The sequence below is a fragment of the Klebsiella sp. 141161 genome, assembly GCF_050600815.1.
Lineage (GTDB): Bacteria > Pseudomonadota > Gammaproteobacteria > Enterobacterales > Enterobacteriaceae > Klebsiella > Klebsiella aerogenes.
The window spans coordinates 226,939-342,281 of the sequence record NZ_JAQIRN010000002.1 but is presented as its reverse complement, the minus strand read 5'-3'; the positions used below and the strand labels follow the sequence as shown (position 1 = coordinate 342,281).

Below are 115,343 nucleotides of genomic sequence, written 5' to 3'. Positions count from 1 at the left end.
GACAGGGTGGCGCCGAACAGCTCGGTGCCGTAACCCACCGCGGAGATAGCGATAGCGACGTTGGCGATCAGCAGCGAGACGCCGTAGGTATAGTTGGCCATAAAGTTGCCAGACTTGCCGAACGCGTACTCGGCGTAACCGCCCATCCCGCCCGATTTACGGCTGAACATCCCGCATTTGGCGAAGGCCCACGCCAGAGCCATCGATCCTACCGCCGTCACCAGCCAGGAGATAATGGAGATAGTCCCCACCTCCGCCAGCTTGGTGGGCAGCATGATGATGCCGGAGCCCATCATGTTGACCATGGTTAAGATGGTGAGCTGTACCACTCCCATCTTGTTACTGGATTTGCTCATACAGTTTCCCCTTTCAACAGCGCGCTTTGTTTCTCGCTTTCCGCGATGACATAGCACCAGACCTGTTTACGGCCATCGTGCTCCTGGATATAAACCCCCTGCAGTTCCGGCGCGAAGCCCGGCAGCAGGTTGATCCCTTCTTCCAGTGCGGTGAAGTACTGCAGCACTGCGCCGCCCCAGACTTCGCCCGGGACTACGCACAGCACTCCCGGCGGGTAAGGCAGGGCGCCTTCAGCGGCCACGCGGCCTTCGGCTTGCGGCAACGGCACCAAATCGACCTGGCCGCGCAGATAGGCGTAGTTAGCCTCTTGCGGGTTCATCACCACCCGTGGGAAGTGATCTTTACGGAACATCTCTTTTTGCAGCTGTTTGACGTTGTGACGGGCGTACAGGTCATGCATTTCCTGACACAGCTGGCGCAGGGTATAACCGGCATAACGTTCTTTGTGCTGGCTGTAGATAGACGGCAGAACTTCCTGCAGCGGCGCATCGGCGTCGAGCAGTTTATCGAAGCGCGCCAGCAGGGCGACCAGCTGCTGCAGTTTGGCCATATCTTCCGCTGGGGTCAGCAGGAACAGAATGGAGTTGAGGTCGCATTTTTCCGGTACCACGCCGTTTTCACGCAGGAAGTTGGCGAGAATGGTGGCCGGTACGCCGAAGGAGTCATATTCGCCGCTGGCGGTATTGATACCCGGCGTGGTCAGCAGGAGTTTGCATGGATCGACAAAGTACTGATGCTCGGCATAACCGTCAAAGGCGTGCCAGCGTTCGCCTGGGCCAAACTCGAAGAAGCGCAGGTCAACGGCGATTTGCGCGGTTTCATATGACTGCCACGGTTTACCATCGACCATTTTTGGCACAAATGGACGGATGTGCTTACAGCTTTCAAGGATCAGCTTACGCGCCTTGATGCCGTTCATGACGCAGTCCATCCACATGTTGCGGCCGCTCTCGCCTTCATGCATTTTGGCGTTGATATCCAGCGCGGCAAACAGCGGATAGAACGGGCTGGTGGAGGCGTGCATCATAAAGGCGTTATTCAGACGTTTATGCGGAACGTAACGCTGCTGGCCTTTGATATGGCTGTCTTTTTTATGGATTTGCGAGGTCTGGGAGAAACCGGCCTGCTGTTTGTGCACCGACTGGGTTACCAGAATGCCCGGATCGTTTTCGTTCAGCTCCAGCAGCAGCGGCGAACAATCAGCCATCATCGGAATGAACTGTTCATAGCCGACCCACGCGGAGTCAAACAGGATGTAATCGCACAGATGACCAATTTTATCGACCACCTGACGAGCGTTATAAATGGTGCCGTCGTAGGTACCTAACTGGATCACCGCCAGGCGGAACGGGCGGGCATCCTGTTTCCGATTCGGCGCCACTTCACCGACCAGCTCGCGCAGGTAGCGCTCCTCGAAGCAGTGGGCGTCGATACCGCCGATAAAACCGTACGGGTTACGCGCGGTTTCCAGATAGACCGGTGTCGCCCCGGCTTGCAGCAGCGCGCCATGGTGATTGGATTTATGGTTGTTGCGATCGAACAGTACCAGGTCGCCCGGGGTCAGCAGCGCGTTGAGCACCACTTTGTTAGAAGAGGAGGTGCCGTTGAGCACGAAGTAGGTTTTATCGGCGTTAAAGACCTTTGCCGCATGCTGTTGGGCAATGCATGGCGCCCCTTCGTGGATCAGCAGGTCACCCATGGCGACGTCGGCGTTGCACAGGTCGGAGCGGAACAGCGTCTCGCCGAAATACTCGACGAACTGATTACCGGCCGGATGACGGCGGAAGAATTCCCCCCCCTGATGCCCCGGGCAGTCAAAGGCGCTGTTGCCCTGTTTAACGTAATCGACCAGCGCGCTAAAGAACGGCGGACGCAGTTCGGTTTCATATTTATGCGCAGCGGCTTCTAACTGGCGGCCGTAGAAGTCGTTACGGGTTTCGTCGTGTTCAAATACCCCCTGCACCGAAGCCATATACTCGGCCGGGACAACCTCTTCTTTATTAATAGCGATAAATACCGGGATGTTATAGCCGGTGGCCTTTAACTCATCGAGTTTACCGCATTCGATATCTTCCAGGGTTAATACTACCGCGGCCACATCAATAAAGTTGGTTTCGCTAGTATTGACAATATTACGCTGGGTAGAAAAACAGTTTGGACATGTACGGCTAACGGCAATTTTTAAATCAGTCATTGTTATCTCTTTATTTTCAGATAATAGCAGGCCCTCAATTTCTCGAATGAGAAATTGATTACGCCGGACAAAAGGTAATAGTCTGCCGCTGATATAATAAATATCAGTAGAGTACCTTTTGAGATGCAATAAACCCTACCAGTCCGGTGGCTGGTAAATAGCAGGATTTATTAGGGCGAGCGCGGTTAGCTACAGGCGAATGCCTGTATTAACAACAAAAGATGCAGGAAGACCTGTATGCTGAAGCGCCCGTAGTCGGAAGACTACCGGGCATTAAAGAAATGAAAATCGAAGCTGTTACGGTGAGCAAACATCATAATATGCGTTGTCCGCCTTATGTGTGGCATCATCCTGTTATTGTTTTCCATGATATACACCTTTCAAATGATTGACTGAAGGTATGGCATATTCTATATCCGGCTTAGACTTAATCTGTGACGCCGATCACTAATAGCCTCTCATTATGATATCAATAGCTGGTATTTTGATCTTATCCAACATTATTCACTGGTTTGTTGTTTATATGTAAATATATTGTGTTGCAATATAGTTAAAATGAATAATGGCCGGTTAATCATTGCGTTATTTCAGCCATATGACGGAAATATGTCGTATACTCGGGGCTTTCTGACTTCTACCCTCTTAACATTATGTTTATTAAGGATTAAGAGGTTCCTGTAGTACGAAAGAACGCTGTCAATCATTATCCCTTTATTGCCAACATAAAATCTGGGAAAAGAGAGCCTGGTCGAGTTTTCATCTAAAAGATATCGCTCAGGGGCTAGACAAAACCACCGTCTGGTTATCAAATGGTTAAATAAAATTAACGCCTGTGTGAATGATAGGCAGGTAGAAAAAATGGTCAATACGCTTTTCGGCATGACAAAGCGCTAAGATCGCCTTATTGGGAGAAGTTATGCATTCCTCTGTTAACAAAAATGAAAGCCGGACCTTCTTTGGTCACCCTTACCCTCTGGGATCGCTGTTCTTCACCGAAATGTGGGAGCGATTCTCGTTTTATGGCATTCGCCCGTTATTAATCCTGTTCATGGCGGCCACCGTCTATGACGGCGGTATGGGCTTAGCCCGTGAGAACGCGTCGGCCATCGTCGGCATCTTCGCGGGCGCCATGTACCTGGCGGCGCTGCCGGGCGGCTGGTTGGCGGACAACTGGCTTGGCCAGCAGAAAGCGGTGTGGTACGGCTCGATTCTGATCGCGCTGGGCCATCTGTCGATTGCGCTGTCAGCGTTTATGGGCAACAACCTGTTCTTTATCGGGCTGATGTTTATCGTGCTCGGTTCCGGCCTGTTTAAAACTTGCATCTCGGTGATGGTCGGTACGCTGTATAAGAAAGGCGATAGCCGTCGCGATGGCGGTTTCTCGCTGTTCTATATGGGTATCAATATGGGGTCGTTTATCGCGCCGCTGATTTCCGGCTGGCTGATTAAATCCCACGGCTGGCACTGGGGCTTCGGCATCGGTGGTATCGGTATGCTGGTGGCGCTGGTGATTTTCCGCCTTTTCGCGGTCCCGGCAATGAAACGCTACGACAGCGAAGTGGGTCTCGACTCTACCTGGAATAGTCCCGTCGCGAAGAAAAACGGCGTTGGCGCCTGGCTGCTGGCGCTGGCGGTCGGCGTGGCGGTGGTGATTACGCTGATTGCTCAGGGGGTGATAGTCATTAACCCGGTGGCGGTCGCCAGCATGCTGGTGTACGTGATTGCCGCGTCGGTGGTGCTTTATTTCATCTACCTGTTTGTTTTTGCGGGGCTTAACCGTAAAGAGCGCGCGCGTCTGCTGGTCTGCTTTATTCTGCTGGTTTCCGCCGCCTTCTTCTGGTCAGCCTTCGAGCAGAAACCGACTTCGTTTAACCTGTTTGCTAACGACTACACTAACCGCATGATCGGCGATTTCGAAATCCCGGCGGTATGGTTCCAGTCGATTAACGCCCTGTTTATCATCCTGCTGGCGCCGGTATTTAGCTGGGCATGGCCGGCAATGGCGCGCAAAAACGTGCGCCCGAGCAGCATTACCAAGTTTGTTATCGGGATTCTGTGCGCGGCGGCGGGCTTCGGCCTGATGATGCTGGCGGCGCAGAACGTGCTGAGCAACGGAGGCGCCGGCGTATCGCCGCTGTGGCTGGTGGGCAGTATTCTGATGCTGACGCTGGGCGAACTGTGTCTGAGCCCGATAGGCCTGGCAACTATGACCCTGCTGGCGCCGGAAAGAATGCGCGGCCAGATGATGGGGCTGTGGTTCTGCGCCAGCGCGCTGGGTAACCTGGCGGCGGGGCTGATTGGCGGCCACGTGAAGGCCGACCAACTGGATATGCTGCCGGATCTGTTCGCCCGCTGCTCGACGGCGCTGCTGATCTGCGCCGCGGTGTTGTGCGTGCTAATTGTGCCGGTGCGCCGTATGCTGGAGAACAGCAAATCCGTCGAGCAAAAACCGGCGACCAATGCCTGATTGCGCAAGCGGTCAATGAAAAGCCGGCGCTGAGCGCCGGCTTTTTTATAGTAAGCAGAGTATGGAAACGGTAGCCCGGATAAGGCGTAAGCCGCCATCCGGGGATTTCCCTGCTCGCGATGCGCTTAGCAGGGCTACGGTTCTGCGCAACCCACTGCCGGGGCTTCATCAGAACGGTAGCCCGGATAAGGCGTAAGCCGCTATCCGGGGATTTCCCTGCTCGCGCTGCGCTTAGCAGGGCTACGGTTTTGCGCAACCCACTGCCGGGGCTTCATCAGAACGGTAGCCGGATAAGGCATAAGCCGCCATCCGGGTATTTCCCTGCTCGCGCTACGCTTAGCAGGGATACAGTTCTGCGGAACTCACCGCCGGGCTTCATCAGAACGGTAGCCCGGATAAGGCGTAAGCCGCCATCCGGGGATTTCCCTGCTCGCGCTGCGCTTAGCAGGGCTACGGTTCTGCGCAACCCACCACCGGGGCTTCATCAGAACGGTAGCCCGGATAAGGCGTAAGCCGCTATCCGGGGATTTCCCTGCTCGCGCTGCGCTGGCTTACGGTTCTTCGGAACCCACCGCCGGACCGCGATAATCGCCGCCGAGGGCCTTAATCAGCGTGATATCGGTGCTAAGGCGCTGGGCCTGGATATCCAGCAATAACAGCTGCTGGGCGATGGCCGGTCGCCGCGCTTCTTGTGCGGCATAGCGGCTTAACAGGCCGCGCTGGTGATGGGCGTTGGCGCTGCGGGTGGTGGCCATCGCCGCCGTCACCTTCAGCTCCTGCAGCGCCACCTGCTGGTTGAGATCGTTAAGCTGACTGGAGCTTATCGCCACGTCCCGTACCGCATCCAGCACTGCCTGGTTGTACTGCTTAATCAGGATATTGCTCGCCGTACGTACCGACTTCAGATTGGCGTTCAGGCGGCCGCCATCGAATATCGGCAAATACAGCCCCGGCAGCAGGTTAATCTGCTGGAAGGACGACTTAAACAGATCGCCGACGCTCAGCGCGTTATATCCCCAAAAGGCTTTAATATCAAAATGCGGATAAAAGGCCGCTTTCGCCGCATCGACCTGGCTCATAGAAGCGGTCACATAACCGCGCAGGGCCTGCAGATCCGGGCGACGCGCCAGCAATTCGAAGGAGAGTGAATCCGGCAGCGTTTCCTGCAACGCCGGCAGAGCGACCGGGTGGATCTCCGGCATACTCTGCGCGTCGGCGCCAATTAGCGCCCGCAACGTTTCGCGGTACTGGGTCAGCGTGCCGCGGGCGGTAATCACCTGCTGCTGCGCGCCAAGCAGTTCCGCCTGCGCATTGGCGATATCGACGCTATCCTCCACGCCGCGCTGGGTGCGGTGTTCATGCGCCTGTACCGACAGCCGCGCAATTTCTTCTAGCTGCTGGAGCAGAACGATCTTCTGGAAGGTGGCCTGCATGGCGAAGTACAGCTGCGCCACGCTGCTGGCAAGGTCCAGTTCGATACCGGCGGTTTCCGCCTGGCGAGCGTTCTTTTCGCCAATAGCCGCCGCGACGCGGGCCCGGTCGGCGCCCCACAAATCGATATTCAGCGTCGCGCCGACCCCCACGGTATTGAGCGTGTACCACGGGCCGTTTTTATCCACCGGCAGAGAATAGGAGTAGGGCCAGCTAAAGGATTTATCGGTTATACGCATCCGATTCTGCGCCGCCACGGCGGTCGCCTGCACGCCCATTGCCGACTGCGCCAGCTCGACGGTGGATTGCGACTGTGAAATGCGTAGCCGCGCCGCCTGCATGGTCGGCGAGTTTTGCAGCGCGCGGTTTACCAGCATGTTGAGCTGGGGATCGTGATACCCCTCCCACCAGCGAGCCGCCGGCCAGCCGCTATTCGCCAGGTGGATCACCTGCGCCAGCTGCGCCTGTTGCGGATTAACAATGGGCACTTCGCCAGGATCGTCCTGAATCAGCGCGCATCCTGTCAACAGAGTCATGGCGAGAGCCAGCGGTGAGTAGCGCAGAAAACGTGCTGCGGCGTCCATTTTTATCATGACGGTTCTGCCTGTCGCGTAAATTCAGAAGGTTTGTCTGACCAGTCCGGCAGGGTGGTCAGTAAAGCCGCCAGCGGTTCGCCGAACGGATTAGCCGGATCGACAACCAGCGGCGCGACGGGCGCCGTCGGCTGCTGACGTTCAATATCATCGGCATACGCCTGTAACTGTTCGGCGCAGCGGCTTAAGAAGGAGTCTCCCGGCGCGGCATACAGCCGGTAGCCTTCGCTCAGGCGGACTATCTCCTGCGCCTGCTGCCAGGTGGCTTTGCTCGGCCAGGATTTCGCCTGCGGCCACGGATGCGCAAAAGTGCCCAGCGGCTCGGCGGCGACCCGATGCAGCAGCGTTTCGCTGGTGGTCAGCGCCTGGAACAGCGGCACCATCTGCGGCTTATCATCTTTTGTGCGCAGGAAGTCGGCTATCTGGCGATAGAGTTGCGCCAGCCGCGATTTCAGCTGCGGCGCTTCGCTATCCGGCCATAGATAAAGATGGACGATCGACGAGACCAGTACGCCGAGCAAAATACCGATGACGCGGTCGCGCAGTTCCGTCAGGTTGGTCAGTGGACCAAACCAGCTGAGGAATGCCAGCGAGAAGGTAAAGCCGATTTGGATCCCGGCGTAGGCAATACGCTCTGAGCCGGCGGCAATCCACGCCGAGAGCGCCATTACCGGCAGAACCATCGCCAGCAGGCCGACGATGGACTCGGTCCACGGTTGTACGAAGACGATCAACAATAGCGCCAGCAGCGTGGCGAGCAGCGCGCCGCCGATACGCAGCCAGGTTTTTTGCATCGTCGCCCCCAGCCCCGGCTGGGCGACAATCACGCAGCTCAGCATGATGGTGTGGATCCCTTGCCAGTCCGCGGCGGTATAGAAGACGTAGCACAGCAGCGTCGCCAGCAGGGTTTTCAGGGCGAAATGCAGATAAGCGGGATTGCGCCAGGCATCCGGCAGCAGCAGCGGCGACTTCTCGGCTTCACCCTGCGGCAGGTCGATGGCTTCACCGTGCGCCAGTTTCGCCAGCACATCAGCCATCTCTTGTAAAATCCGCGTATTGGCGCCGCGATCATCAATGGCCGGCGCGGAGAATGAAAACGGCGTACCCTCGTTCATCGACGGCGCCAGCGCCTGTAGCGCGGCGGCGATCTGCTGGCGCGCCGCGGCGTGGTCATCGCCCGGTTGCAGCAGCGCCGCGAGGTGATAGCAGCGCAGGGTGGCCGCCATCAGCGCCTGCCAGCGCGACGGATCGGCGGCAATTTCCGGCGCCGCAAAACGGGCCTGCTTAAACAATCCTTGCAACTGATTAAAACGCCCGGCGATCTCTTTGAAGGTCGGCGGCGCGGCGTTCTGCGTCAGCACGTCGGCGACCTGCCGCTGCATCACCACCAGTTGGGCGCGGAATTGGTAGCCGGGGAAGGCCTGGCGAAAGCAGGCGTTAACCAGGAGCGTGACCAGCGTTGCGGTATTGATCGCCACCCAAAGCCACAGCAGCAGGCGCACCAGAACTTCACTTTGGCTGGTCATCGACGGGAAGGTCTGGGCATAAATCACCGCCAGCGCCACCACGAAAAACGCCAGCCCGAGTTTGCCCAGCACGCGCATCAGATACATCGCGCCAAAGAACAGGCATACCGAAGCGACCAGGCGAATCAGCGGGAAATCATAGGTCCACTTGATGATCAGCAGCACCAGCCCCAGCGCCACGCTGATGGTGACAAAAAACAGGACGCTGCCCAGCTTAATCATCAGAATGTTCGGCTGGCTGACGTAAAACACCACGATCAGCGCCACGGCGAGAAACGGGATCTGCAGGGTCATAAACAGGGTGATCAGCACCGCGCAGCTCAGCGTCAGGCGCAGGGTATAGTTGGCCCGCCCCGGCGCGTCGGCGAGCTCCCGTTGCAGAAACAACCAGAAATTATGCATGCCGGACCCTTATTTCGCCTGCAGCACGGCGCTGGCGGAGGCGCCCATGCGGAACAGTTCCGGGTCGGGATTTTTCACCGCGATTTTAACCGGGAAGCGCTGCGACACATGTACCCAGTTGATGCTCTTCTGAATCACCGGCAGCCCGCCAATGACGCTACCGCCTTCCGGCAGTACGCCTGAGCCAACGGAATCGACGACGCCGTCAAAGGCGCGACTGTGGTTGGTCATCACCGTCACGGTTGCCGGCACGCCAGGCTGAACGTTTTGCAGGTCGGTTTCGCGGAAGTTCGCAATCACGTACCAGTGGTCGTTATCCAGCAGCGTGAAGACCGGTTTCAGGGCGGAAGCATATTGTCCGACGGTGGTTTTCAGGGCGATGACTACGCCGTTAAACGGCGCGCGAACTTCGGTGAACTCCAGGTGCAGTTCCGCAAGGGCGATTTGCGCGACGATCCCGGCGCGCTGCGCGACCATCGCATCGACGCCGGTGACCGCGGCATCAGCCTGTTTGGCCTGCAGCAGCGTGGCTTCCAGTTCGGCGCGGGCGGCTTTTTCCGCGGTGCGCGCCTGATCGAGATCTTCCTGCGCGGCGAATCCCTGCGGCACCAGCGGTTCCAGGCGGATACGGGTCGAGGTGGTCTGTTTCACCAGCGCCTTCGCACGCTCTACCGCGGCGCTCACTGATTGGGCGTTATACTGCTGGGCTTTAATTGTGCGCTGGGTCAGCATAATCTGCGCATCAAGCGCCGCCAGCCGTGATTTGGCATCGTCCAGCATCGCTTGGTAGGGACGCGGATCGATGCGGAACAGCAGATCGCCTTTCTGCACCCGCTGATTATCACGGATCGGCATTTCAACGATCCGCCCGCTGACTTCCGGCACCACATCGATGGTGTCGGCGTAGACGTAGGCGTCGTTGGTTTCCGGCGAAGTCTGCAACTGCCAGATAACCACGATCAGCGCCACAATAGCGGCGAGGACGAGAGCCAACAAGGGCCATTTTTTCCGTAATACGCTTGGGCTGGATTGAGTCATAGGTATTTAATGTGCGAAAAGAAGAAACCACAGAATAGTGGCAAATAGAAACATTAACGCCAGGTAACTTAATACCAGCGGGGAAAAGCGCGCCTGCCAGCCTTTACGGGCAATCAAGATATGGCAAGGGATCAGCAGTAATGCGCCGCCTAAAAAGCAGAAGAACCAGCCGGGGAATGCTGCGCCTAATACCGGTATGGCGGGGGATAAAGAGCAACCGGAGACCGCCAAAAGAAGTAATAACAATGCCGGGCGCGCCCGTTTTACAATTTGCTTCAAAGGAAGATACCTGAATGTTCATGCCATTGAACAATTGAGTTTATTCGTTGTTGACGAAATAAACCCTCAATACACCGCCTAAATTATAGCGCTGATGGTTTGCTTAGCCGAGTTATGGTTATCCTCTGATAATAGTTTAATTTCGCGTAGGTATTAAAAAGTCGCTTTATCATTAGCGATATAATTGAAATAGGGCGTTTCTCATTTCTCCATAGTCAGCGGCTATGCCGCGAGCTATTCTTAGAGCCTATCCCAGTAGGCGTAATTGGCGCAGCCAGTTTGAACACGGACAGCGCGCAGAAACCGGAGCGTACACGTAGTACGTGAGGATTTTGAGCACTGCCCAGGTTCAAAATGGCAAGCAAAATAGCCCTAATGAGATAGGCTCTTAGGTAAACATAATAAAAATACTGAGGCAATGTCATGGATAAAGAACTACTGGAAGCGGGCTACCGGGCCTATACCGGCGAGAAGATAGATGTCTATTTCAATACCGATATCTGTCAGCACTCGGGCAACTGCGTGCGCGGTAGCGCGAAGCTGTTCAATCTTAAACGTAAACCGTGGATCATCCCCGATCAGGTGGATGTGGCCACGGTGGTCAAAGTGATCGATACCTGTCCCAGCGGCGCATTGAAGTATCGCCACAAATAAGCGAGGAAATGATGGAAATTCTGGAAGGCCACAACAAGTTCTACGTTAATGACGCCGAGGGAAACCAGGTGGCGGAAATTGTCTTTGTTCCAACCGGTGAACATCTGAGCATTATTGAGCATACCGATGTCGATCCCAGCCTGAAAGGCCAGGGCGTGGGTAAACAGCTGGTAGCGAAAGTGGTCGAGAAAATGCGCCAGGAACAACGCAAAATCATTCCGCTGTGCCCGTTTGCCAAACACGAATTCGATAACACCCGCGAGTACGACGACATTCGCGCCTGAAATACGGCGCCGGCTGTGGCTGGCGCCGTGCTGCGATCACCCGGCCAACCGGCAGGTGGCATGATCCGGTAAAAAGCGCTGAATGATCTCTCCCAGATGCTCGCGAGTGACCGGTGGTGAGAACAGATACCCCTGGAAACGATCGACCCCCAGCGCTTTTAGCTGATTAAATTTCTCCAGACTATCCACTCCCTCGGCAATACAGCGGCTCTGCGTCAGCTGGCAGTAGTAGACCAGGCTTTTAATCAGCACCAGTGCGTGCGGGTCGCGCTGAAAATCATTGACGATACTCATATCCAGCTTGTAGCCGCTAAAACGCGCCGTGCGCACAGGGAACATGACGCTGCTGTGCGAGAAGCAGTCGTCGAGAAAGATGCGAAAGCCTTGCTGCTGAATATTGCTCATATTCGCTACCGCTTTTCCTTGCTGCTGTAAATCGACGGTTTCAGCAAATTCCAGCACCAGCCGGTCGGCCCACTGCGGGTTCTGCAGCTGTTGCCAGGCGGTTTCCATCATACGGGCAAGATTATCGTGATAGGCGATACAGGGAGGGATATTGACCGAAAAATAGAACTCGCCATGATAGCGATTGATATTCTGCACCGCTTCCTGCAGGACAAAGGCGGTCAGTAATAGCCAGGCGTATTCGGAGTGGATATGCGGTAGAAACTCGCCCGGCGGCAGTACCACGCCATCTTTGCGCCAGCGCGATAATATCTCGATGCCCTGCAGGCGTATGCGGTCGTCGACAATCGGCTGAAAGACCGGAAAGATCTGCCGTCCATGAATGGCATGAATAAACTCACGTTCGAAGGGAGTCAGCGCAGTGATGCCCTGACCAGCTACGCGTTTGCTTCGGCTGCCCGGAAACCGGCTCGCCAGATGCGGATGATACTCCACCATCTTGTTTAATCCTGAGGTTCTTTGGTTGTAGAGCGTTTTCTGACTGACGCCGCGGATCTGCGCCTGACTGGTGATGCTGTGGCCATACAGCAGGGCGAGGGTGGCGTTAAGTTCGATTTTGCTTAAGCCCGACGGCGGTTTGCCGCGCGCCAACGCCTCGATGGCCGAAAGCTGTTGCAGGGCGGGGTAGCCGACCAGGCCGCCTTTCAACAATGCCGCCAGACGGCGGCAGGGTAGATCGGAGGAGATTGCCTGCACGGCGGCCAGCAGGCGGCGGTCGCCAACCTGGTGCAGTAAGGTTTGCCACAGCCACGGCGCCGGGCTGCGGCTTAAGATCACCATGGGCAAAGGCCGTTTGGCCTGGGTGAGTAACCAGGCGGCTTCACGCAGGACGAACAGTAGCCACCAGGGATCGTCGGGCAGAAAAACCACAATTTTCCGGACGTCGGCGGGCGCAGATATCGACAGCATGGTCTGCATCCGCGGCTGTAGCCATACCAACTGGCGGCAACCGTCGTCGACCATATCAGCTAATCCCGCCGCCGCCATGGCGCAGGGCGACAGGATGTAATCCGTCGTCGCCTGCGGGGTATCGACTTTACTGGTAGACAAACGTCACCCCAATAATCGACTGTACATTACCCGCCGTCACCTGACCGGTGGTGCGCGCATAGGTGGCGGTCAGTCCCAGATTCACCGGTGAAGTGCCAACCGTGCCTAATGAGACATTGCTGTTGGCCGGAACGGCGGTCCCGTTACGGGTCAGCTGGACGCCAATACCCTGCGCCGGCGAAGCGGAAGCGGTATTGGTGAAAATGGAGTTGGCGCTATCGGCGGTAGTGCCGGAAAGGTAATAGCCAAGATTCTGGTTTTGCGCGCAGTGGACGGTGACCGGCACCGCCATCGAACCCGGATAGTCGGGTAGGGTCACGGTCACATCGCGTGCGGAGACATCGCAACCGCCGGTCGGCACGACAACGTCGTTATTGGCGTATATATTCCACACGAACTGGAAGGAGTCGCTGTTGTAGTTGTTGGTTTGATGCAGAATCAGCACGGCAATCAGCGATCCGGCGGTAATCGCCACCCCGCCCGCGGTACTGACCGGAGTCAGATAGAGTACGGTCGGCCAGGGTTTATCGGTGGTCGAATCGTAGATCACCCGCGAGGTTTCCGTGGTGGTCGGAAACGGATAAGAGGTGCCGTTATATTTTACGGTACCGGAAAAGCTCGATAGTACGCCGCCGTAGGCGGATCCGCGCTGTAGCGTCACATAGTCGGTAATGGTTTGCGGGTAGTCGTTATGGCAGAAAATTTGCGTCGACAGGTCGACCACCAGGTTTTGCCCTACGTTGACGGCCGGGGTCAGGTTGACGTAAACGTTGGCCGAGCCGCCGCCGATGGGGATAGTTGCGCCGGTGGCGGTCTTACAGGCGAAGGACCAGGCGTTAATCGACCAGCCCATCAGCAGCAGGGTGGTTAACAGAGCGATGACTTTTTTCATAAACAAACTCTCCTGACTCAGGCGTAGGTATAGGTGACGCTTATCACCGCCTGAATGGTTCCCTGGGTGGCGCCGCCGTTAACCGACAGGGCCCGAACCTGCAGCGGAAAACGCGCCGACTGCGAGCTATCGTCGACCTGAACCGACTTTTGCGCCCCGTTATTGAGCGTGGTGCCGCTGTCGTCCTGTAGTTCGAGCTGGATATTTCCTGCGGTACCCTGATTCTTGTAATAGCCGGTGCTGTCCGCGGTGCCGCTAAAGGTGGCGACGACGCGCGATGTGCCGACCGGGCAGTTGCTTAAATCAAGCGCGGTGCTGTGCCAGGCCGAAGCGGAACCCGCCGACACCAGGCTGAAGGTATAAAGATCGCCGAGGTCAACGTTGGCATTGGTCGTGGAGACCGTACACGGCTTGGCCACCACTTTGCCGTTCACCGTGATGGTGATGTCGGCGGCCTGCAGCGGGATAATGTTTAACGCCAGCGCGCCTGCCAGAAGCCATCCTGCGTAGTGTGCTTTCATCTCAGCCTCCGGTTACTGGAATTCAAGGGTAAAGGTGGCGGTGGCATAGACGTGACCGGCGGTCACCGGTACGCGGGTTGCCATCAGCCGGGCGTAAAAACCGAGGGTGTTGGTCTGCCCCGGCGTTAAGGTGGTCCAGGCGATCGACGAAGAGGGCGCGTTGACCGGCAGCATCGTCTGCTGGCCGTTGAGGATCTGCACCGCCATCCCCGCCGCCGCGGAGGCGCCGCCGTCGATTTTTAACAGGTCGTTATTGTCGCTATCCGGAGTGCCGTTAAAGCCGACTTTGACCGCCGTCACCGAGCTGCCGCAGGGCGACAGCACGATACGAAACGGCACCAGCGGCGTGGTTGCGCCGACGGCGTTAAACTGCTTCGCGGCGTTATCCATCAGATCGACGGTAAACTCTTTCGATTCGGTGGCCACCGCGCAGGCGTTGTCGCGCACGTAGCCGCTGATGGTGATGGTGCTGTCCGCCGCAAAGGCGTTGGCGCAGACCAGCGTCAGGATGGCGCCGAACAGGTTAAGTGGTTTTTTCATCATCATGCGTTCCTTAACGGCACTCTGCCGATAGCTGGCTCAGCGCCTGCCGCTGACTCTCTTCCGGCAGGCGGTAGCTGGCCACGCAGCTGGCGTCCGCGCCTTCGCCCCATTTCACCTGCACGCTGCCGGCGAGCGGCATCCCGCTCAGGTAGACCTGGCCATTATCGGCCACGATACTGCCGCTCTGGTTGCTGCCTGAGGTGACCATCGCGCCAAACGGCACCGGTTTGCCGTTATGGGTCAACGTCATCAGTAACTTGACCCCGACGTGGGCTTTGAAGTCCGCCCGCACGATAGCGCCGTGGGTAGGGACGACGCTCACCACCGCGTCATCGAGATCGACGTTATCGGCAAGGGTATTGGTATCCAGCGCCACCCGGTTTTCGCGATATTCGGTGGCGTAAGGCAGTACCGCATAGCCGCGCCAGTCGGTACGTACCCCGGTCTGGTTTTCCACTTTTACATCACCGGCGCCCAGCGCTTTCACCAGCACCACGGTGTCATTCAGCGGCTGGCTCAGGGTCACGCCGTTAGCGTGGGCCAACACCCCGCCGCTGACGCCGTAGTACAGCTGTTTGAAACCGTCGCTGCGGCTGTAACCGACGTTGGCGTTGCCGTAGCCGCCGCGATAGTTCAGCGCCGCGTAGCCGGTGCCGCTGCTATCGCCTTCGCCGCCGCTGGCATAGCCGGTCTGCACGCTATAGCTCAGGTTATTGTCTTCCAGCAGGGTGCCGTAAAGTCCCGCCAGATTGGTCATCCGGCCATTAAGATCGTGCGACATGCTGTAGCTGGCGCTGGCGTGCCGCCATACCGATTTGCTGTCGGAACGCAGCCAGTGGCTGAACGGAATATTGACGTTGACCGCCAGCATCTGGTCGCGGCCCTGCTGCCAGGCGTTTTTAGTCAGGCTGTAGCTCAGCGTCCAGTTGATGTCGTCCACCGCCGCGTTGAGTCCGGCCTGCAGCTGCTGGTCCGCCTTGCCGGTCGACCAGTAGGTCTGATGACTGCCGCTCAGATAGAGCGTGGCGGTACGCCCCAACTGTTGGGTCACGCTCAGTTGCACTTTGCCGCGCTTGTTATAGGCGAGGTTGTAGTAATCGGTGAATTTCGGCTTCACCTGGATCACGCCATCCTGGGTCTGTACGTCGTAACCGCTCATCCGGCGGTAGGTAGTATCGGCAAAGCTGTAATAACCTTTAGTGGAGTAGCGATAGCCCACCAGTTGGATATTGGTGCCGACATCGCTCAGCGACTTGTTATAGAGGAAGCGAATCGACTGCCCCTGATGATCGCTGTCGTCGGGTAGGGTGGCGTTGGCCTGGGTGACATCCAGCGAGACGGCGCCGAAATCGCCCATGTTTTTCCCCACGCCGAGATTAAAGGCGCGGTAGCGGTCGGCAAGTTGCGTACCGCCATACAAAGTCCAGCCCGCAGGCAGGCCGTGTAACAGGGTGCTCTGAAAGAACTTCGGCTCTTCCTGCTGATCGTTGCCGCTGCGGTATTCGCCGGCGGTCAGCGCGTACCGGGTATGCCCTTCGCGCTGCAGTACCGGCACCGTTGACCACGGCACGCTAAAGACCTGGCTGGTGCCGTCGTTTTCTTTAATCGTCACCTGCAGATCGCCGCCGTTGCCCGCAGCATAGAGATCGTTAATGGTGAACGGGCCCGGCGGGACCGTGCTCTGGTAAATCTCATAGCCGTTTTGTTTGATCGACACCTGCGCGGTGCCGCGGGCGATACCGTGGATCACCGGCGCAAAGCCCTTCTGGCTATCCGGCAGCATGTTGTCATCGCTCGCCAGCTGGGCGCCGCGGAAGTTAATGCCGTCGAAAACATCGCCGTTGGTGTAGCTGTCGCCGAGGGTCAGACGCGAGCGCAGCGGCGTGATGTCGCGCTCAAGCCAGGTGTTAACATGCTGCCATTTGTTCTCATTGCTGGAACTGCTGCCGCCGCTGCTGTAGCTCCAGGTGGTGTTATCACGCAGTCGCCAGGCGCCAAGGTTAAGGCCGCTTTGTAGATTTAAATAGGCGTAGTTGCTGCTGCCGCCGGTATCGTTATGGACGTTGTTGCCGGTGAAGTTGTAGTTCAGCAGTCCGGCGTTGATACCGTCATCCCACATTTCTGGCGGAATATAGCCGCGTGCGCGGTTGCCCATAAAGGCCTGCGGTACGGTGAGATACAGGCGCTGCTGGCCGACGTCGAAGCGCGTCGTGGCATCGGTGATAAGTTCGGTCAGCGGCACGCAGGCGTCGGCGGCGAGGGCGTTCATCCCGGTCACCGCCGCGGTGTTGACCCCCATTCCGGCCAACTGCCCGCGGGTCAGACACGGGCTTAGCCCATGGCCTTTTTCGCCGCGGTTAAAAGTGACATCGCGAGTGGTCATAAAGCCGTCGTTAAGATAAATATCGACTCGGTAGGTGCCGGGCGGCACCTCTTGCCCGTTTTCGAAACCGGAAAGATCGGCCACCGCCGCAGGGTCGTCAGCCAAAAAACGCGGGTTAAAATAGAGTTCAGCCTGCGCGTGGCCCGCCTGCAGGACAAAACAGAGTGCCACGGGGAATTTCGCCATGGCCAAAATAGCGCGTGGGCGGAGCCTGGCGCTGCGGGAACCAAAACGGTCCAGTCCATATTTGAGATGTGACATAGTCCCTCCGGTCTCAATTCGCCCGGCTGTCAGTTCTTATTGTTATGCGCGGCATGGCCCGCCCGGCGGGCCAAACCTGTGTTAACGCAGCACGCCAGTCATTTTTGGGGTCAGCGCGCCGTAATCATTAATCGTGCGATAAGTTATGTTGCTACCGGCATCCGGCGGCAGCTTGACGGAGGTTTTACCCATTGGCGGCACCAGTGCGTTTTCCAGCACCCGAGTGCCGGCGTTAAGTTCGGTGACGGTCAGGTAATAAGGGGTAGGGTTAATCAACGTTAACGACGAACCGCTGCGGCTAAAGCTCAGCTTTTCCGCCGCCTGATCCGGCGGTAGCGCCAGCTTCGCCGGGCGATAGTAGAGCTTGATGCGGCTGATAATCGCCAGTTGCAGGGTATTTTCGCTCAGCTTGGATTTATCCATCGACGGGATGGCTTTCACGTTAATCCAGAACAGACTTTCGCGATCCTGCGGCAGTTGTTTATTGGTGGCGTCAATGATGCGCAGGGTATTTTCTTTTTTGCCCTGCATGGCAAACAGCGGCGGCGTAATCACGAAGCGGCCATCTTTGCCGCCGTCAGCGTTTTCCACCCAGGACTGAATCAGATAGGTGCTGCTGTCATCATTATTGGTTACCCCTAACTGTACCTGTTTTTGCCCGGCCGGATAGATAACCCGCGTGGCGCCGAGCGCAACGCCGGCCTGAGCCCAGGCGGAGTAACCGCTTGCGGCCATCATCAATAATCCCGCCAGTAGTCCGCGCGTCATCCCCAGTCTCTTTTTCACGTTTACCCCTTTTGTACTCACCGTTGTTTCCTGTTTCCGGATGTCTGCTGGTTAATTACTGATAGGTCAGAGAGAACCAAACTTGCGCGTTTGCCGCTCCTCCGGTGACCTGATTGCCGGTCGCCCGATATTTGGCTACAAAATGTAGCGTGGTGGGGCCGGTATACAGCCGCCGCCAGGCACCCGGCGGGCTATTCAGCGGAATCAATTGATCTTCATTATCAAATAACGCGATGCCTACGCCGGTGGCGATACCCGGTCCTTCGCCAACCGAGAGCACATCCGGATTTTTGCCATCGGCCACGCCGCGAAACGACACGCCGACATGCTGGCTGACTGCGGTGCTGCAATCCTGAAGGTGAATATCGAATGGCACGGGGTTGGCATCTTCCCCGGCTGAATGAAAGCGATTGCTGCTGATCTGCCCCATATTGACGGTCATCTGCTGGTCGCCGGCTTCAACGCGGCAGGACTCGGCGATGATGACGCCCTGAAAACGCATGTTTCCCCCGGCGACCGTGACGTTCCAGTGGTTGCCGGCTTGCGCCAGCGGCGAAAGCAGAAACATCAGCAGACCTGTCTTCACTCCTTGCATCGTTATCACCCCAATCCCGTAGTGGATAACGGGCCATCCTGGCCCGGAATGCTTCCCTGTCTGATGTTTGAATTACTCGTATTGCACTTTGAAGGTGGCGTCTGCGTTAGCAGTACCGGCAGTAGCCGCGCCAGTGGCGTAGTAACGCGCCTGGAAAGGAATGATGTTGGTGCCGTCGTTCAGCGTGGTGGCCGCGCTGAAGGTTGCGCCATCCAGGCCCAGCGGAGTGCCGGTTTTGTCGAGGATCTGTACGCCGACGTTGGTCGCGCCGCCAGCAGCGGAGCTCTGCAGTGCCAGAACGCTGGTGTTGGTGCTATCAACCGCGGTACCGGAGAAAGCGACAGAGGCTTTGGTCGCGACAGTGGTATCACAGTCATCTAACTGAATGTTGAAACCGACTGCGGAGCTGGTGCTGCCCGCGGTAGCCAGTTTTGCCGAACGAACCTGGCCTAACTGAACGGTCTGATCGATAGAACCGGCATCGACTGCACAGGCTGCGTTGACGATTTCTCCTTTAAAATGCACTGTACCGCCATTTACCGTGGTGGTATCGGCCAAGGCCGCCGCGGAGCTCAGGGACAGAGCTGACAGAACAACGATTGCCAGTGTTTTGATTTTCATGCTGTTTTCCTTTAAACAAAATCGATATTACGAACCAAAATTGGCAGCCGTTTTGCCTTCCAGGCATTCCATAAATCAGCCGAATGGTGCGACTGCCGGTTCTGCACAGTTTTCGCCCCTACTGATGAGTCAATTGGGGCCATTTTGACTCGTCGGGATTTATGGCTTTTATTTTGTTTATGCTGGTGTATTATTGGATTTATATACTGATTTTTTTTTATTTAATGGATTTAAAAACTACGACTCTGCCGGGTATGGAAAAACGACGTGCTTGAGTTCAATGCTGAGAAGTGAGTGTGTGTAGATAGTCGGAGGAGGATAAGTAAAGAAAGGTCGTTATAGAAGTTAATGTAAATCAATCAGATAAGATTTTTTTTGATGAAATATGCACTTGTCAGTTGCAAAAGATTACAAAACATTTTTATGATATAGACAGTTTGGCCCCAATTGACTTGTTCAATCTTAAAAATTTTCATTTTTATCAATTGGTTATCCTATTTCTTCCTCGCTTGTAAATTTTCCTCTAAAAGGTTGTTTCTTTCCCATATTCCGGCAAAACGCGCTGCATTACTGGCGGTATAACGGACAGTGTGGCGAATATTACGATGTCCGAGATAATCCTGGATCAAACGGGTATCTGCCCCTCTTTCAGCTAGCTCATAGCCGCAGGCGTGGCGCAGCATATGTGGATGCGTATGCGTCACGGTTCCTGCCTCTTCCCCGGCGGCGCGGATAATACGATAGGCCTGTTGCCGTGAAAGCGGGGTACCGCGGCGCGAGATAAATAGCGCGTCGCTTTTACCTGCTGCTTTCCAGTTGGCCCGTTGTTGCGTCCAGCGTTCTATCGCTTCGCGTTCATCAAAACGCAGCGGATGTACGGTAGAGAAACCGTTCTTTAAGCGGCGGACATTGATGCGCCCTTCGTTAAGGTCGAGATCGCGATAGTGCAGATCGAGTAATTCGCTGATACGCATCCCGTGACGAAACGCCAACAGGATCAGACAGTAATCTCGTTCGCCGGTTGGGCCGTGCTGGGCCGCCTGCATCATTGCCTGTACTTCTTTGGCGGTGAGAAAACGACGTCGGTTCACAATTTTAAGCTCCTGAATTTAAGTTTACTCGCAAGGAACAGCCTGGGAAAAAGATCCCTGGCTGGATAAAAAACAATCTGAATGCAAAGGCCGTATTATTTGAAGGGGCTAATGACAAAACAGGTATCACATTACATTTACACATGCATAAATTATCGCCACGCGATAATTCTTATTTTTATCTATTTTATTGTTTACCACAATAGAGCCGCGCAAGGTCGCTGGCAGGTGCATAAAATAGCAAGGAAAAAAGTTAATACCAGCTATTTATTGAACGGAAAACATGTGCTGAAAGGATTAATTTAACAATAAATAACGAACTAATATCCTGATGGTTTACAGGTGCATAGGAACGTTTTTTTTCATGTTCTAAATAAGAACTTTTAAGAACAATAAACATATTTAACGTATGGTTAATTTTTATTAATGTTTCGCAAGAAAAAATCTATATATGAGGAAAGCTGCATTTTATCGCAGCCTAAACAGAGCAAATTTGCAACAGCCAGACCGTGGGAAGGGTTTGCAATGTCTGCAGGGGGAAATGCAATGCACCGATAACGAAACGCCATCCGTGGCGTAAGGTTACCTTACTGGAAAAGCGACGTTCTCTGCTTCTCGCGGGATTTATCCCAAATCCCGTAAAAGCGTCCGGCGTTACTGGCCGTGTACCAGACGGTATGGCGAATGTTACGGTGGCCGAGATAATCCTGGATAAGACGCGTATCGATGCCCATATTGGCCAGCGCAAAGCCACAGGAGTGACGCAACATGTGCGGATGAATTTCCAGCGGTAGTCCTGCCTGATCGCCAGAGGCGGAAATAATCTGGTAAAACTGTTGGCGTGAAAGCGGGTTACCCTTACGTGATAGAAATAACCACTCGCTGGTGGATTGTGGATATTCATCACGAATATCCAGCCAGCGCTTTAGTGCCAGAATCTCTTTATTCAGCAACGGGTGTGTCGTTGAGAACCCTTTTTTTAAACGGTGGATGTAAATACATTTTGAACGCAAATCAATATCCGAAATTCGCAGTCGGCAAATTTCACTGGCACGAAATCCATGAATAAAGCAAAGCAATGTCAGGCAATAATTACGAGCAGCATGTGGTCCACTATTGGCAGCGTTAAGTAGTGACTCGATTTCATTCTGAGTCAGGAAGTTCCTTTTTTTTATTTCGCTATTATTCTTCATTATGTTCCCTTTCTATTGCAGGCGTACATTACTATCCCATAGGCTCTGGTTGGCCTATTACAGGATCCGAAGATAGGTTTCGCATTTTATAAGTAAGCATGATGCGGATCGTTTTTAATATTCCTCAAGTAACAAGGACCGTGTCGCGGTAACGCTGCGCGAAATCCAGTGGGTATAATGAAGTCTCCCCGCCGTCGGAGTGGAGTGCGCTGGCGAATTTTTGATGCGATGCGCTCAGGCATTTGATGTATATCGATTTTCCTGGGGGTTTACACGTCCTGTTCATCCTTTCTCCTCTTGAGTATGCGCGCTTACAGCAAGGTCATTGACTACCGGCTGATAAACTGAGTCCTGGCTGGATAACGCTATGACCGTTATCCATGAGGATAATTGCCTCAATAAACAGGTTGGTATTGCGTAAATGTTTTACCGTAGGCAAACAGCGTCCGGCGATTGTTAGCATTCACTGCAACACTACAACAGCGATTAAACCATACTGCAAAAATCGTAGGGAGAATAGCGTTAATAAATGTGCAGACGTTTCAAAGAGAGATTTTACTTATTATCGAGCAGTCGGAATTTTCCGCTCAAGTAATCAGTTAATGGGGGGCTTAATCGGAGTTTTTCAGCAATTTTAGGAAGTTATCGATGTTGGTCACTCAGCCGTAACCGCTTATGATACATAGATAATTCATCTTCAGGAGCTCATGAAAATAGATGAGCTAGCTTCCCTGGTTTAGCAACATAATAGCTACCTGTAACCCACGATTATATTAGTTGGTAAGACGGTGCGGCGCTAAAGAAGTTACCCTATGAGCGCCGTCGCTTACGAATTATCTTAACTGCTGGTAGAACAGGATAATAGCGATGGCAATCATGATAAGCCCTGAAACCATGCTTACTCCCTTCGCCGCCTGCGGCCGGGCTGCCAGTACCGCGCGTGAACCGTATCCGACCAACAGATAAATTAGCGTACAGGTCATCAGATGCATCGCGCCCAGCGCCGACATCTGCAGTGCCAGCGGCCAACTGCCGTGGGGATCGGTAAACTGCGGTAGCAGGGCGAGGAACAACAGAAAGACTTTTGGATTAAGGCCGCTAATACATAACCCTTTAACCGCCCATCTATTCCAGCTGCCAGCCGATTGTTTCGCCGCGCTCGGCGCCGCCGGATGGCGTAATATCATGACCCCGAGCCACAGTAGATAGACCGCGCCCGCCAGCGTGATCGCTGATAGCGCCAGCGGATGGCCGGCGATCAACACGCCGACGCCAGCGACGACGACAATGGTCGCCAGCAGATGACCTGACATCAGCCCCATCACTGCCGGGACCACGCGACGACCGTTGATACCGGCGCTAATGGCATAGGCCCAGTCGGCACCGGGAGTCATAATCAACAGAAACGAGACTACCCAGAAGCTGGCGATCAGGCTCATTTCCATCAGCAACGCTCCTTAATGATATTAGACATCACACACTCGCAAAATTAGGTTATCGTGTGAGAAAGAATATCGACATAGAAGCGAAATGAGCTTTCAATGTTATGTCCTGAACCGGCGTTTAAAGAGAAAATCTTCCAAATGGATAGCATAGATCGAAAAATTCTTGCTGAGCTGCAGGCGGATGGTCGTCTGTCGATAACTGAACTGGCGGAGCGGGTAAACTTGAGCCTCTCTCCCTGCCACCGGCGACTACGCGCGCTGGAGCAAGAGGGGGTGATTACCGGTTATCGCGCCAATCTCGATCCGGGAAAAATGGGATTCAATTTTCTGGCTATCGTTTTCGCCACGTTGAAAGAGGGCGATAAGAAAGCGGTCAGCGCTTTTGAGGAGGCGGTGGCGGAGATCCCGCAGGTTGTGCTGGCGCAACGTTTGTTTGGCGATCCGGATTATCTGATGCATGTCGTTACCCGGGATCTTCCCGCATTTCAGAAACTCTATGATGACAAACTGTCGGCGATGCCCGGCGTGCAGCATTTACGTTCGACGCTGGTGATGAAAACCGTGGTGCAGGATCGCCCTTTTCCACTGGAAACGTTAAACGCTTCCCGCTAACGCCCTGCGGCCAGGGCATTGCAGTATGGTTATTACCACTTCTCATCACGCGCGTCGCGGCGGCCTTCGCGCCGATTTTCTCGCTTATCTTCGCGACAGCGCATATTGCTCTTGTCGTCATTTCTCACGCATTCACGTTTTTCTTCACGTCCACTCTGGCGCGCATCCTGACGGATATCGCGAGCATCCTGGCGTTTTTCCGCGCGGTAGGTGGCGTGCGCGGTGAGGGTCGGCAGCAACAGGGCGGCGGTAAGCAGAGGCAGGATTATTTTTTTCATTGTCGGAACCTTAAATATAAAAATAAATAACGGAAGGTTATAATTGTGGTTCGTAATCTTATGTAAATCGACACAAAATGTGCTGAATTCTCTTTTTTTTAGTTTATTATTAAACGCGCCCGGCAAATTCTCATTTTATTATTCTCGTTGCTACGTATTTTAGCTTATTACGCTAAAGAGATTACGTATATGGCATCAGGGCTCATTCGCTTTAAGTATTTGCATTGATTTTTATCAACGATTCTTATTCATCAGGTTGTGGCGGGTATTTAGCCGTGCGATGCTCGCGGCATGAGATTTTTCTCAGTCCCTGCGAAGTTAAATGGAATTGTTAATAAAAGGAATATTATATGAAGCGTTCAATTATTGCTGCTGCAGTATTTTCAACCGTGCTGATGAATGTTAATGCTTTTGCCGCGGCGCCAAATGAAGAGCAGGGCGAGTTAGTTATTATTGGTAATGTTATTAATTCTTCCTGTCGTTTTGAAACCGATTATAGCAGTACAATTCAGCTGGCTGATGTTGATGCAACCCGTTTTGCCGGCATGGCGGCCGGTGACGTCTTATCCGGTAATTTCGCTACCAGTAGCGATCCATTAACTATCGTTTGCCCGGAAGGCACAGTATTGAAATCGATTGATATTAGCGGCGGGACCTATACTACCGGCGGCGTACTTAATCCTATCGCGACGACAACTTCTGCTAATGGTGTCGGTTTTAAATTAAAACTGGGTGATTCGGAGATTAATGAAAATACCATGTATGACGTTAATAATTTGCCGCGGGCGGTGACTTCTGTGGGCAATGGCGTCTATCAAATGAACTTCTCTGCGCAATACGCACGAATTAATGCCACCACTCCGGTGACCGCCGGTGAAGTCCGCTCGGTGTTAACGATTGCCGTATCTGCGGAGTAAGGACCTGTGCCGGCGTTTCGCCGGCAATTATTGTGCTGAGGGTGTGGTGCTATGAAACGGATTTTATTAGCAGGCTTATTTATCGCTATGCAACCCGCGCATGCCGGAGTGGTGATTTTCGGTACCCGGGTTGTCTATCCGGCTGAGAAACAAGAAGTGGTCGTACAGTTGATGAATCATGGCGCCCGCTCTTCACTGGTGCAGTCGTGGATAGACGATGGCAATACCTCGTTGCCGCCGGAAAAAATCAACGTGCCTTTCCTGCTGTCGCCGCCGGTGGCGCGCATAGCGGGTAACTCCGGACAGCAGCTGCGAATTAAAAAATTAGCCAATAAACTTCCGGCTAACAAAGAGTCGCTGTTTTATCTCAATGTACTCGATATTCCTCCGAATACGCCAGGCAGTGAGGGGGCGAATACGCTACGGTTTGCCATGCAAAACCGTATTAAGCTTTTTTATCGCCCTAAAGGCATCGCGGCGGTAAATAAAGATACGTTTAAAAATATTTCATTGTCTTCGCGTAAAAACGCCCTGCATATTGCCAATGGTTCGGCAAATTGGCTGACGATTACTGAAATTAAAGTAAGCGGTGTTAAAGTCAATGAACGCAGCGTTATGCTCGCGCCGTTATCCAGTCAGGACCTGGTTTTAAAAAATTACCTCGTCCGCCAGTATTCGCTAACGATGATTGATGATAATGGGAACTTTATTAGCGACAGGCTCAATGTAAAATAATAAATAATGGAGTTGGCCATGTTAAGGATGACGCCGCTTTCCTCAATGATATTGTTGGTTTTATTATCCGGCCAGTTGCAGGCCGCTGAGGAGACTTTTGATACCAATTTTATGATCGGCGGAATGAAAGGTGAGAAATCGTCAAGCTTTCGCTTCGCGGATAATCAACCGCTGCCTGGGGAATATGAATTGGATATTTACGTCAATAAACAATGGCGTGGTAAATATCCAATCGTAGTCGCCAGTAATCCGGATGATACCTGCTTGTCATCGGCATTATTAAATCAGCTGGGAATCAAAGCGGATAGCGCGCAGATGGTGAAAGATAACCAGTGTATGACGCTAAAATCTGCGGTGCGGAGCGGCAGTTATACCTTTAATATCAATATTTTTCAGCTTGATTTAGAAATTCCGCAGGCCTACGTTCTGGATCTTGAGCGCGGCTACGTCGCGCCGGAAAGTTGGGACCGCGGCGTTAACGCGCTGTATACCTCTTATTATCTGAGCCAGTATTACAGCGACTATAAAGACAGCGGCAATAACAAAAGCACCTATGCCCGTTTCAACAGCGGGCTGAACCTGTTGAGCTGGCAGTTGCACTCTGACGCCACCTACAGCAAGGCCGATAGCGGTGGTGGCGACTGGAAGAGCAACACCCTGTATCTGGAACGCGGCTTCGCGCCGATTTTAGGCACCTTGCGCGCGGGCGACATGTATACCTCCTCGGATATTTTCGATGCGGTACGCTTTCGTGGGGTTCGTCTGTTCCGCGACATGCAAATGTTGCCAAACTCAAAACAGAACTTTACGCCGATCGTACAGGGGATTGCCCAGAGCAACGCGCTGGTGACTATTGAGCAGAACGGCTTCACCGTCTATCAGAAAGAGGTGCCGCCGGGACCGTTCGCGATTGCCGATTTACAACTCGCCGGCGGCGGGGCGGATCTCGATGTCACTATCCGGGAAGCCGACGGCTCGGTAACCACCTACCTGGTGCCTTATTCCTCGGTACCTAATATGTTGCAGCCGGGGGTGTCTAAATATGACATTGCCGCCGGGCGCAGCCATATCGAAGGCGCCAGCAATCAGGAAGACTTTATGCAGGCTAGCTATCAATATGGCCTGAACAACCTGCTGACCCTGTATGGCGGTACCATGCTCGGTACCGACTATCAGGCTTTTACTATGGGAACCGGGTGGAATACTCATCTCGGCGCGGTATCCGTTGACGGTACCTGGGCGCGCAGCGATCAGGATAACGGTACTTTTGAAGGACAAAGCTATCAGATTGCCTACAACAAATACCTCACCCAGACTAAAACGCGTTTCGGAATGGCGGCTTATCGCTATTCAACCAGCGACTATCGTACTTTTAACGATCATGTCTGGGCGAAGAACCGTAATAGTTATCACCATGATGATAATGACGTTTACAACATTGATGATTATTACCGTTATGATTTTGGCCGTAAAAATAGTTTTTCCGCCAATATTAGCCAGTCGTTGCCGGAAGGGTTAGGGTCTTTCTCGCTTAGCGCCTTATGGCGTGACTACTGGGGAAAAAGCGGCAGCAATAAAGATTATCAGCTGAGCTACTCTAATAACTGGCAGCGGGTTTCCTGGACCATTTCGGCCAGCCAGACCTATGATGAGGATCATCATGAAGATAAGCGCTTTAACCTCTTCATTTCGATTCCGCTGATCTGGGGAGAGAGCGATAGCGTGCTGGCGCGTCGTTTGACGCTGTCGAATTCGACGACCTTCGATAATGACGGTTTTGCCTCCAATAACACCGGCATCAGTGGAACCGGCGGCCAACGAGACCAGTTTGATTATGGTGTGAACTTTAGCCGGCAGCAGCAAAATCATGAAACCACCGCCGGCGGCAACCTTACCTGGAACGCGCCGCTGGCGACGCTGAGCGGCAGCTACAGCCAGTCGTCGAAATATACCCAGGCCAGCGGCAGCCTGTCGGGTGGAGTGGTAGCCTGGTCCGGCGGCGTCAATTTCGCGAACCAGCTGTCGGAAACCTTCGCCATTATTCAGGCGCCGGGCCTGGAAAATGCTTTCGTTAATGGTCAGAAATATCGCACCACCAACGGTCAGGGAACGGTCATTTTCGATCACGTATTGCCCTATCGCGAGAGTTCGTTACTGCTGAATACCGCCAATACGCAGAGCAAAACCGAGTTGATTGGCAACCGTAAAGCGGTCGCTCCGTACCGCGGCGCGGTGGTGCTGGCGCGTTTCGATACCGATCAACGTCAACCCTGGCTTATTCACGCCGAACGCCCGGACGGTACGCCGCTGAAATTTGGCTATGAAATTGAAGATAACGACGGACAGAATGTCGGCGTCGTCGGTCAGGGCAGCATGCTGTATATCCGCACCGATAACGTACCGCCGTCGATAACCATCGCGGTCGATAAGCAGCAGGGCCATTACTGCACCATTACATTTAAACATACCATTGATGAAGGTAAGACCTATGTCTGCCGCTAAAAGGACGATTTTCATGAAATGGATAATTTTGCTGGTATTAAGCTTATGCTCTTTTTTAGCGCGGGCGGGGAACTGTGATGTCACCCCGGATGTTAAATCGCTGACGGTTGACGCTAGTGGTAATTACACATTTAAACCGCTGGCCGCCAGCGGTGAATTGAATGTCCAAAACAGTGATATTCAGGCCGACGGATTTCACTTTATCTGCAACAGTACGCAAAATGTCAGCGTCTCGGTGGCATCGTCGCCCCCTGACAATAAAGACTTCTACGTGGTAGTCGGCAGTAAAACCTACGTGATGGAGTTTTCTCTCGATCCTGCAAAACTCAACGCGCTTGCGGATGGTAATATCATAAAAAATCAGAGTTATAACTTAGCGGATATCTTCAACAGCGTGATCGGTATTCGCTATACGATTAAAGAAGGCGCGGCGGTCGGGACGCAGGTGAGGCCAGGAGAATCCTTTCCACTGCTTTACTCGATGCGCTTTGAGTACTGTAAAGGTAATAAAGATTGCCATGTGATAACCATCAATTACACCTTTAACGTCACCCTGCAGATTAATATTATGACCTGCGGTTTTGACGTCCCGAGCCGTCTCATCAATATGGGCGATTACAGCTACTTCGATATTAAAGAAGACAAAGCGCAATATCGCATGGAAAGCGTTGATATCGACTGTAGCCAGAACGAGTCGGCGGTATTCGAACTGACGCCCGGTAAAATTGATTATTACTTTGTCGCCGCCTCCGGCTTTGCCGGCACCAGCAAAATATTGAAGAATGACGATCAGGATGCCGCCACCGGCGCCGGAGAAGTCGGTTTTCATCTGCGCGATAGCCAGGGCGGGGAACTCCAGTACGGCAGCGGTTTCCTTTATCACTCCGACGAGGAGGCCCGGCATGGCAGCAACAACCCGATCTATCTGCAAATCAAACCGATGAAATATGGCGAGAATATCCGCGGCGGTACGATTAAAAGCCGGGTCATTATCGTGGTGAACAATAACTAACCCTCTGTACCGCGCGCCTTCCTTTGCGCGCGGTGTACGTGGTTTACGTGGTTTACGTGGTTGCGACCGGTTCAGGTCGCAACTGCTGCTGGCGAATACTTACCAGCGCCACCAGCGCCAGTAGCGCGAAAGCCAGCAGCATCAGCGCAATGGGGATATAGCTATCCCACATCATTAGAAAAGCCACCGCCAGCATCGGGCTAATACCGCCGGAAATCACCGCCCCAATCTCATGTCCCAGCGCCAGCCCGGTGTAGCGTACCTCCACCGGAAATAGATCCACCATCAGACACGGCTGCGCGGCAATCATCGCGCCATGGCACAATGGCAATGCCAACAGCATGGCGAGCAGCATCGCCGGGAAGGTGTGCATATTCAGCAGCCAGAAGAAGGGGAAGGCCACCAGCGCCATGCCTATCACGCCGATGTAGTAAAGCCGCTTACGGCCAATGCGATCGGAAAGCCATCCCCAGCCGAGAATCGTGGCGATCTCCACCGTCATAGCGATGGTGACCGCCGCGATCAGGTCGCGGGTGTCGATGCCGATATGTTTGCAATAGACCACTGAAAACGTGAAGAAGATATACACCGCGCCGTTTTCCGCCAGCCGCAGGCCGATAGCCTGTAATATCGCTCGTGGATGATTTTTAAAGGCGCTGAGTACCGGTAAATGATGGGCCTCATTTTTGCTGTCGTTTTCTGCTTTGCGCGCCACGAATTCCGCGTTTTCCTGGATGTTACGGCGAATATAGACGCCGACCAGAAAGATAAACAGGCTGAGCAAAAACGGAATACGCCACGCCCACGACATCACCTCTTCCTGTGGTAGCAGCTGTACCAGATAGAATGCCAGCGAAGAAAGAACAAACCCGCCGCAGACTCCTACCTGGCTCCAGGCGGTGTAGTACCCTTTCTGGCTTTCCGGCGCGTTTTCGCTGAGCATCAACACCCCGCCGCCCCATTCGCCGCCGGAAGCCACGCCCTGTACAAAGCGCAGCGTAATCAAGGCGATTGGCGCCAGCACGCCGATGTGGGCGTAGGTTGGCAGCAGGCCAATTAAGAACGTACTGGCGCCCATCAGCGTCAGGGTGATGATTAGCGTCATTTTGCGACTGTAGCGATCGCCGAGATGGCCGAATATCACGCCGCCGAGCGGGCGGGCGATAAAGCCGATGGCGAAGCCGGAAAAGGCTAAAAATGAACCGAGCAGCGGGTCATTCGTGGCGGGGAAAAACAGCGGCCCGAAGACCAGCGCCGCCGCGGTGCCGTACAGGAAAAAATCGTACCATTCCAGCGAGTTGCCGAGAAAAGACCCGATGATTAATTTGCGCATAGGTTGCGCCGGGGGGACCGTTGTACCGCTCACAGCTCCAGACATAAGGTTAACTCCAGTGCAGGTGAATCAGGCGGCGCCTGCTGGCGCCGGGCGATGGGTCGGCTGGGTTTTTATGGTTATGATGAAACTTAACGGCACGACGCCATGCTAAGGGTGTGGAACTGGCGATTAAACCAGACCAGCCCGTCGCTGGGGTTGCCGAAGCGGATCTGTTTGACCTCGCAGTAAAATACGCTGTGGCTGCCCACTTCGTGGCTGTCGGCAATGACGCAGTCGCAGTTCGCCACGGCGGAAGCCAGCGCCGGCGAGCCGGTCTCCAGCGCCAGCCATTCGTCGTGCAGGAAGCGCTCTTCAGAGCGGATTTGGCCGTTGGCGAAAATCCCGGACAATTGCTGATGTTGACCGGAGAGCACGTTAACGCACAGCACGCCGTTGTGCTGGAATTTGCCGTGCGCGAAGGACGAGCGGTTCATGCATACCAGCAGCGTCGGCGGTGAATCCGTCACGCTACACACCGCCGAGGCGGTAAAGCCGAAGCGGCCCGCCGGGCCATCGGTGGTAATAATGGTGATCGCGCTGCCCAGTTGCGCCATGGCATTACGAAAATCAGATGTCAGGTTCATAGTCATACCCGTTATTTCAGTTTGACGTATTCGAAGCCTGCAATAACCAGCCGCGGGGTTTTGGCCCGCGAACAGCACAGCAGGATCTGGTCGTTGTCTTCGCGTTCTTCTTCGGTTAAATACTCGTCGCGGTGGTCAGGTACGCCGCTACAAACGTTGGCGAGGCAGGTGCCGCAGACGCCCTGTTGGCAGGAGACTTTCACTTTGATGCCGGCCTTTTGCAGCGCGGCGACGATGGTCTCGTTTTCGCCGACGGTAACGCTAAGGTTGAGTTCCGGAACCTCAACCTCAAAGCTGCCGCCGCTGGTTTCGACCTCGCGGTTGAAATACTCCTGATGCAGCCGCTCCGCGCTGAAACCGCACCCCTGCGCCGTTTCATTAATCCACGCCATAAAACCCTCCGGACCGCAAACGTACAGGTGGCCGGCGGCGGCATGAGGCGTCAGGAGTTCCTGAGGGCGGATCCTGCCGTTTTCATCGCTGATATGTAGCTGAACGTGCGCGCTAAAGTGGCAATCCGCCAGCTCGGCCAGAAACGCCATTCCCTCACGGCTGTGGCCGCAGTAATGCACTTCGAAGGATTTCCCGGCGCGAAATAGCGTATCGGCCATCGCCAGCATCGGCGTGATGCCAATGCCGCCGCCGATCAGAATGCTATGAGGCGCCGACATCTCCAGCGCGAACAGGTTGCGCGGGGGGCTAATTTGCACCTCGTCGCCGGGCTGTAAAGCGTGCGCCGCCAGCGAACCGCCGCGCGAGGCGCGATCCTTGAGGATCCCCAACCGATAGCGCTGCGGGTGATGGGCGCTGCCGCACAGCGAATACTGGCGCACGATGCCATCGCCAAGATGCAGATCGATATGCGCCCCGGCGCTAAACGAGGGCAGGGGAGCGCCGTCCGGCGAGGCCAGCGTCAGGACTACCACCTCGGCTCCCTGAATTTCGCGTTCTGTGACGCGTACCGTCAATGTTTCAGCCATAGTTTTTCTCCACCCGCGAAGGGCTTAACGCATATAAATGCCGCCATTGATATCCCAGGTCGCACCGGTGATAAAGGTGGCGGAGGGCGCCGCCAGCAGTTCTACCGCGCGGGCGACCAGCAGCGGATCGCCAAGCCGCTTCATCGGGATCATCTCCAGCAGCGCCGGCATTTTCTCTTCCGGCACCGCGGCGCGAACGGAAGGAAGATCCAGCGGCCCCGGCGCAATCGCGTTGACGCTCACCCCGGCGTTACTCAGGGCGCGGGCGAAGACTTTGGTCAGGGTAATAATGCCGCCTTTGGAGGCTGCATAGTGGGCGCCGGAGGCGGTGCCGCCGTTTTGCCCGGCCAGCGACGCGAGGTTAATAATGCTGCCCTGCTGGCGCTGGCTGAAATAGCGGCCGATGGTCTGGCAGCCGACGAAGGTGCCGCGCAGGTTGGTGCTGGTGACGCGATCGAACTCCTCCACGTCGATCTCCATGATCGGCGTAGTCAGGGTTAAGGCGGCGTTGTTGACCAGCACGTCGAGTTCGCCGAAGCGTGCGCGGATCTGCGCCAGCGCATCGCTGAACTGTTGCGGCTGGCGAATATCCAGCGCCAGCGGCAGCAGCCGCAGCCGCTGCTCGCTGGGATCGATCTCCTGCGCGCTGCGGGTGACCGCATCGAGATTGAGGTCGGCCATCGCCACCTGATAGCCCTGTTGCCAGAGATGGCGGCTAATAACCAGCCCGAGGCCGTTGGCCGCGCCGGTAATAAGTACGCTACGTGTCATAAAGTCCTCACAGGATGTAGCCAATGCTATGCAGGTAATCGTCGCCGTTAATCAGGCGCACCACCTTTTGCAGGATGCGGAAACTGTCGCCCTCCGGCGCCAGCGTCCAGGTGACGTCAGCGGCGTAGTGCTGTTCATTGCCCTTGCGGTACTCGTAAAGGAATTGGGCGCAGCGTACTTCGACGACCTCATCGCTGACGCCGAGCAGGCGATAACGTCCGCTCATGCGGATAGTGCGCGCGCGCGGGGTGGTGGAGATAGATTCGCCGCTGTATAAACGCTGCACGCGTTTTTCCCGCATCTCGTGGTTGTCGTAGGCATAGTTGAGCACGTTGGCGAAATCGGTGGTCTGCTGGTCGATGGGGATGATGTACATCCCCTCGGTGCGCCACAGCGCCAGCCATTCGCGAAATTCGCCTTGATCGAGCAGGTCCGCTTCCAGGTTAATAAACTGAATGGCGGCGTTGAGGATAGGTGATGTATTCATTATTGCCCCCGGTGGTCAGCGGTCATGTACTTTTTCCATTGTTGATAGGCGGCGCGCATGCCGGTTTCGGCGCTGACGTCGCTGCGCAGGCCGTCGGCGGTGCGGACTTCGCCGGGCAGGCCGCGGTTGAGCATGATCCACAGATCGTCGCCCGCGCCGCCGCCGCGCTGCACCCGCTCCCAGGCCTCTGAATCATCGGGGGTGCCGAAGCCCATCGGCCCCTGGAAGTGTTCGTGCAGCCGCAGGCGCGCCTGGTTGGCGATCGCCGGGCCATCTTTCATGGTCAGCACCATGTGATGAATTTCCGTCTCTTTTACCGATATCGGCTGCAGCACGCGGAAGAAGGCCATTGAACAGGCGACATTAGGGAACAGGTTAAGGTTAAAACCGCTGCCGCCGACCGCGCGTACGATGCGCCGCACCTGCTGCTCGTCGTGGCCTTCCTCGCGCAGGGCTTGGGCCAGTTCGCTAAAGCGTTCCGGGATTGGCGCATCGAGATTGGCTTCCAGATCGATAAGCTCGGGGATCATCACCATCACGCTGTGGCCATTGCCGAGATCTTCCACGAAACCTTTGCCGTCGACGAAGTTGAGCATCTCTTCGGTCTGTTTATCGACCGAGCTTAAAAACGACTTATGAACGATCGGGAAGTGATAGCCGTCGGTGGTATTTTCCAGCTGGATTTTCCAGTTGCCGGGAAAGCGAAAACGGTGCGCGGTGGTGGCCTGCAGCGCGTAGCCAGCCCCCTGTTTCATGAACAGATCCATCCATTTCATCGCCGGGCCGAGGAAGTCGGTCAGTGGCTCAATGTCGTGGTTGAAGCTGGCGAAAATCATTCCGGCGTAGCTTTCAACGCGCAGGCGCACCATGCCGAGCTCAGATTTGTTCAGCGTATCGCCGTAGCTCTCCGGATGCGGCACCCCGCGCAGCGCGCCGTCGAGGCCATAGCCCCAGCCGTGATACGGGCAGGTAAAACCGTTCGTTTTCCCGCTGCGATGTTCGCAGACGGTGGCGGCGCGGTGGCGGCAGCGGTTGAGCAGCACGTTGATATTGCCTTTGCGATCGCGCACGACGATCACCGGCTGGGTACCCACCATCGAGGATTTATAGCTGCCGGCGTCAGGGATTTCGCTCTCGTGGGCGACCCATACCCAGGTACGGTTAAAAATGTTGTCGATTTCGAGGTCGAAAATTTCCTCGGAAGTATAGAGACAGGTATGGACCCGGTCGCTTTGCACCAGTGCCGCCAGCGTTTCGGCGGTATGGCTGGTATCGATATTTTTTACCGGAATACATTCAGACATTGTCACTCTCCACATATCTCTTTTAATGACCATCAGGCACCGGTAAATCGGCGAGCGAATGCCAGTCAGCTACCGGGCGGCTAAATAAATTACGGGTGGTAAAATGATGAATAAACCACTGTTGATCTTGTTTAATAAATTCAATGACGAGCTCCGCGCTATTTAAATGCGAGCCGCCGCGGCGAAACGTTGAAGCTTGCAGCATTTTCCAGCGGCCAACCGCGTGGTTATTTTCGCCAACGCGAATATGCTCGGCCGTTAAATAATGTACGTTGATGGCGAAGTGCGACGGCTCGCTAATATAAGCGTTCATCATCCCCACGATCGCCGCTCTGCCGCAGTAGCGCCCGAGCTTTTGTTGATATAATTCGCCGATACCTTCCCAAATAGCCGTTTCGCTAAATAGCGCGCCAATTTCTCGGGCGGTATCCGGATGCGTTAGATCATCACAGAGATGCATATACTGGCTGATGGCGTTACGGATCTGCACTACGGCTTCCAGCTTTTCCAGCCGTTGCAGCATTTCTTCATTCATTACCGGCTCCGTGTTGACTTATAAATAGCCGGGCTGCGGCGAGTGGCCGAAGAACATATTGCCGGCGTTGATGTATGTCAGCTCGCCCATAAAGGCGTGCTGGGTGATGACCATGGAGTCGCGGGCATAGCGCTGCAGCGGGCTGCGCATTGAAATGCCCGGCATCCCGGCCAGTTTCAGCGCGCGGGTGGTGACCGAAGCAGAGACGCGGGTAATGTGGGTGGAAGAGAGGCGCATGGCGTTAATCCGCTCTTCTCCCGGTTCCTCGCCGCGCAGAATCGCCTGCCAGACATCGTCGATGGCGTCGTAGAACCAGCAGCGCGCCGAACGGAGTTCCGCTTCGCAGTGGGCGATTTCCATCTGCGCGAATTGACGATCCGCCAGGCACGGCGCGCCGGTGACCGAGCTTTGTCGTTCGGCAATGGCGTAAATTTCCGATAACGCCGCGCGGGCGATACCCAGCGCGACCACCGACAGCACCTGAGTGGCCAGCGATAGTACCGGATAGCGATACAGAGGGCCTTCGAGGTTAAGTTCGCCGCCGCGAATAAAGGTCCACTCCTGCGGCACGAAGGCATTATTCAGCACCACGTCATGGCTACCGGTACCGGAGAGGCCGACCGTATTCCAGACCGGATCGATGGTGAACTCCCCGGCGGGTAGCACCGCGATGCGCGGTAGCGGACGCTCGCTACCGTCATCGGTTAGAATGCCCACGCCGATAAGTTCGGCGCCGCTGCAGCCGCTGGCGAAGCTCCAGCGCCCGCTGACGCGGTAACCGCCATCCTGAGTCGTCGCTTTTTGCGGCGGGAAGATCCCGCCGGCAAAGACGATATCCGGCCCGTGGCGGTAAAGCTCATCGAGACTGCTCGGCGGCAGGCCGCCAAGATAAAATGGATTCATGCCGAAACTCGCCACCCAGCCGGCGGATCCGTCCGCCGTTGAGAGCGTTTCAATTAACTGACAAAACTCCGCAGGTGATATTTCATCGCCGCCGTAGCGTTTTGGCACCAGCGCGCGATAAACACCGATCTTTTTAAAGCGGGAAATAATATCCGCCGGGATATATTTCTGCTGCTCGAACTCCTCGCTGCGTTTTTTAATATCCGCGAGTAATTCGGCAAACTCTATTGTCGTGGCGTGCAGGGTCTTTTCCGCACGCAAAGTTGCAGAGGGGTTTAACATGCGATTTAGCCTCTTCCAGTTAATGAAAGTACGGTTTTATTATTTTAATTGTTCCAGCAAATACTCAGCGTAATTAAGTAAATCGAACTCTTTATTTTTATTGGCGACTAATTGCAGAGCCACCGGGCGATGATTAACTTCGCCAAGCGGCAGGCTCAGGGCCGGATGACCGCTTAAATTAAATGGGCGCACCAGGCGAGTCAGGTTGACCACTTTGAGCGGATCCGCCGCTTCTTCCAGCGTTGGCGGGCATTCTGGCAGGGTCGGCAGCAGAATCAGCGGGGTTTTCGCCAGTTGCGCATCCACCGCGGCGCTGAATTGTTGACGCACGCTTTCCGCAGCCTGCCGCTGCTGAGGGCCGATCTCCGCGCCAGCGCGGATCCGCTGGGCGACGTCCGGCGCCAGATTCGGCGCGTCGATAATGTTGTGAAACGCCAGCCAGTTTTCCTGGCTTATCACCGTAAGCCCGGCCTGATGCGCTTCGTTGAACCCCGGCAGTTCAGCGCTAGTCCATGTCAGACCCGCCTGCTGCAGACGTGAGACGATCAGTTGCTCAATTTCCGGCGTTGCCATGCCCGCCAGATAGCTTATCGCGGGGGCTTCCCGGCGCGCAGGAGGCACTGATTCCCCCAGCGCTTTTGCCAGCGCCTGACGCAATGTGGCGATATCGCGGGCTAACAGGCCGACGCAGTCGAGCGAACTTTCAGTCGGCATGACGCCAGCGCGGCTAAGACGGCCAAAGCTCGGCTTCAGGCCAGCCACGCCGCAGCAGGCCGCGGGCATTCGCACCGAGCCGCCGGTATCGGTGCCGACGGCGAAGTCGACTTCACTGGCCGCGACCACGGCGGCAGAGCCGCTGGACGAACCGCCGGGGATTAACTGCGGATAATGCGGATTACGCGGCGTACCGCTATGCGGGTTAATGCCGGTAACGCCAAAGGCCAGCTCGTGTAGGGTCGTTTTGCCGCGCAGCTGGCAGCCGTTATCCAGTAGCGCCGCGACTACGGCCGCATGGCGGACGGCAGGCGGCGCATCCTGCAATACCGGGCTGCCGGCGCGGGTCGGGAAACCGGCAATATCGAGGCTGTCTTTGACCGCAAACGTCAGCTCGCCGTCGCCAAGGGTAAAGCGCGAGATAAACCCGGATTGTGCGTTTTCTGTCTCTGTACGATGTTCAGTAACCATGTTTCACAACTCCGTAAGGGCTGATAATTACCGCGCTAAATGACTAAAAAACGACCCGCTGGCGTTTGAGATAATCTTGTCAGTAAAACTTGAAATTTCAAGTAATTTGTCACCCGTTTTTTACATCGAAATTCATGATAAGACGACGCTATGAAGGCAATGATTTTTATTAATGTATTGATTTTTATGGATAAAAGATTGTGTTTAAATTTTAATCTCTTGAGGGGCGTCACAAAAATAAATGAAAAATATAAGTTAAAAAAATGATAAAAAAGTGTGCGAAAAACGCAGGGGAGGGCAAAATAAAAAGAATAACCATTTATAGAAAATGGTTATTATTGCAGGGGATTAGTCATCGAGATTATGCAGAATGAGCGCCAGCACCTGATTCATCTTTTTTTCCTGCGCTGGGGTGATGCCCTTGAAGGCTTTAGCAAACACGGTTTCCGCTAACGCCCGGGCTTCGGCAACTTTGGCTTCACCGGCGGCGGTAAGTTCCGCTTCGGTGACCCGACCATCGCTGACGCTAACGTGGGTCGTGAGCAGGCCATCATCGCGCAGACGGCCAACAATTTTGGTCACCGTTGGCATCTTACTAACGGCATATTCGGTGATCCGCGAAATACTGGCGCGGTGGTACTGATGCACCAGCATCAGTACGCGAAAGCGGGAAAGGTCGATGTCGATTTTTTTGAGCTCGATTTCCATTAATTGGGTATAACGGGCGTAAACGTTAACCACCCAAAAGAAGGGAAACTCTTCTTTATGAAAGCGGCTTTCGTGGCTCTCTGGCGGGGTCGAAGAGTGAGTCTTATCCACAAGCATCTCCTTGCCTGACGACGATAGAATGTGCAGATGGTATGCGTATTTGGCGGTTATTGCAAAACGCAATACGCTGTAATAAGACCCTGCGATGCTGAGGTGATTAAGCTGACTTCGGCACAATGCGAGACCTCTAAAAGGTGACGACATTATGTTAGCCATACGTTATTTAAGCCGCGAAACACGCTTGCTGCTGGCGGGCGTGCTGGGGGTTACGCTGCTATGGGCCGCCATGACGCTGCATGCCCATTGGGGAGCGTTTATTCAGTGGTGTCTGGCGATGCAAATTACCCTGCATCGCTACCTGGTCATGTACCTGTTGCAGCTCAACGATAACCAGTACAGTGGCGGCGTCTGGCTGCTGGTTGGGGCATTTCTCTATGGCGTGCTGCACGCCATTGGACCAGGGCACGGTAAATTCATCGTCACCACGTACCTCAGTACCAACCAGGAGAGCGTGGCGGCAGCGCGGATTGTCCCGTTCCTTGGCAGCCTGATGCAGGGAGTGAGCGCCATATTATTCGTCTTTATCCTCGCGGTTGGCCTGAACCTGGCCTCTGGCGACCTTAGCGCCAGCCGCTGGTACGTGGAGAAAATTAGCGCCCTGATGATTGGCGCCTTTGGCGCATATGTTATCTACCGGGCGCTGGCAAGCCTGCGCCCGCGCAAAATGACGATTAACGCAGTGACGCCTTTGCATGGGCATGATGCACAGTGCGGCTGTGGCCATCATGGCGTTGGGCGCGAATTACACGGCGTCGACTGGAAAACTCGCCTTGGCGTCGTGCTGGCGATTGGCGCGCGTCCCTGTAGCGGAGCAATCATGATCCTGATGTTTGCTAATGCGCTGGGAATTGTCAGTTGGGGCATTGCCGCGGTGATGACCATGGCATTAGGCACCGCGCTTTCAATCCTCGGATTGTCGCTGGTGGTACGCTATGCGCGCAATCGGGCGATCAACTTGTTTATCGCCGATAGCCGTCAGCTACGCTGGCTGGTGCCGTTGGTGAAAATGATTGGCGGCGTGCTGCTCATCTTGTTTGCTACAGTGCTGTTTCTAACTGTCATCCCGGTCAGCGCCAACGGCGATTTTATTGCCGCCGGATGTTAGTCGTTTTCCAGCAGGCGCATCAATACCCGCAGCGCCTCGTCTAACTGCTGGCGTTGGGGGACGGAAAGCCCCGCCAGCAGTTGTTGCTCATTCGCCACGTGGGTGGCAACCGCCTCATCGATCAGCGCTCGTCCCTCTGGCGTTAACGCTACCAGCATGCTGCGGGCATCCTGAGGATTTGCTAAGCGGGTAATCAACCCTCGTTTTTCCAGCGCCTTGAGGCGATGGGTCATCGTGCCGGAGGTAATCATCAGTGTCGAAAAGAGCTGGGTCGGCGACAGCACGAATGGCTCGCCGGCGCGGCGCAGCGTCGCCAGCATGTCGAACTCCCAGCGTACCAGAGAATGTTTGATGAAAGCCGTCTCAACGCGCGGCTCCAGCAGCATGGCGCAGCGTTTCAGGCGGCCGATTGGCCCCATCGGGCTGCAATCCAGATCCGGGCGCTCGCGCTGCCATTGGGCGAGAATGCGGTCAACGGCATCCGTTGGCGGTAATTTGTCCATGCGTGCTCACTTATCTTGATATCAAGATATTTATCGATACATACTTGCTACACAATTTAACTTGATATGAAGATAAAATCATGGCCTTTTTTACTCGTCATCTGGCGGTCGATCTGCTGCTGACCGCGCTGGCTCCCGCTATCTGGGGAACCACCTATATCGTTACTTCGCAGTTCCTACCGCCGGACCGTCCTTTTATCGCCGCGCTGTTGCGGGTATTACCTGCCGGAATTGCGTTGTTACTGTGGAGCCGTCAGTTTCCGCAGCGTGGTGAGTGGTGGAAGCTGATCATCACCGGAATATTAAATATCGGCGCCTTTCAGGCGTTACTGTTTATCGCCGCTTATCGTCTTCCCGGCGGGTTGGCGGCGGTGATCGGCGCGATTCAGCCGCTGCTGGTGATGCTGCTGGCCTGGTGCGTGGATCGCCAGCGTTCGCCGTGGCTGGCGGTGGTTTCCGCCTGCGCCGGGATCATCGGTATGGCGATGTTGCTGCTTTCTCCGCGCACGGTGCTGGATTCGTTAGGTATCGGCGCCGCCTTTCTTGGCGCCGTTAGTATGGCGCTGGGCACCTGGCTGTCGCGGCGCTGGGCGCTATCGTTGCCGGTCGTGGCGATGACCGGCTGGCAATTGCTGATTGGCGGGATCGTGTTACTGCCTATCGCGCTGCTGGTGGACCCGCCGCTGCATAACGTCACCCTATTACAGGCCGCTGGTTATGTCTGGCTGTGCGTAGCCGGGGCGATGCTGGCGTATGGCTTATGGTTTCGCGGTATCAGTCGATTGTCGCCGGTGGCGGTATCGGCAATGAGCCTGCTAAGTCCGGTGACGGCGGTACTGCTGGGATGGATTTTTCTCGGTCAGAGAATTGAGGGAATGGCGTTGGCGGGGCTGATTGTGGTGCTGGCGAGTGTGCTCTCTATTCAGCGCGCGCTGGCGAAACGTTGACGTGAAAAAGCCCCATGAAGGGGCTCGACATTGCCGTGTTTTTTTACGTGGCGGGAGCCAGACCAGCCGTCCTCAGACGACCTGTCCGGCAGCTCCCTCTGCGACCATTCGGTTATTTAGACAGTTCCGCCGTCATGTGTACCTGATTACCGGTATAGGCTTCGGTAATGTGGTAAGAGGCGCCCTGATCTTTAGCGATAGCAGCGATTTTTGCTTCTGCGTTGTCCAGGGTATCAGAGGTCACGCTCACCGGGTGAGCAGCAAAGCTTGCGAAAGAAACCAGAGACAGCATACCAGCAGCAGCAAGTAATTTTACGTTTTTCATGGTGTTTATCCTTTTAACTTTTATGGTGGAAAGCGTTGTGCTTTCGATGGGTTTATAATAAGTCTGCTAACTATAACGTACGTTGCAAAAAGTGCGATTTAGATCACATTTTTGTGGCGGTTGTATGACTGCAAATGGAACTTTTATTGAAAAAAACTGTAAAAACAGAATGTTATATCTCATTTTTGAGAGTGCTAATTTCCGTTGACCCGCGTTTAAACCTCGCCAGAATTTCGCCTGGCATTGATTATGTGAATGGTTTGGTGGTTTTTTGGCTTTCTGTGACGGTGATACTTCGCCCGCTGGCGAAGCATTGCTAGCCATCGGCGCGCTACAGTGCTGCTTCATTCGTTACTGGAGGAAAAAACCATGATTGCGGTACTCTTTGAAGCACAGGTCACGCCAGCGCAGCAGGAACGATACCTTGCGCTGGCGGCACAGCTGAAACCGCTGCTGGAGACTATCGACGGCTTTATCGCCATTGAGCGTTTTCAAAGCCTCAGTGCGCCGGGGAAGATATTGTCGCTGTCCTGGTGGCGGGATGAGCAGGCGGTGGCGGACTGGAAGTGCAATATTTGTCATCAGGCGGCGCAGCGGGAAGGGCGGGAGTCTATTTTTGCTGATTATCAGATTCGCGTGGCGCAGGTGCTGCGTGAATATCAGATGCAGAGTCCGCGCTCTGCGTAACCGACATTAAGCGGAGGTGTTATGCTGCAACCTGCGGTTGTGATTAATGATGACGAAGCGCTGGCCGTGGCGATGGCGGCGGTTGCTTCGGCGATGGCTGACCCTTCACGAGTGAAAATACTCTGCGCGCTAATGGATGGCCGGGCATGGACAGCGACTGAGCTCTCCGTCGCGGCGGACATTTCGCCGTCGACCGCCAGCGCGCATCTTAGCCGGTTAGTCAGCAGTCGCTTACTGATCTGCCTGGCGCAAGGGCGGCATCGCTATTATCGCCTGGCGGGTGGTGATGTCGCCGGATTGCTGGAAAATATGATGACGATGGCCGGAAAAAGCGCGGTGCCGCTGGCCACACGAACGCCGGGGACGCTGCGTATGGCGCGTACCTGCTACGATCATCTGGCGGGTGAGGTGGCCGTCGCCATCTATGATTTTCTGCAACAGCAAGCGTGGCTCACGGCTAATGGCGCAGCGCTTACCGCGACGGGGGAGGCGCATTTCGCCCGCTTAGGTATTGCGTGCGATGGCGGCTCCCGCCGCAAAGCCTGCTGCGCCTGCCTCGACTGGAGCGAGCGCCGTTTTCATCTTGGTGGTGCCGCGGGCGCTGCCTTGTTGCAGTGGGGCGTGCAAAAAGGTTGGTTCATGCTGGTGCCCGGCTACCGAGAAGTGACAATTAGCGAGCCCGGTAAGCGAGCGCTCCGTCAACACTTTGGTTTGGCGCTGTAGACCCGGCAGCGGTATGCCCGTTCAGCAGTGATTCATATTGACGATTTGCTTATGCATCACCTGCGAGCTATTCATTCCCAACTTTTTCATGATGTGAATGCGATGGCTGTGCACCGTCTTATGGTCGATATTCAGCAGCGAGGCAATTCGCTTATTGTTATTGCAGGCGATAATAAGTTCCAGTACCTGCAGCTCTCTGGCCGTCAGCTTTCGCTGCGTGCGCAAATACCGGGACTGTGGGTTTTCATCCTGCGTTCTGGTAATTGCCGAAAATGCGTCTAAGGAAGATTTTTCCGTCAGGATTAACAGGTTTTCCAGATCTATTAATTCCCGGCACAGATTGGCGATATCGCTTTTTACCATCAATACCAACAATGTACAGCGCGAGAAATGAAAGCGCAGCTTGTTGAGTAATACGACCGTATCGGCAGCGGATATATCCTTGTGGATCATATTGAGGATCACCGTCTCAGCCAGGGGCGCGACGCCCCCTTGTACGATGTCCTGATAACTGGCCTGGGTGATATCCTGGTGAATATCGCTCAGATAATCGTGAATAGATTGGCCAATGATATTGTCGTCGGTGTACAGCAAGATATTGTTCAAGGGCATTAAACTCTCTTCTTCCGCTTGGCTTCCAGAATCAAATCGATCAGCGTTTTTTCTATTTTCTTCCTGTCGTCGCTGCGGCGGAACTTAAACTGACAGGAAATCTGATAGTAGTTTTCCTGATTCTTCTCTTCGCTATCCAGCGTGACCATCGCCACGTTCTTGATAACCAGATCAACGGTGATTTCGCCATATTCCGCCAGAGACAGAATGGCGTTTTTCAACGTTGAGTTGTTGGCAAGGAATTTCAGGTTTGGACTTTGCGCAATCAGCGCGCAGCCGCCATCAGAAATATCTTTGATATCAAAAGCATAGTTTTCGCCATTTTTGTGGCGGCCATGACAAAAGAAATCATTCTCATCGCGCAAACGAAATCTGGGATCTCGTCGTCTTTGTACAACCTGGATGCATTCTGGTAACGCAAATGCCACCTTATTGCTATTCTCCGCGCCGCCAGCGGAATTCTTCTGCCGCTGGGAGGTGAACTCGATCTTTCCTGAATCGCTATGCAGAATAAATTTGAATTTATTCCCCGCCGGGATTTTGCTCTCGCTGCGGATATGGAATTCGGCAAAATCGACACGCGCAATCTGAGTACTGATGCTTTTGTTATTAAAGAAAATTTCTATCTCTGTTTGCTTTCTCTGTTCCTCTCTGAAAATAGCAATGATTTCATACTTACTGGTTTTTATCGTTCCCTCTATCATGGGTAATCCTTGTTGAATCGTTACTGTGCATAGTTAATTTTTTTTACAGCAATAGCGACATACTGATTATGTTAACCAGATGTTTTTGTGAACGTTCGATGATATTGACTATCTTTGTGGCCAAATTGATTTGTATAAACGTCGAAGCCGATATTGTTTTTTCCTGTAATCAAGAGTGTTAACAAAAACCATGGAACAATACAAACGACAACAGCCTCCCAATTAGGAGGCCTAAGAAATAACGTAACTCAATGCAATTTATAAGGTTATTGCCCGGATAAGGAATCAGCAAAACCCGATTTGTAGGATATATAGTGCCAGCAGAGATGGCCTAATTCCAGCTTAATATTAAGGGGATAACCCTTTACGACAAACGCCGTAAAGGGGGGAGTTGACGCCATCAGCGGGTGATGCTATCCAGCGTCGCCAGCGCCTCGGCGGGCAGAGAAAGCGTCGCGGCGGCGAGATTTTCCCTTAAATGCGCCACCGATGAGGTGCCCGGAATCAGCAAAATATTCGGCGAGCGCTGCAGTAACCACGCCAGCGCCACCTGCATCGGCGTGGCGTTGAGCCCGGCGGCAACCTCGTTAAGCTCCTGCGCCTGTAGCGGCGTAAAACCACCCAGCGGGAAGAACGGCACGTAGGCGATGTTTTGCTGCGCCAGCGCGTCGATTAACGCGTCGTCACCGCGGTTAGCGATGTTGTATTGGTTTTGTACGCAGACGATGGGCGTCAGCTTCTGCGCATCGGCAACCTGTCTGGCGGTGACGTTACTCAGACCGATGTGACGAATCAGACCGCGGGCTTTTAGTTCCAGTAAGGTCGTTAGCGGTTCCTCCAGCGAACCTTCCACCGGGCCGTGGGTGCCGAGCATGCTGCGCAAATTAACCACCTCCAGCCTCTCCAGGCCGAGGTTACGCAGGTTATCTTCGACGGCCTGGGTGAGTTCCGCCGGCGACATCGCCGGTAGCCAGTTGCCTTTCTCATCGCGGCGGGCGCTGACCTTGGTGACGATACACAAATCATCGCCATAGGGATGCAGCGCCTGGCGAATTAGCTGATTGGTGATATGCGGGCCGTAGAAATCGGAGGTATCGATATGATTCACCCCGGCGGCGACGGCTTCTTGCAGAACGCGAATGGCGGCGTCGGGATCTTTTGGCGGGCCAAATACGCCGGGGCCGGCGAGCTGCATGGCGCCGTATCCAAGCCGGTAAACCTGACGGTCGCCTAAGGTCATGACCCCGGATAATGTTACGCTGGACATAATGACTCCCTCCGATGATAGGCAAGGAGTAAGTGTAATCCCGTCAGGGAGAAGCGATGGGCGAGAATGTTGGCAGAACGTGCGGCGACGCTGAAGGCGTCGCCGCGAGAGGGATTTAACTGAAGAACATCACCGAGACGCAGAGCAGGCCGACGATTAAGGTAATGAGATTACCCAGCGAACGGTAGGGCTTGAGCGCCGGAATGATATACGTCGACAACGTCGGCATGATGAACAGAATCATGGCGATAAGCGGGCCGCTGATGGCGTAAATCATCGAGATGGCGTTCGGATTGATAAAGCAGACGATAAAGGTCAGCGCCGAGACCAGCATAATCGACATGGCGCGGTTAAAGGCGCGGCTCTTACGAATGCCGAGCTGGCCGAGCGAGGTTTTAACGATTTCGCTGGCGCCTTCGATCACCCCAAAATAGGTGCCGAGGAACGATTTCGACATCGCGACCACCGCGACGATAATGCCGGTCACTGCAAGCCAGCCCGGCGCGCCCGGCGCCATGGAGAGCGCAGAGAGAATCGTCACCCCTTCATTACGCGCGGCTTCGATGTACGGCAGCGGAATGGACAGCAGGCAACTGAAGACAAAAAACAGCACGCTGGCGCAGATGATGGTGTAGGCCACCTTCATGATTTTTTTGCATTTACCCATGGCCAGCTCACCATATTTCTCCTGCTGATCGATAGCGAAGGTCGAAATAATCGGCGTATGGCTAAAAGCGAAAACCATCACGGGAATCGAGATCCAGATTTGGTGCCAGGTCTTTGCGTTCAGCTGCATCTGACTGGTGAGGTGTTCCGGTTGCCAGCTGCCAATCAGGTAGATGGAGAGGAACAGGAAACAGCCAATCAGCGGGAAGACGAGGAATCCCATCACTTTGATGGTCATATGGCGCCCCATCAGGAAGATCAGATTCAGTACCAGCACCACGGCGAGGCTCAGCAGAGCGCGTACCCCAGGGGTCATCGCCACGTGTCTCGCCAGTTGTTCAGCCAGCGAATTAGTGATTGCCACGGCATAGATCAGGATCACCACGAAGAAGGCGAGAAAGTACAGGCTGGTGATCAGATTGCCGACTTTTTTGCCGTAGTAATGATTGACCGCGCCGGTGATCCCTTCACCGGCCGCCACTTTTGCCGACAGGATGAATTGACACAGCGCTCTGTGCGGCCAGTAGGTTAACGGCCAGGCAACCAAAGCGGTAAGGAACAGCACGATGGCGCCGGCCGAACCGAGTTGAATCGGCAGGAATAGGGTGCCGGCGCCTACGGCAGTGCCATATAGAGCAAAACTCCATAGAGTTTCTTCTTTAGACCAAATTTTAGACATTATGCGAATTTATCAACCGTATAACCCAAAAAAAGGAGTGCAATTTACCACATTTATGAATCGTTTGCGGTGATAGTTTTCGGCGATAAATAAACCTGCGGATCGCCAAAGGGTTAGGCGATCCGCGCGATCGAGAACGTTAATTATTCGGCAGACTCTGCGGCTGGCGATACTTCAGGACGCGCACGCGCAGCGTATCCCACGCCCAGTTAAAGAACATGGTGTAGGGCAGGAAGAACAGCATAAAGCCGATTTCCAGCATAAATGCCTGCACCAGCGACACGCCGAGTACCAGCGCGACGACGGTGACGCCGATGATGATAAAGCCGCACTCAAAGCCGATGGCGTGCAGCGCGCGCACCCACAACGTACGCGCCAGTCGTGAAACCGGCCACAGACGGTCGAAGGCGGCGTTATAGATCAGGTTCCAGACCATCGCCATGGTGGCAAGCAAGATGGCCAAGCCGCCCATTTCGACCACCGATCGCTGCATTAACCAGGCAGCGGTCGGGGCCAGAATTAACGTGGCGAGGCCTTCAAAGCTCGCCGCGTGGAGTACGCGTTCCAGTAGCGTCTTACGTTGCAGGTTATTGGTTTTCATTTTGGGATACCTCGTGTTAGTTCTGTCATACAGATTTACCCGGCATTTTATGGAAAAATGTGATAAACAAAAGATAGATTCCATCGATAAAGTAGATAGGTTATGCATTATTCTCCCGAAGCTCTCACCGCCTTTGTAGAAGCCGCTGCCAGCGGTTCGTTTTCCGCCGCCGCCCGGCGGATGCGTAAAAGCCAGTCCACCATCAGTACCGCGATTTCGAATCTTGAAACCGACCTTGGGGTGGTGCTGTTCGATCGTTCCACTCGCCAGCCGACGCTGACCGCTCAGGGCGAGCAGGTGTTGGGCTATGTGAAAGCAATACTGGCCGCCAGTTCGCGGCTGGATGAGCTTGCCCGCTCCTTATCTGGCAATACTGAACCGCGATTGACCTTCGTTTTGTCGGACACTCTGCACCCGGATGTACTGGAGAATTTGCTGGAACAGTTCGATCGGCGTTTTCCGCATACCGAGTTTGAATGTCTGATTGGCGAAGATGAAGACGTGGTGGATCTGCTGCAAAAAGAGCGCGCGCAGGTGGGGCTTATCGAAGCCAGGGACAGCTATCCGATGGAGATCGGCAGCATGCGCTTACCGTTGCAAACGGCAATGGGGATTTATGTTGCGCCGGGGCATCCGCTGGCCGGTCAGGAACGGGTTTTCTGGGATGATCTGCACGGCTGGCGTGAACTGCGTCTCAGCACTTATCTTGAGAGCGCGCCGGATCCCTCTCGCGGCCAGGTATGGTCGGCGCCCAACTATTTACTGCTGCTGAGTATGGCGGTGCAGGGCTTTGGCTGGTGTATTTTGCCCTGCGCGCTAGTGGAAGAGTTCGCCGGTAGCGGCAAGCTTAAAGCGTTGAATATCGCCGGCTGGCCGCGGTCGATCTCGGTGGATCTCCTGTGGAATAAGCGGGCGCCGCTGGGGGAAGCGGGCAGCTGGCTGCGCCAACACCTTGAAGGGCAAGGCCGCGAGTCGTGACGGCGAACTTTGTGAACCGCCTCACTTTTTTTAAACAATTGCGAAATTTTTTGATAACAATTCTCTACTATAACGGCATCTATTGATGGTTCTTTGCGCAGAAGGTAAAGGATGAAAGATGTCGTGATCGTCGGCGCGTTGCGTACGCCTATCGGCTGTTTTCAGGGAACGCTGGCGCGTCACTCGGCGGTGGAATTGGGCAGCGTGGTGGTGAAGGCGTTAGTCGAGCGGAGCGGAATCGATCCGCAGTGCATTGATGAAGTGATCCTCGGTCAGGTGCTGACCGCGGGCACCGGGCAGAATCCGGCGCGTCAGTCGGCGATCCGCGGCGGGCTGCCGAATACCGTTTCGGCGATCACCATCAACGACGTTTGCGGCTCCGGACTGAAAGCGCTGCACCTGGCGACTCAGGCCATCCAGTGCGGCGAAGCGGATGTAGTGATTGCCGGCGGCCAGGAAAACATGAGCCGCGCGCCGCATGTGCTTACCGACAGCCGAACCGGCGCGCAGCTGGGCAATAGCCAGCTTATCGACAGCCTGGTGCATGATGGGCTGTGGGACGCTTTCAATGATTACCATATGGGCGTAACGGCGGAAAATCTGGCGCGAGAGTATGGGATTAGCCGAGAATTACAGGACGCCTGGGCGCTTAGCTCGCAGCAAAAAGCGCGGCGGGCGATAGACTCCGGGCGGTTTCGCGATGAAATTGTGCCAGTCGCCACCGAGCATAACGGCAGTAAACGGCTGGTGGATACCGATGAGCAGCCTCGGATGGATGCCAGCGCTGAAGGGTTAGCCAGCCTGATGCCGACCTTCGACCAGCTTGGGTCGGTGACCGCGGGTAATGCATCGAGTATTAACGATGGCGCGGCGGCGGTGATGATGATGAGCGAGTCAAAGGCCCAGGAGCTGGGGCTGCCGATTCTGGCGCGCATTCGCGCCTTCGCCAGCGTCGGCGTCGATCCGGCGCTAATGGGCATTGCGCCGGTACACGCTACCCGCCGCTGTCTTGAGCGCGCGGGTTGGCGGCTGGATGAAGTGGATTTAATTGAAGCCAATGAAGCTTTCGCCGCCCAGGCGATTTCCGTTGGCAGAGTGCTGGAGTGGGATGAACGGCGGGTTAACGTTAACGGCGGGGCTATCGCTCTGGGCCATCCTATTGGCGCCTCCGGCTGCCGTATTCTGGTGTCGCTGGTACATGAAATGATTAAGCGCGATGCGCGTAAAGGGCTCGCGACGCTGTGTATCGGCGGCGGTCAGGGCGTTGCGCTGGCGGTGGAGCGCGCATAATACGATCTCGCGCCATCTTTGGCGCGAGGTCCATCATCCTCGTCGATCTTCCTTTCTTCGTTTTTCTACCAGATTTTCATTCTCTGCTCTTATTTTTCAAAGATAAGCTAACCAGTTGTATTTTAAGTGTTTATACAGGTCACCACTCCCTGGCGATGTGATCCGTTTTGCGTTTTTATCATTTTTAATCATAAAAAATGAAACGTTGTTTTAATTGCCATTGAAAATGATTTTTCCGCGGTCTACTATGTGAACATTAGCAAAACGGAACTCTGTTTTATTTTTATGATGGGGATGTTCCAGGAGTTCTTCTTAACCTCAGAACCTTGCCTGTGGTGAGCAGGCCGTGAAAGAAAGGAACCAGATATGATTCTTGATGCATTCTCTCTTCAGGGGAAAGTTGCGGTAGTGACCGGCTGCGACACCGGTTTAGGCCAGGGCATGGCGGTTGGGCTGGCGGAAGCGGGCTGCGATATCGTCGGTATTAATATCGTTGAACCGACGGAAACCATCGAGCGCGTTACCGCGCTGGGGCGTCGTTTTTTAAGCCTCACCGCCGACCTGCGGCAGATAGATGGTATTCCGCAGTTGCTTGAGCGCGCGGTGGCGGAATTCGGTCACATCGATATTCTGGTCAATAACGCGGGGCTGATCCGCCGTCAGGATGCTATCGAATTCAGCGAGAAAGACTGGGATGACGTGATGAACCTGAACATCAAAAGCGTCTTCTTTATGTCCCAGGCCGCGGCGAAGCATTTCATCGCCCAGGGTAACGGCGGCAAGATCATCAATATTGCCTCCATGCTGTCGTTCCAGGGCGGGATCCGCGTGCCGTCCTACACCGCCTCGAAAAGCGGCGTCATGGGCGTAACTCGCCTGCTGGCCAACGAATGGGCGAAGCATAATATCAATGTTAACGCCATTGCCCCCGGCTACATGGCAACCAACAATACCCAGCAGCTGCGTGCCGATGAACAGCGCAGCGCGGAAATTCTCGACCGTATCCCGGCCGGTCGCTGGGGGCTGCCGAGCGATTTAATGGGGCCGGTGGTGTTTCTCGCCTCCCGCGCATCCGATTACATTAACGGTTACACCGTGGCGGTAGATGGCGGTTGGCTGGCGCGCTAACAGACATAAGTCGAACAACCCGCCAACCGGCGGGTTGTTTTCTGAACAATAATCGTCCATATCATGAGGTTTAAATAATCCATACTCGTTAGTAATGGAAAATAAAATACTCGCCATACATCAGGGTTGTTTTGACGATCGGACAGCATTTTTTGCATAAGATAAAGTTTAATGTCCATCACAAAAACAATGCTACCAGCCATTTTATCCATATCTTCGCCATCTCCCGCCTGACACCTTAGCCCTGCGATCCCGTACTTTCACTGCACGCATACTCTGTTGAGGCAGGAAAAAAATGACTTCATTGACCACCGATCCGGGTTTACTCCCCAATGCGCAGCGCAACACCCGGCGCATGAACCAGTTTGTCTCCATTGCCGCCGCGGTGGCGGGTTTGTTATTCGGCCTTGATATTGGCGTGATTGCCGGGGCGCTCCCCTTCATTACCGATCATTTCGTGTTATCCAGCCGTCTGCAGGAGTGGGTAGTCAGCAGTATGATGCTGGGCGCGGCGATTGGCGCGCTGTTCAACGGCTGGCTCTCTTTCCGTCTTGGCCGTAAATACAGCCTGATGGTCGGCGCAGTGCTATTTGTGGCGGGCTCTATCGGCTCGGCATTCGCCACCAGCGTCGAGATGCTGCTGGCGGCGCGCATTGTCCTTGGCGTCGCCGTCGGTATCGCCTCCTATACCGCGCCGCTCTATCTTTCTGAAATGGCGAGTGAAAACGTTCGCGGCAAGATGATCAGCATGTATCAGTTGATGGTCACGCTTGGCATCGTGCTGGCGTTCTTATCCGATACCGCTTTCAGCTACAGCGGCAACTGGCGGGCGATGCTTGGCGTGCTGGCGCTGCCGGCGGTATTGCTGATTATCCTGGTGGTGTTCCTGCCTAACAGCCCGCGCTGGCTGGCGGAAAAAGGCCGCCATATCGAGGCCGAAGAAGTGCTGCGCATGCTGCGCGATACCTCGGAAAAAGCCCGCGATGAGCTGAATGAAATCCGCGAAAGCCTAAAGTTGAAGCAGGGCGGTTGGGCGCTATTCAAAGTGAACCGCAACGTGCGTCGGGCGGTGTTCCTCGGCATGTTATTGCAGGCGATGCAGCAGTTTACCGGCATGAATATCATCATGTATTACGCGCCGCGGATCTTCAAAATGGCCGGTTTTACCACCACCGAACAGCAGATGATCGCCACGCTGGTGGTCGGCCTGACCTTTATGTTCGCGACCTTTATCGCGGTGTTTACCGTCGACAAGGCCGGACGTAAACCGGCGTTGAAAATCGGCTTTAGCGTGATGGCGTTGGGCACCCTGGTGCTGGGCTACTGCCTGATGCAGTTTGATAACGGTACCGCCGGTAGCGGCCTCTCTTGGCTGTCGGTGGGGATGACCATGATGTGCATAGCCGGGTACGCGATGAGCGCCGCGCCGGTGGTGTGGATCCTCTGCTCCGAGATCCAGCCGCTAAAATGCCGCGACTTCGGCATCACCTGTTCGACCACTACCAACTGGGTGTCGAACATGATTATTGGCGCGACCTTCCTGACGCTGCTGGACGCGATTGGCGCGGCAGGCACGTTCTGGCTCTATACCGCGCTGAACGTGGCCTTCATCGGCGTGACCTTCTGGCTGATCCCGGAAACCAAAAACGTGACGCTGGAGCACATCGAACGCAAGCTGATGTCCGGCGAAAAGCTGCGTAACATCGGCAACTGATCACACGGATTCACGCGGCAGCCACGGGCTGGGAACCTTAATGGTATCCCGATGGCTGTCGCCGTTAATGATATGCAGGGCGCTCAGGCGGCCAATTTCATAATGCGGCAGTTGCACCGTTGACAGCGGCGGCAGGAAGAGATCGCCAATACCCACCATATTGTCATAACCCACCACCGCCACATCTTCCGGGATCCGCAAACCCTGCGCCAGCAGCGTCTGGTAGACCATAAAGGCGATGCGATCGTTGCCGCACACCACGGAATCAAACCGCGGTTTACCCTGCTCAATATGGGCCAGCAGCTGGCCGGGAATATCGCGATAGTGTTCGTCACCGTAGGTCATATAGCAGTGATCGAGCGTATCCGGATCAACCTGCGCCTCACGGCAGGCGCGTTCCAGCCCCTGTCGGCGGCGTATCGTCGCCAGATGCCTGGCCGGAAGATGCAAACAGAGCGGGCGGCGATAGCCGGCGGCCAGCAGCGCTTTCACCGCGTCGTACTGGCCCTGTTCATCATCCGGAATATAGCTGGCGACGTTCTCGTTCAGACTTTCGCAGTTGGCCAGCACACAGGGCAGCGTCAACAATTTTGCCGGTAGCGGAACCTGGCGCAGCCCCATGGTGGTGTAAATGATGCCGTCCGGGCGATGGGAAAGCAGCAGGTCGAGAATGGCATCAGGGTTGTCATCCGAGAACATATTGACCACAAAGCTGTTCCAGCCGTGGGCCCGCGCCGTCTCTTCGATAGAGAGCGTTATCTCTACCGAGAAAGGGGTGGTCACCGTGTCCAGCGCCAGTACGCCGATGGTGCTCGGCGTTGCCCGGGCGCCGCGAATTTTCTTCGCCGACAGGTCGGGGACGTAATTGGTCTGTTCAATCGCTGCCTGTACGCGGGCGAGCGTTTCCGCCTTCAGGCGCTCCGGGCTGTTCAGCGCGCGGGATACCGTCATCAGTGAGACGTTGGCTAGCTTCGCTACATCTTTCAGGGATGCCATGGTGATTACTCCGGTATACAACTAAGTCGCTGATGTAAAAGGATCATACGATAGTCTATCCCAGCCCGATGGTGAAGCATGGCGAGGAATAGTTGATCGCGATCTCATCTCCATTATGTTAACGTTAACTTTTGTGATTAACATCATGAATCGTCACAAAACCAGATGAGAGTTGTTTTTTGTTAACGTTACCATTTGCACATTACTCCAACACGAGAATGTCATGATGAAGACACATCACTCTCACAGCTACCCCTTACTCAGTGCCTTACTGTTTTTCTTTTTTGTTACCTGGTCTTCTTCCGGCTCGTTGCTTTCCATCTGGCTACATCAGGAGGTAGGGCTGAAAGCCGGGGATACCGGCATTATCTACGCGGTGCTGTCGGTCTCGGCGCTATTCGCCCAGATTTGCTACGGCTTTATTCAGGATAAACTGGGGCTGCGCAAAAATTTACTCTGGTATATCACCGTCTTACTGATCCTTTCCGGCCCGGCCTATCTGCTGTTTGGCTATCTGCTCAAAATCAACGTGCTGCTCGGCAGTATTTTTGGCGGCATCTATATCGGCCTGACCTTTAACGGCGGCATTGGCGTGCTGGAGTCCTATACCGAGCGCGTGGCGCGGCAAAGCCAGTTTGAATTCGGCAAAGCGCGGATGTGGGGATCGCTGGGCTGGGCGGTGGCGACCTTTTTCGCCGGGCTGCTGTTCAACATTAACCCACAGCTGAATTTCGCCGTCGCCAGCTGTTCCGGTTTGGTTTTCTTCATGTTGCTGGCGCGGCTTAAGGTTTCTTCAGCGCCGCACGCCATGCAGGAGGCGGTCAGTGGCGGTAAAGTCACGCTGGAAGACGCGCTGCGCCTGCTGACGCTGCCGCGCTTCTGGGCGCTGGTGTTTTTCGTCGTCGGCACCTGTATTTACGGCGTTTACGACCAGCAATTCCCGGTCTATTTCTCTTCGCAGTTCGCCACGCTGCATGAAGGGAACGCGATGTATGGCTATCTCAACTCATTCCAGGTGTTCCTCGAAGCGGCGGGGATGTTCTGCGCCCCGTGGCTGGTCAATCGTATTGGCGCGAAAAACGGCCTGATCTTCGCCGGCATGGTGATGGCGATGCGCATGGTGGCCTCCGGGCTGGTGGAAGGCCCGGTTCTGATCTCGATTACGAAACTGCTGCACGCCGTGGAATTGCCGGTGCTGCTGGTTTCCATCTTTAAATACAACAGCCTGAACTTTGATAAACGCCTTTCTTCCACCCTGTACCTGGTTGGTTTCGCCTGCACCAGTTCGGTTATCGCCACCGTACTGTCGCCGCTGGCGGGCTATAGCTACGAAAAATACGGTTTCGCCGACTCCTATTTGATCATGGGACTGCTGGTGTTCTGTACCACCTTCATCTCCATCTTCCTGCTGCGATCCAATAAGGCCTCTTCGGATTCGCTCATGTCGCAGCCATCCACTATCTGACTGAAAAGAGAAATGAATATGATGTATTCCATTAGTAACGCGGAGCGGGAACTGCAGACGAAAAGCGTGGATCTCAACCCGCGCTGGTATCCGCGTTATCACCTGGCGGCCCGTGCCGGCTGGATCAACGACCCCAACGGGCTGGTATGGTTCGACGGCTGGTACCACGCGTTTTATCAGCACCACCCGTATTCAAACCAGTGGGGGCCGATGCACTGGGGCCACGCGCGCAGCAAGGATCTTGTGCATTGGGAACACCTGCCGGTGGCGCTGGCGCCGGAAGGGCCGGAAGATAAAGACGGCTGCTTCTCCGGCTCGGCGGTGGTTGATGGTGATACGCTGGCGCTTATCTACACCGGCCATAAATTTCATGGCGATCCCGCTGATGAAAATAACCTGTACCAGGTGCAGTGCCTGGCGACCAGCCGCGACGGCATCCATTTTGAGCGTCAGGGGATGGTTATCGATACCCCGCCGGGGATGCACCATTTTCGCGACCCGAAAGTATGGCGTGAAGGTGAAAGCTGGTACATGGTGGTCGGCGCGCGGGTAGACGACGTCGGCCAGGTGCGGTTGTACCGTTCCGCCGACCTGCGCCACTGGCAGGATGCCGGTATTCTTGCCCAGGCCGAAGCGGGGATGGGCTACATGTGGGAGTGCCCGGATTTCTTTGAACTCGATGGTAAGCGGGTGCTGATGTTCTCGCCGCAGGGGATGGCCGCAGACGGCTTTGCCCGGCGCAATTTATTCCAGAGCGGCTACCTGCTGGGAGACTGGCAGCCGGGGCAACCTTTTGTCCGCGAAGAGGCGTTTGTTGAACTCGACAGCGGCCACGATTTCTATGCGCCGCAAAGCTTCCTCACCCCCGATGGCCGACGAATTGTTATCGGCTGGCTGGACATGTGGGAGTCGCCGCTGCCGGAGCAGCAGGACGGTTGGGCCGGTATGCTGTCGCTGCCGCGCGAGTTAAGCCTCGGCGCGAATAATCGGTTATTGATGCGTCCGGCAAAAGAGGTGGAAGGCCTGCGCCGCGACTGGTTCCCGTGGCCGGTCAGTTCGTTGAAGAATCAGCAGCTGACGATGGTAGAGCACTGCGAAACCATGGAGGTCAACCTGCATTGGGATACGGCCAATAGCGGCGCCGAGCAGTACGGTTTGAGCTTTGGCGAAGGGCTGAGGGTATATGTCGACAATCAGATGCAGCGTCTGGTGCTGGAGCGCCGCTATCCGCAATATGGTTTGTGCGGCACCCGCAGCGTTGCGTTACCGGCCGGTTCGGCGTTGAAGCTGCGGCTATTTTTCGATAGCTCATCCGTTGAGGTTTTCGTCAATGATGGCGAAGCCTGCCTCAGCAGCCGTATTTATCCTGATGCCCGGCGCCGGGAATTAGCTTTATTTTCCTGGAGCGGCAGTGCGGCATTAATTGATGGCGGAGCGTGGAATATCTAATTAAAGAGTCATTAACCAGAATCACCCGTTAGCAATCGCTGGCGGGTATTTAATATTTACCAAAATAATAAAACAATACCTTTAATATATAATAAGCAGGGTCTAACGATGAATAAAATCTGGGTTGGATGTCTTATCTCGTCTTTATTTATTCCCGCCGCCGGCGCGCAGCAAACGCTTTCGCTTGAGGAGCGCCTGGCGCAGATGGAGCAGCGCTTAAAAGCCACCGAGCAGCGTGCGCAAAACGCCGAGGCGGAAATCCGCGAACTGAAGCAGCAGGAGCGCGCGACGGCTAAAAGCAGCGCGCCAGCGCCCGCGACGGTTGCCGCGCCCGCGCTGGCGGTGAATAAAGATGTCGATTTAAAATTTTACGGTGATGTTGAATTTAATATGGACGGCGCCAGCCGAACCGGCAGCCTGACCTCGGTAAAAACCAGTGCGAATAAAAACTGGGCGCCGGGGGATAAAGAACGTTGGGATATCAATGGGCGTATTTTGTTAGGGTTCGATGGCTTACGTAAAGGCGCTAATGGTAAATATTCCGGCTTTAGCGTACAGCCGCTGGCGGATATGACCGGAAAAATGAATCTTGATGATGCCGTATTTTTCTTTGGTCAGGAAAATGACTGGAAAATAAAAGTGGGGCGTTTTGAAGCCTACGATATGTTCCCGCTGAATCAGGATACGTTTATTGAATACTCTGGTAATACCGCCAACGATCTCTATAGCGACGGTTACGGTTATATCTACATGATGAAAGAGGGGCGCGGGCGTAGCAGCAGCGGCGGTAATTTCCTGCTGAGCAAATACCTCGATAACTGGTACTTTGAGCTCAACACGCTGGTGGAAGACGGCAGTTCGCTGTTTGTCGATCAAAACTACCACGGCAACGCGCTCGATAATCGTAAAAACGTGGTCTACGTGCGGCCGGTGGCGGCCTGGCAGTCCGGGCCGTGGTCGGTGGCGGCGGCGGTTGAGAGCAATCTGGTGAACAATGCTTATGGCTATCAAAACCAGAATGGACGCTGGGTCGATCAGTCCAGCCGTACCGGTTACGGTCTGACGATGAGCTGGAATACGCTTAAAACCGATGCCGAAGATGGCATGGTGGTGAATCTCAGCACCGCTTATCTGGACGCGGCGGATGAAGAGGATTTCAGCGCCGGTATTAACGCGCTGTGGCATCGCGTCGAGCTGGGATATATCTACGCGCACAACAAAATCGACCAGTTCAACATGGCGGGGGTCAGCGGCGAGTGCGATGGCGACTGCGCGATTCTGACGCCGGGCCGCTATGACATCCACACGATTCATACCTCCTGGCAACTGCCGAATATCATGGATATGCCGAACTTTAATATTTATCTCGGCGCCTATGCCTCATGGCTGGATTCGTCGGCCCAACAGGGCGGGAACGCCGACGAACGCTATGGCGCGCGCGTGCGCTTTAAATATTTCTTCTGATGTGGCCGCCGCCCAACAGCAACAGTGGAAAGTTATCGGCAGGTTTGCTTCACTGGAGCAAACCATAAAGGAGCAGATAATGAAAACCATCGGCCTGCTGGGCGGCATGAGCTGGGAATCCACCATTCCCTATTACCGGTTAATTAATGAAGGCATTAAAGCGCGGCTCGGCGGCCTGCATTCCGCCAGCCTGTTGCTTCATAGCGTTGATTTTCATGAGATTGAAGCCTGCCAGTCGGCAGGGGAGTGGGATCGCGCCGGCGAGATCCTCGCCGCGGCGGCGCTGGGGCTACAGCAGGCCGGCGCCGAGGGCATCGTGCTGTGCACCAACACCATGCATAAGGTGGCTGAGGCGATTGAAGCCCGCTGCGAGGTGCCGTTCCTGCATATCGCCGACGCCACCGGGCGGGCTATCAGCGCTAAAGGCCAGCGTCGGGTCGCGCTATTGGGTACCCGCTACACCATGGAGCAGGATTTTTATCGCGGCCGTCTGCAGCAGCAGTTTGCCATTGAGACGCTGATCCCGCAGGCCGACGATCGGGCGCGCATCAATCAGATTATTTTTGATGAGCTGTGCCTCGGCACCTTTAGCGACGCCTCGCGCGACTATTATCTGCAGGTCATCGAGGCGCTGGCGGCGCAGGGGGCGGAAGGCGTTATCTTCGGCTGCACCGAAATCGGCCTGTTGGTACCGGAAACGAGTAGCCCGCTGCCGGTATTTGATACCGCGGCGATCCATGCCGCCGACGCGGTGGAATTTATGCTCTCTTAAGTACCGCCGCCAGCGGCTGTTCGATACGCGGCAGGCTGGTTTGCAGATGCTGGACAAAGGCGTCGACCAGCGCGGAACCGGGGCGATGTAGCGGGCGGATTAGGCTGACGGTAAAGGGCACATCGACGCTGAATCGCCGCACCACCACGCCGCTCTCAGCGTAGTCGAGGGCGGTGAGCGGGTTGACCACCGAAATGCCCGCTCCGGCGCGCACCATCGCGCAGATCGACGCCGCGCTGTGGGTTTCCACCACCATCCGTCGTTTTACCTGGTGCTCCATAAACAGCGCATCAAGCAGCTGGCGGTAGCTGTCGGTGCGCGACAGGCTGATATAGTTTTCGCCGTGGAAGTCGGCGGGGGTGAGTTCGGTTTTCGCGGCCAGCGGGTGATCCTGTGGCAGTACGCAGACCTCATTTAAGGTCAGCAGCGGCGTGCGCTCGGTGCCGGCCGGCGTATGCAGCGTTTCCGTTAACCCTAAATCGTGGCGCTGGGCGGACAACCACTCCTCCAGCAGCGGCGACTCCTGCGGCACGATCTGCAGGCTGACGTCCGGATAGCGCGCGAGGAACGGTTGTAGCAGCAGCGGCAGAAATGACTGCGAAAAGACCGGCAGACAGGCTATCGACAGCTCTCCCTGGCGGAATTCGCGCAGGCTCTCCGCGGCGCTAACGATGCGATCCAGCCCGTACCACGAGCGCTGTACTTCTTCAAACAGTCGCAGCCCCTGGACCGTCGGCTGCAGACGGCCGCGGGCGCGGTCAAACAGCTTTAAGCCGAGTACTTTCTCAAAGCGCGCCAGTTCACGGCTGACCGTAGGCTGCGAGGTGTGCAGCATCCGCGCCGCTTCGGTCAGGTTGCCGGTGGTCATCACCGCGTGGAAAATCTCAATATGGCGTAAGTTGACGGCAGGCATGGGCGGCTCCCGGTTAGCATCAGATAGCCATATCATTTTTGCATAGACTCGCGACAAAACGATATTTTTTATTCTCTTCCCGCTGTGGCGTAATCGGAAAAAACATCGACAAACACACGCACGCACCGGAGTCCTTATGCCACGCTCGCTGAACGCCACCGATACCGATCTGACCGCCGACAATCTACTGCGCCTGCCCGCTGAGTTCGGCTGCCCGGTATGGGTCTATGACGCGCAGATTATCCGCCGCCAGATTGCCCAACTTAGCCAGTTTGACGTAGTGCGTTTTGCGCAGAAGGCCTGCTCCAATATTCATATTCTGCGTCTGATGCGCGAGCAGGGCGTGAAGGTGGATTCGGTGTCGCTTGGCGAGATCGAACGCGCGCTGGCGGCAGGTTACGATCCCGTGCAGCATCCGGACGATATCGTCTTTACCGCCGATCTAATCGATCGCGCGACCCTCGAGCGGGTGAAAGCGTTACAGATCCCAGTGAATGCCGGATCCGTGGATATGCTTAGCCAACTGGGTGAAGTCTCTCCGGGCCACCGCGTCTGGCTGCGGGTCAATCCAGGATTTGGCCACGGCCACAGCCAGAAGACCAATACCGGCGGTGAAAACAGCAAACACGGTATCTGGTTTAGCCAGCTGCCGCAGGCGCTGGAGGTGATTCGCCGCCATTCGCTGCAGCTGGTCGGCATCCATATGCATATCGGCTCCGGCGTCGATTACGGCCATCTTGAGCAGGTGTGCGGCGCGATGGTGCGCCAGGTGGTGGAGTTTGGTCAGGATCTGCAGGCGATCTCCGCCGGCGGCGGATTATCGATCCCCTATCACGAAGGCGAAGAGGCGATCGATACCGATCACTACTTTGGCCTGTGGAATGCGGCGCGCGAGCAGATCGCCAAACATCTGGGGCATCCGGTGAAGCTGGAGATCGAGCCGGGGCGTTTCCTGGTGGCGGAATCCGGGGTGCTGGTATCACAGGTGCGTAGCGTGAAAGAGATGGGCAGCCGCCACTTCGTGCTGATCGACGCCGGCTTTAACGATCTGATGCGCCCGGCCATGTACGGCAGCTATCATCATATTACCGCGCTGGCGGCGGACGGGCGCGACCTGAGCGGCGAGCCGCAGCTGGAAACCGTGGTCGCGGGGCCGCTGTGCGAATCCGGCGACGTCTTTACCCAGCAGGAGGGCGGCAAAGTGGAAACTCGCCTACTGCCGGCGGTCTCGCCGGGGGATTACCTGGTGCTGCACGACACCGGCGCCTACGGCGCATCGATGTCTTCAAACTACAACAGCCGCCCGTTACTACCGGAAGTGCTGTTTGATAACGGCAGCGCGCGCCTGATTCGCCGTCGCCAGACCATTGAAGAACTGCTGGCGCTGGAGCTTATTTAAAGAATGGCCCCGTCGTCACCGATTCACGCAGTACCAGCGTACCGGTGAACGGCGGGATTGTTTCGATCGGCTGTGCGTTGGCGAGCTTAATCGCCTGGTCGATGGCGGTGGTAATCATATTGTCGATCGGCAGATAAACCGTTGATAATCCCGGCTCCAGCCACTTCGCGCTAGGAGCGTCGTCAAAGCCGAAGAGCGATACGTCCTGCGGAATGCGCAGCCCCGCCTGATATAGCGCTTTCGAGGCGCCCAACGCCATATCATCGTTACAGGAGAAGAGCGCGCTAAACGGCGTTTTCTCTTCTAATAATTCCCGACACAGCTCATAACCGCGGGTCATCGTTGAATCGCCGTACTTGACCCGCGCCGGTTCCCACGCAATTCCGTGCTTTTCCAGCGCGCTGCGGTAGCCCGCCAGGCGCGCTTTACCCGTTGGGGTATGCATCGGTACGGTCAGGCAGGCGATATCGCGGTGCCCCTGGGAGATCAGATAGTCGACGGCCTGAAACGCCGCTTCCTGCTGTTCAAAGAACACGCAGCGTTCCCGCGCCTGGCTAACGTCGCGGTTAATCACCACCAGCGGCGTTTCAATGGTTTCGATAAGCGACATAATTTTCTGTTCGCTCATATGGCGGGTGTAGAGCACGATGGCGTCACACTGACGGTCGGCCAACATTTGTACCGCTTCTTCTTCCCGCTCGGGCGCATCGTGGCCGTCGGTGACGATAAGCTGTTTGCCCCAGGCTTCCGTTTGGCGCGACGCCTGTTGCAGCAAGCGGCCAAAGTAAAAACCGTCGAATGTCGATACCACCAGTCCAATGCTGTTGCTGGTGCGATTCGCCAGCGAGCGGGCGAGAAAATTAGGCCGGTAGCCCAGCTCTTCCATCGCTTTGAATACCTGTTGGCGGGTACTCTCTTTTACCTGACCTGTGCCGTTCAACACGCGGGAAACCGTCGCTTTCGAGACGCCTGCGCGTATTGAGACATCCAGCATTGTTGCCATTCGTCGATTCCTGATAACCCGTGATTGGGCGCAGTTTACCACAGTCATTCAGAGGGATATGAGCCTGACGACGGCAAAGACTATCGCGATCACGCTTTTTGCAGAAATCCTCTGGAAGGCATTTTCCGACCCCTGATGCGCGGGCGCGAGCGGCGCGCTAGAATTCATCGATTCACAGGGGGAAAAAATGCAGATTCAACCGTTGTACGCCGCGCCGCAGCATGGGCCGCAGGTGGCGGAGTGGCTATGGCAGGCTTTTGCCGGCGATGCCTTACCGCAGGCGTTTTTTAGCAGTATTGTTGAACATAGCCAAACGCCGGGGGCGCTGCCACTGACCTTTATCGCCACCGATGGCGAGGCGCTGTTGGGTACCGTGGGGCTGTGGCGTTGCGATTTGATAAGCCGTCAGGATCTGTTTCCATGGATGGCGGCGCTCTTTGTCGCCGAAACGGCGCGCGGGCAGGGGCTGGCCGGGAAGCTGCAGCGGCACGTCATCGACTATGCCCGCCAGTGCGGTTATCCGCAGCTTTATCTCTATTCCGCCTGCCGCGATTTTTATGAGCGCTTTGGCTGGCGCTATATCGGCGAGGGCCTGGATTACCCGGCCACCGCCGTGAGCCTGTACCGCTATGACTTGTCACTTTCCGCGGGCGTTATCACCGAGTGACGGCGCACCAGCGTCGGGCTGAAGAGGTGAGTGATTTCCGGCGCCGGACGCTGTTCTGCTAGTGCCAGGGCCAGCTCCGCCGCCTGGGTCGCCATGGTGACGATCGGATAACGTACGGTGGTCAGGCGGGGGCGCACGTAGCGCGAGATCAGCACATCATCGAAGCCAATCAGCGAAATTTCCTGCGGCACCTCGATACCGTTATCGTTGAGCACCCCCATCGCGCCTGCGGCCATTGAATCGTTGTAACAGGCGACGGCGGTAAAGTTTCTGCCGCGGCCTAATAGCTCGGTCATCGCCAGCTCGCCGCCGCTTTCGTCAGGTTCGGCGAAGGTGACCAGCCGGTCGTTGACGGCCAGGCCGCTCTCCTTCAGGGCATCGTAATAACCTTGCAGCCGGTCTTCGGCATCGGAAATCGCGTGGTTGGAGCAGATATAGCCAATGCGGCTGTGGCCCTGCTGAATCAGATGGCGCGTCGCCAGCCAGGCGCCGTAGCGGTCATCGAGCGCCACGCTACGCTGTTCGAAACCCGGCACGATGCGGTTAATTAACACCATGCCGGGGATCTGTTTCATCAGCCCCGCCAGCTCGTCGTCGGGGATCATTTTGGCGTGCACCACCAGCGCCGCGCAGCGGTGACGGATTAGCTGTTCAATCGCCTGACGTTCCTTTTGCACGTTGTGGTAGCCGTTGCCGATAAGCAAAAAATTACCGGTGCTGTAGGCCACCTGCTCGACGGCTTTGACCATCGCGCCGAAGAAGGGATCGGAAACGTCGCCCACCACCAGGCCGATGGTTTCCGTTGACTGCTGCGCCAGCGCGCGGGCGTTGGCATTGGGGTGGTAGTTCAGGGTTTCCATCGCCGCCGTCACCGACTGACGAGAGGCTTCACTCGCTTTTGGCGAGTTGTTGATAACGCGTGAGACGGTAGCGACGGACACTCCTGCGAGTCGGGCTACATCCTTAATTGTCGCCATACCGGACCTTTTTTAGGGTAAGCGTTTACATAATAGTTATGTTACGGGAAAGCGCAGCGGATTCAAGGCTACGGCCATTCTGGTTGATACAAATGTGACGCAGACAGAGATTAGCAGTGACAAAGTTACACAGCACAATGCGTGGGATGCAACGGTGAAAAGAGAATTCTCATCTTTGCTTACACTTTGCGATTAGCTGTTGCGAATGTTCGCTGGTTTCGTTGAGTGCTGCATTGATACTCTGGCTATCCCAGAGGTATTGATAGGTGGAGTCAACGTCACGTTGACCACTTAATTACACCAACCTGCGCAGATGCGCAGGTTTTTTTTTGTCTGTTATTCATGCTGTTACAGACAGCGAAAATCGCAATACCTGGTTGCACTTAGGCTCATTCCCTTGCGTTTTCGCGCTGGCGCGGTCGCGGGTAAAAACGCGACAATCAGGGTCCCAGAGGTATTGATTGGTGAGTTTCTTAAGTACGCACTTCGTACTGATTATCTTGCACCGACCTGCGCGGATGCGCAGGTTTTTTTTATTCTGAATTTTCTTCCCCCACACTGCTTTTCCCCGCCTTCTCATGTAACCTGCTCGGAATACTAAATCAGCCACGCGGAGTCGTTATGCTGTTGGGATTTTTTCGATTACTGTTCAAAGGATTGTACCGGGTACGATTGACCGGAGACACTCAGGCGCTCTATCAGGAAAAAGTATTAATTACGCCAAATCATGTCTCATTTCTCGACGGTATTTTACTGGCGCTCTTTCTGCCCGTTCGGCCGGTGTTTGCGGTCTATACCTCGATTAGCCAGCGCTGGTTTATGCGGGCGCTGACGCCGCTTATCGACTTTGTTCCGCTGGACCCCACCAAGCCGATGTCAATTAAGCATCTGGTGCGCTTGATTGAGCAGGGGCGCCCGGTGGTTATCTTTCCGGAAGGGCGTATTTCGGTAAGCGGTTCGCTGATGAAAATCTACGACGGCGCGGCGTTTGTGGCGGCGAAGTCGAAAGCGACCATTGTGCCGCTGCGAATCGAAGGCGCCGAACTTACGCCGTTCAGCCGTCTTAAGGGGCTGGTAAAACGCCGCCTGTTCCCGCGTATTCAGCTCCATTTACTGCCGCCGACGCATCTGCCGATGCCGGAAGCGCCGCGCGCCCGCGATCGGCGAAAAATCGCCGGCGAAATGCTGCACCAGATTATGATGGAAGCGCGCATGGCGGTGCGCCCGCGTGAAACGCTGTATGAGTCGCTACTGGCGGCGCAGGACCGTTTTGGCGCGCGTAAAAACTGCGTGGAAGATATTAATTTCCAGCCGGATACCTACCGGAAACTGTTGACCAAAACGCTGTTCGTCGCGCGTATTCTGGAAAAATACAGCGCGCAGGGCGAGAAAATCGGCCTGATGCTGCCTAACGCCGGTATCAGCGCGGCGGTGATTTTCGGCGCGATTGCCCGCGGGCGTATCCCGGCAATGATGAACTATACCGCCGGCGTCAAAGGACTCAGCAGCGCGATTACCGCCGCGGAAATCAAAACCATTTTTACTTCCCGTACCTTCCTCGATAAGGGCAAGCTCTGGCACCTGCCGGAGCAGCTGACTCAGGTGCGCTGGGTGTTTCTGGAAGATCTGAAAGGCGATGTCACTACCGCCGACAAGCTGTGGATATTCGGCCATCTGCTGGCGCCGCGTCTGGCGCAGGTCAAGCAGCAGCCGGAAGATGCGGCGATGATCCTCTTTACCTCCGGCTCGGAGGGGAATCCAAAAGGGGTGGTGCATAGCCATAAAAGCCTGCTGGCTAACGTGGAACAGATTAAAACCATCGCCGATTTTACCGCCAACGATCGCTTTATGTCGGCGCTGCCGCTGTTTCACTCCTTCGGCCTGACGGTCGGCCTGCTGACGCCGCTATTCACCGGCGCGGAAGTGTTCCTCTATCCAAGCCCGCTGCACTATCGGGTGGTGCCGGAGCTGGTCTACGATCGTAACTGTACCGTGTTGTTCGGCACCTCAACCTTCCTCGCCAACTATGCCCGCTTCGCTAATCCGTATGATTTTTATCGTCTGCGCTATGTGGTGGCAGGGGCGGAAAAACTGCAGGACAGCACCAAACAGCTGTGGCAGGACAAATTTGGCCTGCGCATCCTTGAAGGCTACGGCGTGACCGAATGCGCGCCGGTGGTCTCCATCAACGTCCCGATGGCGGCGAAAGTCGGTACCGTCGGGCGCATTCTTCCGGGGATGGATGCCCGATTGCTGGCGATGCCGGGCATCGAGCAGGGGGGCCGCCTGCAGTTGAAAGGGCCAAACATCATGAAAGGCTATCTGCGGGTAGAAAACCCCGGCGTGCTGGAAGCGCCGACGGCGGAAAACCAGCACGGTGAAGTGGAGAGCGGCTGGTACGACACCGGCGATATCGTCGTCTTTGACGAGCAGGGCTACGTCCGTATTCAGGGTCGCGCCAAGCGATTCGCCAAAATCGCCGGCGAGATGGTCTCGCTGGAGATGGTCGAGCAGGTCGCTTTGGCGGTCTCGCCGGACAAAATGCACGCCACGGCCATTAAGCAGGACGCCAGCAAAGGCGAGGCGCTGGTGCTGTTTACCACCGATAATGAACTCAATCGCGAAAAGCTGCTGCGCTACGCGCGTGAACACGGCGTACCGGAGCTGGCGGTACCGCGCGATATTCGTTGGCTGAAACAGCTGCCGGTACTGGGCAGCGGCAAGCCGGACTTTGTCACCCTGAAAGGCATGGTTGAAGAGGCGGAACATACACATGAGTGAGTCAGTGCACACTAACGCTTCACTGTACTCGAAAGGGATGATGGCGGTGATCTGCGCCCAGTTCCTGTCGGCCTTCGGCGATAATGCGCTGCTGTTCGCCACCCTGGCATTGATGAAGCAGCTCTACTATCCGGAGTGGAGTCAGCCGGTATTGCAGATGTTGTTTGTGGGCGCTTACATTCTCTTTGCGCCGTTTGTCGGGCAATTTGCCGATAGCTTCGCCAAAGGCCGGGTGATGATGGTCGCTAATGGCCTGAAGCTGCTCGGCGCCGGGTGTATTTGCTTTGGCGTCAATCCGTTTATCGGCTATACGCTGGTGGGTATTGGCGCGGCGGCCTATTCGCCGGCGAAATACGGTATTCTGGGCGAACTGACCACCGGCGATAAGTTAGTGAAGGCTAACGGACTGATGGAGTCGTCGACCATCGCGGCGATCCTGCTGGGCTCGATGGCGGGCGGTATTCTTGCGGACTGGCACGTGCTGGCGGCGCTTATCGTTTGTGCGCTGGTTTATGGCGGCGCGGTGGTCGCTAACCTGTGGATCCCGAAACTACCGGCTGCTCGTCCTGGACAATCGTGGCGTTTCAGGCCGATGACGCATAGCTTCTTCAGCGCCTGTAAGACGTTGTGGCGTAATAGTGAAACGCGTTTCTCATTGATGGGCACCAGCTTGTTCTGGGGGGCGGGGGTGACGCTGCGCTTCCTGCTGGTGATTTGGGTGCCGGTGGCGCTTGGGATCACCAGTAACGCGATGCCGACCTACCTCAATGCGATGGTCGCCGTCGGGATTGTGGTTGGCGCTGGCGCAGCGGCGAAGCTGGTCACGCTGGAAACCGTCTCGCGCTGTATGCCCGCCGGGATATTGATTGGCGTCGCGGTGATCGTCTTCGCGGTACAGCAGTCGCTACTACCGGCATTTGGCCTACTGCTACTGCTTGGGGTGTGTGGCGGCTTCTTTATCGTGCCGCTGAACGCGCTGCTGCAGGAGCGCGGGAAACATACCGTTGGCGCAGGTAACGCCATTGCGGTACAGAACCTCGGTGAAAACGTGGCGATGTTGCTAATGCTGGGGCTGTACTCGTTGGCGGTCAGCGTTGGGATCCCGCCGGTTGGCGTGGGGATAGGATTTGGCGCGGTCTTTGCGCTAGCCATCGCTGCGCTGTGGTGGTGGGGACGGCGTAAATAATCCCCGGAGAGGGACGGATTCACAAATGTCTGCTCTCCGGTAGCCCGGGTAAGGCGTTAGCCGCTACCCGGGGTTTTTACCCTCTTACGGCGCCGGGTAGGTATACACCTTATGCACCGCCTCAATCTCCGCTAACACCTCTTCGCTCAGCTCAAGATGCAAACTTTCGACGTTGGTCTTGAGCTGCTCCATGGTCGTAGCCCCGAGCAGGGTGCTGGCGACAAACGGCTGGTGACGCACAAAGGCCAGCGCCATTTGCGCCGGATCGAGATTGTGGCGTTTGGCAATGTCCACATAAGCGGCCACCGCTTTCTGCGCCTGCTCGCCGCTGTAGCGGGTAAAGCGGCTAAATAGCGTATTGCGTGCGGCAGCCGGCTGCGCGCCATTGAGGTACTTACCGGTCAGCGTACCGAACGCCAGGCATGAATACGCCAGCAGCTCAACGCCCTCATATTGGCTCACTTCCGCCAGCCCCACTTCGTAGCTGCGGTTAAGCAGGCTGTACGGGTTTTGAATCGTGACGATGCGCGGCAGGTCGTGCTTATCGGCCAGATGCAGATAGCGCATGACGCCAAAGGCGGTTTCGTTAGAGACGCCGATATAGCGGATTTTACCGGCGCGCTGGAATTCGGTGAGGGCTTCCAGCGTATCGAGCAGGGTGACCACCGGCGCAGAGTCGCTCCAGGTATAGCCCAGCTTGCCGAAACAGTTGGTCTGGCGCTGCGGCCAATGTACCTGATAGAGGTCGAGATAATCGGTTTGCAGACGTTTGAGGCTGTCGTGCAGCGCGTCGCGAATGTTTTTGCGATCCAGCGCGTGATTCGGGCGAATGCTGCTGTCGTTATTGCGCGCCGGACCGCTGACTTTAGAGGCGATAATCAGCTTTTCGCGGTTGCCGCGTTTCGCCAGCCAGTTGCCGACGTAGGTTTCGGTCAGACCCTGGGTTTCCGGGCGCGGCGGGACAGGATACATTTCGGCGACATCAATCAGGTTGATTCCCTGACTTACGGCGTAGTCGAGCTGTTCATGAGCGTCGGCCTCGCTATTTTGTTCACCAAACGTCATTGTGCCCAGCCCCAGCGTGCTGATTTCAAGAGAACTGTGTGGGATACGGTGATACTGCATAGCCGGCTTCCTTATTTTTATCAACAAGGTCAGGAGTTTCCCGACAAAACTATCTCCCCACAAACTTCAAAGCGCTTGCAGGCTGATGGGAATAACAACATGGCAGAGGGAGAGAAAAAGAGAAAGGGAAAATATCAAAAAAGCCGGGTCTGGAGATCCTGAAGGGGGCTGCCCTGGGGATATAGCAGGGGGATCCCGACTCTTTTCTGTGGCTGCGGTTGTCGGAAAATATGCGGTTAACCGACGAAAAAGCTTAACGCTTAATAATTTGTGACACGTCGTCGCGGTTGATCTGCATTTTATTGCCTTGCTGATCTTCGTAGCTTATCAAACCGGTGTCATCGTCAACCGCCGGTTTACCGTCGGTAAGAATCATACGTCCATCTTTTGTCGCCATGACATAATCGCTGCTGCAACCGGAAACCGAGAACGCCAGTCCTACGGCGGAAATCAATACTGCCCATTTTTTCATCGTCATTACCTCTCTTATGGCCGCACCTCGTACCAGTATATTAATAGCCTGATTTGTGAGACATAAAAAGCAGTAAAGTCTTAAAAAGGATTGCAGCCCGCTTCCGGACTGCAATTTTGTGGCTTACAGCGGGTTTTTCTTATTGCGCATCAGGTTGAGCGTCTCGACCGCAATGGAGAAGAACATCGCGAAGTAGATGTAACCTTTCGGGACATGCACATCGAAGCTCTCCAGCATCAGGGTGAAGCCGACCAGGATCAGAAACGACAAGGCCAACATTTTGACCGACGGGTGACGGTCAACGAAGTCGCCGATCGGACGCGCGGCAAACATCATCACTCCAACCGCAATCACCACCGCGGCCATCATAATGAACAGATGATCGGAGAGACCCACGGCGGTAATGACCGAATCAAGGCTGAAGATGATATCCAGCAGCATGATCTGCACGATGGCGCCAAAGAAGGAGTGGACGTTGGTTTTAAGACCTTCTTCCTCGCCTTCAATAGATTCGTGGATCTCTTTACTCGCTTTCCAGATAAGGAACAGGCCGCCGAGCAGCAGGATCAGGTCGCGAAACGAGATCTCCTGCCCGAATACGGTGAAGAGCGGGTTGGTGAGCTTAACGACCCAGGCGATAGACGCCAGCAGGCCGAGACGCATCAGCATGGCTCCCATTAGCCCGATACGCCGCGCATGGGCGCGTTGAGCGGTGGGAAGCTTAGCGACAACCAGAGAGAGAAAAATAATATTATCGATCCCGAGAACGATCTCCAGCAGCGTCAGCGTGCCGAGCGCCAGCCAGGCGTTAGGATCGGTTATCCATGCAAATAACATTGTTCAAAGTCCTGCAAAAAATAAAGTGGTAATTATATGCAGGCGTTATGGCAGAACAAAAAATTATTCATGGCCTAAGAGAAAATGACGCGCAAGCAGCGCGGCGGTGAAGTTTTTTTTCAGATAAAAGCCGCGCGGTAGGGTGAGGATCGGCTCTCCGTGGGCGCCGATCGCTTCCGTTAGCGCTTTGCTGTTGGCCGCTTTTGGGCGCAGCTGCAGTACTTCGCCGTGGCGGGCGGTGATTCGTTCAACCTGGCCGAGCACGATAAGATCCATCAACTCCTCCCAGTCCATACGCAACTGGCGATCTTCTTCCTCGTCCGGCGTCCACAGCAGCGGCGCGCCGACGCGGCGTTCCGCCAGCGGGATTTCGCGCTCGCCTTCTACCGGGATCCACAGCACGCGTTGCAGCTTATGCCGTACGTGGCTGCTTTCCCAGGTCACGCCGCTATTACCGGTTAGCGGCGCTACGCAAACAAACGTGGTCTCCAGAGGTCGGCCCTGACGGTCAATGGGAATGGTTTTCAGCTCCACGCCTAAGGCGGCGAAATCCTGCTCGGGTTTGCTTCCGGCGCTGGCGCCCAGCCAAATCTCCAGCAGGATGCCAATCCAGCCCTTATCGCGTTTCAGATCGCGAGGAATAGGGATCCCTGCCAGCGCCGCCAGTTCACCCAGCGAATAACCCGCCAGCCGCTGGGCCTGAGCAAGAAGTTGCTCCTGACTTTGCGGCGGAGCGGTAAGCGGAGCGATGGCTGGCATGATAGAAAACCTCTGGTCAAAAAATGAGCGCTATTTTTGTGCGTTGTGGATAGAGTTTACCTTTTTATGGGTAACTATACCAATGTAATGATTTATATATGTTTTTTCTCTCATTTTTCCGTTTGTGAAAACAGTGAAAACGGGTTTTCCAGAACTGGTCACTGACAATGAACAGGATCTTACACCATGTTATCCACAGAAAAATGGGATAACTGGGGAAAAGCCTCACTACTGGTTCGATTTACAGCCTTGACGTGCGACGAAAATCGAATTTTTAGACAAAATGTGCCCGACGAATGTGCTTTATCTGTGGATAAAAGCGGCATTGTTCGATCTTTCATCAGTTGCCGGATCGCATATGTGATGATCATCACGTTATGCTGTAATTTGTCGGCGAGAAGTATGATAACTTAATGAATAGTATGTCATTATTAAATGGTTCCATCTCTACGTCGTTCGGACTACTCCGGGTTTTCCCTGGTTAATTCCGTACTTCTTCACAACTCTATCCACAGAAAAAGTGAATAAAATGGCCCGGGGATGGCGTTCACTGTTTATAACTCGGGTGATTACTGTGAGTTATTCAAATGTTATTCGTTATCACGCCACACAGAGAGTGGTTTACCGTTTCCAACGAGTGTGAAACAATCATTCACATTGAAGCTTATTTTGAGGTAGTCCGGTGATTGATGACGATGGCTACCGCCCAAATGTCGGCATTGTAATTTGTAACCGTCAGGGCCAGGTGATGTGGGCCCGGCGTTATGGTCAGCACTCGTGGCAGTTCCCGCAAGGGGGCATTAATCCAGGCGAGTCCGCCGAGCAGGCAATGTATCGGGAATTGTTCGAAGAGGTTGGGTTAAGCCGCAAAGATGTGCGGATCCTGGCCTCGACCCGTAACTGGCTGCGTTACAAGCTGCCTAAACGTTTGGTGCGTTGGGACACAAAGCCGGTTTGTATCGGTCAGAAGCAGAAGTGGTTTCTTCTACAACTGGTCGGCAGCGATACGGCTATTAATATGCAAACCAGCAGTACACCTGAGTTTGATGGCTGGCGATGGGTAAGCTACTGGTACCCGGTTCGTCAGGTGGTGTCGTTTAAGCGCGACGTTTACCGCCGGGTGATGAAAGAGTTCGCGGGCGTCACGATGTCGCTTGCTGAAACCACACCCAAGCCGCAAAGCGCGCCTGCTTATCGACGTAAAAGAGGTTAAGCCACGCACATTATGCTCACTCGGTTGCGAGAAATAGTCGAGAAGGTCGCCAGCGCGCCGCGTTTAAACGAGGCGCTGGATATCCTGGTTACGGATGTCTGTAAAGCGATGGAAACGGAAGTTTGTTCGGTTTACCTGGCTGACAACGATCGACGCTGCTATTACCTGATGGCCACGCGCGGGCTGAAAAAACCTCGCGGGCGCACAGTCGCACTCGCATTTGATGAAGGTCTCGTGGGGCTGGTGGGGCGTCTGGCCGAGCCTATCAACCTGGCCGATGCGCAAAAACATCCCAGCTTTAAGTATATTCCAGCCGTTAAGGAGGAACGCTTCCGCGCCTTCCTTGGCGTGCCGATTATCCAGCGGCGTCAGCTGCTGGGCGTGCTGGTGGTTCAGCAGCGTGAGCTGCGCCAGTTCGATGAAAGCGAAGAGTCCTTCCTTGTCACCCTCGCCACCCAGATGGCCGCTATTCTCTCCCAATCGCAGTTAAATGCGCTGTTTGGGCAGTATCGCCAGACCCGCATCCGCGCGCTGCCGGCATCATCCGGGGTGGCGATTGCCGAAGGCTGGATGGATGCCAGCCTGCCGTTGATGGAGCAGGTCTACGAGGCCTCGACGCTGGATACCGCTTCCGAGCGCGAACGTCTCACCGGCGCGCTGGAAGAGGCGGCGAATGAGTTTCGTCGCTACAGCAAGCGCTACGCCGCCGGAGCGCAAAAAGAGACGGCGGCTATTTTTGACCTCTATTCGCACCTGTTATCCGATGCGCGCCTGCGCCGTGAGCTATTCGATGAAGTCGACAAAGGCTCCGTCGCTGAATGGGCAGTGAAAAAAGTCATTGAGAAATTTGCCGAGCAGTTTGCCGCGCTCAGTGATGGCTACCTTAAAGAGCGGGCGGGGGATTTGCGTACTCTCGGGCAGCGGCTGTTGTTTCATCTCGACGACACCACCCAGGGGCCGAATACCTGGCCTGAGCGCATTATTCTGGTGGCCGATGAACTGTCGGCAACCACGCTTGCGGAAGTGCCGCAGGACCGCTTAGTCGGGGTGGTGGTGCGCGACGGCGCGGCCAACTCCCACGCGGCGATCATGGTGCGTGCGTTGGGCATCCCGACGGTAATGGGCGCCGACATTCAGCCGTCACTGCTGCATGGCCATACGTTGATCGTTGATGGCTATCGCGGCGATCTGTTGGTCGATCCCGAACCGGTGCTGCTACAAGAGTATCAGCGGTTAATCAGCGAAGAGAATGAGCTGAGCCGGCTGGCGGAAGACGATCTTGAACGCGCTTCCGAGCTGAAAAGCGGCGAACGGGTAAAAGTGATGCTCAACGCCGGCCTGAGCCCGGAGCATGAAGAGAAACTCGGCAGCTTTATCGATGGTATCGGGCTTTACCGCACCGAAATTCCGTTTATGTTACAAAGCGGCTTCCCCTCCGAAGAGGAGCAGGTCGCCCAGTATCAGGGCATGCTGCAGATGTTTAACAGCAAGCCCGTGACCCTGCGAACGCTGGATATCGGCGCCGATAAACAACTGCCGTATATGCCGATTAGCGAAGAGAACCCGTGCCTTGGCTGGCGCGGGATCCGTATTACGCTCGATCAGCCAGAGATCTTCTTGATCCAGGTGCGCGCCATGCTGCGCGCTAATGCCGCCACCGGCAATCTCAGCATCCTGCTGCCGATGGTCACCAGCCTCGAAGAGGTTGACGAAGCCCGCCGCCTGATCGAGCGCGCCAGCCGCGAAGTCGAAGAGATGATTGGTTACGCGATTCCGCGCCCGCGCCTTGGGGTGATGCTGGAAGTGCCGTCAATGGTCTTTATGCTGCCGCAGTTGGCAAACCGCATCGACTTTATCTCCGTCGGCACCAATGACCTGACGCAATACATCCTCGCGGTCGACCGCAATAATACCCGCGTCGCCAATATGTACGACTGCCTGCACCCTGCGGTATTGCGGGCGCTGGCGATGATTGCCCATGACGCCGAGCGTTTTGGTATCGATCTGCGCTTGTGCGGCGAAATGGCCGGCGACCCGATGTGCGTCACCATCCTGGTGGGCCTCGGCTATCGCCATTTGTCGATGAACGGCCGTTCGGTCGCGCGCGTGAAATATCTGCTACGCCGTATCGATATTGAAGAAGCGCAGGAGCTGTCACGGCGCAGTCTGGAAGCGCAGATGACCACGGAAGTGCGCCACCAGGTGGCGGCGTTTATGGAGCGCCGCGGTCTCGGCGGCCTGATCCGCGGCGGACGGTAACGTAGATAGTGTTATCGGTTTGCAACTTTTTAAGGGTTTTTCCCGGACGCGGCGCGTTGCGCCTTCTCCGGGCTACCAAATCGCATCGCGCTGTACCCCCCGGTAAGCGGCAGCGCCACCGGGGGATTTTGAGCTCGCCAGCACCAGTAGTGTCAGCCAGCGTGGTGAATAAATTAAAGGCGGGCCGCACGGGCCGTAGGTCGGGTAAGGCGTTAGCCGCCACCCGACAAAAAAACGGCACCGCGTAGCGAGCCCGGGGAACAACCGCACGCTGTTAGCATCCTTATACATATCTTTTACACGTTCAGCGCGGATCGCACTACACGCTTATGCTATCATTCGCCTCCTTCGGAGTGCCCGTTTTAAGCGGGCACGGATCATCACCGCTGTCCACTTTCGGCGGAATAACAAGTCTTTATGGTGACAGATGAATAGTGGCTACCTGCATTTTCCGGAGTTCGATCCGGTAATATTTTCCATTGGACCGGTCTCTCTCCACTGGTACGGCTTAATGTACCTGGTTGGTTTCGTCTTTGCGATGTGGCTGGCCACCCGTCGGGCCAATCGTCCGGGCAGCGGCTGGACGAAAAATGAAGTGGAAAACCTGCTCTACGCGGGTTTCCTCGGCGTATTCCTCGGTGGCCGTATCGGCTATGTGATGTTCTACAACCTGCCGGTCTTCCTTAGCGACCCGCTATATCTGTTCCGCGTCTGGGATGGCGGCATGTCGTTCCACGGCGGCCTGATCGGCGTGATTCTGGTGATGATTATCTTCGCCAAACGCACCAAGCGTACCTTCTTCCAGGTCTCCGATTTTATCGCGCCGCTGATCCCGTTTGGCCTCGGCGCCGGGCGTCTGGGCAACTTTATCAACGGTGAGCTGTGGGGCCGCGTTGACCCGAGCTTCCATTATGCGATGATTTTCCCGGGCTCGCGCGCTGAGGACCTGGCGCTGCTGCCGTCGCATCCGGAATGGCAATCATTATTCGATACCTACGGCGCGCTGCCGCGTCACGCCTCGCAGCTTTATGAGCTGGCGCTGGAAGGCGTGGTGCTGTTCCTGATCCTGAACCTGTTTATCCGTAAACCGCGCCCGACCGGTTCCGTTTCCGGCCTGTTCCTGATCGGCTACGGTCTGTTCCGCATTATCGTGGAATTCTTCCGTCAGCCGGACGCACAGTTTACCGGCGGCTGGGTGCAGTACATCAGTATGGGGCAGATTCTTTCGATCCCGATGGTGCTTGCGGGTATCATTATGATGGTTTGGGCTTATCGTCACCGTCCGCAGCAACAAAACTCTTGAGGAACCATGAAACAGTATCTTGATTTGATGCAGAAAGTGCTCGCTGAGGGCACGCCAAAAAATGACCGCACCGGCACTGGCACCATCTCTATCTTCGGCCATCAGATGCGTTTTAACCTGCAGGAAGGCTTCCCGCTGGTGACTACCAAGCGCTGTCATTTACGCTCCATCATCCATGAACTGCTGTGGTTCCTGCAGGGCGACACTAACATTGCCTATCTGCACGAAAATAACGTCACCATCTGGGACGAGTGGGCGGATGAGAATGGCGATTTGGGGCCAGTTTACGGCAAACAGTGGCGTTCCTGGCCCGCGCCGGACGGCCGCCATATCGACCAGATCGGCACGGTCATGGAACAGTTGAAAAATGACCCGGACTCCCGCCGTATCATCGTGTCGGCATGGAACGTCGGTGAGCTGGATAAAATGGCGCTGGCGCCGTGCCACGCGTTCTTCCAGTTCTACGTCGCCGACGGCAAACTCTCCTGCCAGCTGTATCAGCGCTCCTGCGACGTGTTCCTCGGCCTGCCGTTCAACATCGCCAGCTATGCGCTGCTGGTGCATATGGTGGCGCAGCAGTGCGATCTGGAAGTGGGCGATTTTGTCTGGACCGGTGGTGACACTCATCTCTACAGCAATCACCTGGAGCAGACCAACCTGCAGCTGAGCCGCGAACCGCGTCCGCTGCCGAAGCTGGTCATTAAGCGCAAACCGGCGTCGATTTTCGACTACCGTTTTGAAGACTTCGAAATTGAAGGTTATGACCCGCATCCGGGAATTAAAGCGCCTGTGGCGATTTAACGTCTCTGTAGTGATGACAAACCGGCGCCAGCAGCGCCGGTTTTTTTATGCCCTTTGCAGAATTTTGCGAGCCTGATTCCTGACGCCGCTCAATATCCTGCAACTGGCGAATTTTTTCCCGAGCCGCGACGCGAACCGTAGATTTACCATTCGAATGGATGATCGGAGCAACGCATACTCGACGCCATGAACAGACAGCATGGCTACACCCTAATTGAAATGCTGGTCACCATGATGCTGGTGGTCATCCTCAGCGCTAGCGGTATGTACGGCTGGCAGCGCTGGCAACAGCAACAGCGCTTGTGGCAGGTCGCCTGCCAGGTGCGCGATTATCTCGTGCTGCTGCGCGATGACGCCAACTGGCACAACCGCGACCGCGTCATTAGCATCGGACAATCGCCCGCCGGCTGGTGTCTGAGCGCAAGCGGGGTGGAGGCTGACTGTCACGCGAAAACGCCTTTTACCCTACAGCCGCTATGGCCGGGAATTACGCTGCAACATTTGACGGCGGGCATTGGTTTTTACGGCCTGCGCAACAGCGCCTGGGCCGGACATATCCTGTTGCAAGGCGATGGCGAAGCGTGGCGGATTGTTGTCTCTAACTGGGGACGCATACGCCTGTGTCGGGAAGGGGAGGAATTATGCCAGTAGCGGCGCGCGGTTTTTCGCTCATTGAAACGCTGATTGCTATGGCGATTGGCTCGGTATTACTGCTCGGAGCCGCTCGTTTCCTTCCGGCGCTACAGCGCCAGATTCTTCGCCAAACGCAGCAGCAGGCGCTGGAAAATGAGCTATGGCAGCGGGTCTATGCGTTAGCCAAACATTTGCAGCGCGCCGGATATTGCGCGGGTCACTGTAATGGTCAGGCGCTGGTGATTGCCGACGGCGGGCAGTGCGTTATTGTTCGCTGGGATGGCAACAGCAACGGCATTTGGGAGCTGGCGCCGGAGGCCGATGCCGATTCTACCGGTTTTCGCCTGCGCGATGGGGCGCTGGAAACGCGGCGCGGCGTCACTGACTGCGGCGGTAAAAATTGGGAGAAAATGACCAATCCCGCAGCCATAACGGTAACGAGTTTTCACCTTGAGCGGCAGGCGATAAGCGGGTTCTCTCCTGAACTTATCGTTACCCTGGGGGGGCAGGCGCAATCGGACTCGCGTATTTCCACCGAGGCGCAATATCGGGTAACGGGGTTCAACCTGTGAAACGCCAGCGCGGAGTTTCATCGCTACTGATGGTACTGCTGTTACTGGCGCTGGGCAGCCTGCTGCTGCAGGGAATGAATCAGCAGCAGCGATCTCTGCTGGCGCAGGTGAGCGCCGAAACCCAGGCGATTCGCGATACGGCCGCCGCGCAGTCGGCGCTGCAGTGGGGCAAAGGAGTGAACTGGCCGCTGCAGAGCGCTGTGGTGTGTCAACTGGAAAACAGTCAACGCTGGCGCGCTTGCCTGCGGCTTTTTAATGATGGCCGCGCGCTGCTTATCGCCGGCAGCGGTACAGTACAGCTGTGGCAGTCAGCGTGGGTTGAACAGGGCGAGCTGCGCTATTTAGCGCATGGCTGGAGCGACTTTTGCCCGTTGAAGGAGAGTGCGTTATGCCTGATGCCGTAGCGCGCCAGCGCGGTTTTAGTCTGGCGGAGACATTATTAGCGATGGCGCTGTTAATCATGACTATCGCGGCGCTTGGCGGTTATCATCGGGGGCTAGCCGGCGGCGCCGCTCAATTGAACGCCTATCGCCAGCAATGGCGGGAAGCGTGGCGCTTTAGCCAGCTCATTCCCCCGGCACAGCCCGCGAAAGGGCAAATAAGCCGCTTGCAGACATCCAGGCAAAGTTGTGTCAGCATCACGGTAACGATCACCATGCCCGCCGCTAAGCGGGTGCAGATGAACCGGCTACATTGTCCGGTAAATCAGTAGTCAGGAGCGAATATGTTAAGGGTGTACCACTCAAACCGTCTGGATGTGCTTGAAGCGTTGATGGAGTTTATCGTCGAGCGCCAGCGGCTGGATGACCCTTTCATGCCGGAAATGGTGCTGGTGCAAAGTACCGGTATGGCGCAATGGTTGCAGATGACGCTGGCAAAGCGCTTCGGTATTGCGGCGAATATCGAGTTTCCGCTGCCGGCCAGCTTTATCTGGGATATGTTCGTTCGCGTGCTAGACGATATTCCCGGCGAGAGCGCCTTCAGTAAACAGAGCATGAGCTGGAAGCTGATGACCCTGCTACCGCAGTATCTCGACGATGAAGCCTTCACATTACTGCGCCACTATCTGAGTGATGATAGCGACAAACGTAAGCTGTTCCAGCTTGCCGCGCGGGTGGCCGACCTGTATGACCAGTATCTGGTCTATCGCCCGGAGTGGCTGATGCGCTGGGAGGCCGATGAACGGGTGGACGGGCTGGGCGACGCTCAGCAGTGGCAGGCGCCGCTGTGGAAAGCGTTAGTCGAATACACCGCAGAGCTTGGGCAACCGCTGTGGCACCGCGCTAATCTGTACCAGCGCTTTATCAGCGCGTTGGAAAATGCTGACCAGCCGCCAGCCGGGCTGCCGTCGCGGGTCTTTATCTGCGGCATCTCGGCGCTGCCGCCGGTATATTTGCAGGCCCTGCAGGCGCTGGGTAAGCATGTCGATGTCTATGTACTCTTCACCAACCCCTGTCGCTACTACTGGGGCGATATTAAAGATCCGGCGTTTCTTGCCAAACTGATGTCGCGCCAGCGCCGCCACCACCGCGAGGCACGCGAGCTGCCGTTGTTCCGCGACACTGAACAGGCGCCGGGATTGTTTAATGATGATGGCGAGCAGGATGTCGGCAATCCGCTGCTGGCCTCGTGGGGCAAGCTCGGGCGCGATTATATCTATCTGCTGGCAGGGCTGGAGCGCTATGAAGAGCTGGACGCCTTTGTCGATATCGCCCCCGATAACCTGCTACATAATCTCCAGGCCGATATTCTGGAACTGCGCAACGCCGCGGTGGCGGGACGCACCGCGCAAGAGTTCGCCAGCAGTAAGAGTAAGCGTCCGCTGGCGAATGACGACCGCAGCCTGGCTATCCACGTCTGCCATAGCCCGCAACGTGAAGTGGAAGTGTTGCATGACCGACTGCTGGCGATGCTGGAAAAAGACCCGGCGCTGACGCCGCGCGATATTATCGTTATGGTCGCCGATATCGACAGCTACAGTCCCTATATTCAGGCGGTTTTCGGCGCGGCGCGCGGCGAACGCTGGCTGCCGTGGGCGATTTCCGACCGACGGGCGCGGGAATCGCACCCGGCGTTACAGGCGTTTATCACGTTGCTTTCTCTGCCTGACAGCCGCTTCGCCAGTGAAGACGTGCTGGCGCTGCTGGATGTGCCGGTGCTGGCGGCGCGCTTCAATATCAATGAAGAGGGGTTGCGCTACCTGCGCCAGTGGGTCAATGAATCCGGCGTACGTTGGGGCATGGATGACGACAACGTGCGCGAAATGGATCTTCCGGCGACCGGCCAGCATACCTGGCGTTTTGGGTTAACGCGTATGCTGCTGGGGTATGCGATGGACAGCAGCCAGGGCGAGTGGCAGTCGGTGCTGCCCTATGATGAATCCAGCGGACTGATTGCCGAACTGGTGGGGAATCTCGCGTCGTTACTGATGCAGCTCAATCTATGGCGCCGCGGTCTGGCGCAGGATCGCCCACTGACAGAGTGGCTGCCGGTGTGCCGCGATCTACTCACAGATTTCTTCCTGCCGGACAGTGAAACCGAAGCGGCGCTGGCGCTGATTGAACAGCAATGGCAAGCCATCATCGATGGCGGGCTGGATGCGCAGTACGGAGCTGCCGTGCCGCTATTGCTGCTGCGTGATGAGCTGGCGCAGCGCCTCGATCAGCAGCGGATCAGCCAGCGTTTCCTGGCCGGGCCGGTGAATATCTGCACCCTGATGCCGATGCGCTCTATCCCTTTCAAGGTCGTCTGCCTGCTGGGGATGAACGATGGCGTCTACCCGCGTACACTCGCGCCGCTGGGCTTCGATTTAATGAGCCAAAAACCGCAGCGCGGCGACCGTAGCCGTCGCGATGATGACCGTTATCTGTTCCTGGAAGCGCTGATGTCGGCCGAACAGAAGCTATACATCAGCTACATCGGCCGCTCAATTCAGGATAATAGCGAGCGCTATCCTTCGGTGCTGGTACAGGAACTGGCGGACTATATCGGTCAGAGCCACTGCCTTGAAGGCGATGAAGCGCTGGACTGCGATGCCAGCGAACGGCGCGTTAAAGAGCACATTACCCATCTGCATACGCGTATGCCTTTCGATGCCGCCAATTATCTGCCGGATGAAGATCAGAGCTATGCGAAAGAGTGGCTGGCCGCCGCCAGCCAGCAGGGAGAGGCGCATAGTGAATTTATCCAGCCGCTTGCGCCGCTTGCTATCGACACATTGCCGTTTGAACAGCTATTACGCTTTTGGCAGCATCCGGTGCGGGCTTTCTTCCAGCAGCGTCTGCGGGTGAATTTCCGCTCTGAAGAGAGCGAGATCCCCGAAGATGAGCCTTTCGTACTTGAAGGGCTAAGCCGTTACCAGTTGAACCAACAGTTGCTGAATACGCTGATTGAACAACAGGATGCGTCAGCGATGTATCGTCGTTTTCGTGCGGCGGGTGAGCTGCCTTTTGGCGCCTTTGGCGAACTGGCATGGGAGGCGCAGCGTCAGGAAATGCAGAACCTGGCTGAGCGGGTTATCGCCAGTCGTCAGCCCGCGCAAAGTATGGAGATTGACCTACAGTGCAACGGTATCAATCTCACCGGCTGGCTACAGCAGGTACAGCCGGATGGGCTATTACGCTGGCGGCCGTCGCTGCTGAGCGTCTCTCAGGGCGTGCAACTTTGGCTGGAACATCTTGTCTATTGTGCTAGCGGCGGTCTCGGCGAAAGCCGCTTGTTCGTGCGCAAGGAAGGCGAGTGGCGTTTCCCGCCGCTGGCGGCGGAGCAGGCGCAGGCGTATCTGAATGAGCTGGTAGAAGGCTACCTGCAGGGGATGTCAAAACCGCTACTGCTGTTGCCGGAAAGCGGCGGCGCGTGGCTAAAAGCCTGTTATGACGCGGAAAAGGATGTCATGTTAATGGATGACGAAACGCAACAAAAAGCGCGCAGTAAGTTCCTTCAGACCTACGAAGGTAATATGGTGGTGAGCGGCGAAGGTGCCGATATCTGGTACCAGCGCCTGTGGCGCACTCTTGAGCCTGCGTACTATGAAGAGATTATCGCGCAGGCTCAGCGTTATCTGTTGCCGATATTTCGTTTCCATCAGTCCGAATAAAATTGTAATAGTATAAAAATTGCGCAAAAGAAGGTTGTTCATTTATTATGCGCAACGAATCACGGACTGATGTTGTAAATACCTTGAAGATGGCGTTTTGCCTGATGATGGGTATCCACGCTGACGCTATGCAGCGCGAAGTTTGTTAATGATGAGGTCCGTGAATGCCCCGCAGTTTATGGTTCAAAGTTCTTGTTGTAGTGGTCGCCCTCTGGGCGCCGTTAAGTCAGGCAGACACCGGATGGCAACCGATTCAGGAAACCATCCGCAAAAGCGAAAAAGATCCCCGTCAATATCAGGCCATTCGCCTGCAAAACGGCATGGTCGTGCTGCTGGTATCCGATCCGCAGGCGGTAAAATCGCTGTCGGCGCTGGTGGTGCCGGTAGGCTCATTACAGGATCCGGCCGATCATCAAGGGCTGGCGCACTATCTCGAGCATATGACCTTAATGGGCTCGCAGAAGTATCCGCAGCCTGACAGCCTTGCTGAATTCCTCAAAATGCACGGCGGCAGCCATAATGCCAGCACCGCGCCGTATCGCACCGCGTTCTACCTTGAAGTGGAAAACGATGCTCTCAACGGCGCCGTCGATCGGCTGGCCGATGCCATTGCTGCGCCGCTGCTGGATAAAAAATATGCCGAACGCGAACGTAACGCGGTCAACGCCGAATTGACCATGGCGCGCACCCGGGACGGGATGCGCATGGCGCAGGTGAGCGCCGAAACCATCAACCCTGCGCACCCGGCTTCACAATTCTCCGGCGGTAACCTCGATACGCTGAGCGACAAGCCTGGTAGCCCGGTGCTTGATGCGCTGCACGCTTTCCGCGACCGCTGGTACTCGGCAAACCTGATGAAGGCGGTCATCTACAGTAATAAGCCACTGCCTGAGTTGGCAAGCATTGCCGCCGCGACCTACGGACGGGTGCCAAATCACGACATCAGTAAGCCGGAAATTACCGTACCGGTCGTGACCGATGCGCAGAAGGGTATTGTGATTCACTACGTGCCGGCGATGCCGCGTAAGGTGCTGCGCGTTGAATTCCGCATCGATAACAACAGCGCTCAGTTTCGCAGCAAGACCGATGAGCTGGTGACCTATATGATCGGCAACCGCAGCCCGGGCACCTTATCCGACTGGCTGCAGAAGCAGGGGCTGGCGGAAGGGATTCGCGCGGATTCCGATCCGGCCGTCAACGGCAATAGCGGCGTGCTGGCGATCTCCGCTACCCTCACCGATAAAGGTCTGGCGCACCGCGATGAAGTTACCGCCGCTATCTTCAGCTACCTGAATTTGCTGCGTACTCAGGGGATTGATAAGCGCTACTTTGATGAATTAGCCCACGTGCTGGAGCTCGATTTCCGCTATCCGTCGATTAACCGCGATATGGATTATGTGGAGTGGCTGGCCGATACCATGATTCGCGTGCCGGTAGAGCACGTACTGGACGTGGTTAATATCGCCGACCGCTATGATGCCCAGGCGATTAAAGATCGTCTGGCGATGATGACGCCGCAAAATGCGCGTATCTGGTACATCAGCCCGAATGAACCGCACAATAAAACCGCTTATTTCGTCAACGCGCCTTATCAGGTTGATAAAATTAGCCCCCAGACCTTCACCAACTGGCAGCAAAAATCTGCAGCCATCAAGCTGCAGCTGCCGACGCTGAACCCGTACATTCCGGATGATTTCACGCTGATTAAGAGCGATAAGGCGTACCCGCATCCGGAGCTTATCGTCGATGAGCCGACGCTGCGCGTGGTGTACGCGCCAAGCCAGTACTTTGCCAGTGAACCGAAGGCCGACGTCTCGCTGGTGCTACGTAACCCGCAGGCGATGGACAGCGCGCGCCGACAGGTGATGTTCGCGTTGAATGATTACCTGGCCGGTATCGCCCTCGATCAGCTTAGCAATCAGGCCGCGGTAGGCGGGATAAGCTTCTCGACCGGCGCCAACAACGGTCTGATGGTTAATGCCAACGGCTATACCCAGCGTCTGCCGCAGCTCTTTACCGCGCTGCTGGACGGCTACTTTAGCTATACGCCGACCGAAGAGCAGCTTGAGCAAGCGAAGTCCTGGTATGCCCAGATGATGGATTCGGCGGACAAAGGCAAAGCCTATGACCAGGCGATTATGCTGATTCAGATGCTGTCGCAGGTACCCTATTTTGAGCGTAAAACACGTCGCGATTTACTACCGTCAATCACCCTGAAAGAGGTGATCAACTACCGCGATAACCTGAAAGCAAGAGGGCGGCCGGAGCTGCTGGTCATCGGTAACATGAGCGCCCGAGAGTCCACCGATCTGGCCCGCCAGATCCAAAAACAGCTTGGCGCCGATGGTAACGAATGGTGTCGCAACAAAGACGTGCTGATCGACAGCAAACAGCTGGCGATGTTTGAGAAAGCAGGCAGCAGCACCGACTCCGCGCTGGCGGCGGTTTTCGCGCCGCCAAACGTTGATGAATACAGCAGCATGGCCGCCAGTTCGCTGTTAGGGCAGATTATTCAGCCCTGGTTCTACAACCAGTTACGTACTGAAGAACAACTCGGCTATGCGGTATTCGCCTTCTCAATGAATGTGGGCCGCCAGTGGGGGATGGGCTTCCTGTTACAGAGTAGCGATAAACAGCCGGCTTTCCTCTGGCAGCGCTTCCAGGCCTTCTTCCCGACGGCGGAAGCCAAACTGCGGGCGATGAAACCGGAAGAGTTTGCTCAGATCCAGCAGGCGGCGATTAGCCAGATGCTGCAGGCGCCGCAAACGTTGAGCGAAGAAGCATCAAAGCTGAGCAAAGATTTCGATCGCGGTAATATGCGCTTCGATTCACGTGATAAAGTAGTGGCTCAGATTAAACTGCTGACGCCGCAAAAACTTGCCGATTTCTTCCATCAGACGGTGGTGGATCCGCAAGGCATGGCACTGTTATCCCAGGTTTCCGGCAGCCAGAACGGCAAGACGGAATACGCCGCCCCTGAAGGCGGTAAAGTATGGGAAAGCGTCAGCGCATTGCAGAAATCCTTACCCCTGATGCGAGAGAATGAATGACCGAAACCGCTGAGTCTCTTGACCCACTCCGCTTGCCCCTGACGGGCGAGCGGCTGATAGAAGCCTCCGCGGGCACCGGAAAAACCTTTACCATCGCCGCGCTATATCTACGGCTGCTGCTGGGGCTGGGGGGAGAATCCGCTTTCCCCCGGCCGGTCAGCGTGGAAGAGCTGCTGGTAGTTACCTTTACCGAAGCGGCGACGGAAGAGCTGCGCGGGCGTATTCGCAGTAATATCCACGAGCTACGGATTGCCTGCCTGCGCGAAAGCGCCAGCGATCCGCTCTATGCCTCTTTGCTCGCGGAAATCGCCGATAAAAACCAGGCGGCGCAAACGCTGATGCTGGCGGAACGCCAGATGGACGAGGCGGCAGTCTTTACCATCCATGGTTTCTGTCAGCGAATGCTGAGCCTCAACGCCTTCGAGTCCGGCATGTTGTTTGAACAGCAACTGATCGAAGACGAGTCCCGCCTGCGTTATCAGGCCTGCGCCGACTTCTGGCGTCGCCACTGCTATCCGCTGCCGCGCGATATCGCCGCGGTGATCCATGAACAGTGGAAAGGGCCGCGTGACCTGCTTAAGGCGATCGACCGCTGGCTGCAGGGCGAAGCGCCGCAGCTAAAATCGCCGCCGCCCGCGGAAGAGACGCTGGCAAGCCGCCATCAGCAAATCTTTGAACGTATCAATGCGCTGAAGCAGCAGTGGCGAGAACAGGTGGGTGAAATTGAAAACGTGCTGGAAAGCTCAGGGCTCGATCGCCGCAAGTTCAACCGCGGCAACCAGGGCAAGTGGATCGAAAAGGTCAGCGCCTGGGCGCAGGAAGAAACGCTGAGTTATCAGTTGCCTGATGCGCTGGAAAAATTCTCGCAACCGTTCCTCATTGAGCGCACCAAAGACGGCGGCGAACCACCGTTGCATCCCTTATTCAGCGCGGTAGAAGCGCTGCTCGCCTCACCGCTTACCTTAAACGATCTGGTTATCGCCAGGGCGATGGTGGAGATCCGCGAAGCGGTCGCCCGCGAAAAACGGCGTCGAGGCGAACTGGGCTTTGACGACATGCTCAGCCGCCTGGACGACGCGCTGCGTGGCGACAGCGGCGAAGCGCTGGGCAGCGCTATTCGTCAGCGTTTCCCGGTGGCGATGATCGATGAGTTCCAGGATACCGACCCGCAGCAGTATCGCATCTTCCGCCGCATCTGGCGCCGTCAGCCGGATACGGCCCTGCTGCTGATTGGCGACCCGAAACAGGCGATTTACGCTTTCCGCGGCGCCGATATTTTTACCTATATGAAAGCGCGCGGCGATGTCGCTGCCCACTATACGCTGGATACCAACTGGCGTTCGGCGCCGGGCATGGTACAGAGCGTTAATCGCCTGTTCGGCCTGAGTGATAATCCATTCATGTTCCGCGAGATCCCATTCTTGCCGGTGAAGCCTGCCGCTAAAAATCAGACGTTGCGCTTTACCATTGATGGGAAGCCGATCCCGGCGATGAACATGTGGTTAATGCCTGGCGAAGCCGTCGGTTCTGGCGATTATCAGTCTTTTATGGCGCAATTGTGCGCGACGCAGATCCGCGACTGGCTCAGCGCCGGCCAGCAGGGGCGCGCGCTGCTGTGGCGCGGCGAAAAAGCCGAGCCGGTGCGCGCCTCCGATATCACCGTGCTGGTGCGTAACCGTCTCGAAGCGGCGCTTATTCGCGATGCGCTGCAGCTTTTGTCGATCCCGTCGGTCTATCTCTCAAACCGCGACAGCGTTTTTGAAACCCCGGAAGCGCAGGAATTACTGTGGGTTCTACAGGCGGTACTGGCGCCAGAGCGTGAAAACACGCTACGCAGCGCGCTGGCAACGTCGATGTTTGGCCTTAACGCGCAGGATATCGAAAACCTTAATCAGGATGAACGTGCCTGGGATGCGCTGGTAGAGGAGTTCAGTGAATACCGTCACATCTGGCGCCAGCGCGGCGTAATGCCGATGCTGCGCGCGCTGATGGGGGCGCGTCATATCGCCGAAAACCTGCTGGCGACCCACGGCGGCGAACGCCGTTTGACCGATATTTTGCATATCAGCGAATTATTACAAGAGGCGGCGAATCAGCTGGAGAGCGAGCACGCGCTGGTGCGCTGGCTGACGCAACATATCGCCGAACCGGACAGCAATGCTTCCAGCCAGCAGATGCGTCTGGAGAGCGATAAGCACCTGGTGCAAATCGTCACCATCCACAAATCAAAAGGACTGGAATATTCGCTGGTCTGGCTGCCCTTTATTGCGCGCTTTCGCAAACAGGATCAGGCGTTCTATCACGACCGCGATTCCTTTGCTGCGGTACTCGACCTCGGAGAGGGGGAGAATAGCCTTGAGCTGGCGGAAGCCGAGCGCCTGGCGGAGGATTTACGCCTGTTGTACGTCGCCCTGACCCGCGCGGTGTGGCACTGCAGTCTCGGGATCGCGCCGTTAAGTACCCGTCGTAGCGACAAACCTGGCAACAGCGATTTTCATCACAGCGCCCTCGGCCGCCTGCTGCAGGACGGCGAGCCGATGGACGCGGCGGGATTAACCGCGCGGCTACAGGCATTGTGTAACGATGATATTGCGCTATGTCTTCCCGATACCATGGACCAGACGCCGTGGCAGGCGCCGGAAAACGCGCTACCGCCGCTTTCGGCGCGGACGCTTGAACGTCAGGTTATGGACGACTGGCGGGTGACCAGTTATTCCGGCCTGCAGCAGCATGGTTCCAGCGCCGGTCAGGACCTGCTGCCGCGGCTCGATATCGACGCCGCGGGCGTGGGCGAGGTGGCGGAAGAGCCGCAGCTCACGCCTCATCAGTTCCCGCGCGGCGCGTCGCCGGGGACTTTCCTGCATAGCCTGTTTGAAGATCTCGATTTCAGCCAGCCGGTACCGGTTGACTGGATGGCGCAAAAACTACAGTTGCACGGTTTTGGCGAAGAGTGGGCGCCGGTGTTGAGCGAATGGCTGGACGGCGTGCTGAGAACACGCCTGCCGGGGGCGGAAATCGCTCTGAATCAGCTGGGCGCGCGGGATAAACAGGTGGAAATGGCCTTCTATCTACCGATTGAACAACCGCTGGATCCGCTGCGGTTGGACGCGCTGATCCGCCGCTATGATCCGCTCTCGGCTGATACCCCGGCGCTCGATTTCCGCCAGGTCCGCGGGATGTTGAAAGGGTTTATCGATCTGGTATTTCGTCACGATGGCCGCTATTACCTGCTGGATTACAAATCGAACTGGCTGGGCGAAGACCGCGAAGCCTACACCCAGCAGGCGATGATCCAGGCGATGCGCCTGCATCGCTATGATCTGCAGTACCAGCTGTATAGCCTGGCGCTACACCGTTATCTGCGTCACCGTATTGCCGATTATCACTACGAGCGGCACTTTGGCGGCGTCATTTATCTTTTTTTACGCGGCATGGATGGGCAGGAAGGCGGGCAGGGGATCTTCACCACCCGCCCGGCGCAGCCGCTGATTGACGGTCTCGACGCGCTATTTGCCGGCGTTACCCTGGAGGTGGACTCATGACTATGGATGAACTGCTACTGGCCGCCGCCGAGCAGCGTCTGCTGCGGCCGCTGGACGTTCAGTTTGCGCTGATGGTGGCGCAGGATGCCCCTCCGGCAGTGAAGCTGGCCGCCGCGCTGCTGAGCCGGGATGCCGGAGAAGGTCATGTCTGTCTGCCGCTGTCGCGCCTCAACGCTGAAGAAGCGCTAAGCGGCAAGGCCGGCGAGATCCGTGACCAGTTGCTGGCAATGGCCGGAGAGCCGCAGGACTGGCCTCAATTGTTGCTTTCTTCGTCAGCGGTGAGCCGCGGCGACGAACCGACGCCGATGATTTTATGCGGCGACAGGCTGTACCTGAACCGCATGTGGCGTAATGAACTCACCGTCGCCCGCTTCTTCAATGAGACGAACCGGGTGCTTGAGGTCGATGAAGAGCGGCTAACGGCAACCCTGAATGAACTCTTTCCGGCAACCGACGATATCGACTGGCAAAAAGTCGCCGCGGCGGTGGCGCTGACCCGGCGCATTTCGGTGATCTCCGGCGGCCCGGGTACGGGAAAAACCACTACCGTCGCGAAGCTGCTGGCGGCGCTGATTCAGATCAACGACACGCCGCGTTGTCGAATTCGGCTGGCGGCGCCGACCGGCAAAGCCGCAGCGCGTCTGACGGAATCCCTTGGGGCGGCGTTAAGAAAACTTCCGCTTAGCGAGGAGCAAAAAGCGCTGATTCCCGCCGATGCCAGTACGCTGCATCGCCTGTTGGGCGCGCAGCCCGGTAGCCAGCGCATGCGCTACCACGCCGGTAATCCGCTGCATCTGGATGTGCTGGTGGTCGACGAAGCGTCTATGATCGACTTACCGATGATGTCGCGCCTGATTGATGCTTTGCCGGAACACGGGCGGGTGATCTTTCTCGGCGATCGCGATCAGCTTGCCTCCGTGGAAGCCGGGGCGGTGCTTGGCGATATCTGTGCCTGGGCGACGTCCGGTTATACCGCGGCGCGAGCGCAAGAGCTGTCGCGGCTGACTGGCGCAACGGTGCCGGCGGGCGAGGGGCAGATGGCCGGAGCGCTGCGTGATAGTCTGTGTCTGCTGCAAAAAAGCTACCGCTTTGGCAGCCATTCCGGTATCGGCAGCCTGGCGCGGGCGGTCAACGCCGGTGCGCGTGCGGACGTGAAAGCGACGTTACGCCAGCCGTTTGAGGATATCGTTCTGCAGCCGCTCAGTACCACCGAGGAGTATGAAGCGATGCTGATGGCGGCGCAGGAGGGCTACGGCCGTTATCTGCAGCTTCGCCGCGAGCAGGCCGCGCCGGAACAGATGATTGCCGCCTTTGGCGAATTTCAGCTGCTGTGCGCGCTGCGTGAAGGGCCTTATGGAGTAAGCGGCGTGAATGAACAGCTGGAGCTGATGCTCCACCGTAAGCGGGCGATTACGCTACCGCGCCATTCACGCTGGTACGATGGCCGTCCGGTGATGATTTCCCGCAACGATAGCGCGCTGGGGCTGTTTAACGGCGATATCGGTATTGCGCTGGAAAGGGACGGCGAACTTCGCGTGTGGTTCCCGATGCCGGATGGCAGTATTAAATCGGTGCAGCCAAGCCGCTTGCCGGAACATGATACCGCATGGGCAATGACGGTGCATAAGTCGCAAGGCTCGGAGTTCGATCATGCGGCGCTGATCTTACCTTCTCGTAGCGTACCGCTGGTAACCCGCGAGCTGGTTTATACCGCGATAACCCGCGCCAAACGGCGCCTGTCGCTTTACGCCGACGAGCAGGTACTGGCGCAAGCCATCGTGACGCGGACTGAACGGCGCAGCGGCCTGGCGGAGATTTTCGCCGGACACGGGTAGTGGGGAAGGGCGTGAATACGCTCTTCACCTCTGATTAGTAAGCAAATAAAAGTAATAGCCAGAGTAAAGAGACTGAGTTCATGGCAAAGAAATAGGCTACGTAGCTTTTGGGAGTACTTGGCGTTGATATATCAGCAATAACAATAATTACCACTGAAATAATAAGATTAACGATGGATAAAACGATAAATAAAAGAATAACCATAGCGGCAGCGGCAAGGGCTGCATAGGCCGGTCCACTGTTCATCATTGCTAAAAGTAATAATATCCAAGGGTAAATAGAAATCACGGCGGTGATTTTTTTTATGTTTCTGGTAATTACGTTGGTTTTCTTTTTCATTGTTAACCTTTATCTTTTGGAGTGGCTTGTTAATATAATTAAAGAAGTCGTTCTGGTCTGATTTGTTTAGTAAATTAGTGACATTAATATCATCCACGCCACAGATATTGAATTCATGCATGAAAAATATAATGTTGCACCATTTCTTAGTGGTGGCTTGGAATTTTTTACAATAATAATGATGATTGTTGAAATGATTAAGTTGGCTATAGCTAATAAAAAGCTAACCATCAAATAGCCGAGAAATGCTGCAACGCCATTATTCGTTAAGTGCACCAGCAGTAAGCAAAACCAGGGATACAATGCAATAAATGTTGAAATGCAACCTATGTTTCTGACCAGCCAATTACCTTTCTTTTCCATAATAAGTATATATCCTTATGTATTATTATACTTTAAAGAGTTAATGCTATAGTCATTATGATTATTATTGCCATAAAAGCATAAGAATTATCCATGATGCTGAAATAGAATTCATGGCGAGAAAATAAGCAGGCGAGCCTTTGGCGAGCGGAGGTTTTGATTTCTTGGCAGAGATGATAATGATTGATGATATAATTAAATTAAGAACAGATAAAATTATGCTTAAAAAGAATATGGCCATAACTTCACCTATCGCCGCATAACCGCTTATGGGATGCTGATAGCAATCCAAAATTAATGCAATAATAATAACCCACGGGTAAATTGATACTGTGAAAGTTATTTTCTTTATATGTCTGACCAGCCAATTAGGTTTCTTTTCCATAATTATACCTGTCCTTGATGGCGCTTTTGAACTATTCTTACCGGAAATACATCGTAATTTGCTGTTAAGTATAAAGATATAGCCAAAGCGGTAACATGGTGTTCATTGCGCAGAAATAGATTTTTAGCCTTCTCGGTTTTAGCAATGTAAAAACACTCATGCATCCGATAGTGATAAGCGAAAGCGTAAGGTTAATAATCGATAATAAAGTGATAAGAGCCAGTAGATGTAATCCATCTTCCGTAAAATTGTCGGGGGTGAGACTCTGATTAATATGTACTATCAATATTATTAACCATGGATATATAGCAATGGTGGAAACAACCTTCCGCGATCGACTAGTAATCCAATTATCAGATTTAGGCATTATCCATCATGTTTATCAATAATGTTCTGGGATTTCATTCGTTAGGGGGGATCATAGCGTTGATGCAGTGATAAAGATATACATCGACATTAAACCAGGAATAAAGCCCGGATGCTGGAAATGTATCACTGATGTGGCGGTGATAGAACAAAATTACTGTTCTGAAGGCGTGGGATATGCCTATTTGCATTCGGGTAGCCCGGATAAGGCGCAAGCCGCTATCCGGGGGAGTATCCGTCAGCCGAGGTCAGCCATCAACACCTTCGAACGACGCTGATAGTTGTACATCTGTTTTTTACTCTCCGGCAGCAAATCAATATCCACCGGGGTAAAGCCGCGTTCCTGGAACCAGTGAATACTGCGGGTGGTCAACACGAATAGCTTGCTGAGCCCCATCTGCTTCGCCTGGGCGGCGATACGGCTCAGCAGTACCTCGCCGCGTGACGAACTACGGTAATCCGGGTGCACCGCTACGCAGGCCATTTCGCCGATTTTCTCTTCCGGGAACGGATAGAGCGCGGCGCAGGCGATTGTGGTGTTGTCGCGCTGAATAATGGTGAATTTATCTATCTCCATCTCCAATTGTTCGCGCGAGCGACGCACCAGAATGCCTTGCTGCTCCAGCGGGCTGATAAGATCGAGGATGCCGCCGATATCGTTAATGGTTGCCCGGCGGATCTGCTCGGCGCTTTCCATGACGATCTGCGTACCGATACCGTCACGTGAGAACAGCTCCTGCAGTAGCGCGCCATCTTCCTGATAGCTAATTAAATGGCAGCGGCGCACGCCGCTGCGGCAGGCTTTCACCGCCCCGCGCAGGAAGCGTACGGTACCGGAATTATAGTCTTCTTCCGCTTCCAGCTCCTCTACCCGCGCCTGCGCCTCGTTAGGGAACAGCTCGGAAACGATCTCGCCATGCTGGTCGTAGACCCCCTGCGACGAGCAGAAGCCGATCATCTTTTCAGCTTTCAGCTTTACCGCCAGCTGGGTGGCAATCTCTTCCGATGTGAGGTTGAAGCTCTCGCCGGTGACGGATACCGCGACCGGGCCCATGAGCACGATTGCGCCGCTGTCCAGTTGGCGATGAATGGCTTCTTCATCGATGCGGCGAATACGGCCGCTGTGGCAGTAATCCACGCCATCATCGACGCCAAGAGGTTGAGCAATAATAAAATTGCCGCTCACCACGTTGATATGCGCCCCCTGCAGGGGCGTATTGCCGAGGCTCATCGACAGGCGGGCGGTAATTTCTAACTGCAGCATACCGGCGGCCTGCTTAACCAGCTCAAGGGTTTTGGCGTCGGTGACGCGGGTCTGCTTGTGGTAAACCGGCTCGTGGTGGTGTTCCGCGAGATTAGCGTCAATTTGCGGACGCGCGCCATAGACCACCACCAGGCGAATACCGAGGCTGTGCAATAAGCCAATGTCATTGACTATGCTGGAAAAGTTATCGTGCTCGATGGCTTCTCCGCCCAGCATGATGACAAACGTTTTTCCCCGGTGCGCGTTTATATAGGGAACAGAATGGCGGAATCCCTCGACCAGTTCAGTGCGACGCTCCTTCACCATGACAAACCCTCAATGCATGATTATTCGTAATAAGTGTATTTTTATTCTGTTTTGCTTCGTGGCGCAACCCCTAATTTGTCACTAATTTGCGAAAACATTGTGACAAAACCTTGGGTGTCAAAGTTTGTTTACCCTTTTATAGATGACAGGTTATGCGGCTTTGGTTAAAGTTTCTGGTCAATCTGTTCATTTTGGCTTCAAACACGTTTTTTTGCTTGGGAGTGGCATGTCGGGATACAAGTCGGGATTAAGCCGCCGTCGTTTTTTACAAGGGGCGGGCGCCATGTGGTTAATGAGTGTGAGTCCGGTCGGTTTGGCCGCCGCGCAGGTAGTCGCGGTGCGTATCTGGCCGTCGTCGACTTACACCCGCGTCACGGTGGAATCCAATCATGTACTGAAATATCGGCAGTTTGCGTTAAGCAATCCTGAGCGAGTGGTGGTTGATATTGAAGGCGTTAACCTGAATTCGGTTCTGAAAGGGATGGGCGGGCAGATCCGCGACGACGACCCGTATATCAAATCCGCGCGCGTGGGCCAGTTCGACCCGCAAACCGTGCGGATGGTGTTTGAACTGAAACAAAACGTCAAACCGCAGCTGTTTGCGCTGGCGCCGGTCGCCGGTTTTAAAGAGCGTCTGGTGATGGACCTTTATCCCTCTACGGCCACCGATGTGCAGGATCCGCTACTGGCGTTACTGGAAGATTACAACAAAGGCGATTTGGAACGTCAGGTACCGCCGGCAGAGAGCGGGCCGCAGCCGGGGAAAGCCGGGCGCGATCGTCCTATCGTTATCATGCTCGATCCCGGCCACGGTGGTGAAGACTCCGGCGCGATTGGTAAATACCGTACTCGTGAGAAAGACGTGGTGCTGCAGATTGCCCGTCGATTGCGCGCGCTCATTGAGCGTGAAGGCAATATGAAGGTCTTTATGACCCGTAACGAAGACGTGTTTATTCCATTGAAGGTGCGTGTCGCCAAGGCGCAGAAGCAGCGTGCCGACCTGTTCGTTTCGATTCACGCCGACGCCTTTACCAGCCGTCAGCCGAGCGGCTCTTCGGTGTTCGCGCTCTCGACCAAGGGCGCGACCAGTACCGCCGCAAAATACCTCGCGCAAACGCAGAACGCCTCGGACTTAATCGGCGGCGTCAGCAAGAGCGGCGATCGTTACGTCGATCACACCATGTTCGATATGGTGCAGTCATTGACCATCGCCGACAGCCTGAAATTTGGTAAAGCGGTGCTGCAAAAAATGGGCAATATTAATAAGCTGCATAAAAATCAGGTGGAGCAGGCGGGCTTTGCGGTGCTGAAGGCGCCGGATATCCCTTCGATTCTGGTCGAAACGGCCTTTATCAGTAACGTCGAAGAAGAGCGTAAACTGAAGACCGCGAAATTCCAGCAGGAAGTGGCGGAGTCGATTCTGGCGGGGATCAAAGCCTACTTTGCCGATGGGGCGACGTTGGCCAGACGCGGATAAAAAAATAGCGCCTTCGGGCGCTTTTTTTGTAGCGGTATTTACGGATGGCAGAAACAAAAAAACACCCTTTAGGGTGTTCAATGTGTTGGTTGCGGGGGCCGGATTTGAACCGACGACCTTCGGGTTATGAGCCCGACGAGCTACCAGGCTGCTCCACCCCGCGTCCGTCTTTACTCTTCCATCGAGTAAATTTGCTTCTGATTGTAATTGGTTGCGGGGGCCGGATTTGAACCGACGACCTTCGGGTTATGAGCCCGACGAGCTACCAGGCTGCTCCACCCCGCGTCCGCGTCTACTCTTCCATCGAGTAGATTTACTTCAGATTTTAATTGGTTGCGGGGGCCGGATTTGAACCGACGACCTTCGGGTTATGAGCCCGACGAGCTACCAGGCTGCTCCACCCCGCGTCCGTGGAAGCGCACTATACTCCGCTAGCGTTCTGATGCAACCTTTTTTCGTAGAAATCGTCAATTTTGTAAGGAGTGGCGGCGAAATAGACAGTGACGGGCGGATTTTTACACAATTTGGGCTGCGGCGCGCTTTCGCGCATTTCATTAGCCGCATGGGTTTGTTATCTTCATCACGCACTAAGGCTTAGCAGCAATAAAGAAGAGATACCATGAAAGGACGTTGGGCAAAATATGTAGCGACGGGGGCAATGCTGGCGATGCTCGCCGCCTGTTCCTCGAAACCGACCGATCGCGGTCAGCAATATAGTGATGGCAAGTTTACCCAGCCGTTTTCATTGGTAAACCAACCTGATGCGGTCGGCGCGCCGATTAACGCCGGTGACTTCTCTCAGCAGGTTGGTCAGATTCGTAGCGCCTCTCCGCGTCTCTATAATAGCCAGAGCAGCGTTTATAACGCGATTCAGGAGTGGCTGCGTTCCGGCGGCGATACCCGCACGTTACGCCAGTTTGGTATTGATGCCTGGCAGATGCAGGGGGCCGATAACTACGGCAACGTGCAGTTTACCGGCTACTACACCCCGGTCGTGCAGGCCCGCCACACTCGCCAGGGCGAGTTCCAGTATCCTATTTACCGTATGCCGCCGAAAAACGGCAAACTGCCTTCCCGCGCCAGCATTTATGCCGGAGCGCTAAGCGATAACTACGTGCTGGCCTACAGCAACTCGCTGATGGATAACTTCATCATGGACGTTCAGGGCAGCGGCTATATCGACTTTGGCGACGGTTCGCCGCTTAATTTCTTCAGCTACGCCGGGAAAAACGGCTGGCCTTACCGTAGCATTGGTAAAGTGCTTATCGACCGCGGCGAAGTGAAGCGGGAAGATATGTCGATGCAGGCGATCCGTGAATGGGGCGAAAAGCATAGCGAAGCGGAAGTCCGCGAGCTGCTGGAACAGAACCCCTCTTTCGTCTTCTTTAAACCGCAGTCCTACGCGCCGGTGAAAGGAGCGAGCGCGGTACCGTTGATTGGCCGCGCGTCGGTCGCCTCTGACCGTTCGATTATTCCGCCGGGAACCACCTTGCTGGCCGAGGTGCCTCTGCTGGATAATAACGGTAAGTTTAACGGTCAATACGAGCTACGCCTGATGGTGGCGCTGGATGTCGGCGGGGCGATTAAAGGCCAGCACTTCGATATCTACCAGGGCATCGGCCCGGATGCGGGTCATCGCGCCGGTTGGTATAACCACTATGGCCGCGTGTGGGTACTGAAAAACGCGCCAGGCGCCGGTAGCGTCTTTAGCGGTTAACGTTTAAACGTCCGTATGTTTCTAACCCGGATCCGCGCAACGCGCCGGTCCGGGGTCTCCACTTTATTCTGAGGTTTTATGTCTGTAGTAATCAGCGATGCCTGGCGCCAGCGGTTTGGCGGCACGGCGCGTTTATATGGCGAAAAGGCGCTGCAGTGTTTTGCCGAGGCGCATGTTTGCGTGGTCGGGATCGGCGGCGTCGGTTCATGGGCGGCGGAAGCGCTGGCGCGAACCGGGATTGGCGCGATTACGCTGATTGATATGGATGATGTCTGCGTCACCAATACCAATCGCCAAATCCACGCCCTTGGCGGCAACGTTGGGCTGGCGAAAGCGGAAGTGATGGCCGAGCGTATACGTCTCATTAACCCGGAGTGCCGGGTTACGGTTATCGATGATTTCATCACGCCGGAGAACGTAGCGGAATACCTGGGAACGGGCTTTAGCTATGTTATCGATGCTATCGATAGCATCAGGCCAAAAGCGGCGCTGATCGCCTGGTGCCGGCGTTATAAAGTCCCATTGGTCACGACCGGCGGAGCCGGCGGGCAAATTGATCCGACGCAGATCCAGGTCGCCGATTTGGCGAAAACAATTCAGGATCCGCTGGCGGCGAAACTGCGTGAGCGTCTGAAAAGCCAGTTCGGCGTAGTGAAGAATAGTAAAGGAAAGCTGGGCATCGATTGCGTCTTCTCGACCGAAGCGTTGGTCTACCCGCAGGCTGACGGCAGCGTATGCGCAATGAAAAGCACGGCGGAAGGGCCGAAGCGGATGGATTGCGCCTCCGGTTTTGGCGCGGCGACCATGGTGACGGCGACCTTTGGTTTTGTCGCCGTATCCCATGCGTTGAAGAAGATGTTGGCAAAAGCGCAGCGTCAGGGGGAATAGCCTGAGGGACGTTTTCCGGACGGCGCAGAACCGTAGCCCGGCTCAGCGTAGCGCAAGCCGGGGAGACGGCGTTTGAATTAGTTCTCGCGGGCGGCGGCGAGCACCGCGTCGCTTAGCGCCTGCAGCCCCTGACTGCGTGAAGCGCTAAGCTGCCCGCGCAAACCCAGCTCATCGAATAGCGCCAACGGATCTTTTGCTAAAATCTCAGCGGCGCTTTTTCCGTCGCAGGCGGCTAACAGCACCGCCAGTAGGCCGCGCACGATACGCCCTTCGCTATCGCCAAAGAAGCGCATCTTGCCCTCGGCATCAACCTGATACCCCAGCCAGACGCGGTTTTCGCAGCCCGCAATCTCTTTCGCCTGCGTCCGCTGGGCGTCCGTTAATGGCGGCAGTTTCTTACCCACTAAAATCAACTGGCGGTACTTATCTTCCCACTGAGTCAGCGGGGCGAAGGTCTGGCGCAGCGTCGCTTCGCTGAGCGCGGCGCTTAAAGGTTGGGAAGTCATCATTAATCCACCAGTATTTCCAGCGCGCGGTCGATAGCGTGTACCAGCGCATAGACATCATCTTGCGTATTGTACGGCGCGAATGAGGCGCGCAGCGTACCGCTGACGCCTAATGCCGCCAGTAGCGGCTGCGCGCAATGTTGCCCGGCGCGTAGCGCAATGCCGGACTCCGCCAGCAGCGTAACCATATCGCTATGGTGTACACCCTTGAAATCAAAGGCCAGCAGGCTCGAATCCTGACAGCGGAACGAACGAAAACCGGGCCGCTTTGCCAGCTCGTCTTCCGCAAGCGTCGCCAGGCTACGGCTCCAGTTTTCCGCCTGTGCAAGATCGATTTCCTGCAGCCATTCCAGCGCGGCGCTGAGGCCGATAACGCCGGCGACGTTGGGCGTCCCGGCTTCAAGCCGCCAGGGGGCGGGCTGGGTTTTAAAACCATCGAATGAGACTTCAGTAATCATTTTGCCGCCGCCGAGCCATGGCGACATTTCCGCCAGCAGGTCGCTTTTGCCATACAGCGCGCCAATACCCGTTGGGCCATACAGCTTGTGGGCGGAGAAGGCATAAAAATCGATATCCAGCGCCTGCACGTCAGCCGGGAAGTGCACCGCCCCCTGCGCGCCATCAACCACCACTATCATTCCCGCCTGATGGGCGAGAGCAATAGCACGCTGCAGGTCGGGGCAGCCGCCGGTGACGTTAGACATCTGGCCAATCGCCAGCACCCGGCTGCGCGGAGAAATAAGCGAAGGGAGTTGCGCGATATCCGGCAGACGATCGGCGCCCAACGGCAGCTTGACCACCCGCGCGCCGGTTTGTTCGGCAACCATCAGCCACGGCACGAGGTTGGCGTGGTGTTCGGCTTCGCTGACGATTATCTCATCGCCAGGATGCAGGCGCGGGCGCACGTAACTCTGCGCGACCATATTGATGGCTTCGGTGGTGCCGCGGGTCCAGACGATATCTTTGCCGGAAGGCGCGTTAAGCCAGTTGGCGACGCGTTCGCGCGCCGCCTCGTAGCGCTCGGTAAGATGCTGGGCGGCGGCAAACTGGCTGCGGTGGACGTTGCCGGCGCTCAGGCGATAAAACTGGTCGCTGGCATCGATCACGGCCAGCGGTTTTAGCGCCGTCGCCGCGCTATCCAGGTAGACGCCGGCATCCGCCAGGGCTGGAAACTGGGCGCGGAAATGGGCGGGATTGAATGCGTTCATGGAATTCCTCATATCGATATCACGATCGTCGCGCAAATTCCCCATTAGGGCAAGGCTGGTGATAGCGAGGAGGCGGGGAGAACGGTGATTTTTCGGCAAAAAAAAGCACCGCGCATTGCGGTGCTACATTAAATCACTATGGACAGACAGGGTAAATGTACAGGAAGTGAAAAGGTAGCCTTGCTACCATGGTCTGCAAACCCAGACCAATTGCAAACACAACAACACAACATCACAACCGTAAGCCAAAAGCTTGTTGGAACACGCATTCCAAAAAAAGCTTTTCGTTCCGGCTCAGGAAGTGCCGCCACTATAGGTATTTGCTGGTAGAACCTCAACGGACAATTTATAATGGCTCAGATAAAAAAAACTAATAGGTTAACTGTTGTTTCCTATTTGTTAAAACTCGTTAACATCTCAGTCAGAATAACCATGTCGAAGCGATTACCACCTCTGAATGCATTACGTGTTTTTGATGCAGCCGCACGTCATCTGAGCTTCACTCGCGCAGCCGATGAGCTTTTTGTGACGCAGGCCGCAGTAAGTCACCAAATCAAGTCACTAGAGGACTTTCTGGGCCTGAAGCTGTTTCGTCGACGCAATCGCTCGCTGCTGTTAACGGAAGAGGGGCAAAGCTATTTTCAGGATATTAAAGAGATTTTTTCGCAGCTCACCGAAGCGACGCGTAAACTGCAGGCGCGCAGCGCGAAAGGAGCGCTAACTGTTAGTTTATTGCCCAGTTTCGCCATTCAGTGGCTGGTGCCGCGACTCTCAAGCTTTAACTCAGCTTATCCGGGGATCGATGTGCGGATCCAGGCGGTGGACCGTCAGGAAGACAAACTGGCCGACGACGTCGACGTGGCGATTTTCTATGGCCGCGGCAACTGGCCGGGGCTGCGTGTTGAAAAATTGTACGCCGAATATTTACTACCGGTTTGTTCGCCGTTGTTGTTAACCGGTGACAAAGCGTTGAAAACGCCTGCCGATCTGGCGCAACATACGCTGTTACATGATGCGTCTCGCCGCGACTGGCAAACTTATACCCGGCAACTGGGTCTAAATCATATCAATGTGCAACAGGGACCGATATTCAGCCACAGCGCGATGGTGCTGCAGGCGGCAATCCATGGACAAGGCGTCGCACTGGCCAATAACGTTATGGCTCAGTCCGAAATTGAAGCAGGCCGTTTGGTCTGCCCGTTTAATGATGTTCTGGTCAGTAAGAACGCGTTTTACCTTGTTTGTCATGACAGTCAGGCTGAACTGGGTAAAATAGCCGCTTTCCGCCAGTGGATTTTAGCGAAGGCGGCGAGCGAACAAGAAAAATTCCGCTTTCGTTACGAACAATAACGGCCTGATGACCAGGCGTTAACTGACTTTGTAGGGTATCAACATGACCAGCCGTTTTATGCTGATTTTTGCCGCCATCAGCGGCTTTATCTTTGTGGCTCTGGGCGCCTTTGGCGCACACGTATTAAGTAAATCGCTGGGTGCGGCCGAAATGGCCTGGATCCACACCGGCCTTGAGTATCAGGCGTTTCATACGCTGGCGATTTTAGGCCTGTCTGTCGCCATGCAGCGGCGGATAAGCATCTGGTTTTACTGGAGCAGCGTGTTTTTGGCGCTGGGAACCGTGTTGTTCAGCGGCAGCTTATATTGCCTGGCGCTGTCGCATTTACGCCTGTGGGCGTTCGTTACCCCGGTAGGCGGCGTCTGCTTCCTTGCCGGTTGGGTATTAATGTTAATTGGTGCAATTCGTCTGAAACGTAAGGGCGTTGTTCATGAATAAGGTTGTCCTCTATTGTCGCCCCGGGTTTGAGAAAGAGTGCGCAGCAGAAATTACCGATAAGGCAGCCCGCCTTGAGGTATTTGGTTTTGCCCGGGTCAAAGACGACTCCGGCTATGTGATTTTTGAGTGCTATCAGCAGGGCGATGGCGAGAAGCTGGTGCGCGATCTACCGTTTAGCTCGCTGATTTTCGCGCGTCAGATGTTCGTTGTTGGCGAACTGCTGCGCGATCTGCCGCCGGAAGACCGCATCACGCCGATCGTCGGCATGCTGCAGGGCGTGGTGGAAAAGGGCGGCGATCTGCGCGTTGAGGTCGCGGATACCAACGAAAGCAAAGAGCTGATGAAGTTCTGCCGCAAGTTCACGGTGCCGCTGCGCGCGGCGCTGCGTGAAGCCGGCGTGCTGACCAACTATGAAACGCCAAAGCGTCCGGTGGTGCACGTGTTCTTTATCGCCCCCGGCTGCTGTTACACCGGCTACTCCTTTAGCAATAACAACTCGCCGTTTTATATGGGGATCCCGCGCCTGAAGTTCCCTTCCGATGCGCCGAGCCGTTCGACGCTGAAGCTGGAAGAGGCGTTTCACGTCTTCATTCCGGCGGATGAGTGGGACGAGCGTCTGGCGAATGGCATGTACGCGGTGGATCTCGGCGCCTGCCCGGGCGGCTGGACCTATCAACTGGTGAAGCGCAACATGTGGGTCTCTTCGGTCGATAACGGCCCGATGGCGCAGAGCCTGATGGATACCGGACAGGTGACCTGGCTGCGTGAAGATGGCTTCCGCTATCGTCCGAACCGCAACAACATCTCGTGGATGGTGTGCGACATGGTTGAGAAACCGGCGAAGGTGGCGGCGTTAATGGCGCAGTGGCTGGTGAACGGCTGGTGCCGCGAGACCATTTTTAACCTTAAGCTGCCGATGAAAAAGCGCTATGAAGAGGTGTCGCAAAACCTGGCCTATATTCAGGCGCAGCTTGATGAGCACGGTATTAACGCGCAGATTCAGGCCCGTCAGCTGTATCACGACCGTGAAGAAGTGACCGTACACGTGCGTCGCCTGTGGGCGGCGGTCGGCGGCCGCCGCGACGAGCGCTAATCAGCGCTCAGCAGCCCCGGCCACGCATCAGCGCGGCCGGGGATCACGCGGATGGCAAACGCAGCTGCTGCAGGTTGCCATCGAGCTGTAAATCCGTTTGCAGGCGGGCGATTTCCCGGCAGGTAAATGCCATCTCTTTATGCTCTTCAAGCTTCTTACGCCACTTCTCCGGCACTTCGGCAAGCCGCGCGTAGATGCCTTCTAAATCCTGATAATCCGTTAACAGCTGCGCCGCGCTTTTCGGCCCAATCCCGGCAACGCCCGGTACTTTCGAGCTGCTAATTCCCGCCAGGCCCCAGTAGTCCGGCAGTTGCTCCGGCATCACGCCGAATTCATTGGCGATAAACGGCGCATCCAGCCAGCGTTTCTGGAAATAGTCGCGGATGCGAATGGTCGGCGACAGCAGCTGACAGTAGCCTTTATCGGTCGAGACAATAGTCGCCTGATGCCCGGCCTGGGCAACTTTAACGGCGAGCGTGGCCGCCAGGTCGTCCGCTTCGCTGCCGGGCAGCGCCCAGCAGCGGATACCACGCTGTTCGAAAGCCGCCCGCAGCGCCGGCATTTCCGTTTCCAGCGTTTCCGGCATCGGCGCGCGCCCGGCTTTATAGTCCGGCAGCCGCTGGTGGCGCCAGCCGTGGGCGCGGTCTTCATCGTCGAACACCGCCACGGCGTGCGTCGGCTGGCTGTGGACGATAAGCTGTTCCAGGGCGTGCAGGCAGGTATCCGCGCAGGGTGAACCCTGTACCGCATGAATACGGCGGATCAGGTTGAGCGCGTCGACAATTAACAGATGAACAGCCACAAGATACCTCCCTTTGTTCTCAGGCAGTAAGGGTAACATCGGTGGCAAGGCGAGGCTATTGGTAGAGCGAAGTTCGGGAAGCAGGCTCGCAGAATGAGCCAGGGCTGGAGGAGAGTTGGCCCGACATACCGAAGCGTGCCGGGCCAGAGGCGTTAATCGCAGGCGACGATTTTCATCGCCAGGCCGCCGCGAGAGGTTTCGCGGTACTTGGCGTTCATATCTTTGCCCGTTTCATACATGGTCTCGATAACCTTATCGAGGCACACGCGCGGTTCGCTGGTACGGCGCAGGGCCATGCGCGCGGCGTTAACCGCTTTGACCGCCGCGATGGCGTTACGCTCGATGCACGGTACCTGCACCTGGCCGGCAACCGGGTCGCAGGTCAGGCCGAGGTTATGCTCCATACCGATTTCCGCGGCGATGCACACCTGAGCCGGGCTAGCGCCCAGCAGCTCCGCCAGACCGGCCGCGGCCATCGAGCAGGCCACGCCGACTTCGCCCTGGCAACCGACTTCGGCACCGGAGATAGAGGCGTTCATCTTATACAGCGAACCAATGGCGCTGGCGACCAGCATATAGCGGGCCAGAGAGTTAGCGTTCACCTTACGGATAAACTTGTCGTAGTAGGCCAGTACCGCCGGAACGATACCGCACGCGCCGTTAGTTGGCGCGGTGACAACGCGGCCACCGGCGGCGTTCTCTTCGTTTACCGCCAGCGCGAACATGTTGATCCAGTCCACGACCGCCATCGGGTCGCTGTTGGTATTGTCCTGGCTCACCAGCATGCGGCGCAACGCGGCGGCGCGGCGCGGAACGCGGAGTTTGCCTGGCAGCACGCCTTCCGTGGTGATACCGCGCTCGATACCGGCGCTCATCACTTCCCACACCGCGGCGAAGTGCTGTTCCAGCTCTTCTTTGCTGTGCAGCGCCAGCTCGTTCTGCATCATCAGGCCGGAGAGCGACAGGCCGGTTTCATTGCAGTGTTTCTGCAGGTCGGCGGCGTTTTTGTACGGATAAGGCACGGCAACCGGCGCTTCGGTGGTCAGGCCGAAGTGCTCTTCATCGACGATAAAGCCGCCGCCGATGGAGTAGTAGGTCTGGCTGTAGAGTACCTTGTCGCCGCCCAGCGCGGTAATGCGCATGCCGTTCTCATGCAGAGACAGGTTGTCGGCATGGAAATTCATGCACTGGTCGACAGGGAACTCGACTTCGTGCTGGCCGTTCGCCAGCAGCAGGCGGCCGTGGGTGTTAACGTCCTGGATAAAGCCCGGGATCGCGTCGATGTCGACGGTATCCGGCAGATTGCCGGCCAGCCCCATGATAATGGCGATATCGGTATGGTGGCCTTTACCGGTCAGGGACAGGGAGCCGTAAACGTCAACGACGACTTTGCTGACGTCAGCCAGCAGGCCGCGCGCAATCAGGTCGTCAGTAAATTGTTTGCCCGCTTTCATCGGTCCAACGGTATGGGAGCTGGATGGGCCAATGCCGATTTTGAAAATATCGAATACGCTGATCATGATGTATTCCAGTACTGTCGGAAAGCGCGCCGCCGTTAAGCGGCGCGAGGGGAGGTCTTAAGAGAATTAGCTGAACAGAGAGTAGAAAATCGCGGAGATGGCAATCAGGCCCATAATCACAACGAAGACGTTGCTGATGTGGCCGCTGTATTTGCGCATGGCCGGAACTTTCTGGATAGCGTACATCGGCATCAGGAACAGGATCATCGCGATAATCGGGCCGCCCAGGGTCTCAATCATGCCGAGGATGCTCGGGTTCAGCGTGGCCACAATCCAGGTGGTGACCAGCATAAACAGCGCGGTCAGCTTGTTCAGTTTGTTGATTTCGATGGTTTTGCCTTTGCCGCGCAGAGACTTAATCACCATGCCGTTGAAACCTTCACGAGCGCCCAGATAGTGGCCGAGGAAGGATTTGGTGATAGCGATCATCGCGATGATCGGCGCCATCCAGGCGATAACCGGTGCGTTAAAGTGGTTCGCCAGGTAAGACAGAATCGAGATGTTCTGCTCTTTCGCCGCCGCCAGGTCTGCCGGAGACAGGCTCAGTACGCAGCTGAAGACGAAGAACATAACGGTCAGCACCATCATGATGTGAGCGCGCGCCAGGATGCTGGAGCATTTCTTCTCAGCGCCTTCGCCGTACTCTTCACGCTTCGCGACCGCGAAGGAGGAGATGATCGGCGAGTGGTTAAAGGAGAAGACCATCACCGGGATCGCCAGCCACAGGGTCATCAGCAGACCGTTACCGGTTGTTGTCGCGCTGCTCAGCGACAGGGTTTCCAGCGCCGCGCCGTTCCACTGTGGGATCAGATACAGCGCCAGGATCATCAGCGCGATAACGAACGGGAATACCAGGATGCTCATTGCTTTAACGATCATCTGCTCGCCGAAACGAACGATGGTCATCATGCCGACAATCAGGATCAGGGACAGAATGGCGCGCGGCGGCGGCGTCATGTGCAGCTGGTGCGCCATGAAGCTTTCGACGGTGTTGGTGATCGCCACGCTGTAAACCAGCAGAATCGGATAGATTGCGAAGAAGTAGAGCAGAGTAATCAGCTTACCTGCACCCACGCCAAAGTGTTCTTCAACCACTTCGGTGATGTCTTCACCCGGGTTTTTACCGGAAAGCACGAAGCGGGTCATACCGCGGTGTGCGAAGAAGGTCATCGGGAAGGCCAGAATAGCCATGATAATCAGTGGGATCATACCGCCGACGCCGGCGTTGATTGGCAGGAACAAAACGCCCGCGCCGATCGCCGTGCCGTACAGGCCCAGCATCCACATGGTATCCGTTTTGCGCCATCCGCTGCGGGTTTCACCCGAAACGATAGTGCTGGTTTGTGTGGTTTCCATCTGTATCTCCTGGAGGAATCAACAAAATCTAGTAAATAAAAACGATTAAATAATATGAAATTCGTTGCTTTACGGTTTTTTAGAAATTTTCTCCGTAACAATTGGGCGGCAAGATACATTTATATGGAAAATACATCAGTGATCGGGATCCCAAATGCAATAATCCACTTTAAATCTGAACGTTTTTAGCCCAACAGTCTGTTTATGGTGATCAGCCAGATAAATGTGGCGCGAAGGCTATCATTTGCAGCACATGAGATAAAAGCTCTGTTACCAAATAACGAGGTTTTTGCTGCAAAAAAGTGATGTAAACGACGTTTTTTCGCCATAATGTTATTTTTATGGTGAATTTTATTGCTCTTTTTGGAAACGCAAACGATTGGCTATGTGGAAACTCTACGAATCATTAATTAGAAAAATTAATTAACTGGAAATTGCGGGCGGGAGTACCCGGGCAGGGTATCGACCGCCGCCCGGGAGAGGTATCACGTTATCAGGAGCAGATTTCATAGCACGGAATGTAGGCGCTGCCGCCCGGAAGCTTCATGCGGTGCTGGGCAACGAAGCCCTGCAGCAGATCGTCCATGCGGCGCATCATTTCCGGATCGCCATGCAGCTTGTAAGGGCCATATTTCTCGATGGCCTGAATACCGACTTCTTTCACGTTGCCGGCGACAATACCGGAGAAGGCGCGACGCAGGTCGGCGGCCAGCACTTCCACCGGTTGGTCCGGATAAAGTTTGAGATTAGCCATATTGTCGTGCGTTGGCTCAAACGGCATCTGCAGGTCCGGCGAAATACGAATCGACCAGTTGAAGCTATAGGCGTCATCGGTTTCGCGGCGGCTCTCTTTGACCAATGGCATCGCTTTTTTCATCTGGCGCGCCACTTCCGCGGCATCGTCGATAATAATGCGGTAGTGGCGGCGAGCCGATTCGCCGAGGGTATGAACGATGAACTCGTCCAGCACGCGGAAGTAGTCGGCGCTCTCTTTCGGCCCGGTGAGGATAAGCGGCAGCACCTGTGATTTGTTATCCGGATGCATCAGGATGCCCAGCAGATAAAGCAGCTCTTCCGCAGTACCCACGCCGCCCGGGAAGATGATAATACCGTGGGCGATGCGTACGAACGCTTCGAGACGCTTTTCGATATCCGGCATGATGATCAGTTCGTTGACCAGCGGGTTTGGCGGCTCAGCGGCGATAATGGAAGGTTCGGTCATGCCGATAAAGCGGCTGTCTTTATAGCGCTGCTGGGCGTGGCCGACGGCGGCGCCTTTCATTGGCGCTTCCATGGCGCCTGGCCCGCAGCCGGTGCAGATGTTCAGTTCGCGCAGGCCAAGCTGGGTACCGACGCGGCGCGCGTACAGGTACTCATTTTCATTAATAGAGTGGCCGCCCCAGCAGACAATCATATTCGGCGCTTCGCCGACGTGCAGCGCGCGGGCGTTGCGCAGAATAGAGAACACCAGGTTGGTGATGTGAATTGAGCTTTCGAGATCGAGATTCGGGAAGCGGACGGTGTTGTGGATCTGCCCGTAGACGAACAGGATATCGCGCAGCACGGCAAACAGGTTGGCCTGCAGGGAACGGATAATACGGCCATCGACGAAAGCGTCTTCCGGCGGGTTGATCAGTTCCAGCTTCACGCCGCGTTCGCGGCGCAGCACGTTAATATCGAAGTTTTCAAAACGAGACAGTAGCTCCTTGCTGTTATCGGTCAGGCTCCCAGAGTTGAGCACAGCAAGCGAGCAGTTGCGAAAGAGTTGATACAGGTCACTACTGGCGGTGCGTTTAAGCATATCCACTTCCAGCTGTGACAGCATATCCATTGAACCAAGCGGGCTAACGTGTGTAATCAAGTGAACTCCTTACAGGACGATTATCGTCTTCCTGTGATTACAATAGCCCTGGCCGTAGTCTTTCCACAACCTTGCGTACGCGTTAACGCACGCAAAGTGTGAAAAATTTCGCTTATTGCCGCGCCAGACGGCCGGTTGCCGGCACGAATTCACCGTTGCTGCGCCACGGATTGATGTCCAGGCCGCCGCGGCGGGTGTAGCGAGCGTACACGGAAAGCGATTCCGGACGGCAGAAACGCAGCACATCATTAAAGATGCGTTCGACGCACTGTTCGTGGAATTCATTGTGGTGGCGGAACGACACCAGATAGCGCAGCAGTTTTTCGCGATCGATTTTCGGCCCGCGATATTGAATCTGTACCGAGCCCCAGTCCGGCTGGTGGGTGATCAGACAATTCGATTTCAGCAGATGGCTGACCAGCGTCTCTTCGACGACTTTACCGCTGGCCGCGTCCTGCAGGTAGTCGGCGCTGAACTGATAGTTATCAATCTCGATATCCTGATCGTCGATGCAGGCGCCATGCAGATGGGCGACCGGTTGCCCTTCCAGCTCATCGAGTCGGTACAGCGAAACCTTGACCTCGCCCTGGGCGCAGGCGCTGAGATCGCGGGTCAACGTCGCCTGGACTTCCTCCCAGTCGGCGAAGCGGGTCTGGTTGAAGCTGTTCAGGTACAGTTTGAAGCTTTTCGATTCCACCAGATTGACGGTGGTATCGCTCAGCTCCACGTAGCCGACGGCGACCTGCGGCAGGCCTTTGGCGTTCAGCCACGACAGCTCGTACAGCGTCCAGATATCGGCGCCGTGGAACGGTAGATTATCAGCGTGCAGGCCGAGCGGGTCGCGGTTCAGGCTGCGCGGCACGCCCTGCAGCAACGAAGCGTCATAGGTATCGCGGTAATCCGTTGATTTACCGAGCGTCAGGCCGGCCAGCGCCTGATGATTATCGTAAGAAGACATGTTTCACCATAGTAAAGCGGGTACACTATATGCCAAGTGTATCCTGTCTAACGTGAAGAGAGAAACCGGTGGATCATCAGACCATAGAAGCGCTGCAATCATTTACCCAACGTTACTGCGATGCCTGGCAGCAGCGTTATGCCAGCCTGCCGCGCAGCGAAGACCTTTATGGCATCCCATCTCCCTGTATTAGCGCCAGTGAAGACGATGCCGTTTTCTGGCAGCCGCAGCCGTTTACGTTAGAACACCATCTCGATGGAGTTGAACGAGCGCTGGAGATTGTGGTACAACAGCCAATTCATAGTTATTATACCACTCAGTTCGCTGGCGATATGCACGCCCGCTTCGCGGCACAGAACCTTACTTTGCTGCAGGCCTGGAGCCCGGATGATTTCCAGCGAGTGCAGGAAAACCTTATTGGTCACCTGGTGGTGCAAAAACGCCTCAAGCTATCGCCGACGCTGTTTATCGCCACGCTGGATAGCGAACTGGAGGTTATTTCGGTCTGCAACCTGAGCGGCGAAGTCATTAAAGAGACGCTCGGAACCCGAAAAAGAGAGACCCTTTCTCACTCGCTTGCGAGTTTCCTGAATCAGCTTGAGCCCCTTCTGTAATCCATTTACCCTGGTGGTTTGTGAGAGATCTCTTACAAGACCTGTAAGAGATCGTCATCATTTTCAGCAATTTTTTACGTAGTGATTACATCTAACTTATTGTTATAAAATGATTTGGTAATTATGTGGTCTTTTAGTTTGGCCACTAATCTTAAGAGATTGTCGTAGTAAGTCTTGTAAGAAGAGGCGGAATCAGTGATCCTATGTACGTCGACAGGAAGTCGCAAATGAAGAGAACATCAGGATGATGGCTCTTCTACAGGACCCGCCAGGATGGCGTTGCAAGGACAGGCTTCAGGATGAGGCAAGGATAACGCAGGAACGCGTAAAGGACACCTCCAGGATGGAGAACGAGAGCCGCTCAGGATGAACGGTGGATCAGGAAGATCTGGACACACTTAGGGATAAGTTATTTCACATCGGGGTGGTGTGAAAGCAGGATGCGCTAGTTTATGGATGAACTTGGTCAGGAGACCTCAGGAAAAGTTTTCAAGGACGAGCAGGGAGCACCAATGTAGCTGGAATGCTGCAAAACGAACCGGGAGCACTGTTTATACAGTGCTCCCTTTTTTTATTTCTCTCGCGGATTTGCTATCCTGCGCCCGGTTTACAATTCATCGAGGTTTCCCCATGACCCTTCACGCTAGCGTGCGCGATCGCTTGCACGCCATTGAAGCGCTGCTGCGCGAAACAAACCACTGGCAGGAACAGGCGCCGGATAGCAGCGCTTTCGCCAGCGAGCAGCCGTTTTGCCTGGACACGCTCGAGCCGCTGGAATGGCTACAGTGGGTGCTGATCCCGCGTATGCATCAACTGATTGCCAGCGGTATGCCGCTGCCGCAGAACTTTGCCGTCGCGCCCTACTACGAGATGGCGCTGGATAAAGCTCATCCGGCGCGCGAAGCTATCGTGGCTGAACTACTGCTGCTGGATGCATTATTCGCGGACGAAAACGCCTGATGCTGGAGATTATTTATCAGGACCAGTGGCTGGTGGCGGTGAATAAGCCTTCCGGCTGGCTGGTGCACCGCAGCTGGCTGGATCGCGATGAGAAAGTGGTGGTGATGCAGACCGTGCGCGATCAAATCGGCCAGCACGTCTTCACCGCTCATCGTCTGGACCGGCCGACTTCCGGCGTGCTGCTGATGGGATTATCGAGCGAAGCGGGCAGGCTGCTGGCGCAGCAGTTTGAACAACACCAGATGCAAAAACGCTATCACGCCATCGTTCGCGGCTGGTTGACTGAAGAGGCGGTGCTGGATTATCCGCTTGTAGAAGAGCTGGACAAAATCGCCGATAAATTCGCTCGTGAAGATAAAGGCCCGCAGCCGGCGGTGACCCACTATCGCGGACTGGCGACGGTAGAAATGCCGGTCGCCACCGGCCGTTACCCGACCACCCGCTACGGGCTGGTGGAGCTGGAGCCGAAAACCGGGCGTAAACATCAGCTGCGTCGCCATTTGGCCCATCTGCGCCATCCGATCCTCGGTGACAGCAAACATGGCGATCTACGGCAAAACCGCAGCGCCGCTGAACATTTCGGCTGCAATCGTCTGATGCTGCATGCCAGTCAGCTATCGTTAACACACCCGTTTACCGGCGAGCCGCTAACGATTCGCGCGGGTCTGGATGATGTCTGGATGCGCGCGCTGTCGCAGTTTGGCTGGCGCGGGCTTCTCCCGTTAAATGAAAGGGTTGAGTTTGCCGACGACAGCAGTCAGGATGAGAGTATCGCGGATAATCCAGGGAGATAATCACTATGGCAGAAGTCGGAATTTTTGTCGGCACGATGTATGGAAACTCGCTGTTGGTCGCCGAGGAGGCGGAAGCCATTCTGAGCGGGCTGGGGCATAAAGCGACGGTATTTGAGGACCCGGAAGTGAAAGACTGGGAATCCTATACCGGCAAATACGTGCTGGTCGTGACCTCGACCACCGGGCAGGGCGATCTGCCGGACAGCATCGTTCCGCTGTATGAAGGCATTAAAGATATGTATCAGCCGCATCTGCGCTACGGCATTATCGCGCTTGGCGATAGCACCTACGCTAACTTCTGCGGCGGTGGTAAAACCTTTGATGCGCTGCTGCAGGAGCAGGGCGCGCGTCGTATTGGCGAGATGCTCACCATCGACGCCAGCGAAGACCCGGAACCAGAAAGCGTTTCCAACCCTTGGGTAGAAGCGTGGGCTAAACTGCTCGAGTAATCATGTTAAGTACGCCCTCTCCCTACGTAGAGGGCGCGCTTAAGCCGCCAGTGGCCGGATAAACGGTCAGGGTTATCTTAACGTTCTCCATCGCGCCCGGCTTCGGGCATCTGCCTGATAACCACTTCATCGTTATGGCTTTTTTCTTTGCGTTTCCCCGGCGTCAAGAGAGCCGATTCACACTCTGAAGGTAATGTCGTTCATCGACCCATCAGCGGGCGACGGTTTTCCATTTCCGTGAACTACTCCCCACAACCTTAGGCATACGCCACAAACTAACGCAGTATCACCCGCTAAAGCTGTGTATATGCACGGTGAGCCCGCCGACGCCTCTTTTTATACTTTTCCTGCCAGTGACAAAAGCAGTACGCCAGATATAACGAAAAAAACACTAACACGTCATTCTGATTACCCTACAGGTTGTGCTGTTCAGAATGAACGTAGCTAAACGCTATGATTCAGGAGTACAACAATGAGTTCATTAAGTCAGGCTGCGAGCGCCGCTGAAAAGCGCACCAATGCTCGCTATTGGATAGTGGTGATGCTGTTTATCGTCACATCCTTTAACTATGGCGACCGCGCGACGTTGTCGATTGCCGGTTCTGAAATGGCCAGGGATATCGGCCTCGATCCTGTTGGCATGGGTTATGTTTTCTCCGCGTTTTCATGGGCCTATGTGATCGGACAGATCCCAGGCGGCTGGCTGCTTGACCGCTTTGGTTCTAAACGCGTCTATTTCTGGTCCATCTTTATCTGGTCCGTGTTTACCCTGCTGCAGGGCTTCGTCGATATCTTTAGCGGTTTTGGCATTATCATCGCGCTGTTTACCCTGCGCTTCCTCGTCGGCCTTGCCGAATCGCCCTCGTTCCCTGGCAATAGCCGGATTGTGGCCGCCTGGTTCCCGGCGCAGGAGAGAGGGACGGCGGTATCGATTTTTAACTCCGCGCAGTATTTTGCCACCGTTATTTTCGCGCCGATTATGGGTTGGTTGACCCATGAAGTGGGTTGGTCGCACGTATTCTTCTTTATGGGCGGATTGGGTATTGTCATTAGCTTCGTGTGGCTGAAAGTGATCCACGATCCCAATAACCACCCAGGCGTTAACCAGAAAGAGCTGGACTACATCGCCGAAGGCGGCGCGTTGATCAATATGGATCAAAAGAGCAGTGCGCAGAAGGTGCCCTTTAACGTCAAAATGGGCCAAATCAAGCAACTGATCGGCTCGCGAATGATGGTCGGAATCTATATCGGCCAGTACTGCATCAACGCGTTAACCTACTTCTTTATCACCTGGTTCCCGGTTTATCTGGTGCAGGCGCGCGGCATGTCGATCCTCAAAGCGGGCTTTGTCGCATCAATCCCGGCGGTGTGCGGCTTTGTCGGCGGCGTGTTGGGCGGGATTATTTCCGACTGGTTGATGCGCCGTACCGGCTCGCTGAATATCGCGCGTAAAACGCCGATCGTACTGGGTATGCTGTTGTCCATGACCATGCTGATGTGTAACTACGTCAACGTGGAATGGATGATCATCGGCTTTATGGCGATGGCCTTCTTCGGTAAAGGCATTGGCGCGCTGGGTTGGGCGGTAATGGCGGACACCGCGCCGAAAGAGATTAGCGGCCTCTCAGGCGGTCTGTTCAACATGTTCGGCAATATTTCCGGCATCGTCACCCCTATCGCTATCGGCTATATCGTCGGCACCACCGGCTCTTTCAACGGCGCGCTGATTTACGTCGGTATCCACGCTCTGGTGGCGGTACTCAGCTACCTGGTGCTGGTTGGCGATATCAAACGTATCGAACTTAAACCGGTTGCGGGGCGTTAATCATGAATACCCAATCCAGCCCAATCGTTACCGAAATGAAGGTGATTCCTGTCGCCGGGCACGACAGCATGCTGATGAACATCGGCGGCGCGCATAACGCCTGGTTTACCCGCAACATAGTGGTGTTAACCGATAACGCCGGGCATACCGGCGTCGGCGAAGCGCCCGGCGGCGAAGTCATCTACCAGACGTTGGTCGATGCCATCCCCCAGGTGGTTGGACAGGAGGTCGCTCGCCTCAACCGCGTCGTGCAGCAGGTACATAAAGGCAATCAGGCGGCGGATTTCGACACCTTCGGCAAAGGGGCATGGACCTTCGAATTGAGAGTCAATGCGGTGGCGGCGCTGGAAGCCGCGCTGCTCGACCTGCTTGGCAAGGTGTTGAATGTCCCGGTCTGCGAACTATTGGGGCCGGGCAAACAGCGTGATGCGGTGACCGTGCTGGGCTACCTGTTCTATATCGGCGACCGCGAAAAAACCGATCTGGGCTATCTTGCGCGGACGCCGGGCGACCACGAATGGTACCGTCTTCGTCACCAGCAGGCGCTGAATAGCGACGCGGTGGTGCGACTGGCGGAGGCGGCGCAGGATCGCTACGGTTTTAAAGACTTTAAGCTAAAAGGCGGCGTGTTACCTGGCGAGCAGGAGATCGATACCGCCCGCGCGCTGAAAAAACGCTTCCCTGACGCCCGCATTACCGTCGATCCGAACGGCGCCTGGCTGCTGGATGAAGCGATTACGCTGTGTAAAGGTCTGCAGGATGTCCTGACCTATGCCGAAGATCCGTGCGGCGCGGAACAGGGATTTTCCGGCCGGGAAGTGATGGCCGAGTTCCGTCGCGCCACCGGGCTGCCGGTGGCGACCAACATGATAGCCACCAACTGGCGCGAGATGGGGCATGCGGTCATGCTCAACGCCGTCGATATTCCGCTCGCGGACCCGCACTTCTGGACGCTCTCCGGCGCGGTGCGGGTGGCGCAGTTGTGCGATGACTGGGGGCTGACCTGGGGCTGTCACTCGAACAACCACTTTGATATCTCGCTGGCGATGTTTACCCACGTCGGCGCCGCGGCGCCGGGCAATCCGACCGCAATCGATACCCATTGGATTTGGCAGGAGGGCGATTCGCGTCTGACGCAAAATCCGCTGCAGATTATCAACGGCAAAATCGCCGTGCCAGACGCGCCGGGACTCGGCGTGGAGCTGGACTGGGAACAGGTGCATAAAGCTCATGAGGCCTATAAGGCGCTGCCAGGCGGCGCGCGTAACGATGCAGGCCCGATGCAGTACCTGATTCCCGGTTGGACATTCGACCGTAAACGCCCCGTTTTCGGCCGTCATTAATTAAAAAGGATTACGCTATGACTACATCATCTTCAACGCCAATTGTGACTGCCATGCAGGTAATCCCGGTTGCCGGGCATGACAGCATGCTGATGAACCTCAGCGGCGCGCACGCGCCGTACTTCACCCGTAATATCGTTATCATCAAAGATAACTCCGGGCATACCGGCGTTGGCGAAATCCCCGGCGGCGAAAAGATCCGCCAGACGCTGGAAGACGCCGCGCCGTTGGTGGTGGGGAAAACGCTGGGCGAGTACAAAAATGTGCTGAGCGCCGTGCGTAACCAGTTTGCCGACCGTGATGCCGGCGGCCGCGGCCTGCAAACGTTCGATCTGCGCACCACCATTCATGTGGTGACCGGGATTGAAGCGGCGCTGCTGGATCTGCTGGGCCAGCATCTGGGCGTGAACGTTGCTTCTCTGCTTGGCGACGGCCAGCAGCGGAGCGAAGTCGAAATGCTGGGCTACCTGTTCTTTGTCGGTAACCGCCACGCGACGCCGCTGGATTATCAAAGCCAGCCGGATGAACAGTGCGACTGGTACCGTATTCGTCATGAAGAGGCGATGACGCCGGAGGCGGTGGTTCGTCTGGCGGAAGCCGCTTACGAAAAATATGGCTTCAATGATTTTAAACTGAAGGGCGGGGTGTTGGCCGGTTTTGAAGAAGCCGAAGCGATCAGCGCGCTGGCGAAGCGTTTCCCTGATGCGCGCGTGACCCTCGACCCGAACGGCGCCTGGCTGCTTGATGAAGCCATCCAGATAGGTAAACAGCTGAAAGGCGTGCTGGCCTATGCGGAAGATCCTTGCGGCGCTGAACAAGGCTTCTCCGGCCGCGAAGTGATGGCCGAATTCCGTCGGGCGACTGGGCTGCCGACCGCGACCAACATGATCGCCACCGACTGGCGGCAGATGGGCCATACGCTGTCGTTACAATCGGTGGATATTCCGCTGGCGGATCCGCACTTCTGGACCATGCAGGGCTCGGTGCGCGTGGCGCAAATGTGTCATGAATTTGGCCTGACCTGGGGTTCGCACTCCAATAACCACTTTGACGTGTCGTTGGCGATGTTTACCCATGTAGCCGCGGCGGCGCCGGGTAAAATTACCGCTATCGATACCCACTGGATCTGGCAGGAGGGCAACCAGCGTCTGACCAAACAACCGTTTGAAATCAAAGGCGGTATGGTGCAAGTGCCGACGGCGCCAGGTTTGGGGGTTGAGCTGGATATGGACCGCGTGATGCAGGCTAATGAGCTATATAAGAAACATGGCCTGGGCGCTCGTGATGACGCCATGGCGAT

The 115,343-nt window shown here is 55.7% G+C and carries 105 protein-coding genes and 3 tRNA genes (2 of these 108 only partly in view); 49 read left to right on the top strand and 59 right to left on the bottom strand.

Annotated features, from left to right (window positions below):
- The 3 genes from potE to speFL form a co-directional block, all read right to left on the bottom strand.
- On the bottom strand, positions 1-356 hold the beginning of the coding sequence (potE, locus tag PGR79_RS06220) for a putrescine-ornithine antiporter (RefSeq protein WP_087859726.1). Its footprint begins 961 nt before the window's first position; the window shows 356 of its 1,317 coding nt (coding positions 1-356); its start codon is at positions 354-356; the stop codon falls past the left edge of the window.
- On the bottom strand, positions 353-2,551 hold the full coding sequence (speF, locus tag PGR79_RS06215; protein WP_087859725.1) for an ornithine decarboxylase SpeF: 2,199 nt from the start codon (positions 2,549-2,551) through the stop codon (positions 353-355). Before speF ends, potE begins: the two co-directional genes overlap by 4 nt.
- A gap of 263 nt (positions 2,552-2,814) precedes the next feature.
- Positions 2,815-2,919, bottom strand: a complete 105-nt coding sequence (gene speFL, locus PGR79_RS06210; protein WP_006819052.1) for a leader peptide SpeFL — start codon at positions 2,917-2,919, stop codon at positions 2,815-2,817.
- Positions 2,920-3,467: 548 nt separating this feature from the next.
- Between speFL and PGR79_RS06205 the strand changes: the two genes are divergently transcribed.
- Positions 3,468-5,018: a peptide MFS transporter gene (locus PGR79_RS06205; protein WP_015369856.1), complete on the top strand. Its 1,551-nt coding sequence runs from the start codon at positions 3,468-3,470 to the stop codon at positions 5,016-5,018.
- A gap of 551 nt (positions 5,019-5,569) precedes the next feature.
- Here PGR79_RS06205 and PGR79_RS06200 read toward each other — a convergent pair.
- The 4 genes from PGR79_RS06200 to PGR79_RS06185 are packed head-to-tail and all read right to left on the bottom strand — an operon-like array spanning position 5,570 to position 10,287.
- Entirely contained in the window at positions 5,570-7,033 is a 1,464-nt protein-coding gene (locus PGR79_RS06200) for an MdtP family multidrug efflux transporter outer membrane subunit (protein WP_430921425.1), read from the bottom strand.
- A 5-nt stretch (positions 7,034-7,038) separates the two neighbouring features.
- A complete protein-coding gene (locus tag PGR79_RS06195; protein ID WP_430921267.1) occupies positions 7,039-8,970 on the bottom strand; it encodes an FUSC family protein in 1,932 nt (643 codons plus the stop codon).
- Positions 8,971-8,979: 9 nt separating this feature from the next.
- The gene (gene mdtN / locus PGR79_RS06190) at positions 8,980-10,008 is read right to left on the bottom strand and encodes a multidrug transporter subunit MdtN (RefSeq protein ID WP_430914673.1); all 1,029 of its coding nucleotides are present in this window, start codon (positions 10,006-10,008) and stop codon (positions 8,980-8,982) included.
- A gap of 6 nt (positions 10,009-10,014) precedes the next feature.
- Complete coding sequence (locus PGR79_RS06185) at positions 10,015-10,287, bottom strand: YtcA family lipoprotein (RefSeq protein WP_015369860.1); 273 nt, start codon at positions 10,285-10,287, stop codon at positions 10,015-10,017.
- A gap of 423 nt (positions 10,288-10,710) precedes the next feature.
- Here PGR79_RS06185 and yjdI point away from each other — a divergent pair, with 423 nt between their 5' ends.
- Complete coding sequence (yjdI, locus tag PGR79_RS06180) at positions 10,711-10,941, top strand: 4Fe-4S mono-cluster protein YjdI (protein ID WP_015369861.1); 231 nt, start codon at positions 10,711-10,713, stop codon at positions 10,939-10,941.
- A gap of 11 nt (positions 10,942-10,952) precedes the next feature.
- On the top strand, positions 10,953-11,225 hold the full coding sequence (locus tag PGR79_RS06175) for a GNAT family N-acetyltransferase (RefSeq protein WP_015369862.1): 273 nt from the start codon (positions 10,953-10,955) through the stop codon (positions 11,223-11,225).
- Between the two features lie 36 nt (positions 11,226-11,261).
- Here PGR79_RS06175 and PGR79_RS06170 read toward each other — a convergent pair whose 3' ends face one another.
- The 11 genes from PGR79_RS06170 to PGR79_RS06120 form a co-directional block, all read right to left on the bottom strand.
- Positions 11,262-12,740 (bottom strand): EAL domain-containing protein, encoded by a 1,479-nt coding sequence (locus PGR79_RS06170; protein ID WP_430921265.1) that lies wholly within the window; start codon positions 12,738-12,740, stop codon positions 11,262-11,264.
- Positions 12,727-13,632 (bottom strand): fimbrial protein, encoded by a 906-nt coding sequence (locus PGR79_RS06165; RefSeq protein ID WP_430921263.1) that lies wholly within the window; start codon positions 13,630-13,632, stop codon positions 12,727-12,729. Before PGR79_RS06165 ends, PGR79_RS06170 begins: the two co-directional genes overlap by 14 nt.
- Positions 13,633-13,649: 17 nt before the next feature.
- Positions 13,650-14,153, bottom strand: coding sequence for a fimbrial protein (locus PGR79_RS06160; protein WP_087859719.1), 504 nt, complete (start codon positions 14,151-14,153; stop codon positions 13,650-13,652).
- A gap of 12 nt (positions 14,154-14,165) precedes the next feature.
- Positions 14,166-14,696, bottom strand: coding sequence for a fimbrial protein (locus PGR79_RS06155; RefSeq protein ID WP_020078007.1), 531 nt, complete (start codon positions 14,694-14,696; stop codon positions 14,166-14,168).
- Between the two features lie 10 nt (positions 14,697-14,706).
- Positions 14,707-17,340, bottom strand: coding sequence for a fimbrial biogenesis usher protein (locus tag PGR79_RS06150; protein WP_430921261.1), 2,634 nt, complete (start codon positions 17,338-17,340; stop codon positions 14,707-14,709).
- An 81-nt stretch (positions 17,341-17,421) separates the two neighbouring features.
- A complete protein-coding gene (locus PGR79_RS06145; RefSeq protein WP_430921423.1) occupies positions 17,422-18,108 on the bottom strand; it encodes a fimbria/pilus periplasmic chaperone in 687 nt (228 codons plus the stop codon).
- Between the two features lie 73 nt (positions 18,109-18,181).
- A complete protein-coding gene (locus tag PGR79_RS06140) occupies positions 18,182-18,721 on the bottom strand; it encodes a fimbrial protein (protein WP_123273292.1) in 540 nt (179 codons plus the stop codon).
- A gap of 72 nt (positions 18,722-18,793) precedes the next feature.
- On the bottom strand, positions 18,794-19,342 hold the full coding sequence (gene fimA / locus PGR79_RS06135) for a type 1 fimbrial major subunit FimA (RefSeq protein ID WP_045373910.1): 549 nt from the start codon (positions 19,340-19,342) through the stop codon (positions 18,794-18,796).
- 494 nt (positions 19,343-19,836) lie between these two features.
- Positions 19,837-20,433: a type 1 fimbria switch DNA invertase FimE gene (gene fimE, locus PGR79_RS06130; protein WP_087859713.1), complete on the bottom strand. Its 597-nt coding sequence runs from the start codon at positions 20,431-20,433 to the stop codon at positions 19,837-19,839.
- Positions 20,434-21,020: 587 nt separating this feature from the next.
- On the bottom strand, positions 21,021-21,626 hold the full coding sequence (locus tag PGR79_RS06125) for a tyrosine-type DNA invertase (protein WP_087859712.1): 606 nt from the start codon (positions 21,624-21,626) through the stop codon (positions 21,021-21,023).
- Between the two features lie 833 nt (positions 21,627-22,459).
- Entirely contained in the window at positions 22,460-23,071 is a 612-nt protein-coding gene (locus tag PGR79_RS06120) for a LysE family translocator (protein ID WP_087859711.1), read from the bottom strand.
- Positions 23,072-23,209: 138 nt separating this feature from the next.
- Here PGR79_RS06120 and PGR79_RS06115 point away from each other — a divergent pair, with 138 nt between their 5' ends.
- Positions 23,210-23,683: an Lrp/AsnC family transcriptional regulator gene (locus PGR79_RS06115; RefSeq protein WP_032706451.1), complete on the top strand. Its 474-nt coding sequence runs from the start codon at positions 23,210-23,212 to the stop codon at positions 23,681-23,683.
- Positions 23,684-23,715: 32 nt separating this feature from the next.
- Here PGR79_RS06115 and PGR79_RS06110 read toward each other — a convergent pair whose 3' ends face one another.
- On the bottom strand, positions 23,716-23,961 hold the full coding sequence (locus PGR79_RS06110) for a hypothetical protein (protein WP_015369878.1): 246 nt from the start codon (positions 23,959-23,961) through the stop codon (positions 23,716-23,718).
- Between the two features lie 350 nt (positions 23,962-24,311).
- Here PGR79_RS06110 and PGR79_RS06105 point away from each other — a divergent pair, with 350 nt between their 5' ends.
- The 4 genes from PGR79_RS06105 to PGR79_RS06090 are packed head-to-tail and all read left to right on the top strand — an operon-like array spanning position 24,312 to position 29,127.
- Positions 24,312-24,878 carry a fimbrial protein gene (locus tag PGR79_RS06105; RefSeq protein ID WP_430921259.1) on the top strand — a complete coding sequence of 189 codons (567 nt, stop codon included), beginning with the start codon at positions 24,312-24,314 and terminating at the stop codon, positions 24,876-24,878.
- Positions 24,879-24,929: 51 nt separating this feature from the next.
- On the top strand, positions 24,930-25,613 hold the full coding sequence (locus tag PGR79_RS06100) for a fimbria/pilus periplasmic chaperone (protein WP_087859707.1): 684 nt from the start codon (positions 24,930-24,932) through the stop codon (positions 25,611-25,613).
- An 18-nt stretch (positions 25,614-25,631) separates the two neighbouring features.
- The gene (locus PGR79_RS06095) at positions 25,632-28,115 is read left to right on the top strand and encodes a fimbrial biogenesis outer membrane usher protein (protein WP_430921257.1); all 2,484 of its coding nucleotides are present in this window, start codon (positions 25,632-25,634) and stop codon (positions 28,113-28,115) included.
- 13 nt (positions 28,116-28,128) lie between these two features.
- Positions 28,129-29,127 carry a hypothetical protein gene (locus tag PGR79_RS06090; RefSeq protein WP_087859705.1) on the top strand — a complete coding sequence of 333 codons (999 nt, stop codon included), beginning with the start codon at positions 28,129-28,131 and terminating at the stop codon, positions 29,125-29,127.
- 52 nt (positions 29,128-29,179) lie between these two features.
- Here PGR79_RS06090 and PGR79_RS06085 read toward each other — a convergent pair whose 3' ends face one another.
- From PGR79_RS06085 to PGR79_RS06040, 10 genes are all read right to left on the bottom strand, one after another.
- Entirely contained in the window at positions 29,180-30,460 is a 1,281-nt protein-coding gene (locus PGR79_RS06085; RefSeq protein ID WP_113372983.1) for an MFS transporter, read from the bottom strand.
- A gap of 131 nt (positions 30,461-30,591) precedes the next feature.
- Complete coding sequence (locus tag PGR79_RS06080) at positions 30,592-31,086, bottom strand: flavin reductase (protein ID WP_015703350.1); 495 nt, start codon at positions 31,084-31,086, stop codon at positions 30,592-30,594.
- Between the two features lie 11 nt (positions 31,087-31,097).
- The gene (locus PGR79_RS06075) at positions 31,098-32,066 is read right to left on the bottom strand and encodes a PDR/VanB family oxidoreductase (RefSeq protein ID WP_113372982.1); all 969 of its coding nucleotides are present in this window, start codon (positions 32,064-32,066) and stop codon (positions 31,098-31,100) included.
- Between the two features lie 24 nt (positions 32,067-32,090).
- Positions 32,091-32,837 carry an SDR family NAD(P)-dependent oxidoreductase gene (locus tag PGR79_RS06070; protein WP_430921254.1) on the bottom strand — a complete coding sequence of 249 codons (747 nt, stop codon included), beginning with the start codon at positions 32,835-32,837 and terminating at the stop codon, positions 32,091-32,093.
- A gap of 7 nt (positions 32,838-32,844) precedes the next feature.
- Positions 32,845-33,324 carry an aromatic-ring-hydroxylating dioxygenase subunit beta gene (locus tag PGR79_RS06065; protein WP_271032164.1) on the bottom strand — a complete coding sequence of 160 codons (480 nt, stop codon included), beginning with the start codon at positions 33,322-33,324 and terminating at the stop codon, positions 32,845-32,847.
- On the bottom strand, positions 33,324-34,628 hold the full coding sequence (locus PGR79_RS06060; RefSeq protein ID WP_430921252.1) for an aromatic ring-hydroxylating oxygenase subunit alpha: 1,305 nt from the start codon (positions 34,626-34,628) through the stop codon (positions 33,324-33,326). The genes PGR79_RS06065 and PGR79_RS06060 overlap by 1 nt, the downstream gene beginning before the upstream one ends.
- 22 nt (positions 34,629-34,650) lie before the next feature.
- Positions 34,651-35,163, bottom strand: a complete 513-nt coding sequence (locus PGR79_RS06055; protein WP_213793514.1) for a nuclear transport factor 2 family protein — start codon at positions 35,161-35,163, stop codon at positions 34,651-34,653.
- An 18-nt stretch (positions 35,164-35,181) separates the two neighbouring features.
- Positions 35,182-36,348: an acyl-CoA dehydrogenase family protein gene (locus tag PGR79_RS06050; protein ID WP_430921250.1), complete on the bottom strand. Its 1,167-nt coding sequence runs from the start codon at positions 36,346-36,348 to the stop codon at positions 35,182-35,184.
- A gap of 39 nt (positions 36,349-36,387) precedes the next feature.
- Positions 36,388-37,533, bottom strand: a complete 1,146-nt coding sequence (locus tag PGR79_RS06045; protein ID WP_430921248.1) for an amidase — start codon at positions 37,531-37,533, stop codon at positions 36,388-36,390.
- Between the two features lie 348 nt (positions 37,534-37,881).
- Positions 37,882-38,358 (bottom strand): MarR family winged helix-turn-helix transcriptional regulator, encoded by a 477-nt coding sequence (locus tag PGR79_RS06040; RefSeq protein ID WP_228302288.1) that lies wholly within the window; start codon positions 38,356-38,358, stop codon positions 37,882-37,884.
- Positions 38,359-38,506: 148 nt separating this feature from the next.
- Between PGR79_RS06040 and PGR79_RS06035 the strand changes: the two genes are divergently transcribed.
- On the top strand, positions 38,507-39,466 hold the full coding sequence (locus tag PGR79_RS06035) for a nickel/cobalt transporter (protein WP_087859696.1): 960 nt from the start codon (positions 38,507-38,509) through the stop codon (positions 39,464-39,466).
- On the opposite strand, the gene PGR79_RS06030 is transcribed toward PGR79_RS06035, so the two are convergent.
- Positions 39,463-39,969, bottom strand: coding sequence for a MarR family winged helix-turn-helix transcriptional regulator (locus PGR79_RS06030; protein WP_087859695.1), 507 nt, complete (start codon positions 39,967-39,969; stop codon positions 39,463-39,465). The genes PGR79_RS06035 and PGR79_RS06030 overlap by 4 nt on opposite strands.
- Before the next feature lie 80 nt (positions 39,970-40,049).
- On the opposite strand from PGR79_RS06030, the gene PGR79_RS06025 reads away from it, so the two are divergent.
- Positions 40,050-40,916 carry an EamA family transporter gene (locus tag PGR79_RS06025; RefSeq protein ID WP_087859694.1) on the top strand — a complete coding sequence of 289 codons (867 nt, stop codon included), beginning with the start codon at positions 40,050-40,052 and terminating at the stop codon, positions 40,914-40,916.
- Positions 40,917-41,028: 112 nt separating this feature from the next.
- Here the strand turns inward: PGR79_RS06025 and PGR79_RS06020 are convergent, their stop codons facing one another.
- Positions 41,029-41,241 carry a YdgH/BhsA/McbA-like domain containing protein gene (locus tag PGR79_RS06020; RefSeq protein ID WP_015369896.1) on the bottom strand — a complete coding sequence of 71 codons (213 nt, stop codon included), beginning with the start codon at positions 41,239-41,241 and terminating at the stop codon, positions 41,029-41,031.
- Positions 41,242-41,610: 369 nt separating this feature from the next.
- Between PGR79_RS06020 and PGR79_RS06015 the strand changes: the two genes are divergently transcribed.
- Complete coding sequence (locus tag PGR79_RS06015) at positions 41,611-41,928, top strand: antibiotic biosynthesis monooxygenase family protein (protein ID WP_087859693.1); 318 nt, start codon at positions 41,611-41,613, stop codon at positions 41,926-41,928.
- 21 nt (positions 41,929-41,949) lie between these two features.
- A complete protein-coding gene (locus PGR79_RS06010; protein WP_113372974.1) occupies positions 41,950-42,651 on the top strand; it encodes an ArsR/SmtB family transcription factor in 702 nt (233 codons plus the stop codon).
- A gap of 21 nt (positions 42,652-42,672) precedes the next feature.
- Here PGR79_RS06010 and PGR79_RS06005 read toward each other — a convergent pair whose 3' ends face one another.
- From PGR79_RS06005 to PGR79_RS05985, 5 genes are all read right to left on the bottom strand, one after another.
- Complete coding sequence (locus PGR79_RS06005) at positions 42,673-43,257, bottom strand: helix-turn-helix transcriptional regulator (protein ID WP_045396712.1); 585 nt, start codon at positions 43,255-43,257, stop codon at positions 42,673-42,675.
- 5 nt (positions 43,258-43,262) lie between these two features.
- Positions 43,263-43,967 (bottom strand): flagellar brake protein, encoded by a 705-nt coding sequence (locus PGR79_RS06000; RefSeq protein WP_045396640.1) that lies wholly within the window; start codon positions 43,965-43,967, stop codon positions 43,263-43,265.
- Positions 43,968-44,367: 400 nt separating this feature from the next.
- Complete coding sequence (locus PGR79_RS05995; protein WP_316424779.1) at positions 44,368-45,234, bottom strand: aldo/keto reductase family oxidoreductase; 867 nt, start codon at positions 45,232-45,234, stop codon at positions 44,368-44,370.
- A gap of 115 nt (positions 45,235-45,349) precedes the next feature.
- The gene (locus PGR79_RS05990) at positions 45,350-46,579 is read right to left on the bottom strand and encodes an amino acid permease (protein ID WP_087859690.1); all 1,230 of its coding nucleotides are present in this window, start codon (positions 46,577-46,579) and stop codon (positions 45,350-45,352) included.
- A 139-nt stretch (positions 46,580-46,718) separates the two neighbouring features.
- Entirely contained in the window at positions 46,719-47,180 is a 462-nt protein-coding gene (locus tag PGR79_RS05985) for a multidrug/biocide efflux PACE transporter (protein ID WP_087859689.1), read from the bottom strand.
- Between the two features lie 102 nt (positions 47,181-47,282).
- Here PGR79_RS05985 and PGR79_RS05980 point away from each other — a divergent pair, with 102 nt between their 5' ends.
- From PGR79_RS05980 to araE, 4 genes are all read left to right on the top strand, one after another.
- Positions 47,283-48,158: a LysR family transcriptional regulator gene (locus PGR79_RS05980; RefSeq protein WP_087859688.1), complete on the top strand. Its 876-nt coding sequence runs from the start codon at positions 47,283-47,285 to the stop codon at positions 48,156-48,158.
- Between the two features lie 111 nt (positions 48,159-48,269).
- Positions 48,270-49,448, top strand: a complete 1,179-nt coding sequence (locus tag PGR79_RS05975; RefSeq protein ID WP_045396653.1) for an acetyl-CoA C-acetyltransferase — start codon at positions 48,270-48,272, stop codon at positions 49,446-49,448.
- A gap of 366 nt (positions 49,449-49,814) precedes the next feature.
- Positions 49,815-50,576, top strand: coding sequence for a 2-dehydro-3-deoxy-D-gluconate 5-dehydrogenase KduD (kduD, locus tag PGR79_RS05970; protein WP_047078957.1), 762 nt, complete (start codon positions 49,815-49,817; stop codon positions 50,574-50,576).
- A gap of 295 nt (positions 50,577-50,871) precedes the next feature.
- A complete protein-coding gene (gene araE / locus PGR79_RS05965; RefSeq protein WP_015369908.1) occupies positions 50,872-52,290 on the top strand; it encodes an arabinose-proton symporter AraE in 1,419 nt (472 codons plus the stop codon).
- Here the strand turns inward: araE and PGR79_RS05960 are convergent, their stop codons facing one another.
- Entirely contained in the window at positions 52,291-53,286 is a 996-nt protein-coding gene (locus PGR79_RS05960) for a LacI family DNA-binding transcriptional regulator (protein ID WP_087859686.1), read from the bottom strand.
- A 223-nt stretch (positions 53,287-53,509) separates the two neighbouring features.
- On the opposite strand from PGR79_RS05960, the gene PGR79_RS05955 reads away from it, so the two are divergent.
- The 4 genes from PGR79_RS05955 (at position 53,510) to PGR79_RS05940 (ending at position 58,436) form a co-directional block, all read left to right on the top strand.
- Positions 53,510-54,751, top strand: coding sequence for an MFS transporter (locus PGR79_RS05955; RefSeq protein ID WP_045373827.1), 1,242 nt, complete (start codon positions 53,510-53,512; stop codon positions 54,749-54,751).
- Positions 54,752-54,769: 18 nt separating this feature from the next.
- The gene (locus tag PGR79_RS05950; protein ID WP_213793505.1) at positions 54,770-56,200 is read left to right on the top strand and encodes a glycoside hydrolase family 32 protein; all 1,431 of its coding nucleotides are present in this window, start codon (positions 54,770-54,772) and stop codon (positions 56,198-56,200) included.
- A 108-nt stretch (positions 56,201-56,308) separates the two neighbouring features.
- Complete coding sequence (locus PGR79_RS05945; protein WP_087859684.1) at positions 56,309-57,664, top strand: carbohydrate porin; 1,356 nt, start codon at positions 56,309-56,311, stop codon at positions 57,662-57,664.
- A 79-nt stretch (positions 57,665-57,743) separates the two neighbouring features.
- Positions 57,744-58,436 carry an aspartate/glutamate racemase gene (locus tag PGR79_RS05940; protein WP_047039119.1) on the top strand — a complete coding sequence of 231 codons (693 nt, stop codon included), beginning with the start codon at positions 57,744-57,746 and terminating at the stop codon, positions 58,434-58,436.
- Here PGR79_RS05940 and PGR79_RS05935 read toward each other — a convergent pair.
- Positions 58,423-59,349, bottom strand: a complete 927-nt coding sequence (locus tag PGR79_RS05935) for a LysR family transcriptional regulator (protein ID WP_087859682.1) — start codon at positions 59,347-59,349, stop codon at positions 58,423-58,425. The genes PGR79_RS05940 and PGR79_RS05935 overlap by 14 nt on opposite strands.
- 136 nt (positions 59,350-59,485) lie before the next feature.
- On the opposite strand from PGR79_RS05935, the gene lysA reads away from it, so the two are divergent.
- Entirely contained in the window at positions 59,486-60,748 is a 1,263-nt protein-coding gene (lysA, locus tag PGR79_RS05930; protein ID WP_087859681.1) for a diaminopimelate decarboxylase, read from the top strand.
- On the opposite strand, the gene PGR79_RS05925 is transcribed toward lysA, so the two are convergent.
- Positions 60,741-61,742, bottom strand: coding sequence for a LacI family DNA-binding transcriptional regulator (locus PGR79_RS05925; protein ID WP_162750124.1), 1,002 nt, complete (start codon positions 61,740-61,742; stop codon positions 60,741-60,743). The two genes, lysA and PGR79_RS05925, sit on opposite strands and share 8 nt — an antisense overlap.
- A 196-nt stretch (positions 61,743-61,938) precedes the next feature.
- Between PGR79_RS05925 and PGR79_RS05920 the strand changes: the two genes are divergently transcribed.
- On the top strand, positions 61,939-62,418 hold the full coding sequence (locus PGR79_RS05920; protein ID WP_015703332.1) for a GNAT family N-acetyltransferase: 480 nt from the start codon (positions 61,939-61,941) through the stop codon (positions 62,416-62,418).
- On the opposite strand, the gene galR is transcribed toward PGR79_RS05920, so the two are convergent.
- Positions 62,379-63,395, bottom strand: coding sequence for an HTH-type transcriptional regulator GalR (gene galR / locus PGR79_RS05915; RefSeq protein ID WP_015703331.1), 1,017 nt, complete (start codon positions 63,393-63,395; stop codon positions 62,379-62,381). The two genes, PGR79_RS05920 and galR, sit on opposite strands and share 40 nt — an antisense overlap.
- Positions 63,396-64,016: 621 nt before the next feature.
- On the opposite strand from galR, the gene aas reads away from it, so the two are divergent.
- Together aas and lplT are read left to right on the top strand one after the other, a co-directional pair.
- Positions 64,017-66,176 carry a bifunctional acyl-ACP--phospholipid O-acyltransferase/long-chain-fatty-acid--ACP ligase gene (gene aas, locus PGR79_RS05910; protein ID WP_113372967.1) on the top strand — a complete coding sequence of 720 codons (2,160 nt, stop codon included), beginning with the start codon at positions 64,017-64,019 and terminating at the stop codon, positions 66,174-66,176.
- Entirely contained in the window at positions 66,169-67,362 is a 1,194-nt protein-coding gene (lplT, locus tag PGR79_RS05905; protein WP_113372966.1) for a lysophospholipid transporter LplT, read from the top strand. The genes aas and lplT overlap by 8 nt, the downstream gene beginning before the upstream one ends.
- Before the next feature lie 84 nt (positions 67,363-67,446).
- Here the strand turns inward: lplT and PGR79_RS05900 are convergent, their stop codons facing one another.
- From PGR79_RS05900 to PGR79_RS05880, 5 genes are all read right to left on the bottom strand, one after another.
- Positions 67,447-68,487 carry an NADP(H)-dependent aldo-keto reductase gene (locus PGR79_RS05900; RefSeq protein WP_113372965.1) on the bottom strand — a complete coding sequence of 347 codons (1,041 nt, stop codon included), beginning with the start codon at positions 68,485-68,487 and terminating at the stop codon, positions 67,447-67,449.
- Positions 68,488-68,740: 253 nt separating this feature from the next.
- Positions 68,741-68,959, bottom strand: coding sequence for a YgdI/YgdR family lipoprotein (locus PGR79_RS05895; RefSeq protein ID WP_004867116.1), 219 nt, complete (start codon positions 68,957-68,959; stop codon positions 68,741-68,743).
- Positions 68,960-69,082: 123 nt separating this feature from the next.
- On the bottom strand, positions 69,083-69,796 hold the full coding sequence (locus PGR79_RS05890) for a TerC family protein (RefSeq protein ID WP_045396707.1): 714 nt from the start codon (positions 69,794-69,796) through the stop codon (positions 69,083-69,085).
- Positions 69,797-69,859: 63 nt separating this feature from the next.
- Positions 69,860-70,555, bottom strand: a complete 696-nt coding sequence (mutH, locus tag PGR79_RS05885; RefSeq protein WP_101705384.1) for a DNA mismatch repair endonuclease MutH — start codon at positions 70,553-70,555, stop codon at positions 69,860-69,862.
- A gap of 64 nt (positions 70,556-70,619) precedes the next feature.
- Positions 70,620-70,784: a hypothetical protein gene (locus PGR79_RS05880; protein ID WP_162750116.1), complete on the bottom strand. Its 165-nt coding sequence runs from the start codon at positions 70,782-70,784 to the stop codon at positions 70,620-70,622.
- A gap of 453 nt (positions 70,785-71,237) precedes the next feature.
- On the opposite strand from PGR79_RS05880, the gene rppH reads away from it, so the two are divergent.
- The 12 genes from rppH to recD all read left to right on the top strand — a co-directional run bounded on the left by rppH (position 71,238) and on the right by recD (position 89,859).
- Positions 71,238-71,768 carry an RNA pyrophosphohydrolase gene (rppH, locus tag PGR79_RS05875; protein ID WP_015703328.1) on the top strand — a complete coding sequence of 177 codons (531 nt, stop codon included), beginning with the start codon at positions 71,238-71,240 and terminating at the stop codon, positions 71,766-71,768.
- 12 nt (positions 71,769-71,780) lie between these two features.
- Positions 71,781-74,027, top strand: coding sequence for a phosphoenolpyruvate--protein phosphotransferase (ptsP, locus tag PGR79_RS05870; RefSeq protein ID WP_047078964.1), 2,247 nt, complete (start codon positions 71,781-71,783; stop codon positions 74,025-74,027).
- Between the two features lie 427 nt (positions 74,028-74,454).
- On the top strand, positions 74,455-75,330 hold the full coding sequence (lgt, locus tag PGR79_RS05865) for a prolipoprotein diacylglyceryl transferase (RefSeq protein ID WP_087858619.1): 876 nt from the start codon (positions 74,455-74,457) through the stop codon (positions 75,328-75,330).
- Positions 75,331-75,336: 6 nt separating this feature from the next.
- Complete coding sequence (thyA, locus tag PGR79_RS05860) at positions 75,337-76,131, top strand: thymidylate synthase (RefSeq protein WP_045373795.1); 795 nt, start codon at positions 75,337-75,339, stop codon at positions 76,129-76,131.
- Positions 76,132-76,317: 186 nt separating this feature from the next.
- On the top strand, positions 76,318-76,782 hold the full coding sequence (locus PGR79_RS05855; RefSeq protein WP_430921241.1) for a prepilin peptidase-dependent protein: 465 nt from the start codon (positions 76,318-76,320) through the stop codon (positions 76,780-76,782).
- Positions 76,773-77,336: a prepilin peptidase-dependent protein gene (locus PGR79_RS05850; protein ID WP_308958589.1), complete on the top strand. Its 564-nt coding sequence runs from the start codon at positions 76,773-76,775 to the stop codon at positions 77,334-77,336. Before PGR79_RS05855 ends, PGR79_RS05850 begins: the two co-directional genes overlap by 10 nt.
- Positions 77,333-77,740: a DUF2509 family protein gene (locus tag PGR79_RS05845; RefSeq protein ID WP_213316465.1), complete on the top strand. Its 408-nt coding sequence runs from the start codon at positions 77,333-77,335 to the stop codon at positions 77,738-77,740. Before PGR79_RS05850 ends, PGR79_RS05845 begins: the two co-directional genes overlap by 4 nt.
- Positions 77,725-78,048, top strand: a complete 324-nt coding sequence (locus PGR79_RS05840; protein WP_087858615.1) for a prepilin-type N-terminal cleavage/methylation domain-containing protein — start codon at positions 77,725-77,727, stop codon at positions 78,046-78,048. The genes PGR79_RS05845 and PGR79_RS05840 overlap by 16 nt, the downstream gene beginning before the upstream one ends.
- Positions 78,049-78,060: 12 nt before the next feature.
- The gene (gene recC / locus PGR79_RS05835; protein ID WP_430921238.1) at positions 78,061-81,432 is read left to right on the top strand and encodes an exodeoxyribonuclease V subunit gamma; all 3,372 of its coding nucleotides are present in this window, start codon (positions 78,061-78,063) and stop codon (positions 81,430-81,432) included.
- Between the two features lie 164 nt (positions 81,433-81,596).
- On the top strand, positions 81,597-84,482 hold the full coding sequence (gene ptrA, locus PGR79_RS05830; protein ID WP_430921236.1) for a pitrilysin: 2,886 nt from the start codon (positions 81,597-81,599) through the stop codon (positions 84,480-84,482).
- Positions 84,479-88,024, top strand: a complete 3,546-nt coding sequence (gene recB, locus PGR79_RS05825) for an exodeoxyribonuclease V subunit beta (protein WP_430921234.1) — start codon at positions 84,479-84,481, stop codon at positions 88,022-88,024. The genes ptrA and recB overlap by 4 nt, the downstream gene beginning before the upstream one ends.
- The gene (gene recD, locus PGR79_RS05820) at positions 88,021-89,859 is read left to right on the top strand and encodes an exodeoxyribonuclease V subunit alpha (RefSeq protein WP_113372958.1); all 1,839 of its coding nucleotides are present in this window, start codon (positions 88,021-88,023) and stop codon (positions 89,857-89,859) included. The genes recB and recD overlap by 4 nt, the downstream gene beginning before the upstream one ends.
- Before the next feature lie 34 nt (positions 89,860-89,893).
- On the opposite strand, the gene PGR79_RS05815 is transcribed toward recD, so the two are convergent.
- The 4 genes from PGR79_RS05815 to argA all read right to left on the bottom strand — a co-directional run bounded on the left by PGR79_RS05815 (position 89,894) and on the right by argA (position 92,883).
- A complete protein-coding gene (locus PGR79_RS05815) occupies positions 89,894-90,199 on the bottom strand; it encodes a hypothetical protein (RefSeq protein WP_143115452.1) in 306 nt (101 codons plus the stop codon).
- Between the two features lie 66 nt (positions 90,200-90,265).
- Positions 90,266-90,562: a hypothetical protein gene (locus PGR79_RS05810; RefSeq protein WP_162750115.1), complete on the bottom strand. Its 297-nt coding sequence runs from the start codon at positions 90,560-90,562 to the stop codon at positions 90,266-90,268.
- Between the two features lie 64 nt (positions 90,563-90,626).
- On the bottom strand, positions 90,627-90,947 hold the full coding sequence (locus PGR79_RS05805; protein WP_113372956.1) for a hypothetical protein: 321 nt from the start codon (positions 90,945-90,947) through the stop codon (positions 90,627-90,629).
- A gap of 604 nt (positions 90,948-91,551) precedes the next feature.
- Positions 91,552-92,883, bottom strand: coding sequence for an amino-acid N-acetyltransferase (gene argA, locus PGR79_RS05800; protein WP_015369939.1), 1,332 nt, complete (start codon positions 92,881-92,883; stop codon positions 91,552-91,554).
- A 226-nt stretch (positions 92,884-93,109) separates the two neighbouring features.
- Between argA and amiC the strand changes: the two genes are divergently transcribed.
- Positions 93,110-94,360, top strand: coding sequence for an N-acetylmuramoyl-L-alanine amidase AmiC (amiC, locus tag PGR79_RS05795; protein ID WP_113372955.1), 1,251 nt, complete (start codon positions 93,110-93,112; stop codon positions 94,358-94,360).
- Positions 94,361-94,446: 86 nt separating this feature from the next.
- On the opposite strand, the gene PGR79_RS05790 is transcribed toward amiC, so the two are convergent.
- The 3 genes from PGR79_RS05790 to PGR79_RS05780 form a co-directional block, all read right to left on the bottom strand.
- Positions 94,447-94,523 (bottom strand) — tRNA-Met (locus PGR79_RS05790).
- Positions 94,524-94,568: 45 nt separating this feature from the next.
- A tRNA-Met gene (locus PGR79_RS05785) sits at positions 94,569-94,645 on the bottom strand.
- A gap of 45 nt (positions 94,646-94,690) precedes the next feature.
- Positions 94,691-94,767, bottom strand: a tRNA-Met gene (locus tag PGR79_RS05780).
- A gap of 212 nt (positions 94,768-94,979) precedes the next feature.
- Here PGR79_RS05780 and mltA point away from each other — a divergent pair.
- Both mltA and tcdA read left to right on the top strand, forming a co-directional pair.
- Positions 94,980-96,077, top strand: a complete 1,098-nt coding sequence (gene mltA / locus PGR79_RS05775) for a murein transglycosylase A (protein ID WP_045377497.1) — start codon at positions 94,980-94,982, stop codon at positions 96,075-96,077.
- Between the two features lie 78 nt (positions 96,078-96,155).
- Entirely contained in the window at positions 96,156-96,965 is an 810-nt protein-coding gene (gene tcdA, locus PGR79_RS05770; protein ID WP_113372954.1) for a tRNA cyclic N6-threonylcarbamoyladenosine(37) synthase TcdA, read from the top strand.
- A 77-nt stretch (positions 96,966-97,042) separates the two neighbouring features.
- Here tcdA and csdE read toward each other — a convergent pair whose 3' ends face one another.
- Both csdE and csdA read right to left on the bottom strand, forming a co-directional pair.
- On the bottom strand, positions 97,043-97,474 hold the full coding sequence (csdE, locus tag PGR79_RS05765) for a cysteine desulfurase sulfur acceptor subunit CsdE (protein ID WP_087858607.1): 432 nt from the start codon (positions 97,472-97,474) through the stop codon (positions 97,043-97,045).
- Positions 97,474-98,679 carry a cysteine desulfurase CsdA gene (csdA, locus tag PGR79_RS05760; RefSeq protein ID WP_113372953.1) on the bottom strand — a complete coding sequence of 402 codons (1,206 nt, stop codon included), beginning with the start codon at positions 98,677-98,679 and terminating at the stop codon, positions 97,474-97,476. Before csdA ends, csdE begins: the two co-directional genes overlap by 1 nt.
- Before the next feature lie 432 nt (positions 98,680-99,111).
- On the opposite strand from csdA, the gene gcvA reads away from it, so the two are divergent.
- From gcvA to rlmM, 3 genes are read left to right on the top strand one after another with little or no spacing between them, the layout of a single operon-like run.
- Entirely contained in the window at positions 99,112-100,029 is a 918-nt protein-coding gene (gcvA, locus tag PGR79_RS05755; RefSeq protein WP_015369945.1) for a glycine cleavage system transcriptional regulator GcvA, read from the top strand.
- A 43-nt stretch (positions 100,030-100,072) separates the two neighbouring features.
- A complete protein-coding gene (locus tag PGR79_RS05750) occupies positions 100,073-100,468 on the top strand; it encodes a DUF423 domain-containing protein (RefSeq protein WP_015369946.1) in 396 nt (131 codons plus the stop codon).
- Positions 100,461-101,561 carry a 23S rRNA (cytidine(2498)-2'-O)-methyltransferase RlmM gene (gene rlmM, locus PGR79_RS05745; protein ID WP_015369947.1) on the top strand — a complete coding sequence of 367 codons (1,101 nt, stop codon included), beginning with the start codon at positions 100,461-100,463 and terminating at the stop codon, positions 101,559-101,561. The genes PGR79_RS05750 and rlmM overlap by 8 nt, the downstream gene beginning before the upstream one ends.
- Before the next feature lie 43 nt (positions 101,562-101,604).
- Here rlmM and xni read toward each other — a convergent pair whose 3' ends face one another.
- The 5 genes from xni to queF form a co-directional block, all read right to left on the bottom strand.
- Positions 101,605-102,363, bottom strand: coding sequence for a flap endonuclease Xni (gene xni, locus PGR79_RS05740; protein WP_032715725.1), 759 nt, complete (start codon positions 102,361-102,363; stop codon positions 101,605-101,607).
- 152 nt (positions 102,364-102,515) lie between these two features.
- Positions 102,516-103,883, bottom strand: a complete 1,368-nt coding sequence (locus PGR79_RS05735; RefSeq protein ID WP_015369949.1) for an L-serine ammonia-lyase — start codon at positions 103,881-103,883, stop codon at positions 102,516-102,518.
- Positions 103,884-103,949: 66 nt separating this feature from the next.
- The gene (locus PGR79_RS05730) at positions 103,950-105,239 is read right to left on the bottom strand and encodes an HAAAP family serine/threonine permease (RefSeq protein ID WP_087858603.1); all 1,290 of its coding nucleotides are present in this window, start codon (positions 105,237-105,239) and stop codon (positions 103,950-103,952) included.
- A 493-nt stretch (positions 105,240-105,732) separates the two neighbouring features.
- Positions 105,733-107,100 carry a nucleotide 5'-monophosphate nucleosidase PpnN gene (gene ppnN, locus PGR79_RS05725; RefSeq protein ID WP_045397613.1) on the bottom strand — a complete coding sequence of 456 codons (1,368 nt, stop codon included), beginning with the start codon at positions 107,098-107,100 and terminating at the stop codon, positions 105,733-105,735.
- Between the two features lie 112 nt (positions 107,101-107,212).
- Entirely contained in the window at positions 107,213-108,058 is an 846-nt protein-coding gene (gene queF, locus PGR79_RS05720; protein ID WP_087858602.1) for an NADPH-dependent 7-cyano-7-deazaguanine reductase QueF, read from the bottom strand.
- 68 nt (positions 108,059-108,126) lie between these two features.
- Between queF and syd the strand changes: the two genes are divergently transcribed.
- The 7 genes from syd to gudD form a co-directional block, all read left to right on the top strand.
- Positions 108,127-108,672: a SecY-interacting protein gene (gene syd, locus PGR79_RS05715; protein ID WP_032712431.1), complete on the top strand. Its 546-nt coding sequence runs from the start codon at positions 108,127-108,129 to the stop codon at positions 108,670-108,672.
- A 630-nt stretch (positions 108,673-109,302) separates the two neighbouring features.
- Entirely contained in the window at positions 109,303-109,632 is a 330-nt protein-coding gene (locus PGR79_RS05710) for a YqcC family protein (protein WP_113372950.1), read from the top strand.
- Positions 109,632-110,426 (top strand): tRNA pseudouridine(65) synthase TruC, encoded by a 795-nt coding sequence (gene truC / locus PGR79_RS05705; RefSeq protein ID WP_113372949.1) that lies wholly within the window; start codon positions 109,632-109,634, stop codon positions 110,424-110,426. The genes PGR79_RS05710 and truC overlap by 1 nt, the downstream gene beginning before the upstream one ends.
- A gap of 5 nt (positions 110,427-110,431) precedes the next feature.
- Positions 110,432-110,875, top strand: a complete 444-nt coding sequence (locus PGR79_RS05700) for a flavodoxin (RefSeq protein WP_087858601.1) — start codon at positions 110,432-110,434, stop codon at positions 110,873-110,875.
- 472 nt (positions 110,876-111,347) lie between these two features.
- Positions 111,348-112,700, top strand: coding sequence for an MFS transporter (locus tag PGR79_RS05695; protein ID WP_087858600.1), 1,353 nt, complete (start codon positions 111,348-111,350; stop codon positions 112,698-112,700).
- Between the two features lie 2 nt (positions 112,701-112,702).
- Positions 112,703-114,043 (top strand): glucarate dehydratase family protein, encoded by a 1,341-nt coding sequence (locus PGR79_RS05690; protein ID WP_113372948.1) that lies wholly within the window; start codon positions 112,703-112,705, stop codon positions 114,041-114,043.
- A gap of 17 nt (positions 114,044-114,060) precedes the next feature.
- Positions 114,061-115,343 carry the 5' portion of a glucarate dehydratase gene (gudD, locus tag PGR79_RS05685; RefSeq protein WP_213793482.1) on the top strand. It continues 58 nt past the right edge of the window, so only the first 1,283 of its 1,341 coding nucleotides appear in the window; its start codon is at positions 114,061-114,063; the stop codon falls past the right edge of the window.

What these genes read in the sequence shown, in the direction of transcription:
- speF (WP_087859725.1), bottom strand. Translation starts at nt 2,551, where the DNA reads ATGACTGATTTAAAAATTGCCGTTAGCCGTACATGTCCAAACTGTTTT.
- speFL (WP_006819052.1), bottom strand. Translation starts at nt 2,919, where the DNA reads ATGGAAAACAATAACAGGATGATGCCACACATAAGGCGGACAACGCAT.
- PGR79_RS06205 (WP_015369856.1), top strand. Translation starts at nt 3,468, where the DNA reads ATGCATTCCTCTGTTAACAAAAATGAAAGCCGGACCTTCTTTGGTCAC.
- PGR79_RS06200 (WP_430921425.1), bottom strand. Translation starts at nt 7,033, where the DNA reads ATGGACGCCGCAGCACGTTTTCTGCGCTACTCACCGCTGGCTCTCGCC.
- PGR79_RS06195 (WP_430921267.1), bottom strand. Translation starts at nt 8,970, where the DNA reads ATGCATAATTTCTGGTTGTTTCTGCAACGGGAGCTCGCCGACGCGCCG.
- mdtN (WP_430914673.1), bottom strand. Translation starts at nt 10,008, where the DNA reads ATGACTCAATCCAGCCCAAGCGTATTACGGAAAAAATGGCCCTTGTTG.
- yjdI (WP_015369861.1), top strand. Translation starts at nt 10,711, where the DNA reads ATGGATAAAGAACTACTGGAAGCGGGCTACCGGGCCTATACCGGCGAG.
- PGR79_RS06175 (WP_015369862.1), top strand. Translation starts at nt 10,953, where the DNA reads ATGGAAATTCTGGAAGGCCACAACAAGTTCTACGTTAATGACGCCGAG.
- PGR79_RS06165 (WP_430921263.1), bottom strand. Translation starts at nt 13,632, where the DNA reads ATGAAAAAAGTCATCGCTCTGTTAACCACCCTGCTGCTGATGGGCTGG.
- PGR79_RS06160 (WP_087859719.1), bottom strand. Translation starts at nt 14,153, where the DNA reads ATGAAAGCACACTACGCAGGATGGCTTCTGGCAGGCGCGCTGGCGTTA.
- PGR79_RS06155 (WP_020078007.1), bottom strand. Translation starts at nt 14,696, where the DNA reads ATGATGAAAAAACCACTTAACCTGTTCGGCGCCATCCTGACGCTGGTC.
- PGR79_RS06150 (WP_430921261.1), bottom strand. Translation starts at nt 17,340, where the DNA reads ATGTCACATCTCAAATATGGACTGGACCGTTTTGGTTCCCGCAGCGCC.
- PGR79_RS06145 (WP_430921423.1), bottom strand. Translation starts at nt 18,108, where the DNA reads ATGACGCGCGGACTACTGGCGGGATTATTGATGATGGCCGCAAGCGGT.
- PGR79_RS06140 (WP_123273292.1), bottom strand. Translation starts at nt 18,721, where the DNA reads ATGCAAGGAGTGAAGACAGGTCTGCTGATGTTTCTGCTTTCGCCGCTG.
- fimA (WP_045373910.1), bottom strand. Translation starts at nt 19,342, where the DNA reads ATGAAAATCAAAACACTGGCAATCGTTGTTCTGTCAGCTCTGTCCCTG.
- PGR79_RS06125 (WP_087859712.1), bottom strand. Translation starts at nt 21,626, where the DNA reads ATGAAGAATAATAGCGAAATAAAAAAAAGGAACTTCCTGACTCAGAAT.
- PGR79_RS06120 (WP_087859711.1), bottom strand. Translation starts at nt 23,071, where the DNA reads ATGGAAATGAGCCTGATCGCCAGCTTCTGGGTAGTCTCGTTTCTGTTG.
- PGR79_RS06115 (WP_032706451.1), top strand. Translation starts at nt 23,210, where the DNA reads ATGGATAGCATAGATCGAAAAATTCTTGCTGAGCTGCAGGCGGATGGT.
- PGR79_RS06110 (WP_015369878.1), bottom strand. Translation starts at nt 23,961, where the DNA reads ATGAAAAAAATAATCCTGCCTCTGCTTACCGCCGCCCTGTTGCTGCCG.
- PGR79_RS06105 (WP_430921259.1), top strand. Translation starts at nt 24,312, where the DNA reads ATGAAGCGTTCAATTATTGCTGCTGCAGTATTTTCAACCGTGCTGATG.
- PGR79_RS06100 (WP_087859707.1), top strand. Translation starts at nt 24,930, where the DNA reads ATGAAACGGATTTTATTAGCAGGCTTATTTATCGCTATGCAACCCGCG.
- PGR79_RS06095 (WP_430921257.1), top strand. Translation starts at nt 25,632, where the DNA reads ATGTTAAGGATGACGCCGCTTTCCTCAATGATATTGTTGGTTTTATTA.
- PGR79_RS06090 (WP_087859705.1), top strand. Translation starts at nt 28,129, where the DNA reads ATGAAATGGATAATTTTGCTGGTATTAAGCTTATGCTCTTTTTTAGCG.
- PGR79_RS06085 (WP_113372983.1), bottom strand. Translation starts at nt 30,460, where the DNA reads ATGCGCAAATTAATCATCGGGTCTTTTCTCGGCAACTCGCTGGAATGG.
- PGR79_RS06080 (WP_015703350.1), bottom strand. Translation starts at nt 31,086, where the DNA reads ATGAACCTGACATCTGATTTTCGTAATGCCATGGCGCAACTGGGCAGC.
- PGR79_RS06075 (WP_113372982.1), bottom strand. Translation starts at nt 32,066, where the DNA reads ATGGCTGAAACATTGACGGTACGCGTCACAGAACGCGAAATTCAGGGA.
- PGR79_RS06070 (WP_430921254.1), bottom strand. Translation starts at nt 32,837, where the DNA reads ATGACACGTAGCGTACTTATTACCGGCGCGGCCAACGGCCTCGGGCTG.
- PGR79_RS06065 (WP_271032164.1), bottom strand. Translation starts at nt 33,324, where the DNA reads ATGAATACATCACCTATCCTCAACGCCGCCATTCAGTTTATTAACCTG.
- PGR79_RS06060 (WP_430921252.1), bottom strand. Translation starts at nt 34,628, where the DNA reads ATGTCTGAATGTATTCCGGTAAAAAATATCGATACCAGCCATACCGCC.
- PGR79_RS06055 (WP_213793514.1), bottom strand. Translation starts at nt 35,163, where the DNA reads ATGAATGAAGAAATGCTGCAACGGCTGGAAAAGCTGGAAGCCGTAGTG.
- PGR79_RS06050 (WP_430921250.1), bottom strand. Translation starts at nt 36,348, where the DNA reads ATGTTAAACCCCTCTGCAACTTTGCGTGCGGAAAAGACCCTGCACGCC.
- PGR79_RS06045 (WP_430921248.1), bottom strand. Translation starts at nt 37,533, where the DNA reads ATGGTTACTGAACATCGTACAGAGACAGAAAACGCACAATCCGGGTTT.
- PGR79_RS06040 (WP_228302288.1), bottom strand. Translation starts at nt 38,358, where the DNA reads ATGCTTGTGGATAAGACTCACTCTTCGACCCCGCCAGAGAGCCACGAA.
- PGR79_RS06035 (WP_087859696.1), top strand. Translation starts at nt 38,507, where the DNA reads ATGTTAGCCATACGTTATTTAAGCCGCGAAACACGCTTGCTGCTGGCG.
- PGR79_RS06030 (WP_087859695.1), bottom strand. Translation starts at nt 39,969, where the DNA reads ATGGACAAATTACCGCCAACGGATGCCGTTGACCGCATTCTCGCCCAA.
- PGR79_RS06025 (WP_087859694.1), top strand. Translation starts at nt 40,050, where the DNA reads ATGGCCTTTTTTACTCGTCATCTGGCGGTCGATCTGCTGCTGACCGCG.
- PGR79_RS06020 (WP_015369896.1), bottom strand. Translation starts at nt 41,241, where the DNA reads ATGAAAAACGTAAAATTACTTGCTGCTGCTGGTATGCTGTCTCTGGTT.
- PGR79_RS06015 (WP_087859693.1), top strand. Translation starts at nt 41,611, where the DNA reads ATGATTGCGGTACTCTTTGAAGCACAGGTCACGCCAGCGCAGCAGGAA.
- PGR79_RS06010 (WP_113372974.1), top strand. Translation starts at nt 41,950, where the DNA reads ATGCTGCAACCTGCGGTTGTGATTAATGATGACGAAGCGCTGGCCGTG.
- PGR79_RS06000 (WP_045396640.1), bottom strand. Translation starts at nt 43,967, where the DNA reads ATGATAGAGGGAACGATAAAAACCAGTAAGTATGAAATCATTGCTATT.
- PGR79_RS05995 (WP_316424779.1), bottom strand. Translation starts at nt 45,234, where the DNA reads ATGTCCAGCGTAACATTATCCGGGGTCATGACCTTAGGCGACCGTCAG.
- PGR79_RS05990 (WP_087859690.1), bottom strand. Translation starts at nt 46,579, where the DNA reads ATGTCTAAAATTTGGTCTAAAGAAGAAACTCTATGGAGTTTTGCTCTA.
- PGR79_RS05985 (WP_087859689.1), bottom strand. Translation starts at nt 47,180, where the DNA reads ATGAAAACCAATAACCTGCAACGTAAGACGCTACTGGAACGCGTACTC.
- PGR79_RS05980 (WP_087859688.1), top strand. Translation starts at nt 47,283, where the DNA reads ATGCATTATTCTCCCGAAGCTCTCACCGCCTTTGTAGAAGCCGCTGCC.
- PGR79_RS05975 (WP_045396653.1), top strand. Translation starts at nt 48,270, where the DNA reads ATGAAAGATGTCGTGATCGTCGGCGCGTTGCGTACGCCTATCGGCTGT.
- kduD (WP_047078957.1), top strand. Translation starts at nt 49,815, where the DNA reads ATGATTCTTGATGCATTCTCTCTTCAGGGGAAAGTTGCGGTAGTGACC.
- araE (WP_015369908.1), top strand. Translation starts at nt 50,872, where the DNA reads ATGACTTCATTGACCACCGATCCGGGTTTACTCCCCAATGCGCAGCGC.
- PGR79_RS05960 (WP_087859686.1), bottom strand. Translation starts at nt 53,286, where the DNA reads ATGGCATCCCTGAAAGATGTAGCGAAGCTAGCCAACGTCTCACTGATG.
- PGR79_RS05955 (WP_045373827.1), top strand. Translation starts at nt 53,510, where the DNA reads ATGATGAAGACACATCACTCTCACAGCTACCCCTTACTCAGTGCCTTA.
- PGR79_RS05950 (WP_213793505.1), top strand. Translation starts at nt 54,770, where the DNA reads ATGATGTATTCCATTAGTAACGCGGAGCGGGAACTGCAGACGAAAAGC.
- PGR79_RS05945 (WP_087859684.1), top strand. Translation starts at nt 56,309, where the DNA reads ATGAATAAAATCTGGGTTGGATGTCTTATCTCGTCTTTATTTATTCCC.
- PGR79_RS05940 (WP_047039119.1), top strand. Translation starts at nt 57,744, where the DNA reads ATGAAAACCATCGGCCTGCTGGGCGGCATGAGCTGGGAATCCACCATT.
- PGR79_RS05935 (WP_087859682.1), bottom strand. Translation starts at nt 59,349, where the DNA reads ATGCCTGCCGTCAACTTACGCCATATTGAGATTTTCCACGCGGTGATG.
- lysA (WP_087859681.1), top strand. Translation starts at nt 59,486, where the DNA reads ATGCCACGCTCGCTGAACGCCACCGATACCGATCTGACCGCCGACAAT.
- PGR79_RS05925 (WP_162750124.1), bottom strand. Translation starts at nt 61,742, where the DNA reads ATGCTGGATGTCTCAATACGCGCAGGCGTCTCGAAAGCGACGGTTTCC.
- PGR79_RS05920 (WP_015703332.1), top strand. Translation starts at nt 61,939, where the DNA reads ATGCAGATTCAACCGTTGTACGCCGCGCCGCAGCATGGGCCGCAGGTG.
- galR (WP_015703331.1), bottom strand. Translation starts at nt 63,395, where the DNA reads ATGGCGACAATTAAGGATGTAGCCCGACTCGCAGGAGTGTCCGTCGCT.
- aas (WP_113372967.1), top strand. Translation starts at nt 64,017, where the DNA reads ATGCTGTTGGGATTTTTTCGATTACTGTTCAAAGGATTGTACCGGGTA.
- lplT (WP_113372966.1), top strand. Translation starts at nt 66,169, where the DNA reads ATGAGTGAGTCAGTGCACACTAACGCTTCACTGTACTCGAAAGGGATG.
- PGR79_RS05900 (WP_113372965.1), bottom strand. Translation starts at nt 68,487, where the DNA reads ATGCAGTATCACCGTATCCCACACAGTTCTCTTGAAATCAGCACGCTG.
- PGR79_RS05895 (WP_004867116.1), bottom strand. Translation starts at nt 68,959, where the DNA reads ATGAAAAAATGGGCAGTATTGATTTCCGCCGTAGGACTGGCGTTCTCG.
- PGR79_RS05890 (WP_045396707.1), bottom strand. Translation starts at nt 69,796, where the DNA reads ATGTTATTTGCATGGATAACCGATCCTAACGCCTGGCTGGCGCTCGGC.
- mutH (WP_101705384.1), bottom strand. Translation starts at nt 70,555, where the DNA reads ATGCCAGCCATCGCTCCGCTTACCGCTCCGCCGCAAAGTCAGGAGCAA.
- ptsP (WP_047078964.1), top strand. Translation starts at nt 71,781, where the DNA reads ATGCTCACTCGGTTGCGAGAAATAGTCGAGAAGGTCGCCAGCGCGCCG.
- lgt (WP_087858619.1), top strand. Translation starts at nt 74,455, where the DNA reads ATGAATAGTGGCTACCTGCATTTTCCGGAGTTCGATCCGGTAATATTT.
- thyA (WP_045373795.1), top strand. Translation starts at nt 75,337, where the DNA reads ATGAAACAGTATCTTGATTTGATGCAGAAAGTGCTCGCTGAGGGCACG.
- PGR79_RS05855 (WP_430921241.1), top strand. Translation starts at nt 76,318, where the DNA reads ATGAACAGACAGCATGGCTACACCCTAATTGAAATGCTGGTCACCATG.
- PGR79_RS05850 (WP_308958589.1), top strand. Translation starts at nt 76,773, where the DNA reads ATGCCAGTAGCGGCGCGCGGTTTTTCGCTCATTGAAACGCTGATTGCT.
- PGR79_RS05840 (WP_087858615.1), top strand. Translation starts at nt 77,725, where the DNA reads ATGCCTGATGCCGTAGCGCGCCAGCGCGGTTTTAGTCTGGCGGAGACA.
- recC (WP_430921238.1), top strand. Translation starts at nt 78,061, where the DNA reads ATGTTAAGGGTGTACCACTCAAACCGTCTGGATGTGCTTGAAGCGTTG.
- ptrA (WP_430921236.1), top strand. Translation starts at nt 81,597, where the DNA reads ATGCCCCGCAGTTTATGGTTCAAAGTTCTTGTTGTAGTGGTCGCCCTC.
- recB (WP_430921234.1), top strand. Translation starts at nt 84,479, where the DNA reads ATGACCGAAACCGCTGAGTCTCTTGACCCACTCCGCTTGCCCCTGACG.
- recD (WP_113372958.1), top strand. Translation starts at nt 88,021, where the DNA reads ATGACTATGGATGAACTGCTACTGGCCGCCGCCGAGCAGCGTCTGCTG.
- PGR79_RS05815 (WP_143115452.1), bottom strand. Translation starts at nt 90,199, where the DNA reads ATGAAAAAGAAAACCAACGTAATTACCAGAAACATAAAAAAAATCACC.
- PGR79_RS05810 (WP_162750115.1), bottom strand. Translation starts at nt 90,562, where the DNA reads ATGGAAAAGAAAGGTAATTGGCTGGTCAGAAACATAGGTTGCATTTCA.
- PGR79_RS05805 (WP_113372956.1), bottom strand. Translation starts at nt 90,947, where the DNA reads ATGGAAAAGAAACCTAATTGGCTGGTCAGACATATAAAGAAAATAACT.
- argA (WP_015369939.1), bottom strand. Translation starts at nt 92,883, where the DNA reads ATGGTGAAGGAGCGTCGCACTGAACTGGTCGAGGGATTCCGCCATTCT.
- amiC (WP_113372955.1), top strand. Translation starts at nt 93,110, where the DNA reads ATGTCGGGATACAAGTCGGGATTAAGCCGCCGTCGTTTTTTACAAGGG.
- mltA (WP_045377497.1), top strand. Translation starts at nt 94,980, where the DNA reads ATGAAAGGACGTTGGGCAAAATATGTAGCGACGGGGGCAATGCTGGCG.
- tcdA (WP_113372954.1), top strand. Translation starts at nt 96,156, where the DNA reads ATGTCTGTAGTAATCAGCGATGCCTGGCGCCAGCGGTTTGGCGGCACG.
- csdE (WP_087858607.1), bottom strand. Translation starts at nt 97,474, where the DNA reads ATGATGACTTCCCAACCTTTAAGCGCCGCGCTCAGCGAAGCGACGCTG.
- csdA (WP_113372953.1), bottom strand. Translation starts at nt 98,679, where the DNA reads ATGAACGCATTCAATCCCGCCCATTTCCGCGCCCAGTTTCCAGCCCTG.
- gcvA (WP_015369945.1), top strand. Translation starts at nt 99,112, where the DNA reads ATGTCGAAGCGATTACCACCTCTGAATGCATTACGTGTTTTTGATGCA.
- PGR79_RS05750 (WP_015369946.1), top strand. Translation starts at nt 100,073, where the DNA reads ATGACCAGCCGTTTTATGCTGATTTTTGCCGCCATCAGCGGCTTTATC.
- rlmM (WP_015369947.1), top strand. Translation starts at nt 100,461, where the DNA reads ATGAATAAGGTTGTCCTCTATTGTCGCCCCGGGTTTGAGAAAGAGTGC.
- PGR79_RS05735 (WP_015369949.1), bottom strand. Translation starts at nt 103,883, where the DNA reads ATGATCAGCGTATTCGATATTTTCAAAATCGGCATTGGCCCATCCAGC.
- PGR79_RS05730 (WP_087858603.1), bottom strand. Translation starts at nt 105,239, where the DNA reads ATGGAAACCACACAAACCAGCACTATCGTTTCGGGTGAAACCCGCAGC.
- queF (WP_087858602.1), bottom strand. Translation starts at nt 108,058, where the DNA reads ATGTCTTCTTACGATAATCATCAGGCGCTGGCCGGCCTGACGCTCGGT.
- PGR79_RS05710 (WP_113372950.1), top strand. Translation starts at nt 109,303, where the DNA reads ATGACCCTTCACGCTAGCGTGCGCGATCGCTTGCACGCCATTGAAGCG.
- truC (WP_113372949.1), top strand. Translation starts at nt 109,632, where the DNA reads ATGCTGGAGATTATTTATCAGGACCAGTGGCTGGTGGCGGTGAATAAG.
- PGR79_RS05700 (WP_087858601.1), top strand. Translation starts at nt 110,432, where the DNA reads ATGGCAGAAGTCGGAATTTTTGTCGGCACGATGTATGGAAACTCGCTG.
- PGR79_RS05695 (WP_087858600.1), top strand. Translation starts at nt 111,348, where the DNA reads ATGAGTTCATTAAGTCAGGCTGCGAGCGCCGCTGAAAAGCGCACCAAT.
- PGR79_RS05690 (WP_113372948.1), top strand. Translation starts at nt 112,703, where the DNA reads ATGAATACCCAATCCAGCCCAATCGTTACCGAAATGAAGGTGATTCCT.